This window comes from Paenibacillus cremeus (assembly GCF_007786445.1).
In the GTDB taxonomy this organism is placed as follows: Bacteria; Bacillota; Bacilli; order Paenibacillales; family NBRC-103111; genus Paenibacillus_G; species Paenibacillus_G cremeus.
The window spans coordinates 1-113,239 of the sequence record NZ_VNJI01000007.1 but is presented as its reverse complement, the minus strand read 5'-3'; the positions used below and the strand labels follow the sequence as shown (position 1 = coordinate 113,239).

Annotated in this window: 122 protein-coding genes (1 of these 122 cut by a window edge); 102 read left to right on the top strand and 20 right to left on the bottom strand. The window is 53.2% G+C overall.

Annotation, left to right across the window (positions count from 1 at the left end; translation table 11 throughout):
- The 33 genes from FPZ49_RS07635 to FPZ49_RS35420 all read left to right on the top strand — a co-directional run.
- Nucleotides 1–437: the 3' portion of a dipicolinate synthase subunit B gene (locus FPZ49_RS07635; RefSeq protein ID WP_144845184.1), read on the top strand. 157 nt of this gene lie to the left of the window's left edge; 437 of the gene's 594 nt are visible here — the last part of the coding sequence; its start codon lies beyond the left edge, outside the window; its stop codon occupies nt 435–437.
- A gap of 49 nt (nt 438–486) precedes the next feature.
- Nucleotides 487–1,527: an aspartate-semialdehyde dehydrogenase gene (locus tag FPZ49_RS07630; RefSeq protein ID WP_144845182.1), complete on the top strand. Its 1,041-nt coding sequence runs from the start codon at nt 487–489 to the stop codon at nt 1,525–1,527.
- Between the two features lie 89 nt (nt 1,528–1,616).
- Nucleotides 1,617–2,834, top strand: coding sequence for an aspartate kinase (gene dapG / locus FPZ49_RS07625; protein WP_144845180.1), 1,218 nt, complete (start codon nt 1,617–1,619; stop codon nt 2,832–2,834).
- Between the two features lie 40 nt (nt 2,835–2,874).
- Entirely contained in the window at nt 2,875–3,750 is an 876-nt protein-coding gene (gene dapA, locus FPZ49_RS07620) for a 4-hydroxy-tetrahydrodipicolinate synthase (protein WP_144845178.1), read from the top strand.
- A gap of 258 nt (nt 3,751–4,008) precedes the next feature.
- Complete coding sequence (locus FPZ49_RS07615; protein WP_144845176.1) at nt 4,009–5,685, top strand: ribonuclease J; 1,677 nt, start codon at nt 4,009–4,011, stop codon at nt 5,683–5,685.
- A 220-nt stretch (nt 5,686–5,905) separates the two neighbouring features.
- Nucleotides 5,906–6,658 (top strand): ClpP family protease, encoded by a 753-nt coding sequence (locus FPZ49_RS07610; protein ID WP_144845174.1) that lies wholly within the window; start codon nt 5,906–5,908, stop codon nt 6,656–6,658.
- On the top strand, nt 6,655–6,879 hold the full coding sequence (locus tag FPZ49_RS07605; RefSeq protein WP_144845172.1) for a YlzJ-like family protein: 225 nt from the start codon (nt 6,655–6,657) through the stop codon (nt 6,877–6,879). The genes FPZ49_RS07610 and FPZ49_RS07605 overlap by 4 nt, the downstream gene beginning before the upstream one ends.
- 64 nt (nt 6,880–6,943) lie before the next feature.
- A complete protein-coding gene (locus tag FPZ49_RS07600; protein WP_144845170.1) occupies nt 6,944–9,529 on the top strand; it encodes a DNA translocase FtsK in 2,586 nt (861 codons plus the stop codon).
- Nucleotides 9,530–9,696: 167 nt separating this feature from the next.
- The gene (gene sleB / locus FPZ49_RS07595; RefSeq protein WP_144845168.1) at nt 9,697–10,539 is read left to right on the top strand and encodes a spore cortex-lytic enzyme; all 843 of its coding nucleotides are present in this window, start codon (nt 9,697–9,699) and stop codon (nt 10,537–10,539) included.
- A gap of 167 nt (nt 10,540–10,706) precedes the next feature.
- Nucleotides 10,707–12,011 carry an EF-P 5-aminopentanol modification-associated protein YfmF gene (yfmF, locus tag FPZ49_RS07590; protein WP_144845166.1) on the top strand — a complete coding sequence of 435 codons (1,305 nt, stop codon included), beginning with the start codon at nt 10,707–10,709 and terminating at the stop codon, nt 12,009–12,011.
- A 1-nt stretch (nt 12,012) separates the two neighbouring features.
- Entirely contained in the window at nt 12,013–13,296 is a 1,284-nt protein-coding gene (yfmH, locus tag FPZ49_RS07585) for an EF-P 5-aminopentanol modification-associated protein YfmH (protein ID WP_144845164.1), read from the top strand.
- Nucleotides 13,297–13,305: 9 nt separating this feature from the next.
- Complete coding sequence (ymfI, locus tag FPZ49_RS07580; protein ID WP_144845162.1) at nt 13,306–14,052, top strand: elongation factor P 5-aminopentanone reductase; 747 nt, start codon at nt 13,306–13,308, stop codon at nt 14,050–14,052.
- 75 nt (nt 14,053–14,127) lie between these two features.
- Entirely contained in the window at nt 14,128–14,382 is a 255-nt protein-coding gene (locus FPZ49_RS07575) for a DUF3243 domain-containing protein (protein WP_144845160.1), read from the top strand.
- 147 nt (nt 14,383–14,529) lie between these two features.
- Complete coding sequence (locus FPZ49_RS07570; RefSeq protein ID WP_144845158.1) at nt 14,530–15,366, top strand: hypothetical protein; 837 nt, start codon at nt 14,530–14,532, stop codon at nt 15,364–15,366.
- Nucleotides 15,367–15,451: 85 nt separating this feature from the next.
- Nucleotides 15,452–16,237, top strand: coding sequence for a DUF3388 domain-containing protein (locus tag FPZ49_RS07565; protein ID WP_144845156.1), 786 nt, complete (start codon nt 15,452–15,454; stop codon nt 16,235–16,237).
- Between the two features lie 66 nt (nt 16,238–16,303).
- Nucleotides 16,304–17,155 (top strand): helix-turn-helix domain-containing protein, encoded by an 852-nt coding sequence (locus tag FPZ49_RS07560; protein WP_144845154.1) that lies wholly within the window; start codon nt 16,304–16,306, stop codon nt 17,153–17,155.
- A gap of 95 nt (nt 17,156–17,250) precedes the next feature.
- The gene (locus FPZ49_RS07555; RefSeq protein ID WP_144845152.1) at nt 17,251–17,742 is read left to right on the top strand and encodes a YajQ family cyclic di-GMP-binding protein; all 492 of its coding nucleotides are present in this window, start codon (nt 17,251–17,253) and stop codon (nt 17,740–17,742) included.
- 138 nt (nt 17,743–17,880) lie between these two features.
- A complete protein-coding gene (rimO, locus tag FPZ49_RS07550; RefSeq protein WP_144845150.1) occupies nt 17,881–19,209 on the top strand; it encodes a 30S ribosomal protein S12 methylthiotransferase RimO in 1,329 nt (442 codons plus the stop codon).
- Entirely contained in the window at nt 19,206–19,793 is a 588-nt protein-coding gene (pgsA, locus tag FPZ49_RS07545) for a CDP-diacylglycerol--glycerol-3-phosphate 3-phosphatidyltransferase (protein ID WP_144845148.1), read from the top strand. The genes rimO and pgsA overlap by 4 nt, the downstream gene beginning before the upstream one ends.
- Before the next feature lie 54 nt (nt 19,794–19,847).
- On the top strand, nt 19,848–21,095 hold the full coding sequence (locus tag FPZ49_RS07540; protein WP_144845146.1) for a competence/damage-inducible protein A: 1,248 nt from the start codon (nt 19,848–19,850) through the stop codon (nt 21,093–21,095).
- Nucleotides 21,096–21,280: 185 nt separating this feature from the next.
- Nucleotides 21,281–22,330: a recombinase RecA gene (gene recA, locus FPZ49_RS07535; protein WP_144845144.1), complete on the top strand. Its 1,050-nt coding sequence runs from the start codon at nt 21,281–21,283 to the stop codon at nt 22,328–22,330.
- Nucleotides 22,331–22,432: 102 nt separating this feature from the next.
- On the top strand, nt 22,433–23,131 hold the full coding sequence (locus tag FPZ49_RS07530; RefSeq protein ID WP_261381307.1) for a RecX family transcriptional regulator: 699 nt from the start codon (nt 22,433–22,435) through the stop codon (nt 23,129–23,131).
- Nucleotides 23,132–23,348: 217 nt separating this feature from the next.
- The gene (gene rny, locus FPZ49_RS07525; RefSeq protein ID WP_144845140.1) at nt 23,349–24,893 is read left to right on the top strand and encodes a ribonuclease Y; all 1,545 of its coding nucleotides are present in this window, start codon (nt 23,349–23,351) and stop codon (nt 24,891–24,893) included.
- Between the two features lie 84 nt (nt 24,894–24,977).
- The gene (locus FPZ49_RS07520; protein WP_144845139.1) at nt 24,978–25,772 is read left to right on the top strand and encodes a TIGR00282 family metallophosphoesterase; all 795 of its coding nucleotides are present in this window, start codon (nt 24,978–24,980) and stop codon (nt 25,770–25,772) included.
- A gap of 136 nt (nt 25,773–25,908) precedes the next feature.
- Complete coding sequence (locus FPZ49_RS07515) at nt 25,909–26,169, top strand: stage V sporulation protein S (protein ID WP_006286829.1); 261 nt, start codon at nt 25,909–25,911, stop codon at nt 26,167–26,169.
- A 166-nt stretch (nt 26,170–26,335) separates the two neighbouring features.
- Nucleotides 26,336–27,274, top strand: a complete 939-nt coding sequence (locus FPZ49_RS07510; protein WP_144845137.1) for a dipeptidase — start codon at nt 26,336–26,338, stop codon at nt 27,272–27,274.
- Between the two features lie 233 nt (nt 27,275–27,507).
- Nucleotides 27,508–29,259, top strand: a complete 1,752-nt coding sequence (locus FPZ49_RS07505; RefSeq protein WP_144845135.1) for a 2-oxoacid:acceptor oxidoreductase subunit alpha — start codon at nt 27,508–27,510, stop codon at nt 29,257–29,259.
- Nucleotides 29,247–30,113 (top strand): 2-oxoacid:ferredoxin oxidoreductase subunit beta, encoded by an 867-nt coding sequence (locus tag FPZ49_RS07500; protein WP_144845133.1) that lies wholly within the window; start codon nt 29,247–29,249, stop codon nt 30,111–30,113. Before FPZ49_RS07505 ends, FPZ49_RS07500 begins: the two co-directional genes overlap by 13 nt.
- A gap of 105 nt (nt 30,114–30,218) precedes the next feature.
- Nucleotides 30,219–30,788 carry a phosphate propanoyltransferase gene (pduL, locus tag FPZ49_RS07495; RefSeq protein ID WP_144845131.1) on the top strand — a complete coding sequence of 190 codons (570 nt, stop codon included), beginning with the start codon at nt 30,219–30,221 and terminating at the stop codon, nt 30,786–30,788.
- A gap of 143 nt (nt 30,789–30,931) precedes the next feature.
- A complete protein-coding gene (gene miaB, locus FPZ49_RS07490; RefSeq protein WP_144845129.1) occupies nt 30,932–32,404 on the top strand; it encodes a tRNA (N6-isopentenyl adenosine(37)-C2)-methylthiotransferase MiaB in 1,473 nt (490 codons plus the stop codon).
- 35 nt (nt 32,405–32,439) lie between these two features.
- Entirely contained in the window at nt 32,440–32,892 is a 453-nt protein-coding gene (locus FPZ49_RS07485; RefSeq protein WP_261381306.1) for a RicAFT regulatory complex protein RicA family protein, read from the top strand.
- Nucleotides 32,893–33,030: 138 nt separating this feature from the next.
- On the top strand, nt 33,031–33,228 hold the full coding sequence (locus FPZ49_RS07480; RefSeq protein ID WP_144845126.1) for a hypothetical protein: 198 nt from the start codon (nt 33,031–33,033) through the stop codon (nt 33,226–33,228).
- Between the two features lie 85 nt (nt 33,229–33,313).
- The gene (locus tag FPZ49_RS35420) at nt 33,314–33,469 is read left to right on the top strand and encodes a hypothetical protein (RefSeq protein WP_186445673.1); all 156 of its coding nucleotides are present in this window, start codon (nt 33,314–33,316) and stop codon (nt 33,467–33,469) included.
- Between the two features lie 42 nt (nt 33,470–33,511).
- Here the strand turns inward: FPZ49_RS35420 and FPZ49_RS07475 are convergent, their stop codons facing one another.
- From FPZ49_RS07475 to FPZ49_RS07460, 4 genes are read right to left on the bottom strand one after another with little or no spacing between them, the layout of a single operon-like run.
- Entirely contained in the window at nt 33,512–34,366 is an 855-nt protein-coding gene (locus tag FPZ49_RS07475; RefSeq protein ID WP_144845124.1) for an energy-coupling factor ABC transporter ATP-binding protein, read from the bottom strand.
- A 27-nt stretch (nt 34,367–34,393) separates the two neighbouring features.
- A complete protein-coding gene (locus tag FPZ49_RS07470; protein ID WP_222429885.1) occupies nt 34,394–35,119 on the bottom strand; it encodes an energy-coupling factor transporter transmembrane component T family protein in 726 nt (241 codons plus the stop codon).
- Nucleotides 35,120–35,121: 2 nt separating this feature from the next.
- Nucleotides 35,122–35,400: a PDGLE domain-containing protein gene (locus tag FPZ49_RS07465; RefSeq protein ID WP_144845120.1), complete on the bottom strand. Its 279-nt coding sequence runs from the start codon at nt 35,398–35,400 to the stop codon at nt 35,122–35,124.
- Complete coding sequence (locus FPZ49_RS07460; protein ID WP_144845118.1) at nt 35,393–36,034, bottom strand: energy-coupling factor ABC transporter permease; 642 nt, start codon at nt 36,032–36,034, stop codon at nt 35,393–35,395. The genes FPZ49_RS07465 and FPZ49_RS07460 overlap by 8 nt, the downstream gene beginning before the upstream one ends.
- A gap of 172 nt (nt 36,035–36,206) precedes the next feature.
- Here FPZ49_RS07460 and nikR point away from each other — a divergent pair, with 172 nt between their 5' ends.
- The 15 genes from nikR (at nt 36,207) to coaW (ending at nt 49,630) form a co-directional block, all read left to right on the top strand.
- Nucleotides 36,207–36,689 carry a nickel-responsive transcriptional regulator NikR gene (gene nikR / locus FPZ49_RS07455; protein ID WP_144845116.1) on the top strand — a complete coding sequence of 161 codons (483 nt, stop codon included), beginning with the start codon at nt 36,207–36,209 and terminating at the stop codon, nt 36,687–36,689.
- Between the two features lie 102 nt (nt 36,690–36,791).
- The gene (locus FPZ49_RS07450; protein ID WP_144845114.1) at nt 36,792–38,234 is read left to right on the top strand and encodes a nicotinate phosphoribosyltransferase; all 1,443 of its coding nucleotides are present in this window, start codon (nt 36,792–36,794) and stop codon (nt 38,232–38,234) included.
- 139 nt (nt 38,235–38,373) lie between these two features.
- The gene (locus FPZ49_RS07445) at nt 38,374–38,565 is read left to right on the top strand and encodes a hypothetical protein (RefSeq protein WP_144845112.1); all 192 of its coding nucleotides are present in this window, start codon (nt 38,374–38,376) and stop codon (nt 38,563–38,565) included.
- A 12-nt stretch (nt 38,566–38,577) separates the two neighbouring features.
- On the top strand, nt 38,578–38,775 hold the full coding sequence (locus FPZ49_RS07440; RefSeq protein WP_144845110.1) for a YwbE family protein: 198 nt from the start codon (nt 38,578–38,580) through the stop codon (nt 38,773–38,775).
- A gap of 54 nt (nt 38,776–38,829) precedes the next feature.
- A complete protein-coding gene (locus FPZ49_RS07435) occupies nt 38,830–39,231 on the top strand; it encodes a YmaF family protein (RefSeq protein WP_144845108.1) in 402 nt (133 codons plus the stop codon).
- A 225-nt stretch (nt 39,232–39,456) separates the two neighbouring features.
- Nucleotides 39,457–40,113, top strand: coding sequence for a chromate transporter (locus tag FPZ49_RS07430; protein ID WP_144845106.1), 657 nt, complete (start codon nt 39,457–39,459; stop codon nt 40,111–40,113).
- A 14-nt stretch (nt 40,114–40,127) separates the two neighbouring features.
- Entirely contained in the window at nt 40,128–40,664 is a 537-nt protein-coding gene (locus FPZ49_RS07425; RefSeq protein WP_144845104.1) for a chromate transporter, read from the top strand.
- Nucleotides 40,665–40,810: 146 nt separating this feature from the next.
- Nucleotides 40,811–43,372 (top strand): ATP-dependent helicase HrpB, encoded by a 2,562-nt coding sequence (hrpB, locus tag FPZ49_RS07420; RefSeq protein WP_144845102.1) that lies wholly within the window; start codon nt 40,811–40,813, stop codon nt 43,370–43,372.
- Nucleotides 43,373–43,501: 129 nt separating this feature from the next.
- Complete coding sequence (locus tag FPZ49_RS07415; protein ID WP_222429884.1) at nt 43,502–44,719, top strand: MFS transporter; 1,218 nt, start codon at nt 43,502–43,504, stop codon at nt 44,717–44,719.
- Between the two features lie 23 nt (nt 44,720–44,742).
- Nucleotides 44,743–45,699: a D-2-hydroxyacid dehydrogenase gene (locus FPZ49_RS07410; RefSeq protein WP_144845100.1), complete on the top strand. Its 957-nt coding sequence runs from the start codon at nt 44,743–44,745 to the stop codon at nt 45,697–45,699.
- A gap of 64 nt (nt 45,700–45,763) precedes the next feature.
- Nucleotides 45,764–46,021: a hypothetical protein gene (locus FPZ49_RS07405; protein WP_144845098.1), complete on the top strand. Its 258-nt coding sequence runs from the start codon at nt 45,764–45,766 to the stop codon at nt 46,019–46,021.
- Nucleotides 46,022–46,209: 188 nt separating this feature from the next.
- Entirely contained in the window at nt 46,210–46,467 is a 258-nt protein-coding gene (locus FPZ49_RS07400) for an HPr family phosphocarrier protein (RefSeq protein ID WP_144845096.1), read from the top strand.
- A 164-nt stretch (nt 46,468–46,631) separates the two neighbouring features.
- Nucleotides 46,632–47,786, top strand: coding sequence for a metallophosphoesterase (locus FPZ49_RS07395; protein ID WP_144845094.1), 1,155 nt, complete (start codon nt 46,632–46,634; stop codon nt 47,784–47,786).
- Between the two features lie 87 nt (nt 47,787–47,873).
- Nucleotides 47,874–48,767: an EamA family transporter RarD gene (gene rarD / locus FPZ49_RS07390; protein ID WP_144845092.1), complete on the top strand. Its 894-nt coding sequence runs from the start codon at nt 47,874–47,876 to the stop codon at nt 48,765–48,767.
- Between the two features lie 14 nt (nt 48,768–48,781).
- Nucleotides 48,782–49,630, top strand: a complete 849-nt coding sequence (gene coaW, locus FPZ49_RS07385) for a type II pantothenate kinase (protein ID WP_144845090.1) — start codon at nt 48,782–48,784, stop codon at nt 49,628–49,630.
- Nucleotides 49,631–49,805: 175 nt separating this feature from the next.
- Here coaW and FPZ49_RS07380 read toward each other — a convergent pair whose 3' ends face one another.
- Both FPZ49_RS07380 and arfA read right to left on the bottom strand, forming a co-directional pair.
- Complete coding sequence (locus FPZ49_RS07380) at nt 49,806–51,038, bottom strand: Stk1 family PASTA domain-containing Ser/Thr kinase (protein WP_144845088.1); 1,233 nt, start codon at nt 51,036–51,038, stop codon at nt 49,806–49,808.
- 181 nt (nt 51,039–51,219) lie between these two features.
- Nucleotides 51,220–52,731: an arabinosylfuranosidase ArfA gene (gene arfA, locus FPZ49_RS07375; RefSeq protein ID WP_144845086.1), complete on the bottom strand. Its 1,512-nt coding sequence runs from the start codon at nt 52,729–52,731 to the stop codon at nt 51,220–51,222.
- Nucleotides 52,732–52,920: 189 nt separating this feature from the next.
- On the opposite strand from arfA, the gene FPZ49_RS07370 reads away from it, so the two are divergent.
- The 4 genes from FPZ49_RS07370 to FPZ49_RS36360 all read left to right on the top strand — a co-directional run bounded on the left by FPZ49_RS07370 (nt 52,921) and on the right by FPZ49_RS36360 (nt 57,270).
- Complete coding sequence (locus FPZ49_RS07370) at nt 52,921–53,826, top strand: ArsR/SmtB family transcription factor (RefSeq protein WP_144845084.1); 906 nt, start codon at nt 52,921–52,923, stop codon at nt 53,824–53,826.
- Between the two features lie 97 nt (nt 53,827–53,923).
- Nucleotides 53,924–56,158: a heavy metal translocating P-type ATPase gene (locus FPZ49_RS07365; protein ID WP_144845082.1), complete on the top strand. Its 2,235-nt coding sequence runs from the start codon at nt 53,924–53,926 to the stop codon at nt 56,156–56,158.
- A gap of 157 nt (nt 56,159–56,315) precedes the next feature.
- Complete coding sequence (locus tag FPZ49_RS07360) at nt 56,316–56,768, top strand: 8-oxo-dGTP diphosphatase (RefSeq protein ID WP_261381312.1); 453 nt, start codon at nt 56,316–56,318, stop codon at nt 56,766–56,768.
- A gap of 13 nt (nt 56,769–56,781) precedes the next feature.
- Nucleotides 56,782–57,270, top strand: a complete 489-nt coding sequence (locus FPZ49_RS36360; RefSeq protein ID WP_144845078.1) for a hypothetical protein — start codon at nt 56,782–56,784, stop codon at nt 57,268–57,270.
- 257 nt (nt 57,271–57,527) lie between these two features.
- On the opposite strand, the gene FPZ49_RS07350 is transcribed toward FPZ49_RS36360, so the two are convergent.
- Nucleotides 57,528–58,403, bottom strand: a complete 876-nt coding sequence (locus FPZ49_RS07350; RefSeq protein WP_186445670.1) for a helix-turn-helix domain-containing protein — start codon at nt 58,401–58,403, stop codon at nt 57,528–57,530.
- A gap of 284 nt (nt 58,404–58,687) precedes the next feature.
- Here FPZ49_RS07350 and FPZ49_RS07345 point away from each other — a divergent pair, with 284 nt between their 5' ends.
- Genes FPZ49_RS07345 through FPZ49_RS07335 form a run of 3 tightly spaced genes read left to right on the top strand, consistent with a single transcriptional unit; the run spans nt 58,688 to nt 62,427 of the window.
- Nucleotides 58,688–59,707 (top strand): Gfo/Idh/MocA family protein, encoded by a 1,020-nt coding sequence (locus FPZ49_RS07345; RefSeq protein ID WP_144845074.1) that lies wholly within the window; start codon nt 58,688–58,690, stop codon nt 59,705–59,707.
- 34 nt (nt 59,708–59,741) lie between these two features.
- Nucleotides 59,742–61,076 (top strand): ABC transporter substrate-binding protein, encoded by a 1,335-nt coding sequence (locus FPZ49_RS07340; RefSeq protein WP_144845072.1) that lies wholly within the window; start codon nt 59,742–59,744, stop codon nt 61,074–61,076.
- Nucleotides 61,077–61,104: 28 nt separating this feature from the next.
- Nucleotides 61,105–62,427, top strand: coding sequence for a glycoside hydrolase family 28 protein (locus FPZ49_RS07335; protein ID WP_144845070.1), 1,323 nt, complete (start codon nt 61,105–61,107; stop codon nt 62,425–62,427).
- A gap of 76 nt (nt 62,428–62,503) precedes the next feature.
- Here FPZ49_RS07335 and FPZ49_RS07330 read toward each other — a convergent pair whose 3' ends face one another.
- On the bottom strand, nt 62,504–63,361 hold the full coding sequence (locus FPZ49_RS07330) for an alpha/beta hydrolase (protein ID WP_144845068.1): 858 nt from the start codon (nt 63,359–63,361) through the stop codon (nt 62,504–62,506).
- A 158-nt stretch (nt 63,362–63,519) separates the two neighbouring features.
- Here FPZ49_RS07330 and FPZ49_RS07325 point away from each other — a divergent pair, with 158 nt between their 5' ends.
- Nucleotides 63,520–64,080: a GNAT family N-acetyltransferase gene (locus FPZ49_RS07325; RefSeq protein ID WP_144845066.1), complete on the top strand. Its 561-nt coding sequence runs from the start codon at nt 63,520–63,522 to the stop codon at nt 64,078–64,080.
- A 16-nt stretch (nt 64,081–64,096) separates the two neighbouring features.
- Nucleotides 64,097–64,603 (top strand): DUF6886 family protein, encoded by a 507-nt coding sequence (locus FPZ49_RS07320; protein WP_144845064.1) that lies wholly within the window; start codon nt 64,097–64,099, stop codon nt 64,601–64,603.
- 16 nt (nt 64,604–64,619) lie between these two features.
- On the opposite strand, the gene FPZ49_RS07315 is transcribed toward FPZ49_RS07320, so the two are convergent.
- Nucleotides 64,620–64,958 (bottom strand): L,D-transpeptidase, encoded by a 339-nt coding sequence (locus FPZ49_RS07315; protein WP_144845062.1) that lies wholly within the window; start codon nt 64,956–64,958, stop codon nt 64,620–64,622.
- Nucleotides 64,959–65,031: 73 nt separating this feature from the next.
- Between FPZ49_RS07315 and FPZ49_RS07310 the strand changes: the two genes are divergently transcribed.
- Nucleotides 65,032–65,685 (top strand): HAD family hydrolase, encoded by a 654-nt coding sequence (locus FPZ49_RS07310; protein WP_144845060.1) that lies wholly within the window; start codon nt 65,032–65,034, stop codon nt 65,683–65,685.
- A 106-nt stretch (nt 65,686–65,791) separates the two neighbouring features.
- Here FPZ49_RS07310 and FPZ49_RS07305 read toward each other — a convergent pair whose 3' ends face one another.
- A complete protein-coding gene (locus FPZ49_RS07305) occupies nt 65,792–66,310 on the bottom strand; it encodes a methylated-DNA--[protein]-cysteine S-methyltransferase (RefSeq protein WP_144845058.1) in 519 nt (172 codons plus the stop codon).
- Nucleotides 66,297–66,884: a bifunctional transcriptional activator/DNA repair enzyme AdaA gene (locus FPZ49_RS07300; RefSeq protein WP_144845056.1), complete on the bottom strand. Its 588-nt coding sequence runs from the start codon at nt 66,882–66,884 to the stop codon at nt 66,297–66,299. Before FPZ49_RS07300 ends, FPZ49_RS07305 begins: the two co-directional genes overlap by 14 nt.
- 163 nt (nt 66,885–67,047) lie before the next feature.
- Here FPZ49_RS07300 and FPZ49_RS07295 point away from each other — a divergent pair, with 163 nt between their 5' ends.
- From FPZ49_RS07295 to FPZ49_RS07265, 7 genes are all read left to right on the top strand, one after another.
- Complete coding sequence (locus FPZ49_RS07295; protein ID WP_144845054.1) at nt 67,048–67,977, top strand: DNA-3-methyladenine glycosylase family protein; 930 nt, start codon at nt 67,048–67,050, stop codon at nt 67,975–67,977.
- Nucleotides 67,923–68,111, top strand: a complete 189-nt coding sequence (locus tag FPZ49_RS07290; protein ID WP_144845052.1) for a hypothetical protein — start codon at nt 67,923–67,925, stop codon at nt 68,109–68,111. Before FPZ49_RS07295 ends, FPZ49_RS07290 begins: the two co-directional genes overlap by 55 nt.
- 6 nt (nt 68,112–68,117) lie before the next feature.
- A complete protein-coding gene (locus FPZ49_RS07285) occupies nt 68,118–68,300 on the top strand; it encodes an AraC family ligand binding domain-containing protein (RefSeq protein ID WP_144845051.1) in 183 nt (60 codons plus the stop codon).
- Complete coding sequence (locus FPZ49_RS07280; protein WP_222429883.1) at nt 68,260–68,604, top strand: family 4 glycosyl hydrolase; 345 nt, start codon at nt 68,260–68,262, stop codon at nt 68,602–68,604. The genes FPZ49_RS07285 and FPZ49_RS07280 overlap by 41 nt, the downstream gene beginning before the upstream one ends.
- 214 nt (nt 68,605–68,818) lie before the next feature.
- Nucleotides 68,819–69,193 carry a cupin domain-containing protein gene (locus FPZ49_RS07275; protein WP_144845049.1) on the top strand — a complete coding sequence of 125 codons (375 nt, stop codon included), beginning with the start codon at nt 68,819–68,821 and terminating at the stop codon, nt 69,191–69,193.
- Nucleotides 69,194–69,207: 14 nt separating this feature from the next.
- Nucleotides 69,208–70,539: an ABC transporter substrate-binding protein gene (locus tag FPZ49_RS07270; protein WP_186445668.1), complete on the top strand. Its 1,332-nt coding sequence runs from the start codon at nt 69,208–69,210 to the stop codon at nt 70,537–70,539.
- Between the two features lie 127 nt (nt 70,540–70,666).
- Nucleotides 70,667–71,755, top strand: coding sequence for a lactonase family protein (locus FPZ49_RS07265; RefSeq protein ID WP_144845045.1), 1,089 nt, complete (start codon nt 70,667–70,669; stop codon nt 71,753–71,755).
- Nucleotides 71,756–71,855: 100 nt separating this feature from the next.
- On the opposite strand, the gene FPZ49_RS07260 is transcribed toward FPZ49_RS07265, so the two are convergent.
- A complete protein-coding gene (locus FPZ49_RS07260; protein ID WP_144845043.1) occupies nt 71,856–73,055 on the bottom strand; it encodes an MFS transporter in 1,200 nt (399 codons plus the stop codon).
- Nucleotides 73,056–73,217: 162 nt separating this feature from the next.
- On the opposite strand from FPZ49_RS07260, the gene FPZ49_RS07255 reads away from it, so the two are divergent.
- The 9 genes from FPZ49_RS07255 to FPZ49_RS07220 all read left to right on the top strand — a co-directional run bounded on the left by FPZ49_RS07255 (nt 73,218) and on the right by FPZ49_RS07220 (nt 79,660).
- Entirely contained in the window at nt 73,218–74,312 is a 1,095-nt protein-coding gene (locus tag FPZ49_RS07255; RefSeq protein WP_144845041.1) for an ATP-binding protein, read from the top strand.
- A 187-nt stretch (nt 74,313–74,499) separates the two neighbouring features.
- On the top strand, nt 74,500–74,892 hold the full coding sequence (locus tag FPZ49_RS07250) for a Fur family transcriptional regulator (protein ID WP_144845039.1): 393 nt from the start codon (nt 74,500–74,502) through the stop codon (nt 74,890–74,892).
- On the top strand, nt 74,871–75,617 hold the full coding sequence (locus FPZ49_RS07245; protein WP_186445667.1) for a winged helix-turn-helix transcriptional regulator: 747 nt from the start codon (nt 74,871–74,873) through the stop codon (nt 75,615–75,617). Before FPZ49_RS07250 ends, FPZ49_RS07245 begins: the two co-directional genes overlap by 22 nt.
- Before the next feature lie 227 nt (nt 75,618–75,844).
- Entirely contained in the window at nt 75,845–76,768 is a 924-nt protein-coding gene (locus tag FPZ49_RS07240) for an NAD(P)/FAD-dependent oxidoreductase (protein ID WP_144845035.1), read from the top strand.
- Nucleotides 76,769–76,785: 17 nt separating this feature from the next.
- Nucleotides 76,786–77,040, top strand: coding sequence for a glutaredoxin family protein (locus FPZ49_RS07235; protein ID WP_144845033.1), 255 nt, complete (start codon nt 76,786–76,788; stop codon nt 77,038–77,040).
- Between the two features lie 32 nt (nt 77,041–77,072).
- Nucleotides 77,073–77,642 carry a peroxiredoxin gene (locus FPZ49_RS07230; RefSeq protein ID WP_144845031.1) on the top strand — a complete coding sequence of 190 codons (570 nt, stop codon included), beginning with the start codon at nt 77,073–77,075 and terminating at the stop codon, nt 77,640–77,642.
- A 148-nt stretch (nt 77,643–77,790) separates the two neighbouring features.
- Complete coding sequence (locus tag FPZ49_RS07225; RefSeq protein WP_144845323.1) at nt 77,791–79,023, top strand: aminopeptidase; 1,233 nt, start codon at nt 77,791–77,793, stop codon at nt 79,021–79,023.
- Between the two features lie 93 nt (nt 79,024–79,116).
- A complete protein-coding gene (locus tag FPZ49_RS35410; RefSeq protein ID WP_186445666.1) occupies nt 79,117–79,260 on the top strand; it encodes a hypothetical protein in 144 nt (47 codons plus the stop codon).
- Between the two features lie 118 nt (nt 79,261–79,378).
- Complete coding sequence (locus tag FPZ49_RS07220; protein WP_144845029.1) at nt 79,379–79,660, top strand: DUF1294 domain-containing protein; 282 nt, start codon at nt 79,379–79,381, stop codon at nt 79,658–79,660.
- A gap of 9 nt (nt 79,661–79,669) precedes the next feature.
- Here the strand turns inward: FPZ49_RS07220 and FPZ49_RS07215 are convergent, their stop codons facing one another.
- Both FPZ49_RS07215 and FPZ49_RS07210 read right to left on the bottom strand, forming a co-directional pair.
- Nucleotides 79,670–81,385: an ATP-binding cassette domain-containing protein gene (locus FPZ49_RS07215; RefSeq protein ID WP_144845027.1), complete on the bottom strand. Its 1,716-nt coding sequence runs from the start codon at nt 81,383–81,385 to the stop codon at nt 79,670–79,672.
- Nucleotides 81,372–82,208: an energy-coupling factor ABC transporter ATP-binding protein gene (locus FPZ49_RS07210; RefSeq protein WP_144845025.1), complete on the bottom strand. Its 837-nt coding sequence runs from the start codon at nt 82,206–82,208 to the stop codon at nt 81,372–81,374. Before FPZ49_RS07210 ends, FPZ49_RS07215 begins: the two co-directional genes overlap by 14 nt.
- Before the next feature lie 103 nt (nt 82,209–82,311).
- Here FPZ49_RS07210 and FPZ49_RS07205 point away from each other — a divergent pair, with 103 nt between their 5' ends.
- Nucleotides 82,312–82,875 (top strand): biotin transporter BioY, encoded by a 564-nt coding sequence (locus tag FPZ49_RS07205; protein WP_144845023.1) that lies wholly within the window; start codon nt 82,312–82,314, stop codon nt 82,873–82,875.
- 47 nt (nt 82,876–82,922) lie between these two features.
- Here the strand turns inward: FPZ49_RS07205 and FPZ49_RS07200 are convergent, their stop codons facing one another.
- Nucleotides 82,923–83,567: a DUF2238 domain-containing protein gene (locus tag FPZ49_RS07200; protein ID WP_261381305.1), complete on the bottom strand. Its 645-nt coding sequence runs from the start codon at nt 83,565–83,567 to the stop codon at nt 82,923–82,925.
- A gap of 147 nt (nt 83,568–83,714) precedes the next feature.
- On the opposite strand from FPZ49_RS07200, the gene FPZ49_RS07195 reads away from it, so the two are divergent.
- Nucleotides 83,715–83,921, top strand: a complete 207-nt coding sequence (locus FPZ49_RS07195; protein ID WP_144845021.1) for a hypothetical protein — start codon at nt 83,715–83,717, stop codon at nt 83,919–83,921.
- A gap of 113 nt (nt 83,922–84,034) precedes the next feature.
- The gene (locus FPZ49_RS07190; protein WP_144845019.1) at nt 84,035–84,586 is read left to right on the top strand and encodes a DUF1273 domain-containing protein; all 552 of its coding nucleotides are present in this window, start codon (nt 84,035–84,037) and stop codon (nt 84,584–84,586) included.
- Between the two features lie 59 nt (nt 84,587–84,645).
- Here FPZ49_RS07190 and FPZ49_RS07185 read toward each other — a convergent pair whose 3' ends face one another.
- A complete protein-coding gene (locus tag FPZ49_RS07185; RefSeq protein ID WP_144845017.1) occupies nt 84,646–85,464 on the bottom strand; it encodes a YihY/virulence factor BrkB family protein in 819 nt (272 codons plus the stop codon).
- Between the two features lie 212 nt (nt 85,465–85,676).
- On the opposite strand from FPZ49_RS07185, the gene FPZ49_RS07180 reads away from it, so the two are divergent.
- The 5 genes from FPZ49_RS07180 (at nt 85,677) to FPZ49_RS07160 (ending at nt 91,178) form a co-directional block, all read left to right on the top strand.
- Nucleotides 85,677–87,020: a Na+/H+ antiporter NhaC family protein gene (locus FPZ49_RS07180; protein ID WP_144845015.1), complete on the top strand. Its 1,344-nt coding sequence runs from the start codon at nt 85,677–85,679 to the stop codon at nt 87,018–87,020.
- Complete coding sequence (locus FPZ49_RS07175; RefSeq protein WP_144845013.1) at nt 87,010–88,236, top strand: MFS transporter; 1,227 nt, start codon at nt 87,010–87,012, stop codon at nt 88,234–88,236. The genes FPZ49_RS07180 and FPZ49_RS07175 overlap by 11 nt, the downstream gene beginning before the upstream one ends.
- A 27-nt stretch (nt 88,237–88,263) precedes the next feature.
- Complete coding sequence (locus FPZ49_RS07170) at nt 88,264–89,148, top strand: NAD(P)-dependent oxidoreductase (protein WP_144845011.1); 885 nt, start codon at nt 88,264–88,266, stop codon at nt 89,146–89,148.
- 294 nt (nt 89,149–89,442) lie between these two features.
- Nucleotides 89,443–89,634, top strand: a complete 192-nt coding sequence (locus tag FPZ49_RS07165) for a hypothetical protein (RefSeq protein ID WP_144845009.1) — start codon at nt 89,443–89,445, stop codon at nt 89,632–89,634.
- A 188-nt stretch (nt 89,635–89,822) separates the two neighbouring features.
- Nucleotides 89,823–91,178 carry an MATE family efflux transporter gene (locus FPZ49_RS07160; protein WP_144845007.1) on the top strand — a complete coding sequence of 452 codons (1,356 nt, stop codon included), beginning with the start codon at nt 89,823–89,825 and terminating at the stop codon, nt 91,176–91,178.
- On the opposite strand, the gene FPZ49_RS07155 is transcribed toward FPZ49_RS07160, so the two are convergent.
- Both FPZ49_RS07155 and FPZ49_RS07150 read right to left on the bottom strand, forming a co-directional pair.
- Nucleotides 91,175–91,429 (bottom strand): hypothetical protein, encoded by a 255-nt coding sequence (locus FPZ49_RS07155; RefSeq protein ID WP_144845005.1) that lies wholly within the window; start codon nt 91,427–91,429, stop codon nt 91,175–91,177. The two genes, FPZ49_RS07160 and FPZ49_RS07155, sit on opposite strands and share 4 nt — an antisense overlap.
- Before the next feature lie 142 nt (nt 91,430–91,571).
- The gene (locus FPZ49_RS07150; protein ID WP_144845003.1) at nt 91,572–91,976 is read right to left on the bottom strand and encodes a WGxxGxxG family protein; all 405 of its coding nucleotides are present in this window, start codon (nt 91,974–91,976) and stop codon (nt 91,572–91,574) included.
- 202 nt (nt 91,977–92,178) lie between these two features.
- Here FPZ49_RS07150 and FPZ49_RS07145 point away from each other — a divergent pair, with 202 nt between their 5' ends.
- From FPZ49_RS07145 to FPZ49_RS07100, 10 genes are all read left to right on the top strand, one after another.
- Nucleotides 92,179–93,195: an NAD-dependent epimerase/dehydratase family protein gene (locus FPZ49_RS07145; RefSeq protein ID WP_144845001.1), complete on the top strand. Its 1,017-nt coding sequence runs from the start codon at nt 92,179–92,181 to the stop codon at nt 93,193–93,195.
- Nucleotides 93,196–93,198: 3 nt separating this feature from the next.
- Nucleotides 93,199–94,269, top strand: a complete 1,071-nt coding sequence (locus FPZ49_RS07140) for a dihydrodipicolinate synthase family protein (RefSeq protein ID WP_144844999.1) — start codon at nt 93,199–93,201, stop codon at nt 94,267–94,269.
- Nucleotides 94,270–94,297: 28 nt separating this feature from the next.
- Nucleotides 94,298–94,978 (top strand): L-serine ammonia-lyase, iron-sulfur-dependent subunit beta, encoded by a 681-nt coding sequence (sdaAB, locus tag FPZ49_RS07135; RefSeq protein WP_144844997.1) that lies wholly within the window; start codon nt 94,298–94,300, stop codon nt 94,976–94,978.
- A complete protein-coding gene (gene sdaAA / locus FPZ49_RS07130; protein ID WP_144844995.1) occupies nt 94,975–95,850 on the top strand; it encodes an L-serine ammonia-lyase, iron-sulfur-dependent, subunit alpha in 876 nt (291 codons plus the stop codon). The genes sdaAB and sdaAA overlap by 4 nt, the downstream gene beginning before the upstream one ends.
- Before the next feature lie 34 nt (nt 95,851–95,884).
- Nucleotides 95,885–97,099 carry a M20 metallopeptidase family protein gene (locus FPZ49_RS07125; RefSeq protein WP_261381304.1) on the top strand — a complete coding sequence of 405 codons (1,215 nt, stop codon included), beginning with the start codon at nt 95,885–95,887 and terminating at the stop codon, nt 97,097–97,099.
- A gap of 36 nt (nt 97,100–97,135) precedes the next feature.
- The gene (locus tag FPZ49_RS07120; protein WP_144844993.1) at nt 97,136–98,494 is read left to right on the top strand and encodes a hypothetical protein; all 1,359 of its coding nucleotides are present in this window, start codon (nt 97,136–97,138) and stop codon (nt 98,492–98,494) included.
- 158 nt (nt 98,495–98,652) lie between these two features.
- Nucleotides 98,653–100,083: a hypothetical protein gene (locus FPZ49_RS07115; protein ID WP_144844991.1), complete on the top strand. Its 1,431-nt coding sequence runs from the start codon at nt 98,653–98,655 to the stop codon at nt 100,081–100,083.
- A 104-nt stretch (nt 100,084–100,187) separates the two neighbouring features.
- Complete coding sequence (locus FPZ49_RS07110) at nt 100,188–100,898, top strand: zinc dependent phospholipase C family protein (protein ID WP_144844989.1); 711 nt, start codon at nt 100,188–100,190, stop codon at nt 100,896–100,898.
- On the top strand, nt 100,864–101,364 hold the full coding sequence (locus tag FPZ49_RS07105; protein ID WP_261381311.1) for a metallophosphoesterase: 501 nt from the start codon (nt 100,864–100,866) through the stop codon (nt 101,362–101,364). The genes FPZ49_RS07110 and FPZ49_RS07105 overlap by 35 nt, the downstream gene beginning before the upstream one ends.
- A 243-nt stretch (nt 101,365–101,607) precedes the next feature.
- Nucleotides 101,608–102,975, top strand: coding sequence for an aspartate aminotransferase family protein (locus tag FPZ49_RS07100; RefSeq protein WP_144844987.1), 1,368 nt, complete (start codon nt 101,608–101,610; stop codon nt 102,973–102,975).
- A 33-nt stretch (nt 102,976–103,008) separates the two neighbouring features.
- Here FPZ49_RS07100 and FPZ49_RS07095 read toward each other — a convergent pair whose 3' ends face one another.
- Entirely contained in the window at nt 103,009–104,688 is a 1,680-nt protein-coding gene (locus tag FPZ49_RS07095) for a PucR family transcriptional regulator (protein WP_144844985.1), read from the bottom strand.
- A gap of 195 nt (nt 104,689–104,883) precedes the next feature.
- Here FPZ49_RS07095 and FPZ49_RS07090 point away from each other — a divergent pair, with 195 nt between their 5' ends.
- The 5 genes from FPZ49_RS07090 to FPZ49_RS07070 are packed head-to-tail and all read left to right on the top strand — an operon-like array spanning nt 104,884 to nt 110,607.
- Nucleotides 104,884–106,149 carry a M20 family metallo-hydrolase gene (locus FPZ49_RS07090; protein WP_144844983.1) on the top strand — a complete coding sequence of 422 codons (1,266 nt, stop codon included), beginning with the start codon at nt 104,884–104,886 and terminating at the stop codon, nt 106,147–106,149.
- 5 nt (nt 106,150–106,154) lie between these two features.
- Nucleotides 106,155–107,534 carry an NAD(P)-dependent oxidoreductase gene (locus FPZ49_RS07085; RefSeq protein WP_144844980.1) on the top strand — a complete coding sequence of 460 codons (1,380 nt, stop codon included), beginning with the start codon at nt 106,155–106,157 and terminating at the stop codon, nt 107,532–107,534.
- Nucleotides 107,535–107,568: 34 nt separating this feature from the next.
- Nucleotides 107,569–108,894, top strand: a complete 1,326-nt coding sequence (gene preA / locus FPZ49_RS07080) for an NAD-dependent dihydropyrimidine dehydrogenase subunit PreA (protein ID WP_144844978.1) — start codon at nt 107,569–107,571, stop codon at nt 108,892–108,894.
- A gap of 3 nt (nt 108,895–108,897) precedes the next feature.
- Nucleotides 108,898–110,322 (top strand): dihydropyrimidinase, encoded by a 1,425-nt coding sequence (gene hydA / locus FPZ49_RS07075; RefSeq protein ID WP_144844976.1) that lies wholly within the window; start codon nt 108,898–108,900, stop codon nt 110,320–110,322.
- 3 nt (nt 110,323–110,325) lie between these two features.
- Nucleotides 110,326–110,607, top strand: a complete 282-nt coding sequence (locus FPZ49_RS07070) for a hypothetical protein (RefSeq protein WP_144844974.1) — start codon at nt 110,326–110,328, stop codon at nt 110,605–110,607.
- On the opposite strand, the gene FPZ49_RS07065 is transcribed toward FPZ49_RS07070, so the two are convergent.
- Nucleotides 110,549–111,274, bottom strand: a complete 726-nt coding sequence (locus tag FPZ49_RS07065) for a YwaF family protein (RefSeq protein WP_144844972.1) — start codon at nt 111,272–111,274, stop codon at nt 110,549–110,551. The genes FPZ49_RS07070 and FPZ49_RS07065 overlap by 59 nt on opposite strands.
- Before the next feature lie 127 nt (nt 111,275–111,401).
- Between FPZ49_RS07065 and FPZ49_RS07060 the strand changes: the two genes are divergently transcribed.
- The 5 genes from FPZ49_RS07060 to FPZ49_RS07055 all read left to right on the top strand — a co-directional run bounded on the left by FPZ49_RS07060 (nt 111,402) and on the right by FPZ49_RS07055 (nt 113,016).
- A complete protein-coding gene (locus FPZ49_RS07060; RefSeq protein WP_261381303.1) occupies nt 111,402–111,986 on the top strand; it encodes a histidine phosphatase family protein in 585 nt (194 codons plus the stop codon).
- A 167-nt stretch (nt 111,987–112,153) separates the two neighbouring features.
- Nucleotides 112,154–112,243 (top strand): YjcZ family sporulation protein, encoded by a 90-nt coding sequence (locus FPZ49_RS36355; protein ID WP_222429881.1) that lies wholly within the window; start codon nt 112,154–112,156, stop codon nt 112,241–112,243.
- Nucleotides 112,244–112,384: 141 nt separating this feature from the next.
- On the top strand, nt 112,385–112,513 hold the full coding sequence (locus FPZ49_RS36680) for a hypothetical protein (RefSeq protein ID WP_261381302.1): 129 nt from the start codon (nt 112,385–112,387) through the stop codon (nt 112,511–112,513).
- A gap of 55 nt (nt 112,514–112,568) precedes the next feature.
- The gene (locus FPZ49_RS35405) at nt 112,569–112,733 is read left to right on the top strand and encodes a hypothetical protein (RefSeq protein WP_186445664.1); all 165 of its coding nucleotides are present in this window, start codon (nt 112,569–112,571) and stop codon (nt 112,731–112,733) included.
- 97 nt (nt 112,734–112,830) lie between these two features.
- Complete coding sequence (locus tag FPZ49_RS07055; protein ID WP_144844968.1) at nt 112,831–113,016, top strand: CDGSH iron-sulfur domain-containing protein; 186 nt, start codon at nt 112,831–112,833, stop codon at nt 113,014–113,016.
- Nucleotides 113,017–113,239 lie beyond the last annotated feature (223 nt).

Below are 113,239 nucleotides of genomic sequence, written 5' to 3'. Positions count from 1 at the left end.
CTTCAGAAAATTGGCAAAAACAGTTGAAAGACATCACAGGAAATGATATTATTTCTTCAATTGTAGATGCTGAGCCGCTTGGTCCTTCCAAGCTGCTTGACGTGATGGTCATTGCGCCATGCACAGGAAATACGACGAGCAAATTGGCCAATGCGATGACGGAAAGTCCGGTATTGATGGCCGCTAAAGCGCAAATGCGCAATCAACGTCCACTGGTGCTGGCGATATCTACGAATGATGGGCTCGGGCTCAATGCGATGAACGTCGGCAAGCTGTTGATTACAAAGAACATTTATTTTGTTCCGTTTGGTCAGGATGCTCCGAATGTGAAGCCGAATTCGCTCGTAGCGCGGATGGATCTGGTCATGGAGACATGTGAAGCGGCATTATCCGGTAAGCAGCTGCAGCCCATGATTATTGAACGGTTTAATTATTAATCGTAGTCATAACCTAATGTATATACCATCTAGGGGAGAGACATAACGAATGCCGAATCAGAAATTGTTCAACGTCGCAGTAGTGGGCGCAACCGGTGCCGTAGGCGAGCAAATTATTCGTTTGCTGGCAGCGCGGAACTTCCCTATTCAAGAATTGAAGCTCTTGTCCTCGGCTCGTTCCGCTGGCAAGAAGCTTTCGTTTAAAGGCCATGAAATCACAATTCAAGAAGCGACACCGGACAGCTTTGAAGGAGTCGATATCGCGCTGTTCAGCGCCGGTGGAGATGTTAGCCGTCTTTTGGTGCCAGAAGCCGTCAAGCGTGGTACGGTATGCATTGACAACACCAGCGCGTTCCGGATGGATCCGGAGACTCCGCTTGTCGTTCCAGAAGTCAACATCGACAAAATCAGCGAGCATAATGGGGTCATCGCGAACCCGAACTGCTCTACGATCCAGATGGTTCAAGCGCTCAAGCCGCTGTATGATCGGTACGGCATCTCGCGTATCATCGTATCGACTTATCAAGCGGTCTCCGGGGCTGGTGCTAGCGCTATCAACGAGATGCTTCGCCAATCCCAAGAAGCGCTTGCAGGCAATGTCGTAGAACCGCAGATTTTGCCGGTTGGCGCGCTGCCAAAGAAGCATCAGATCGCATTTAATGCGATTCCGCAGATTGATAAGTTTGTTGACAACGGCTTTACGTACGAAGAGATGAAGATGATCAACGAAACGAAAAAAATCATGGACGACGAGTCGCTTCAAGTCACCGCAACTTGTGTACGGATTCCTGTCGTGTATGGACATTCTGAGTCCGTTTATGTGGAGCTTAAGCAGGATTTCGATATCGAAGAAGTGAAAAGCTTGCTCGCAGATTCGCCAGGCATCATTCTTCAAGATAATCCGGCAGAGCAGCTGTATCCGCTCGCTACGGAGGCCGCTGGCAAGCTGGAAACTTTCGTTGGCCGTATTCGCCGTGATTTAAGTAATCCGCGCGCACTTAACCTGTGGATCGTTTCAGACAACCTGCTCAAAGGAGCGGCGTGGAACGCCGTGCAGATTGCTGAATATATTGCAATTGAACAAAACTAATGCATTCAAGCTGGCTTCCTGTGATCCATAGGAAGCCAAGCTTTTGCTTAAATCCGAAAGAGGCTTTTGAATGAAAAGGGGAGATCTTGATGAAGATCTTAGTGCAGAAATTTGGAGGCACGTCCCTTTCCACAGCCGAGGCCAGAGCACATGTTATCGAACACATCCAAGACGCATTGGAGCAAAACTACAAACTAGTCGTCGTCGTATCGGCTATGGGACGCAAGGGCGAGCCCTACGCAACAGACACCTTATTGGAATGGATAAGCCGTAATGGCGACAAGCTGCCGCTGAAGGAGCGGGATTTGCTGCTTAGCTGCGGAGAGATTATTTCTGCTGCGACACTTTGCAGCCTGCTAAACGCGGCGGGCATTCGCGCATCCGCCTTGACCGGCGCCCAAGCGGGCATTCGAACAAACACCGAGTTCGGCAACGCTCAGATCGTTGAGATTAACCCGAAGCGCATTCTAGAGCTGCTTGAGCTAGGGGAAGTAGTCATCGTTGCAGGCTTTCAAGGTGAGACGGAAGCACATGAATTTACGACACTCGGCCGCGGGGGCAGCGATACATCGGCAACCGCTTTAGGCGCTGCTCTGAAGGCGGAGCTTGTCGACATCTTCACGGATGTTGGCGGGATCCTGACCGCAGATCCTCGAATCGTGTCGGATGCCAAACCACTCTCTGTCGTTTCTTACACCGAGATTTGCAATATGGCCCATCTGGGTGCGAAGGTCATTCATCCTCGCGCTGTTGAAGTAGCGATGCATGCGAATATACCTGTGCGAGTACGATCTACCTTTACCAAGGATCCAGGTACGCTCGTTACTCATCCGGACGCGATTAGGAACGATTCCAGAGTGGTTCAAGACCGCTTCGTAACCGGTATCGCGAACGTCGAGAACATCACTCAGATCCAGGTGTCAGCACTTAAGGGGAGCTATGATTTTCAGCTCGGCGTCTTTAAGGCGATGGCACAGCAGCGGATCAGTGTAGATTTTATTAACGTGAATCCGTCAGGCGTCGTCTATACCGTGTTTGATAACGAGGCCAGCCGGGCGGTCGAAACCTTGATCAGCTTGGGCTATGAACCGCAGCTTACGCCAAATTGCGCTAAAGTGTCCGTCATTGGCGGAGGGATGAGCGGAGTGCCCGGCATTATGGCGCATATTGTCGAGGCGCTGACGGCGGAGGATGTACAGATTTTGCAATCCGCAGATTCCCATGCCACCATTTGGGTGCTGGTACAAGGCCGCGATATGGCCAAAGCCGTTCGTGCACTGCACAAGCAATTTGAACTTTATAAATGAGTAGTAGATCAATTTACGGAAGCCTTTAGGAGGAATTGTCGTGGATTTTGGCAGATTAATCACAGCTTTGGTAACACCTTTTGACGATCAGCTTCGAGTGGATTGGGCTGGATTTGAGAAGTTGATGGACTACGTAGTGAACGAACAACAAAGCGACAGTTTGGTCATTTGCGGTACGACCGGTGAATCGCCTACGGTAACGGAAGAAGAGAAGCTGAAGCTCTTCGAAGCTGCGGTGAAACACGCGGGCGGCCGTTACAAAATCATTGCGGGCACCGGAAGCAACGATACGGCGCATTCCATTCATTTGTCTCAAGCAGCTGAGAAGCTTGGCGTAGATGCACTTCTGTTGGTAGCGCCTTACTATAGCCGGCCGTCCCAAGAAGGGATGTATCAGCATTTTAAAGCGATTGCGGAGTCCGTTAGCATTCCGGTGATTTTATACAATGTACCCGGTCGTACCGGTGTTAATCTTGATGCGGATACGACGATTCGTCTGTCCCAAATCCCTAATATCGTAGCGACTAAAGATTGCGCCAGCACCGATCAATTGACCATGATAGCGAATGGGGCTGCAGAGGGCTTCAGAGTATACAGCGGCGATGACAGTGCAACGTTGCCAGCGCTTTCAGTCGGTGCGCATGGGATTGTGAGCGTAGCGAGCCACGTGATTGGAAAAGAAATGAAAAATATGATAAACTGCTATCTGCAGGGAGATGTTCAGGGGGCAGCTAAGCTTCATGGCAAGCTGTTGCCGGTATTCCGTGGACTATTCAACTGTCCGTATCCGGTACCGAACCCGGCCCCAGTGAAATTTGCTCTGAACCATAAAGGCATTTCTGTTGGTGGAGTTCGTCTGCCGCTCATGAATGTAACCGAAAAAGAAGGACAGTTCATTGCTTCTTTGTTTGAATGAGGTCTTCTGACACTATAAGTCAACGAACGGGATTCTTAATCCGTTCAGCTTATACAAATCGGTGCCATTCTGGCATCGGTTTTATTTTTTTGGGCAACAATAGATTCTACGTAGGGTTCTAGGACCCATGATTGTTGCCGACTTGTAAATGGATATTTTTTTCATGTATAATGATGGCAAGTGACTGGTGCGGTTTTGTTAGGCTTTTTGTTCATAATGAAAATCGTCGTCAATTAATTCAGAGGAGGTTTATTACCCTTGTCAAAGAAAAATATAGACAAACTATCGATTTTTGCCCTGGGCGGCGTGGGTGAAATCGGGAAGAACATGTATGTAATACAGTACGCGAATGATATCGTAGTCGTTGACTGCGGATTGAAATTTCCAGAAGAGGACATGCTCGGGATCGATATCGTGATTCCGGACATTGGCTATCTGGTAGAGAACCGGGATAAAGTCAGAGGGATTATTATTACCCATGGTCATGAGGATCATATCGGCGGATTGCCGTATGTACTCAAGAGCCTGAATGTTCCGGTTTACGGAACCCGTCTTACGATGGGGCTGATCGAAACGAAGCTGAAGGAAGCGAACCTGCTTGGCGACACGAAGCGGATCGTCATTACGGCCGACTCCGAGCTGAAGTTCGGTACGATTACGGCGACGTTCTTCAAGACGAATCACAGTATCCCGGATTCGGTGGGCGTATGCCTCGAAACACCGGAAGGCAATGTGGTGCATACCGGCGACTTTAAGTTCGACCAAACGCCGGTGAACGAGCAGTATGCAGATCTGCATCGGATGGCTGCGATCGGCGCCAAAGGCGTCCTTGCACTGCTGTCTGACAGCACCAATGCTGAGCGTCCGGGCTATACGGGATCGGAGAAGAGCGTTGGAACGGAGATCGAGGAAGTGTTCCGAAAGGCGAAGCAGCGGGTTATCATCGCCACGTTCGCATCCAACATTCATCGGATTCAACAAGTCATCGATGCAGCGGAAACGACACGCCGGAAGCTGACCGTCATTGGCCGCAGTATGGTCAATGTCGTTTCCATCGCAAGCGAGCTCGGCTATTTGCGAATTCCGGATGGCATGTTAATTGAGCCGGAGGAAGTAAACAAGCTGGCAGCGGACCGCGTGGTTATCTTGTCGACTGGAAGCCAGGGAGAGCCGATGTCGGCTCTGACGCGGATGGCGCGTTCTACGCACCGCAAAGTGGATATTTTGCCAGGTGATACGGTTATCATCGCAGCGACTCCAATTCCGGGCAATGAGCGTTACGTAGGTCGTACCGTGGATGAACTGATGCGCATTGGTGCACATGTCATCTATGGACCGGGTTCGATTACCGGCGTTCACGTTTCCGGTCACGGCAGCCAAGAAGAGCTCAAGCTCATGCTGAACATGATGAGACCGAAATATTTTATCCCGATTCACGGAGAATATCGCATGCTTCGACAGCACGGAATGCTGGCTGAAGCAGTGGGAATCCCGCGGGAGGATATTTTCATCGTCGACAATGGCGATACGATCGAGATTCAAGACGGCGTAGCCCGCAAAGGTTCGAAGGTAACAGCAGGCAACGTTCTAATCGATGGACTTGGCGTAGGAGATGTCGGGAACATCGTGCTTCGTGATCGTAAGCTGCTGTCGCAAGACGGGATCTTGGTCGTCGTGGTGACGCTGAGCAAGCAGGACGGCGCGATTTTGTCCGGCCCAGACATCATTTCCCGTGGATTTGTGTATGTGCGGGAATCCGAAGGGCTGCTGGATGAAGCGAATCGCATCGTGACGAGCACCTTGCAGCGCTTGATGAATGAGAACGTGAATGAATGGGCTTCGCTGAAGACCCATGTGAAAGATGCACTTGGACGATTTTTATATGAACAAACCAGAAGAAGACCTATGATCCTTCCAATCATCATGGAAGTATGATACAAACCACCAGTCATAGCCCGTTCATTGCTATATAATACCAACGTCACTTAGATGAAAGACCTTGCGAGTTGTTACTGACGACTCCGCAGGGTCTTTCTGCGTATTCGGGAATATTTTTAACGGATGGAACCATACTAGGGGAGATTTACAAACTTTTGTTGTCTGCTGACGATGGAGGAAATGTATGGTGTCAGGGGCAACCCAGGGGGAATCCGGGATGTATATTTTATCGAACAACAAGCAGGAAGAAGAACAGCCGCAATCACCACCCATGACGGAGGATGCACGCAAAAACGCAACCGTTGAAGCCATTCAGCAGCTGGGGCAAACGGTCACGCCAACGGGTGAATCGAATATTTTTTGCATGACCATCATTGGGCAGATCGAGGGGCATATCGTGCTGCCTCCGCAGAATAAAACGACTAAATATGAGCATTTGATTCCACAGCTGGTAGCAGCCGAGCAGAATCCGAAAATTGAAGGCGTTCTAATTATTTTGAACACCGTGGGTGGAGACGTGGAAGCGGGGCTGGCCATCGCCGAGATGATAGCTACCTTATCCAAGCCTACCGTTACGCTCGTTTTAGGCGGGGGACACAGCATAGGGGTGCCGATTGCGGTCGCCTCCAACTACTCTCTGATCGCGGAAACCGCTACGATGACGATTCATCCGATTCGCTTGAACGGGCTTGTCATTGGCGTTCCCCAGACGTTCGAGTATTTGGATAAAATGCAGGAGCGGGTCATCAAGTTTGTGACAAGGCACTCCAACATTTCGGACGAAAAATTTAAAGAGCTCATGTTCAAAACCGGTGAACTGACACGGGATATCGGAACGTCTGTAGTGGGACCGGATGCGGTGAAGTTCGGTTTAATCGACGCTCTCGGCGGAGTTGGTGAAGGAATCCGCGAATTGAATCGGCTAATCGAAGAGCGCCGAAAAGCGAATACTGGAGGGATGGTTCAATGATTCATTACTCGATTTTGCCATATGAAACGGTCATGCAAGGAGTGGAGGATGTGGAAACGCCCGTGGAGATCGTTATCAATGGCGTGACAATGCAAGTGCAGCAAATCAATCCGCATCAAGCAACGATTGTACGGCTGCTCAGCTGCAATCCCCAAGACTATCTCAACCCGCAGTATGCCCCTGGCCGGTTGATCGAGTTCCAGCCAGTATTCGCAAACTAGCCATTCGGATGCATGTAGTGCCACCCCAGTTTATGGTATAATAAGAACTTGGGGGTGAGCGGCCTTGTCCAGAAAGAGGAAAAAGGGCAAAGGAATCAAGACGAACTTAAAATTTGAGCTGTATGGCATTGTCATCTTGACGTTATCGATTATCGCTTTATCCCGTGAAGGGTCGGTTGCACGATCTCTGACGTATTTGTTCCGTTTTGTGATCGGCACCTTCGATTTTATCATCCCGCTAATTTTTATATACACGGGCTTGTACATCATGATGAAACGCGAGTGGCCCGTTTGGAGAACCGCGAGGAAGTCGGGGCTGCTGCTGATCCTGCTATCGCTGCTGCTTATGAGCCATATCAGCTTGTTCGCGCAGCTGTTTCCAAAAGGCAACTTTACAGCCGGCCAAATTTTTTCGCAGACGTGGGTCAGTATGGTAGCTGGACTCGAATCGACGGGGAAAGGTCAAGCCATCTTGACGGACAGCGTGGGCGGAGGAATGATCGGGGCGCTGCTGTACTCGGTGTTCTACTTCCTGTTCGATAACCTTGGCGCAAGACTGCTGCAATACACGCTGTTTATTACCGGCTTTATTCTTCTGACTGGCTTGTCGGTCGGGGATTTGATCGATCGGATCCGAGGGCGGAAGAAGTTCTCGGAAACGCTGCTTGGCCAATACATAAAACGAATACTGCTGGAGCGCAAACAAGCCCCTAAAGCCTCCACTGCCGCGGTGGAGAAAAAAAAGAAGCCAGCGGCGGCCTTTGTTCATGTGGATGATGAATTCGATGAAGAAACACTGCGCCCGGAGAAGAAGGAGCATCGAGCACGCAAGAAGCGCTCTCTATTCTTTGAGCTTATTAATCCTTCCAAGGAGCCGGAGAAGGCTGCTGGGAAAGCGCAGAAGGCGCAGGAGACGCAAGAGGCTGAGGTGACGGTCTATTCCGCAGAGCCGGATCCAGCCTACCCCGACACGCTCAAGTCGGCTGCCTTCAAGGACGAAGAGCAGGATGACGCTGGCGAATCGGCGATTCCTGTCATTCGTGATTTCCAGGAGCAGGTGAAGCAAGAGTCTGAGGTTGGTATTACCAATGGAAAGAGCTTTGCAGAGGATAAAAGTGCTTCTGCTAATGGTCCCACAAACGCCGCCAAAGCCTCCCAAGCGAAAGAGGAAGAGAGCGACGCGGGTGCTGAAGAGGATTTTGACATCGGCAACAAGCCGCTGGAAATCCCGTATGAGCTGCCATCGCTTCAGCTGCTAGCTAAGCCGGCTGCAGGCAAAGGCGCAGATGGCATGGATTACAAAGCGATTGCGCGAAAGCTGGAAGCCACGCTTGAGAGCTTTGGCGTACGTGCCAAGGTGCTCGAGGTCGTGCGCGGACCGGCGGTCACTAGGTTTGAGATTCAGCCGGATGTAGGCGTAAAAGTGAGCCGGATCGTGAGCTTAACCGACGATATCGCGCTTGCGCTTGCAGCGAAGGATATTCGGATGGAAGCACCGATTCCAGGGAAATCGGCGATCGGTATTGAGGTGCCGAATTCGGAAGTCTCGGTGGTTACCATGCGAGAGGTGATGGAGAGCCCGGCGTTCCAGGATTCCGCAGCCAAGCTGTCCATTACATTGGGCCGCGATATATCCGGTCAGCCGATCGTTGGCAACTTGGCCCGGATGCCGCACATGCTCGTCGCCGGCGCCACCGGCTCAGGGAAATCGGTTTGTATCAACGGGATCATAACCAGTGTGTTGTATAAAGCGAAGCCGGACGAAGTCAAATTTTTGATGATTGACCCGAAGATGGTGGAATTGAACGTTTATAACGGCATTCCTCATTTGCTCGCACCGGTCGTCACCGATCCACGACGCGCAGCGCTCGCGCTGAAGAAGGTCGTCGTGGAGATGGAGAAACGGTATGAGCTGTTCTCCAAGAGCGGGACGCGGAACATTGAAGGCTACAATACGATGCTGTTGGAAACGCAGTCCGGCGCTCCACTGCCGTTTATCGTCGTAATCGTGGACGAGCTTGCGGATTTGATGATGGTAGCTTCGAACGACGTGGAAGATTCCATCTGCCGCTTAGCCCAAATGGCGCGTGCCGCCGGGATTCATTTGATTATCGCTACCCAGAGGCCGTCGGTTGACGTCATTACGGGGGTTATCAAAGCGAACATTCCGTCCCGGATCGCCTTCGGGGTGTCGTCGCAAGTGGACTCACGTACGATTCTGGACATGGTTGGAGCAGAGAAGCTGCTTGGTCGGGGAGATATGCTGTATCTTCCGATGGGCGCTTCCAAGCCGGTCAGGGTGCAAGGAGCCTTCCTATCCGATAATGAGGTAGAGACGGTGGTTAACTTCGTGAGAACCCAAGGCGAAGCGAAGTACGTCGAGGATATGGTTCCGCAGGTCGAGGAACAACAAGAAACGCAGGAGCAATTCGAAGATGAGCTGTATGACCAAGCCGTGCAGATTATCCTTGAAGCCAAGCAGGCATCCGTGTCGTTGCTGCAGCGGCGCATGCGAGTCGGCTACACCCGGGCTGCCCGGTTGATTGATACGATGGAAGCTCGCGGTGTGGTCGGACCTTATGAAGGCAGTAAGCCTCGGGAGGTCCTCGTAACTTTAGAGCAGTACCATCTGAATCGTCTAAGTTCATAGCATAAGTGAGGGGAGGGGATGCCAAGCATTCCCTCTTTTTGCTGAATAGAAGCTGACTCACTTTCTCATAATAACCGTAAAAAGGTTGGCTGCTGAGCCGGGAATTTCCCGGTGCATTCATTTTGTGCAGCAGCCGATACGATGGCGAGAAAGGTGAGTAGTCGCGAATGAATAAACGACTGGTCGTGATCACGGTATGTATGGTCTTGGTTTTATTTGCCGGGCTGGAGCTCAAGCATCGCATGAATACGGAGCGTACCTTCAGCGATAAAGAGATTCGCTATGGTGCCAGCAGTACCGCCGATGTATATGAGCTTCAAGGGCGCTTAAAGTATCTGGGCTTTTATAATGGAAACGTCGACGGCGATTTTGGCTACCAAACATTAAAATCGCTCAAATGGTTTCAATCCGAATTCGGCCTGACGGTGGATGGTATTGTTGGCGATAAGACGAAGGTAAAGCTGTGGGAAGCAACGAAGGATTGGAAGGCGAAAGCATCGGATTTGCCTCCTTGGGTCACTGGATCCGCTAATGCGCCTCAAGCTGGCAGCGCTAGCGGTGGAGGCGGTGGAGGAGCTGCAACTGGCGGTGGAGGTGGCAGCAGCACAGTCACGACGGAAAGTGCGGGCATGACGCCCAACACGAAGCTTGGCTTGTCCCAACAGGATATAAACCTGATGGCAAACGCCGTAAACGGTGAAGCCCGGGGTGAGCCTTTCATCGGCCAAGTCGCAGTGGCGGCTGTCATCCTGAACCGCGTCAAATCGCCAAGCTTCCCGAATACCGTCTCCGGTGTCATTTTTCAGCCGGGTGCGTTTACTGCTGTAGCGGACGGGCAAATTTGGCTCACGCCCAATGAATCCTCGAAAAAAGCGGTTATGGAAGCTGTCAACGGCTCGGACCCGAGCGGTGGCTGCATCTACTATTTCAACCCGGAGACGGCGACCTCCGCATGGATTTGGAGCCGTCCGCAGGTGAAGCAAATCGGTAAACATATTTTTTGTAAATAAGGCATTGGATAGAAGTGACCGGTACTTAAGTATGCCTGTCTAGCGCTGGCTTGGCGGGCATGCTGCGTAGGTTGCTTCTTCTGTTTATGTAGGAATATAATGGAATTGGGCTGAAGGCTTTCAATTGAAGAGTCTGAAAACATTCAGCCGTAGGGATGTGCACGATTATGAAGGGAGTTGTTTCATCCTTGAAGCAAATTCAATTTGAACGAGGCACTTCGCGCGGCATCCGTGTGCATGTGCTTCCCACCGAGCAATTCAAAACATTTGCCATCTCGGCATACATCGGCTGCCCGCTGCAAGAAGACACCGTGACATCCACGGCGCTCATCCCCTTTGTGCTCAGGAGAGGCAGTAAGACATACCCGGAAACCAAGCAGTTCCGTGAACGGTTGGATGATTTGTACGGAGCGGGCTTTGGGTTCGATATTTACAAGCGCGGCGACTACCAGATGCTGCAGTTCCGTATGGATGTCATCCAGGATGCGTTTGTGTCCAGCAGCGAATCGCTATTGGAGCAGGCGATCCAGTTCCTAGGCGAAGCGGTTACGCAGCCGGCGCTGGAGGGTACAGCCTTTTATAAGAAGTATGTAGATTCGGAAAAAGCGACGCTGCAGAAGCGGCTTGAGGCCATTATTAATGATAAAATTCGGTACGCAGCCGAGCGTTGTGTCGAGGAAATGTGCAGCGATGAGCCTTACAGGCTCCATCCGTTAGGCAAAATATCCGATCTGCAAGCCATTACAGCGGACGGACTGATGAACCGGTACAAGCAATTCATGCAGAGTGCACCGATCGACATATACGTGGTGGGTCATACCAGCCTGGAGCAGGTATTGCCGCTGATTGAGCGTTACTTCCAGATCGACAATGGCTCCGCCGCCTCCTACACCAGAAAACCGGAGCACCGCCAAGTGGCCCAGATTAAAGAAGTGGTAGAACGGCTGGACGTTAATCAAGGAAAGCTCAATATGGGACTTCGGGTAGACACATCGTATGGTGATGAATCTTATCCTGCGGCACTGATGTACAACGGCATTTTAGGCGGGTATCCGCATTCCAAGCTGTTCACCAATGTGCGGGAGAAGGCCAGTCTCGCGTACTACGCTTCCTCGAGGCTCGATGGACATAAGGGAATTTTGACGATCCAGTCCGGGATAGAGATTGGCAACTATGTGAAGGCCGTCAACATTATCAAAGAGCAGCTTCAAGCGATGGAAGACGGACAAATCAGCGATACTGAGCTGCAGCAAACCCAAGCGATGATTACTGCGCATCTGCGCGAGCTTCAGGATTCGGCGTTTGAGCTTATTGCGTTTGATTTTAACAACATTCTTTCAGGGGCTGAGCGTACGGTTCCGGCCTTGATCGATGCAGTGGAGCGGATTGACAAGCCGCGCATACAAGAAATGGCGAAGTATGTGAAGCTGGATACTGTTTATTTTTTACGCGACAAAAAGGGGGAAGCATAGCATGCAAGTCGTCCCTTATCCACACGTTAGAGAGACACTCTATACGGAGCAGCTCCCAAACGGGTTAAGCGTCTTTATTCTTCCGAAGGAAGGATTTCAAAAAACCTACGCTACCTTTTCCACTAAATACGGCTCGATCGACAATCATTTTCAGGTGGAGGGGGGCGAAGAAAAGAAAGTGCCAGACGGCATTGCGCACTTCCTGGAGCACAAAATGTTCGAGGAGCCGACGGGAGACATTTTCTCCGTGTTTGCAGCCCAAGGAGCATCCGCTAACGCCTTCACTAGCTTTGATCGCACAGCCTACTTGTTCTCGGCTACAGGTCAAATTAAAGAAAATTTAACAACGTTAATCAACTTCGTTCAAAATCCTTATTTCACCGATGCAAACGTCGAGAAGGAAAAAGGCATTATCGGGCAAGAGATCAAGATGTATGAGGATAATCCCGACTGGCGGTCGTATTTTGGATTGATCGAGACGATGTATCACACGCATCCTGTCCATATTGATATTGCAGGAACTATAGCATCCATCACCGAGATTACGAAAGAGATGCTGTACGATTGCTACCATACCTTTTATCATCCAAGCAATATGAGCTTATTCGTGGTTGGGGGAGTGAATCCCGAGGAGATCATGGAGCTCGTTCGGCAAAATCAGGCAGGCAAAAACTATCCGCCGCAGGGCAAAATTGAACGTTACTTTGATGCGGAGCCGCCAACGGTAAAAGCCCCGCTAAAGCACACGGTTTTACCTGTATCTCTGCCAAAATGCTTGTTCGGATGCAAAGAGCCTGGACAGCCGCTGCGAGGCAACGAGATGCTGAAGCGGGAGCTCGCGATGAAGGTGCTGCTGGATATTTTGCTTAGCCCAAGCTCGGCTATTTATCAGAAGCTGTATGATGAGCAGCTCATCTCCGACTCGTTCGGCTCGGAATATAACATTGCTGAAGGCTATGCATTTTCCGTCATCGGCGGGGATACGAAAGATCCGGATCAGATGATGGCTAGAATACAGGAAGAGATCGATAAAGTAAAAGCGACAGGCGTTGCGGCGGCGGATTTTGAACGAAGCAAAAAGAAAAAAATCGGCGCCTTTTTGCGGCAATTGAACTCACCTGAGTCCATTGCGAACGAATTCACAAAGCTCCGCTTCAAGGGCATCGATTTGTTCGATATTTTGCCTATCTATGAGAGCATAACGATTGAAGATGTGAACGAGCGTCTGCGCCAGCATTTCGATTGGAAGCAAAAAGCGGTTTCGCTTGTAGCCAGTAAGGAGTAGTGAATTTCAGTGAAATCTTTTACCCAGCAAACGGTGCTCATCACAGGGGCGAGCCGCGGCATCGGCGCCGCGATCGCCCGCCGTTTCTCGGCGGTCGGCATGAATGTGGTCATCCACTATCTTCAATCCCATGAAGCAGCCAATGAAACGGCTCGAAGCTGCATGAGCCACGGCTCCCGCGTGTTAACGGTTACCGCTGATCTTCGCTCCCGCGAGCAAATCATCCGTATGCAAGAAAAGCTTGCGCATCATGACATGATTCCTGATATTTTAGTTAATAATGCAGGCGTTTCGCATTACGGCATGCTTTCGGATATTACCGAAGAGCAGTGGGATGACATAATGAGCATTAATTTGAAAGGCACGTTTCTTTCCACGCAGCAGTTTATGCAGCCGATGATCACGAATAAATACGGGCGTATCATTAACGTTTCCTCCATTTGGGGGATCTCAGGCGCATCCTGTGAAGTGGCTTATTCCACCGCTAAAGGCGGTATCAATGCGTTTACCAAGGCATTAGCGAAAGAGCTGGCGCCTTCCGGTGTAACCGTGAATGCGGTGGCACCGGGTGCAGTTGACACCTTAATGATGGCGGGCTTCGACGAGCAGGAAAAGCAGGCGATCGAAAATGATATTCCCGCGGGCCGTTTTGCGCAACCGGATGAAATCGCTTCACTCGTTTATTTTTTGGCGCTGCCTGAATCCGGATATATTACCGGACAAATCATCAGTCCGAACGGCGGCTGGCTCACTTAAAGCTGAATAATGTGACCTCCTTTTGCGAAGATTATTTTTGTACTAACCATATCTTCTTCGAGGAGGAATTACAGCATGGCTACTGTTTTGAAGGCTTTCGATCGTTGGAAGGAGTTTTTGGGTGAGCGTGTCGAACAAGCGGAGAAAGTCGGAATGAGTGAAGAGACGATCTCCAATCTAGCCTTCCAAATCGGCGAATTTTTGTCTGACAAAGTGGACCCGGAGAACAAAGAAGAACGCGCAATTAAGGAGCTCTGGGATGTGTGCGACGAAAGTGAGCGGAGAGTCTTGGCAGGCGCCATGGTGAAGCTGGCCAAAGCCAACAGCTAAATCTTATCGAACGAATAAAGCCTTCCTTGGACAGCGGTCATTGGCAATCAGGATGAAACCGCGCCTCAAGGGAGGCTTTTCCTGACTTTATCTGCTATAATAATGGGGACATTGCGGTGTAAAGCAGAAAGAGGTTGGGATCGATTCATGAAATGGGTTAAAGGTGTTCTTAGCTGTGCCCTAGTTATTATGACATTGACTGGCTGCGGGAAAAATATCCCGGTCATCGATGCGTCACTGCTTCAAAGCAAAACGTCCGTTTTGGTCGTAACAGGAGCCGATTTACCGGACGCTGCCAAAAAATCATTGGACTCCACGTTAGTAGCCTGGCGGGATAAGAACCATATCTCCTTCGAGTGGATGCAAAATACATCTGCGTTAACTGAAGCACAAATCGACAAGATCAAATCCGTACCTTATGATTATGTATTGGTCGTAGGCCATGCATTGATTCAGGCGGCCCTGCCGGCAGCTGAACAATCACCTGAGCGCAAATGGGTTTTGATTGACGATGCGGTAGCCAGACAGCAAGTTCAAGTTAAGAGCAACAATGTACTGTGGAAGCAAGTGCCGGAGGCGCGGTTTCAGGCGGAGTGGGATGAATGGGTGCGCCAACAGCTCGTATCGGGCCGGACTATCGAATGGGTGACCAAGACCGGCTATCCGATTCCATCGGAGTGGGCGCCGTCCGAGGAAGGGGAGTACGTTTCGATGGCTGATGCCGATGGCTGGTATCCTCAGTTCCAATTCCAAGTCCGACAGCACGGACCTAACTGGATTGCAGTGTATGCCCCCTTGGATGCGACCGTCTTAAATCGAATGAAATCACTGCAAGTTCCGATTATGAATATCGCGGCAACCGGCATCGAGCTGCAATGGGATGCGATTTTAGCCGGGCAGCTGGATACGATGGAGAAGCATAGCTGGAAGCCTGGTATTCAGCCGTTTCCGGACAATGAAATGAAAATATTGAAGAATTCATAACTTTTCCCCCATGAACGGGAGGATTTTATCGAATATTGTAGAATATTTCCTATTCACTTACATTACCAGAACGGAGATCAACCAAATGATAACGGAACAAAACAACAATGAAATAAAACAATGGTATATGGAATATAGAATTCATAAGAACCGTCCAGGACTTTTGGGCGATATGGCCTCTCTGATGGGGATGCTGGATATCAACATCGTCATGATTAACGGGGTGGAGGATCGTACCCGTGGACTGCTTTTGCAAACCAATGATGAAGAAAAAATTGAATTAATGGGTAAAATGTTGAAAAAAGTGGATAATATAACTATAACCGCTTTACGTCCTCCGAAGCTGGTGGACATTTTGGCTGTTCGCCATGGGCGATACATTGAACGTGATTCGGACGATCACAAGACGTTTCGCTTCACGCGCGACGAGCTTGGTCTGCTGGTCGATTTCCTTGGCGAGCTGTTTAAGAAGGAAGGCAACCGTGTCGTTGGATTGCGTGGTATGCCGCGCGTCGGTAAGACCGAGTCGATCATTGCTGGAAGCGTATGCTCCAATAAGCGCTGGACGTTTGTGTCTTCCACGCTGCTTAGACAAACCGTTCGCAGCCAGCTGTCCGAGGATGAGATGAATCCGAACAATGTGTTTATTATCGATGGGATCGTTTCTACCCTGCGCTCCAACGAGAAGCATCATATGCTTTTGCAGGAAATTATGGCTATGCCGTCGACCAAGGTCATTGAGCATCCGGATATTTTTATCCGTGAATCCCAATACACTTACGATGATTTCGATGCCATTGTGGAGCTGCGTACGACACCCGACGAAGAGATTACATATGAAACGTTTACCAGCGGGTTTGACGAATACTGATTGGCCGAGCCAACGGTTATCTGGTTAATAGAATACTCCGATTTGAACCGGAAGGGGTGACACTACTTGTCCGAGCTTGGTTTGCTGCTAAGAAAAGCAAGGATGGAGAGGAAAATTTCTCTAGACGACTTGCAGGAAACAACGAAAATACGAAAGCGGTACCTTGAAGCGATAGAGGATGGAAACTATAAGGTTTTGCCAGGCAATTTTTATGTCCGTGCGTTTATTAAAAGCTACTCTGAAGCGGTCGGCTTAGATCCTAATGAAGTGCTTCGTTTATACCAAAATGTGATTCCTGCACCGGAGCCGGAGCAAATCGAGCCAATCCGCAGCAAGCGCACCACCCGGAATACCGAACGGTTTGGGAAATGGGCTTCCAATGTGATGATGATTTCCTTCGTTGTGCTCATTCTGGGGATCATCTATTACTACTTAAACCTGAACTATGCAGGCGGAGCGAACAATTCGGTGAAGGATCAGCCTAAGAAGCTGACGGATAAGATTGAGCCTGCTGCCCAAGCCCCGGTGGCGAGCGGAGGAACAACACCAGCCGCGTTAGCGGATAAAAAGCCTGACCCGGTGCCTACGCCCACGCCAGCACCTATAACAGAGGTGAAGCTGGTCAAAAGCGAACGGGGCACGGATTATTACACCGTCTCGAATGCGAAGTCGCTGAAGATCGAGATGAAAATATCAGGCGATTCTTGCTGGATCGAGCTGGACTCCCTAGGAGACAAGCGAGAGATGGTTGAGCAAGGTACATACATGAATGGAAACGGCAAGACCTGGGAGCTGACGAACGCGGCTTACATGATTTTTGGTAAAGCGAACGCGGCCGAGCTTTCAATCAATGGCACACCGGTGGTCGTTGGAGATGCTCCGAACGTGAAGAAGCTGCAGATCGAATTTGCGAAGTAATAACTTTATCTGAAAGACACTGGATGCTTTGTGCAGAAGGTGTCTTTTTTGATACAATAAGCTGTATATTGTTGGATAGGAAAGGAAGTGCGGATATGAGCAGTGAAAGTTCATTTGATATTGTGTCCAAGCTGGACCTGCAAGAGCTGAACAACGCGATTAACCAAGCCGAGAAGGAAATCGCAACCCGATTTGATTTTAAAGGAAGCAAGAGCAGCGTCAAGCTGGAGAAAGAAGAGCTGGTGGTCGTTTCCGATGATGATTTCAAGCTCCAGAACGTGCTCGACATTTTGCAATCGAAGATGGCGAAGCGGGGCATCTCGCTGAAAAATCTCGAATACGGCAAAGTGGAATCCGCCGCTTTAAGCACCGTCCGCCAGCGGATCAAGGTGAAGCAAGGCATTGATCAGGATAACGGGAAGAAAATAAACGTGCTGATCCGTGACTCCAAGCTGAAGGTGAAAAGCCAAATTCAAGGCGATCAAATTCGCGTAACCGGCAAAAGCAAGGATGACCTGCAGCAGGTGATTGCTCTGCTTCGCAAAGCTGATTTATCGGTTGAATTGCAATTTATTAACTTCAGATAGAGAATATAGCAGTCGAACTCCTTTGCAGATTATTGGATTTGTAGGGGGGTTCTTTCTTTTGACACTGTTCACAGCGTTATATTATACTTGTTACAAACCGTATTGGGCATTAGGTATAAATCGTTTGGAGGATATTACATGACAGAGAAAGTGAAAGTGGTTACCCTAGGATGTGAGAAGAATCTTGTCGATTCGGAAATCATGTCTGGTCTCGTCCACGAGCGCGGGTATACTTTGGTATCGGAGAAGGAAGAAGCAACCATCATTATTGTGAATACATGCGGATTCATCGACGCGGCCAAGGAAGAGTCGGTGAACACGATTCTCGATATGGCAGATCTCAAGGAAACGGCGAATCTCAAGGCGCTCATCGTATCCGGGTGTTTGACGCAGCGGTATAAGAAAGAATTGATGGAAGAAATGCCGGAAATCGACGGGATTGTCGGGACGGGCGATTTTGACAAAATCAATGACATCATTGATGAGGCTCTTAAAGGCCGCAAACCGGTGATGGTAGGCAATCCAGTGTTTAACTACGAGAAGAAGCTGCCGAGAAGAATGGCGACGCCGCGGTATACCGCCTACGTCAAAATTGCTGAAGGCTGTGACAACGCCTGTACGTTCTGCAGCATTCCGATTATGCGCGGCAAGTTCCGCAGCCGGAGTGTTGAGTCGATCTTGGATGAAGTACAGCAGCTCGCATCCCAAGGGGTGAGAGAGATTAGCTTAATCGCCCAAGATTCCACGAATTACGGGACCGATCTATACGATAAGTTTATGCTGCCGACGCTGATGAACAAGGTGAGCGAAGTGCCGGGTATTGAGTGGGTGCGTCTGCATTATGCATACCCTGGCTTCTTTACGGACGAGCTGATCGATGTGATGGCGAACAACCCTAAAGTGTGCAAATACGTCGATATGCCGCTGCAGCACAGCGAAGACAGCATTTTGAAGCGGATGCGTCGTCCAGGACGTCAACGTGATGCGCGTGAGCTGATTGCTAAGATTCGTGCGCGGATTCCAGGCGTATCGCTGCGGACCTCCTTGATCGTAGGCTTTCCAGGCGAGACTGAACAAGATTTCGAGAACCTGAAGCAGTTTGTAAGTGAGATCGGGTTTGACCGCTTGGGCGTATTCACGTACTCGAAGGAAGAGGACACGCCTGCGTCCCGTTTGCCAGATCAAGTGCCAGATGACGTGAAAGAGTACCGTCAGAACGTGCTCATGGAAGTACAGCGCGAGATCGCTAATGAGCGTAACGGTCATCGGATCGGTCAAGTGATTGATGTTTTGATTGAGAAGTATGACGGTCGAAACGACATTTATGTAGGCCGTTCGCAATATGATGCCCCTGAGATTGACGGGGAAGTTTTTGTAGGGGGTAAACAGCTGAAAATTGGCGAGATCGCCAAAGTGCGCATTACGCATTCCTTCGAATTCGATCTATCGGGGGAGGTCGTCGCATGAATCTGGCCAACCGGATCACATTGGCAAGAATCTTTCTAGTACCGATCATTATGTTTTTCTTGCTCGTCAATGTGAAAACTCCTAATATCCGGATCGAGCAATTCTCGATTACCTACAACCAGATTATTGCAGCCCTGATCTTTATTATTGCCGCCAGTACCGATAGCTTGGACGGTTACATTGCACGGAAACGAAAGCTTGTCACGAATTTGGGCAAGCTTTTGGATCCCCTTGCGGACAAACTGCTGGTTTCAGCAGTTTTGGTCTCGCTGGTGGAGATGGACAAGCTGGATGCTTGGATCGCGATTGTAATCATCAGCCGGGAGTTTGCCGTAACCGGACTGCGCCAAATTGCTTTGCTCGAGGGCCGCGTCGTGGCTGCTAGCAAATGGGGCAAATGGAAGACCGCCGCGCAAATTACGGCGATTATCGCGCTGCTGCTCAATAACTTTCCGTTTGAGTTCGTCGGCTTCCGGTTTGATATTTTTGCAAGCTGGATTGCGGCGATCATTACGATGTACTCCGGTTTCGATTACTATATGAAAAATAAAGACGTCATTAACTGGAATGAGCAAAAACAGTAGGTTGCACCTATTGTTTTTTTGTTCTTAGATCATGCACTCGGAGGGGATATGGGGATGAGAGCGGAAATTATCGCGGTCGGCACGGAGCTGCTGATGGGCCAAATTGTCAACACGAATGCGCAATACATATCGAGCGGCTTGGCGGACATAGGTGTAGGGGTATACTTTCAAACCGTGGTAGGGGATAATCCGGAGCGGATTAAAGAGTCGCTTCGAATTGCCAAATCTAGGGCAGATGTCATTATTTGTACCGGCGGGCTTGGTCCGACGCAGGATGATTTGACAAAAGATGTGCTGGTCGAGCTTATCGGACAGCAACTCATCCTTCATGAGCCTTCGATGAACAAAATCGAAGAGCTGTTCCGTAAGCGCGGCGTGCCTATGGTGGAAAGCAACGCGCGGCAGGCGCTGATGCCAGAGCACAGCGACCCGCTGGCGAACGACACCGGGCTTGCCGTTGGAGTAGCGCTTACGCACGAGGGCACGCATTATTTGCTGCTGCCGGGTCCGCCTAAAGAGATGAAGCCGATGTTCGACCGCTACGCGAAGGCGTGGATCGCATCCAAGATGGATGCCGTTGAACCACTCTTTTCGGTGATGCTGAAGTTTGCAGGGATTGGCGAATCCCAGCTGGAGCATTCACTGATTGACCTGATCGGCGCCCAGACGGATCCAACCATTGCGCCTTATGCCAAAGAAGGGGAAGTGGCCATCCGGCTCACGACCAGGGCACGAAACGAGGTTGAAGCGCAAGCTAAGCTTCAGCCGCTGGAGTCGGAAATTCGCAGCCGAGTTGGCGATCATATTTATGCGGCTCAGGACATCACGCTGGAGCAGGCGGTGCTGCAATTGCTATCGGAGCAAGGTAAGTCATTGTCGGTGGCTGAGAGCTGCACAGGCGGGCTTCTGAGCGATCTGCTGACGAATGTCCCTGGCAGTTCAGCGTCGTTTGCCGGCGGGATCATCTGCTATACGAATGCAGTCAAGCATAAGCTGCTCGGCTTGTCGATGGAGCTGCTGGAAGGGCCAGGGGCACCGGGGGCCGTCAGTGAGGAAGCGGCCAGGCTGCTCGCCGAAAATGTACTTCAGATCACAGGTGCCGATTATGGCGTTTCGATTACAGGCGTAGCCGGTCCCGGAGAATCGGAGGGCAAGCCGGTCGGAACCGTATTCGTCGGCGTAGCAGAGCGTAATGGCGAGACCGTTGTCCGCCAGACACAGCAGTCGGGCAACCGCGAGACGATCAAGCTGCGAGCCGCCAAGAGCGCGCTCTACCAGCTGTGGAGAAAGCTCAAATCATAGCTTGCGAATTGCTAGAGAATAGAATATAATAGGAAATACGGAAGCACCGTAACAAGTTCAAACACTTTGTTACGGTTTTTATTTGGCCACACATGCGAATATATGTTCGAAAAAAAGCTTGGCAAGCGAACAAAAAGCGGTTATGATGAGAGTATGAAATTATTGAGAAAAGGGAAGTGAGTCCTTTGGCAGATCGTAAAGCGGCATTAGAAGCAGCTCTTCGCCAAATTGAGAAGCAATTTGGGAAGGGATCGATTATGAAATTAGGTGAATCTACCCATATGCAGGTAGAGACTATTCCTAGCGGATCGCTAGCACTTGATATAGCACTTGGAATCGGCGGATTTCCGCGCGGTAGAATTATTGAAGTATACGGACCGGAATCGTCCGGTAAGACGACGGTAGCCCTTCATGCGATTGCTGAAGTACAGAAGGCTGGCGGCACGGCGGCTTTCATCGACGCGGAGCATGCGCTGGATCCACTGTACGCTAGCAAGCTTGGCATTAACATCGACGAACTGCTGCTTTCCCAGCCGGATACAGGCGAGCAGGCGCTCGAAATCGCAGAAGCGCTCGTACGCAGCGGTGCTGTCGACATTCTGGTCATCGACTCCGTTGCCGCACTGGTACCGAGGGCGGAGATCGAAGGGGAGATGGGCGACTCTCACGTAGGTCTGCAAGCACGACTGATGTCGCAAGCGCTGCGTAAGCTTTCCGGTGCGATCAATAAGTCGAAGGTCATCGCGATCTTTATCAACCAGCTTCGTGAGAAGGTGGGCGTGATGTTCGGGAATCCAGAGACGACACCGGGCGGCCGCGCGCTCAAGTTTTATTCCTCGATCCGCCTGGATGTCCGTCGTGTTGAGACAATCAAGCAAGGTAACGATATGATCGGTAACCGTACCCGAATTAAAGTCGTGAAGAACAAGGTAGCGCCTCCGTTCAAGCAAGCGGATGTCGATATCATGTACGGTGAAGGGATCTCCAAAGAAGGCAGCCTTGTCGACATTGCCACTGAGATGGATATTATTCAAAAGAGCGGCGCATGGTACTCTTTCAATAATGACCGGCTTGGGCAAGGGCGCGAGAATGCCAAGCAATTTTTGAAAGAAAATCCTTCGCTTGCGGATATCATTGAGAAGCAAATCCGCGAAAACAGCAACCTGATCGTCGCTGTGGGACCGAATACGGACGATGAGGAAGAAGAGAACGACCTGTTAGCTTCGTTTGAGTAATTAGACAGCAGCCGCGGCATGATCGCTTAGCGGCAGGGTATGCGGGCACCTTTACTACATAAAGGTGCCCTTGTTGTTTTTTTTTGTGGAGGAGTGCTGCACGTGACCGAGCAATGGCAAGATCAGAAGGGCATGATCACGAAGGTGGAACGACAGCAGCGGCTGAAGCACCGCTACAACATTTTCATCGATGAGTGCTTTGCGTTTTCTGTACACGAGGACATCCTGATCAGGCACAGATTATTTAAAGGAGAGTACTTGGAGGAGACCCAGCTGCAACAAATTTTGTACGCTGAGGAGGTTCAGAAGGCCTATGTGGACGCGCTTCGCCTTCTATCCAGCAGACTTCGCTCAGAGCAGGAGATGCGGGCTAGACTGAAGCAAAAAGGATTTTCGCCTGAGATCATCAAGGTCACTTTAGAGCGTCTGGACCGGGAGCACTATTTGGACGATACCCTGTTCGCCGAGCAGCTCACCAAGCAGCGGCTGGAGTCGCAGAAGAAAGGGCGGCATTGGATCAAGCAGGAGCTTCAGCAGCGGGGGATTAACAAAGAAACCATACATAGTACGATGGAGCAGGTAAATGAGGAAACGGAGTTTCGGATGGCGTATGCGCTTGCGGAGAAACGATACGCAGGTGAGCTGCGCAAGGATGCATCCAAAGCGCGGCGAAAAATCGCAGCTTTCCTTGCAAGAAGAGGCTATCCCGGAGGCATTGTAAGCCGAGTACTCAGCCAATTGCCGGCTGAATCCGACACGGAAGAGGACTGGGACGAGCTGGAGATGCTAGTAGAGGACTAAATTAGGAAACAGAACACCTTGACAAGCTTCTTCGTCAAAAGCTAAAATGATCATGTATATTCATTATACACAGAATCATTCCAAACGATTTACCCGGAACGATTCACAAAGTAAAATCGCCAATTTTTACTTTTTCTAGCGCTTAAAATTAGGATGACAAATCAACCCATTCAAATCCCAAGCAACCCTTGGAGGATTCAACGAGGAGGTGAACTGGATGCTAAACACAGCTATCTGGGTCGTGATCGTTCTCGTTGTTGGTGTACTATGCTTAGGGATTGGTTATTTTATCCGCAAGTCCCTTGCAGAGGCGAAGATCTCTAGTGCTGAGCAAGCTGCCGAGCAGATTAAAGAAGGTGCGCGCAAGGAGGCAGAAGCACTGAAGAAAGAAGCGGTTCTCGAAGCGAAAGATGAAATTCATAAGCTCCGAACCGAAGCTGAAAAAGACATTCGTGATCGTCGAAACGAAACACAACGACAAGAGAGACGATTGTTGCAAAAAGAGGAGTCGCTGGATAAAAAATTAGAATCTCTGGAGAAAAAAGAAGAGCAGGTTGCCAACAAAGAGAAACGGATCGAAGAAACACAAGCGCAAATTGATCAGATCTACAAAGATCAAGTTGCCGAATTGGAACGGATTTCTGCGTTGACAATGGAGGATGCTAAACAAATCATTTTGTCCAATGTCGAGCAAGAGGTTCGCCACGAAACCGCTCAATTGATTAAAGAAATTGAACAGCAAGCCAAAGAAGAAGGCGACAAGAAGGCTAGAGAGGTTATTACGCTGGCCATCCAAAGATGTGCCGCCGATCATGTGGCTGAAACGACGGTGTCCGTCGTAGCGCTTCCAAATGAGGAAATGAAGGGTCGCATTATCGGTCGTGAGGGCCGCAATATCCGTGCACTGGAGACACTGACGGGTATTGATCTGATTATTGACGATACTCCTGAAGCGGTCATCTTGTCCGGGTTTGACCCGATCCGTAGGGAAATTGCCCGTACATCGCTGGAGAAATTGGTTGCTGATGGACGTATTCATCCGGCTCGCATTGAAGAGATGGTGGAGAAATCCCGCAAGGAAGTGGATGAACGGATTCGAGAATACGGGGAGCAAGCTACGTTTGAAACCGGTGTTCACGGTCTGCATCCGGATCTGATCAAGATTTTAGGTCGTTTGAAATTCCGTACAAGCTACGGTCAGAACGTACTGAAGCATTCCATGGAGGTTGCTTACCTCGCTGGACTGATGGCAGGAGAGCTCGGAGAAGACGTGACATTGGCGAAACGTGCCGGACTTCTTCATGACATCGGTAAAGCACTCGATCACGAAGTCGAAGGTTCCCACGTGGAGATCGGCGTAGAGATCGGGAAGAAGTACAAGGAGCATCCAGTGGTTATCAACAGTATCGCTTCGCATCATGGCGATTGTGAGGCTACCTCCGTTATCGCGATGCTGGTCGGCGCAGCGGATGCATTGTCTGCAGCTAGACCGGGCGCTCGACGCGAAACGCTGGAAACCTATATTAAGCGGTTGGAGAAGCTTGAGGATATCTCCGAATCATTTGAAGGCGTGGAGAAGTCGTACGCTATTCAAGCGGGCCGCGAGGTTCGCGTGATGGTTCAGCCAGAGAAGATCGACGATACGGAAGCCTTCCGTTTGGCTCGCGATATCACGAAGAAAATCGAAAATGAGCTCGACTATCCTGGGCACATTAAGGTTACCGTTATTCGTGAAACACGTGCCGTGGAATACGCCAAATAATTGCATAAACCTAGAAGAGAAGTGGCTGAATAAGCCACTTTTCTTTTGCCAAAATAATAACGGAAGAAAAAGGGGGAGAGTCGCATTCGCATCTTATTCATTGGAGATATCGTTGGATCTGTCGGGCGCAAAGCGCTGAAAACGTGTCTGCCTAAGCTAAAAACGAAGTACAATCCGCACTGGATTATCGCTAACGGAGAGAACGCGGCTGCAGGAAGAGGCATCACAGCAGCCATTACGAAGGAACTGTTCGAGCAAGGCGTGCACGGCATTACGATGGGGAACCACACTTGGGATCAGAAAGAAATTTTTGATTTTATTGATAAAGAGGAGCGCATGGTGCGCCCTGCGAATTTTCCAGCCGGAACACCTGGTCGTGGATATACGTACATAAAGGTCAAGGATGCGGAGCTGGCGATCATTAACCTGCAGGGCCGTACCTTTTTACCTCCGCTGGACTGCCCTTTTGAGAAGGCGAATGAGCTGGTGGAGCAGGCAAAGAAGAGAACCAAGTACGTGTTGGTCGATTTTCACGCGGAAGCAACCTCCGAGAAGCTGGCTATGGGCTGGCACTTGGACGGGAAGGTGTCGGCTGTCGTAGGTACGCATACTCACGTACAGACGAACGATGAGCGCGTACTCCCGCAGGGGACGGCTTATGTGACGGATGTCGGGATGGTGGGACCAAGAGACGGCATTCTGGGCATGGAGCGGGTCGCCGTTATGCAGAAATTTAAGACACAGTTGCCAGTCCGTTTTGTCGTCGATGAGGGCAAATGGCATTTTCATGCCGTGTGCATTGATCTGGACACGGCCACAGGTCTTGGGAAAAAAATTCAGCTCATTCGGATGGATGAGGACGGAGTGTTGTTTGAATAACGATAAATAAGGACTAAATTGACGAAAAATTCTAATATTTTAGAAAATACCATCTTCGGACAGAAGGAATTAACCGCAAATTCCTAGAATATGAATAGTACTGGAAGCTATCATCATTCCCGAGGAGGTACTTTTCATGGAAGTATTAAAAGTTTCAGCAAAATCCAACCCAAATTCCGTTGCAGGCGCACTCGCAGGGGTATTGCGGGAACGCGGAGCTGCGGAGCTCCAGGCGATCGGGGCCGGAGCACTGAATCAAGCTATTAAAGCGGTAGCAATCGCACGAGGATTTGTGGCTCCCAGCGGGGTTGATTTGATCTGCATACCAGCATTTACCGATATTGTAATTGACGGGGAAGACCGGACTGCCATAAAGCTGATCGTGGAGCCAAGATAAAGCTCACCTCTTAAGCGATAGCCTTAAACACCTGTTTGCTATATCAACTGATCTTGAGTTCGATTTTGAGCGGATCAGCTTGGATATGGAACAGGTTTTTTTGGTTTTTCGTCGTTTGTACGAATTACGAATGCGAAATCCAAATTCCTGTTTGGAGGTTGAGACGATGAGAATCATTGATGGGCATTGCGACGTGCTGTATAAAATGTTCGAAAATCCCTCCATCAACTATTTCGATCCTTCGGCCGCGCTGGATGCTTCCTATGCAAAAATGATGAAGTCCGGAGTGAAAATTCAATTTTTTGCGATTTATTTGCCTGAGCGTATAACGGCACCTAAATTTGACCATTACTTGGAATATATAAATATTTTTTATCAAAAAATCGTTCGTGATGGCGTTGTCCAGGTGATCAAAAATCGAGATGATTTAGCCTCTGTGATGAGCAGCAACAAGCTTGGGGCGATCCTGACTTTAGAAGGAACAGATGCGCTAGAGGCCAATCCGCTGTATACACGAACGCTGTACCATCTGGGCGTAAGATTCATCGGTGTGACATGGAATTACGGAAATTGGGCGGCGGATGGCATTCTGGAGCCGCGGCAGGGTGGTTTTTCAAGGCGCGGAAAAAGCTTTATTAAAGATTGCGGCGATTTGGGCATCCTACTGGATGCGTCTCATTTATCGGTAGCATCGTTCTGGGATTTGGCCGCGGCTTCCACAAAGTCGTTTGTTGCGACGCATTCGAACGTAAAGTCACTGTGCCCGCACCCAAGAAACCTGGATGACGATCAGATCCGCGAATTGCTTCGCCGGGACGGTCGAATCGGGATTACCTTTGTGCCTCACTTTGTGCATCCAAGCGCGCCGACGATCGATGCTCTGATCGGGCATGTAGATCACATTTGCAGTATGGGAGGAGAGCGTCATATCGTTTTCGGGTCGGATTTTGACGGCATTAGCAGCTGGATTCCCGGACTAGAGCATTCGGGCCAGTATGGGCATCTGGCGGACGCATTGTCCAAAAAGTATTCATCGGAACAGGTAGAACGATTTTTGTACGGAAACTGGCTGTCTTATTTACAGAAAAATCTGCCTATTCACTAAAACTTAACATCTTTTTTTCAGATGCAAGCTTAAGAAATCAATCTCATTTTGGTATGGATTTAATCTAAAATAACTATGCGTCAAATTTGTCGAAAACCATTGCTTTTTACCTGTAAAGAACATAAAATTTGTTTGACACTGAAAGAAATATTTTATGAAACACGGAGTATTTCAACTCAGGAATGTGGTTTAGCTGAACACAAGTCAGCGATTATCAGAAGGAGTGGACAACGGTGATTAGCCAATTATCATGGAAGGTCGGAGGACAACAGGGGGAAGGCGTGGAAAGTACGGATAAAATTTTTTCCACGGCATTGACCAGACTCGGCTACTATTTGTACGGATACCGTCATTTTTCCTCGCGGATTAAAGGCGGCCACACTAACAACAAGATTCGGATCAGTACGAAGCCGATTCGAGCAATTTCCGACGATTTGGATATCCTCGTTGCATTCGACCAGGAAACAATCGACCTCAATGCTCACGAATTGCGTGAGAATGGCGTAATTATTGCCGATGCAAAAGTAAATCCTGTTGTACCTGAAGGCGTTAAAGCCAGATTGTTCCCAGTGCCGATCACTGCGATCGCAGAAGAGCTGGGTACGTCCCTATTTAAGAACATGGCCGCTTCCGGCGCATCTTGGGCTTTGCTCGGTTTGCCTTTGGAAGTGTTTAATAAAGCAGTAGAAGAAGAGTTTGGCCGTAAGGGCGCAGCGGTTGTTGAGAAAAACATCGAAGCAGTTCGCAAAGCGGCTGAATTCGTGCTGCAATTAAATGGCGGTCCATTGCCTGAATTCCAATTGGAACCAGCTGATGGTAAGCAAAAGTTGTTCATGATCGGTAACGATGCGATCGGTCTCGGCGCAGTAGCTGGCGGATGCCGCTTCATGCCTGCTTATCCAATCACACCGGCTTCCGAGATCATGGAATACCTGATCAAAACACTGCCTAAATTCGGCGGTACTGTAATTCAAACGGAAGACGAGATTGCAGCATGTACAATGGCGATCGGCGCTAACTACGGCGGTGTGCGTACATTGACGGCATCCGCTGGACCTGGCCTTTCCTTGATGATGGAAGCGATCGGCTTGGCCGGTATGACTGAAACGCCTGTAGTTATCGTTGATACTCAGCGCGGCGGTCCTTCGACAGGTCTTCCTACGAAGCAAGAACAATCCGACGTACTCGCGATGATCCACGGTACACACGGTGAAATTCCAAAAATCGTGCTGTCCCCATCGACCATCGAAGAGTGCTTCTACGATACAATCGAAGCGTTCAACTTGGCTGAGCAGTACCAAGTGCCGGTTATCTTGCTGACGGACCTTCAACTGTCCCTGGGTAAGCAAACGGCTGAGCAGCTTGACTTTAATAAAGTTAAAATCAACCGCGGCGCGCTGCAAACCGGCGAGCTTCCAGCTCTTCAAGACAACCAATTGTTCAAGCGCTACGAGTTCACCGAGAACGGCGTTTCTCCACGCTCGATCCCTGGCCAAAAGAACGGTATCCATCACGTAACCGGCGTTGAGCACGCAGAAGACGGCCGTCCGTCTGAAAGCCCAATCAACCGTAAGAAAATGATGGATAAGCGTCTGAACAAGCTGAACAACCTGAAAGTAACAGACGCAATCAAAGTTGACGCTCCTCACGAAGAGCCGGATATGCTGATTATCGGTATGGGCTCCATCGGCGGAACGATCGACGAAGCTAGAACGCGTCTGGCAAGTAAAGGCATGAAGACCAACCACATCACGGTTCGCTTGCTGCATCCGTTCCCGGTTGAAGAAATCAAGCCTTACCTTGAAAAAGCGAAGTCGGTTGTCGTTGTTGAGAACAACGCTACGGCTCAGCTTGCATCCTTGATCAAACTAAACGTAGGCTACGCGGATAAAATCAAGAGCCTGCTGAAATATGACGGTAACCCGTTCTTGCCTGCTGAAATCACTAAATACTGTCAGGAGTTGAACCTTGTATGGCAACATTAAAAGACTTCCGTAACAATATTAAACCGAACTGGTGCCCAGGCTGCGGAGACTTCTCCGTGCAAGCGGCGATTCAAAGAGCGGCTGCCAATGTAGGCTTGGAGCCTGAGCAGCTGGCTGTCGTATCCGGTATCGGCTGCTCAGGCCGGATCTCCGGTTACATCAATGCTTACGGTCTCCACGGTGTTCACGGTAGATCGTTGCCAATCGCACAAGGCCTGAAGATGGCGAACCGCGAGCTGACTGTTGTCGCAGCGGGCGGCGACGGCGACGGCTTCGCAATTGGTATGGGTCATACGGTTCATGCGATCCGTCGTAACATCAACATCACTTACATCGTTATGGATAACCAAATCTATGGATTGACGAAGGGTCAAACTTCGCCGCGAAGCGCTGAGGGCTTCAAAACGAAATCGACTCCGTCCGGTTCGATCGAATCTGCTCTGTCCCCGCTTGAAGTAGCTTTGGCTGCTGGTGCAACATTCATCGCGCAATCGTTCTCGAGCAACCTGAAGCAGCTGACGGCATTGATCGAAGAAGGTATGAAGCATGAAGGCTTCTCCTTCATCAACGTATTCAGCCCTTGCGTAACGTTCAACAAAGTCAACACGTATGAATGGTTTAAGGACAACATCGTTGACCTGGAAGAAACTCCGGATTATGATGCTTCCAACCGTGTTGCTGCAATGACAAAGATCATGGAAACGAAAAGCCTCGTAACTGGTCTTATTTATCAGGATAAGAGCAAGAAGAGCTACGAAGACATGGTCACAGGCTTCAAACCGGAAGGTCTCGCGAAGCAAAACATCCAGATCACCGAGCAAGAGTTTGAAAAATTGGTGGCGGAATTTAAATAATTTTTCGAAAATTTGCAAAGCATGCGGCCTCGGCCGTATGCTTTTTTGTTATCTGGTGGGTATAATGGGAATAGCTGCACATGTGAGCAAAGGAGCGTAATCGCTATGAAACAAGTTCCGATTGGGGTATCGGCAAGACATATTCATTTGTCAAAAGAACACATTGAGCAACTGTTCGGTGCTGGCTATGATTTGAAGCCGCTGAAGCCGCTGTCGCAGCCAGGTCAGTTTGCGGCGGAAGAAACAGTGATGGTGACCGGTCCGAAGGGCCGATTTGAAAAGGTCCGCATCCTAGGGCCGGCGAGGGGCAAGTCGCAGCTCGAGGTATCGCGGACAGATGCGTTTGCACTTGGTATGCAGCCTCCGGTTCGGGAGTCGGGCAATATTGAGGGCACTCCGGGCATTAAAGTGACCGGACCGCAGGGCGAAGTAGAGCTAGCAGAGGGCGTTATTATCGCGGCGCGGCATATTCATTTTCATACCGAAGATGCGGCGAAGTGGGGCATTGTTGACAAGCAGAAGCTGACGGTCCGCGTCGAAGGTGAGCGGGGGCTGACGTTTGATAACGTGGTCGCACGCGTGTCGGACCAATATGCTATGGATATGCACATTGATACGGATGAGGCAAACGCGGCCGGTGTACAGAACGGAGATTTGGGCGTTATTATCGGATAAGGTTGTTCAGAGATTTACGGAAGCCATAGAATTCTTTTGAAATGGCGGTCGAATTAATGCTATAATAAAAGCTTCTGATCATAGAAAATTCGATAAGCTTAGAAGTGGAATGAAACCGCATGTTTTCAGGAGGAACGAAGCTCATGGCGACAACTAAATCCGAGAAAGATTATTCGATATATTTCCAGCCGCCTTCTCTTACGGACGCGAAAAAGAGAGGGAAAGAAGATATTCAAGTCCATTATGATTTTGGCATTCCGGAGGAGCTCCAAGAGCTTGGTAAGGACAAGCTGTACTTAATTCAGACCTACGGCTGCCAAATGAATGAGCATGATACGGAGACGATCAAGGGCTTGCTGGAGCAGATGGGCTACCGGGCAACCGAGGATCGCCATGCTGCCGATATTATTTTGCTGAACACATGCGCGGTCCGCGAGAATGCCGAAGATAAGGTATTCGGAGAACTGGGCCATCTCAGCCATCTGAAGCGCGAGAAGCCGTCGCTGATCCTCGGCGTATGCGGCTGTATGTCGCAGGAAGAATCGGTGGTTAACCGGATTTTGAAAAAGCATCCGTTTGTGGATCTGATTTTTGGAACACATAACATTCACCGTTTGCCATTCCTCGTGAAGGAAGCGATGTTCAGCAAGGAAATGGTGATTGAGGTATGGTCCAAAGAAGGCGATATCATCGAGAACCTGCCGAAGAAGCGTGAGGGTATCAAGGCTTGGGTCAACATCATGTACGGCTGCGACAAGTTCTGTACGTACTGTATCGTGCCTTATACCCGCGGAAAAGAGCGGAGCCGACGTCCGGAGGATGTCATTGCAGAAGTTCGCGAGTTGGCGCGTCAGGGCTTCAAGGAGATTATGCTGCTGGGTCAAAACGTGAATGCGTACGGAAAAGATTTTGAAGATATCGAGTACCGCTTTGGCGATCTGATGGACGATATTCGCAAGATCGATATTCCGCGCGTCCGGTTTACGACGTCGCATCCGCGTGATTTTGACGATCATTTGATCGAGGTGCTGGCGAAGAAGGGCAACCTGATGGAGCATATCCATTTGCCGGTGCAGTCGGGCAGCAATGAGATTTTGAAGCGGATGAGCCGAAAGTATACGCGGGAGCACTATCTGGAGCTCGTGCGCAAGATTAAAGCAGCGATGCCGGATGTCGTGCTGACCACCGATATTATCGTGGGCTTCCCAGGAGAGACGGAGGAGCAGTTCGAGGAAACGATCTCGCTGGTGAAGGAAGTCGGATATGACTTCGCATTTACGTTTATTTACTCGCCGCGCGAAGGAACACCGGCTGCCGATATGGAAGACAGTGTGCCGCAAGAAGTGAAGAGCGCTCGTCTGAAGCGTCTCAACGATGCTTTGAACGTGTACATGAAGCAAAGCAACGAACGCTTGAAGGGACAAACCTTGGAAGTGCTCGTAGAAGGCGAGAGCAAGAACAATGCTAATGTGCTGGCCGCGCGTTCGCGTACGAATAAGCTGGTGCATTTTGAAGGACCGAAGGAGCTGATTGGTCAGTTCGTGAAGGTTTATATTACGGATACCCCAACGTTCTATATTAAGGGCGATTGGGTACAGGAAGCCGTAGCTAATTAAGAATCATAAGTTGAAAAAAGTAGGGGTGCAGCGGAATGTCAGGACATCATCATAATCACAACCAATGTGGAATGGAAGAATATACGAATACGGAAATGATCGTTCGGGAGGACATCCTGGCTAAGGCGAAGGAGCTTGCTGAACTGATCTCGACTTCGAACGAGGTGCAATTTTTCCAAAAGGCTGAGAAGCAAATCGCAAATAACGATGCTATTCAAACGCTAATCAGCAGCATTAAGAAAAAGCAAAAGGAAATCGTAGCGTTCCAATCGTTTGAAAATCTGAAAATGGTTGAGAAAATCGAGAAGGAAGTCGACGATCTCCAAGACGAACTGGATGCGATTCCAATCGTCAGCGAATTCAAGCAATCGCAAGAGGATATCAACTATGTGCTTCAGCTTGTGATGTCCGTGATTCGGGATACGATTTCTGAGAAAATCACCGTAGAAGAAGGAACGGTTGCGTCGGGTTCCAGCTGTAGTGAGTAATCAGAAAGAGATAAGACCGCTAAGCCGGCCCTTGGAAGGGCAGCCTGGCGGTCTTTATTTTTATTGACATAGTAAGCATCACTTTTAAGCAGGATACTAATAAATCAAAACGAAAGAGAGGGCTGGAGTAAACATAAAATGCAGGATGCTGAATATTTGGAGCGACGAATTGAAATCGACGGGATATTCGAGATCCCGCTGCATGTAACGCATCAAAGCTTTAAGATGGAGCTTTATAAGCTTTTTCGTGATAAGGGCTGGGAATTCAAAGGGGCAACCCATGACATTACTTCCGGCCGCCCACGGGGCATGGCAGACGAAACCTCCATCCATTGATGGGGATGCTCTACTTAGGGATAAATAGGCCGAGAAGCGGCAATCCTTCCTAATAGCAAAGAAAAAGCATTAGGGGGATCAGATTGTGGACATCGTGAAATTCACGTATCATCCCGAACGTGAGGCGGACTTAAAGGCGATCATTGACGAGATTAACACGCACGCGGCATTATCGGAAAACGAGAAGCAATCGCTGATGGAAGAGCTGCGCGAGTGGGGTAATCCACCGTCGGAAGTGTAAGATAAGCAATAGGTAGAAAAAGAAAAGAGACCATTCGATGTTTTATGATCGAATGGTCTCTTGGTTTTTCCAAAGCAGCTGGCCGGCAAGCCAGGCTCGGGCTTCTTCGATGCGGATGGGCTGCTGGGAGGGATCTTCCCACTCCAAGCCGGATAAAAGCCGCATGACCGGAGGCAGATCCAGATGCGCTTCAGCCAGCAGATCCGGATGGCTGCAAAACAAGTCGCGCGGAGACATACTGCCGAGACACGCGCCGTGCTTCATCACGACGACGTGATCCGCCCATTCCGCAACCAACTGCATGTTATGGGTGGCAATGATGACAGTTTTGCCTGAGGCAGCGAGCAAATCCATAATTTCTTGAATGCGCTGCTGACCGAGAGGATCCAGAAAAGCCATCGGTTCGTCTAAGATGACGGTATCGGTATCCATGGCCACGACACCGGCTATGGCCACTTGCTTTTTTTGACCGAAGCTCAGCTCGCTCGGGTTCAGCTCGGCCAGCTCCGTGATGCTAAGCAGCTTCATGCTGTCAGCCGCCTTCTGATGCGCAGCCGCAGGGGACAGGCCTTGCTGCAGCGGTCCGAAGGCGACATCGTCCTTCACCGTCATGGAGATGATCTGATCGTCCGGATCCTGAAATACAACGCCAATTCGCCGGGTCCACTCCTGACGATTTCGAGAGGTGACCTTTTCGCCGTTAATGATCACTTCTCCAGAATGGCATAAATACAGGCCGTTCATGTGAAAAATCAAAGTGGATTTGCCGGCGCCGTTCGGACCGACGATGGCGGTCTTTTTGCCTCGAGGGATATCGAAGGTGACGCCATTCAGCGCGGCTTGCCGATCCTTAGTGTATTTGTAATGCACTTGGTGAAATTGGAACATCGATTCCATAGGGGTCTCCCATCTATGCGGTATCCGTTACATGTAAATCAAGTCGAGAAGCCATAAACCGAGCACAGGCAGTACCCAGAGCAGCAGACGCGCGATATCCGTCGATTGATAAGGCTCCAAGTCCTGAGCTGGCGGGATGCCTCGATAGCCTCGAGACATCATGCCCATATAAATTCGTTCGGAACGCTGAAACGATCGGAGCAGCAGGCTGCCGAGCAGGCGGGACAGGATCAGGTAGGCTGACAAAGAAAAGAACGTTTTCCGCTGCATCCCGCGGCTGCGCAAGGCTTGCAGCATTCGCAGCGCCTCATCCCGGATGACCTCCATAAACCGCAGAGTGAACAGCATCAGCTCGACGAAAATGCCCGGCAGCTTCAGCTGCACGAGCGATTGAAAAAACACAGGCAGAGGCATGCCATTAAACAATAAGGTCAGCACTTGCAGTGTAAATACGAGTCTTGCCGAGTAGACAAAAGCTTTTCCAAGCCCGTCTACCGAAATCTGTAAAAATGGAGCAATGGAGATCATCGCTCCATGCTCGTAGAAAGAAAAAAACACAAATGAGAACAAAATAAACGGAACGGCCAATCGCAATCTGCGCCAAAACTGAGAAAGGGGCACACGGTAAACCCCAATCCATCCTTGTCCCACGGCCAAAAGAAGCAAAAGCGTCTCCGTGTGGTGTACGGAAACGCCAATGACTATCATGAGCAGCGCGGCAACAATCCGCAGCGGAGGATATGTAATCGTCAAGCTCATTTGTTACGGTGTGCGAGCCACTTGCCCATCAGCCAAAAAACGCCGAAGGTGAGCAGCACTCCAATCAAACCGGCCATACTGGAGGAGAGCCAAGACTTCACACCTGGGACCGTGTAATCCGGCAGGGGAGAATGGAGATAGCTGGTTGCTTTATTGATATAGCCGGTTTCTTCGCCCGCCTTTTCCAGGCCATCCGGATGGGACGAGGCGAACAAGGAAATCACGCCACCAATGAACAGGGAGACCGCCAGCCAAGCTTTGACTGTTTTACTCATGGGTCATCGTCTCCTTATTGTGAAGTTGAAAGGAGGAACGCTGGGCGAACGGCAATACGACCGCCGTGATCAGCCCTTCTCCAATGCCGATAAAGGCGTGCCAGAACAGTAAAGCCTTCACAGCGGCGCCAAAGGGAACGACTCCAGAAAGTGCAAGCTCAGCCGCACCAAAGAACGAAACGATGGTTACGGAGAGCCAGGAGGTCAAGAACACGTTCACTTGGCGCGGAAGACCCGGGATCATCCGGAGCAGCCGGTAGGCCAGAGCAGCAATGCCAGGAGCCAGAATGGCCATGTTTAAAATGTTGGCGCCCAGCGCGGTAATTCCCCCGTCTTGAAATACGAGCGCTTGGATAGAAACGACCGTGGTCATAATGAGTGTAGCCGGCCAAAAGCCGAACAGCAGCGCGGACAATGCTCCACCGATCAAGTGACCGGACGTTGCTGCGCCGAGGATTGGAAAATTGATCATTTGCGAAGCAAAAATAAATGCGGACATGACGCCCATGACCGGGACGGCGCGATACTCCAGCTTGCTTTTGGAATAGCGAACGCTCTTAGCAAGGACAAGGGCGGAAACGGCGGCTGACGATACCCAGACTTTGGGATCGAGTATGCCGTCAGGAATATGCATGGATAAATCCTCCCCACGGAACTGAATGATGATTCAGATGCCTATCTTTTCCTTATCTTATCACTGTGACACAAATGTGTAAATACGTAACACAGGGACAGGTTTCACGTGTTCATACCGAATCGGCTCGAAATATGCTACAATGTTCCATAGAGTGTTAGCTTGAATTGAGGTGAGCCGGTTGGAAAAAGATGTGTTAACACGATTTGGCGTATCCATGCCTGAAGACCTGATCAAGCAGTTCGATCAATATATTACAGATCAAGGCTATACCAACCGCTCGGAAGCGATCCGGGACTTGGTGCGGAAGGTGCTGCTTGAGCCGAGCCGGTTTAATTCGGACCAGCTGGTGGCCGGGACGATTGTGATGGTATATGACCATCATATAACGAATTTGCCGCTGGACTTGATGGAGCTGCAGCATCAGTATCATCATCATATTATTTCGACGATGCATGTTCATTTGAACCACGACCAGTGCCTGGAGGTCATCGCGGTACGCGGCATTTTGTCGTTGCTGAGGGATCTGAAGCATAAAATTCAAGTGCAGAAGGGTGTGCTGTACGCCGAGCTGTCAGTGACATTTGTGGACGAGCATGGCACAGGAGGCCACCATCACCACCATGGACACAGTCATGAGCATGGCGAAGGTTAATAATTTCCCAAAATAGGGAAAGCTATATCATAGGGCGTCGTGCAGCTAAGGCCGCATAGCGTCCTTTTTCTAGATTCGGGAAGTGTTAGAGGAGCGATGGGCATGACTTACGACCACCTTACCTTACATACGGATAAATATCAGATCAACATGATGTTCGCTCATTGGATGAACGGAACGCAGAATCGGAAGGCAGTATTCGAGGCGTATTTCCGCAAGCTGCCCTTCGGGAACGGCTATGCTGTGTTCGCTGGCTTGGAGCGCATCATCTCTTACATACAGCAGCTAAAATTTGACGAGGAGTCGATCGCCTATTTAGCCGAGCAGGAAGAGCGCTACGATCCGAAATTTTTGGATGAGCTTCGCCGCTTTCAATTTCAGGGCAGCATATGGTCGGCACTGGAAGGCGCGATCGTCTTCCCAAGCGAGCCGCTAGTGCGAGTGGAAGGGCGTATTTTCGAGGCGCAGCTGATCGAAACCGCACTGCTGAACTTTATGAACTACCAGACGCTGATCGCGACTAAAGCGGCCAGAATTCGTCACGCGGCTCCCGAGGACATCCTAATGGAGTTCGGCACGCGAAGAGCACAGGAGGCGGATGCGGCCATTTGGGGGGCTAGAGCGGCATACATCAGCGGCTTCGACGCCACCTCCAATATGCGGGCGGGCATGCTGTTTGGCATCCCGACAAAGGGAACGCATGCGCACTCGTGGGTGCAGGATTACGATACGGAGGAAGAGGCATTCCTGCGTTTTGCCGAGGCACTGCCAGATCAGGTTACCTTGCTTGTGGATACGTATGAGACACTAAGAAGCGGTGTGCCGAACGCCATCAAAACAGCCAAGTGGCTCGAGACGCGAGGCAAGCGGATGCAAGCGATCCGGCTGGACAGCGGCGATCTGGCGTATTTGTCCAAGACGGCAAGAAAAATGCTGGATGAAGCGGGACTATCCTACGTCAAAATTGTGGCGTCGAACGACCTCGATGAAAACATCATTTTTAACTTGAAAGCACAAGGAGCTGCGATCGACAGCTGGGGCGTAGGCACGCAGCTGATTACGGCAGCGGATCAGCCGTCGCTGGGCGGTGTGTACAAGCTGGTGGCAAGAGAGCGGGGGGAGAAGCTGGAGCCGGTCATTAAAATTTCCGGGAATCCCGAGAAGGTGTCCAATCCCGGCTCGAAGGAGATTTACCGGATCATCAATCGTGAGACCGGCAAAGCGGAGGCAGACTATGTGGCTCTGCTAGGAGAGCGCGATATCGCACAGAGGGAGCCGCTGAAGCTGTTTGACCCGATTCATCCATACATCAGTAAAAATATTTCGGAGTACGAGGCGGCTCCACTGCTGCACCCTATTTTTGATCAGGGCAAGCAGGTTTACGAGCTTCCATCACTGGAGCAAATTCGGGGATACCATCGCGAGCAGCTGAGTCAATTTTGGCCGGAGACACTGCGCAAGCTGAACCCGGAGAAATATCCGGTGGTGTTAAGTCCAAAGGCATGGCAGCTGAAAATGGATTTAATCGAGCAGCACCGCGAATGAGGGTCCGAGTCGGGCGGGCATGTTGTCACGTGTAACAATATTGTTGGTATTTGTGTCGGTTTGATGTGTTTTTTATCGGCCAGGTGTGCTATTTTAGGGAAGGATATTTTGCGGAATGAAGAAAGGATGAATAGAAAACATGCCTCCAACAATCGTTATGCTGCTATGGCTGCTCGCGATGGGATCGTTTATTAGCCTCGCGGTCGTCTTGTTTTTTCAACAAAAAACGGCGAAGGGCGTCGTTTACTTAGTTTTGGGACTGGCCACTATCGTGGTGTTCTATTATGGAATCGCGCAAGGCTGGATTGCGATCCCGCCTAAGACGACTTAAAGGAGCTGCGCGATGAACGGGCAAATTCGCGGGCAAATTGCACCTGGTATGCAGGTGGATATCGTGCTGAAGCAGGATCAACGGACCGGAAAGCTGACGCGCGGGATTGTGAAGGATATTTTGACCAATTCGCCTTCGCATCCGCATGGCATTAAAGTTCGGTTAACCGACGGCCAGGTCGGCCGGGTGAAACAAATATTAAGCCAATAGGTTATCTCGTACCTCCGAACAAGCATAGGCTTAAGTAAGAGGAGGGATGGCCTCATGAAAGTGGATAAAGAATCGGCAACGCCGGTTCAAGAGGTTAGGAAGCCGGCGCATGCGCACGCGTATCACGCAGTGACCTCGGTGACGCTGGAGCATTCACATGTGATCGAGCTGTTCGTGTATCCCGCGAACGGAGACGCTTATGACGGTCATACGCATAATTATCAAGGCCATACCCAGATGGCGGCCGGCCATTTCCACCGCTTGATCGGCACGACGGGACCGGCGATTGCGCTGCCGGACGGCTCGCATGTGCATGAAATGTACGACATGGTGAAGGATGAGCCGTTTTCCTTTCAAGGCGGGTATTACTCCACGGAAATGCTGATCCAAAGGCATGTGCATGCTTTTACAGGACCTACGGGAAAAGGCATTGGCTACGCCCCGGCAGGCTGGTAAGCTTGAATAGCTATTAAATTAAATCTCTCCGTGTACTTGGCGGAGGGATTTTTTGTGTTAATGCCAATATGAATTATAGAAGGCGGAAATCAGGGCTTAAATCGCCTTAAAACCGATAGATTTCGTCGGGAATAGTAATAAAAACAAATATAGTCTAAATGTTTATTCCAAAATGAAATAAAGTGCGTTATACTTGTATCATATGGATCGCACGGAGGTGGAAGTATGCGGGATTGGAAAACTTATATCAGCGAATTGTGGAGCATCTTTTATACTTTTCTCAAAATTAGTCCAACGACCTTCGGCGGCGGCTACGCGATGATCCCGGTCATTGAGCGGGAAGTGGTAGAGAAGCAGAAGTGGGTCTCCAGCGAAGAGATGGCGGAAATGATCTCGGTTGCGGGCTCGGCGCCCGGCGGCATCGGCGTGAACGCGGCGGCTTCCGTAGGCTTTCAAAGAGCGGGGGTCGGCGGTGCGGCTGCAGCAGTCATCGGGATTACGATTCCTACGTTTCTGATCGTGTTTGTTCTCTGTGTGGCATTCAGCCATGTGCAGGAGTTTCCCAAAGCGCAGGCGGCGCTTCGAGGTCTCCACGCGGGCATTGCGGCGTTGATTACGGTGGCGGCTTACAACATGTGGAAATCTTCCGTTGTGGACAAACCGACTCTAGCCGCTGTAATTTGTACGGTGCTGCTGCTGCTCTTTATGCCGATTCATCCGATCTGGATGATCGTGGGCGGTTTGCTGGCAGGTCATGTGATTCGTTATGTGCAGGCGCTTCTTGGTCTTCGTCCACCGGCCATACCGGCAGACGTAAAGGATGAGAGTCCCTCACTTTCTGGATATAAGTATTCCGATTACTTTATCGCGGACGGCATTTAAAGGCGGGTGTTCATATGTATTGGGACTTATTCATAACCTTTTTAAAAATCGGCTTCATTTCCTTTGGTGGCGGTTACGCCATGATTCCCGTCCTCCGGCACGAAGTCATAAGCCACCGGTGGATGAGCGACGGAAGCTTTGATCAAGTCATCTCGCTCGCCGGGATTGCCCCGGGTCCCATTGCTACGAATGGCGCGACGTTGATCGGCTACCAGTCGGCCGGCTGGATCGGTGCTGTAGTGGCTACGCTAGGCATGGTACTGCCATCGCTGCTGCTCATGGTGCTGCTCTCGGGATTTCTGTATCGCGTTCGGAATCAAGCTTGGCTCAAGTCGACGTTCTATGGCTTGAAGCCGGTTGTGACCGGATTGGTAATCTATGCGGCAATCCATTTCGCCATACCGGGCGGCGAGGACACGGCGATGAGCTGGAAGTCGATCGGTTTGTCTCTCATTTTTATCGGGGCGGTGGTGTCGCTGCTGAAATTCCGGCTTCATCCGTTGACCGTCATCTTGCTGTCGGGTTTGCTGGGGATTGCCTTTTATCAATAGTGTGGTGAAAAAAGAAGAACGACTACTTCCACGCCTTAGCGGGTGTTGAAGCGGGTCGTTTTTTTTGTTCCGGTGAAAAGTGCGTAACGTCGGTCACGATATGTTAGAATAAGGGCTGATGTACCAAAGGCTGGAGTGATCTTAGGATGATAAAGCTGCCGATTGAATCGGTGTTGAATGCATTGAAAGACGTGCTGAGCGGTTCTACCAGCGCGGTGCTGGTTGCGCAGCCGGGCGCGGGGAAAACGACCCGCGTGCCGCTTGCATTAATGGACGAGCCGTGGCTGGCGGGTCGGAAGATTGTCATGCTGGAGCCGCGGCGATTGGCTGCCCGCTCGGCTGCGCAGTATATGGCCGCCGCGCTGGGCGAACGCGTGGGCGAGACGGTGGGCTACCGTGTGCGGCTGGACACGAAGGTAGGGCCTGGGACGCGCATTGAAGTGATCACGGAAGGCGTGTTGACCCGACTGCTGCAGGAGGATCCGTCGCTGGAGGGTGTCGGGCTTGTTATTTTTGATGAGTTTCACGAGCGGAGCCTGCATGCCGATCTGGGGCTGGCGCTCTGTATCCAAGCGCAGCAGGTGTTCCGCGAGGAGCTGCGGCTGCTTGTAATGTCCGCCACACTGGAGGCGGAGCCGGTGGCTGCGCTGCTCGGCGATGCGCCGGTCATCCGGAGCGAGGGCCGGAGCTACGCGGTTGAGACGCGATATTTGGAGCGGCCCGTGGCGGATCGGATGGAGCCTGCCGTCGTGCAGGCGGTGATGAAGGCGCTCGAGAGCGACGAGGGCGATCTGCTCGTGTTTTTGCCGGGCGCAGCGGAGATCAGGCGCGTAGCTGCGCGATTGGCGGAGCTGCTGGGTGCGGGCGCAGGCGCTGGTGCAGGGGTGCGAATTGCGCCGCTGTATGGTCAGCTGACGCAGGCGGAGCAGGACGCGGCGCTGAAGCCTTGCGGCCCCGGCGAGCGCAAGGTCGTGCTCGCCACGTCCATTGCCGAGACGAGCCTTACCGTCGAAGGGGTGCGGGTCGTCGTCGACAGCGGCTGGATGCGGGTGCCGCGGTTTTCGCCACGCACCGGAATGACGCGGCTCGAGACGGTGCGCGTGTCCCGCGCCTCGGCCGATCAGAGGCGGGGCCGCGCGGGCCGCTTGGCTGCCGGCGTCTGCTACCGGCTGTGGACGGTGCAGGAGGACCGGCAGCTGGCGGAGCGCTCTACGCCGGAGGTGCTCGAGGCGGACTTGACTGCGCTGGCGCTGGAGCTGGCCGCCTGGGGCGTGAGCGATCCGCTCGAGCTGCAGTGGCTCGACCCGCCGCCCGGCGCGGCGATGAGCCATGCGCGGGAGCTGCTCGGGCAGCTCGGAGCGCTCGCCGAAGGCGGCGGGATTACCGCGCACGGACGGGCGATGGCCGAGCTCGGCCTGCACCCGCGGCTCGCGCATATGCTGCTGCAAGCCGCGCCGCTGCGGCTTGGCGGGCTCGCTAGCGAGCTGGCTGCGATTCTCAGCTCGCGCGATTTTTTGCGCAGCGCGTCCGGCGCTGCGGACAGCGATTTGCGCCTCCGCGTGGAGGCGCTGCGCGGCTTCGCGGCCACCGGCCGCCAGCCGCTGCCGGGGTACACCGCGGATGCGGGCACGTGCCGGCAGCTGCTCGCGGAGGCGCGGCAGTTCCGGGCGGCGCTAGCCGCCAACAGCGCAGCGGCGCATGAAGCTCGCGACGCCGCGGGCACGGGCTCGGCGGAGGAGATTCATGCGGCCGGCCTGCTGCTGGCCTTCGCCTACCCGGACCGGATCGCGGCGAAGCGGCCGAACGGCCGGTATTTGCTCAGCAGCGGCCGTGGGGCGGCGCTGCCGGACGCAGGCTCACAGCCGATCTCATCCGCTGTGTACCTTGTCGCCGCGGAGCTGGATGATCAGGGGGCGGAAAGCCGCATTTATCTCGCCAGCCCGGTGGCGCTGGAGGAGCTGGAGCAGCATTGCTCGGAGCTGCTGGAGCGGGAGCGCTCGATCAGCTGGGATCGATCGGCTGGGGCCGTGCGAGCACGACAGCGACTCAGGCTGGGCGCGATCGTGCTGCAGGAGAAGCCGCTGGCCAGTCTGCAGCCGGATGAGCTGCAGGCTGCGCTGCTGCAAGGCATCGCCGAGGAAGGGCTCGGCATCCTGCCTTGGACCCGCGCGTCGCGGCAGCTGCAGCACCGGGCTTCGTTCATGCATCGGGCCGATCCTAGTTGGCCCGATTGGTCCGACGAAGCGCTGCTCGGTTCGCTGGCGGACTGGCTCGGCCCGCAGCTGTACGGCTTGCGAAGCCGGGACGACCTGCAGCGGCTAAACCTGACGGACATCCTCGAAAATCGGCTGACCTGGGACCAGCGCCGGGAGCTGGATGTGTCCGTTCCGACGCATATCGTAGTGCCAAGCGGCTCGCGCATCCCTGTCGACTACAGCGACCCGGCAGCACCGGTGCTAGCGGTGCGGCTGCAGGAGCTGTTCGGCTTGCAGGAAACGCCTAAAATCGCGAGACGTACCGTTCCGGTCACGCTGCATCTGCTGTCTCCGGCGCATCGGCCGGTCCAGGTGACTAAAGACCTCGCGAGCTTTTGGCAAAATGCATATTTTGAAGTGAAAAAGGATCTAAAAGGGCGATATCCTAAACATCATTGGCCGGACGATCCGTTAAGCGCGATCCCGACAAATCGGGCGAAGCCGAGGAGCTGATCGATGCTCCGGATCAACGGATTACCTGGAAGTAACTAACATACATCGAAGAAACTATCTTTTCATTTCAGGCTCAAAGCAGTACCATGGGTTAGAAATTGAAAACGTGTTCTTAGTGAGGTGATCGGGTTGGAACCATGGAAGCGTACGATGTGGATCTTGTGGTTTGGCGTGCTGCTGTGCAGCTCCAGTTATACGATGTCGGTGCCGTTCTTGCCGCTCTTCTTACTGGATCTAGGCGTCGATCAGAGTACGGTAAATCTGTGGGCCGGGATCGTGTATTCGTCTTCTTTTCTGATCGGAGCTATTATGGCACCCTTCTGGGGCGGGTTAGCGGACAAGTATGGCAAGAAAAAAATGGTCATTCGAGCGGGCATCAGTTTGGCAGTCATTTACTCTTTGTTCTCGATTGTGCACAATCCGTGGCAGCTGATCGGCGTTCGTCTGCTGCACGGGTTCGTCGGCGGGTTCGTCCCTGCGTCGATGTCGATCGTCGCTTCGAAGACGCCGGAGAAGCACATGGGCTGGAGCCTTGGCATGATGCAGGCCGGTACGATGACCGGGGGAATTCTGGGTCCTTTATTCGGGGGGCTGCTCGCGCAATGGTTCGGCCTGCGACTTAGCTTTGTCGTGGCGAGCTGTGTTATTTTTTTAGCGGCGGTGGCCGTGATCTTTTGGGTGGACGAGGGCAAGATCGAGAAGAAGACATCGAGCACGAGCATCCTGCAAACGTGGAAGGAAGCCGCAACGAACCGCGGGCTGCTGCTCATGCTTCTGCTGCTCTTCGTTTATCAGCTGTCCTTGAATATGATTCAGCCCTTGCTTACGCTGCACATTGCCAATTTGCAAGGGAAGCTGGAGGGAGCGGTGCTGTCGTCGGGCATCATTTTCTCGCTGATCGGCATTGCGGGCATCATTGCCTCCCCGCTGTGGGGCAGGCTGGGTGAAAAGTATAACTATATTACTATTCTATGCATTTGCTTATTTGGTGCAGGAGGTGTCGTATCAACGCAGTATTGGGTTTATAGTCTGACGGTGTTTACGATCGTCCAATTTATTTATGGGCTGTTCGTCGCAGGTATCTCTCCAGCGGTGAATACGATGGTCGTAAAGCAAACGGATGCAGCCTTCCGAGGGCGCTCCTTCGGGCTGACCACCAGCGCCAACCAATTCGGTGCTATGGCCGGACCGCTGATCGGGGGCGCGCTCGGCACCAAGATGGGGATCCACCCCGTGTTTATCGCGACCGGCTTAGTGCTGGTGATTGTCGGTTTCATCATGTTTGGCAGCGGTAGGCGCAAACCGGAGACCAAGCCGGGCGGGTCACTGCAAAACTCTCATTCCTAATAGAAGGCTAGGTGAGCATAAGCATGTCACGAAAAATCGTTGTGGTCCACGCCGTTCGTCCTGAGCATGAGGCGCAAATCCGCCGTATTGCCCCTGAGTTTGAGCTGTTTCATTCCAAGGATAAGGAAGCGCTCAAGTCGGAGCTGCGAGACGCGGAAATTGTCGCCGGCTGGAACAGCCTCGCTGAGGCGGAATGCTTCGAACCGGATGCAAAGCTGCGCTGGGTGCAAAACTGGGGGGCTGGAGTAGACCGGATGCCGCTGCACCGGTTTGCCGAGCGGCAGGTGGTGCTCTCGAATGCCAGCGGCGTTCACCCGAATCCGATCTCGGAATCGGTGCTGGCGATGATGCTCGCACTGACGCGAGGGGTACATAGGTCGATTCAGAATCAAGGTAAACGGTACTGGAAGCCGCTGAATCAGCTGGGCGAAATGCATGGTAAAACCGTCGGGATTATTGGGGTAGGCGCCATCGGCACGGAAATTGCCAAGCTGTGCAAAGCGTTCGACATGCGGGTCATCGGCGTGAAGCGTACGGCAGAGCCTGTGGCGAACGTTGATCGTATGGTTACACTCGAGCAATTGGACGAGGTGCTGGTGGAAAGCGACTACGTGGTGTCGACCCTTCCTTTGACGCAAGAGACGGAGCAGCTGTTCGGGGCGGAGCAATTTGCACGGATGAAGCCAACCGCTTATTATATCAATATCGGCCGCGGCAAAACGACCCATACGAAGGCCTTAATCGAAGCACTCCAGAAGGGTGAGCTGGCCGGCGCGGGACTGGATGTTTTCGAGACGGAGCCCCTACCCGAATCCGATCCCTTGTGGGAGCTCGACAATGTCATCATCACCGCGCATAATTCCGGTTCAACGCAGCAGTATGAGGATCGGGCGATGGAGATCTTTTTGCACAATTTGAAGGATTACGTGGCCGGCCGAACGCCTAGTCGAAACGTGGTTGATTTGGAGCGGCAGTATTAATTCCGTTTGGGGTCCGCAAGGCCACGAGTGAGAAGCATGAACTTAAGCACAAAGGGTGAACACAATGATTCAAGTTTTAGAAGCCGGTATGGAGCACAACAAAGAAGAGGGCTACGTGGGCCGGGTGGCGTTTCAAGTCGAGAACCATAAGCTGCCGTACGAAATTACGCTGTTCAGCAAGAGCGGCAGGGACTGGGGCTACGGTTTGTTTTTCTGGAAGGAATCCGGCAGCGAAGAGCAGATCGAAGAGGTGGAGGAGCTGCTGGAGGACAACGATGAGTTGTTCGAGCTGCTAGTGAACGCGGCGAAAGCCAAGCTGTAATGATCCGGTAAAAAGAGTCGCGGGCTGTATTGGTTCGCGGCTTTTTGCCTCTCATCTAGGGATTTGTTCTTATATTTCATAAACCTATTGCAAGCGCTTACCCATTACTTTAAAATTATAGATACGAAGAAGGAGGCCGCCCGATGCGGTTTCCAGGACGAATCTAAAGCCGGGACAGGTGAGAAGCCATGAGAGTGCATGAAATTACGATTACTAGTGATATGCAGCCGCAATACTTGCAATTGATTGCACAACGCGCCAGCGAGTTCCGCTCCGATATCAAGATCAAGTTCGAGAAAGAAAATATACAGCTTGACGCGAAGAGCATACTGGGCATGATGATGCTCCCGATGCATCGGGGCACGAAGGTGATTATTCAAACGAAAGGTGGAGACGAAGAAGAAGCGATTGAGACGATGAGCAGCTTGCTGGAGCTCAAAGCATAGACAAAGCGGGTGCCGATTGGGCACTGTCGGCTTTGTTTTTTTTGTGCTTGCAGAAGAAAGTCTGTTACAATAAGTAAATTCATTCTCTTATGTGAATTACATACAAAGTTGACAACTCTTAACCTCAGAATCTCGTTAATAGTTGCAATAAGGAGTGTTCAAGCATGAGCTCGCGTTTGCGTGTGACCGCCATAATTACCGGTATTCTTCTCCTTCTCGTGGTCATTCAATATTACATCGGGTGGCATGGGTGGTTATTGCTGTCTACGGTTTTTCATCTGGGGACCAGCAGCGTCTATTGGATTTTGTTTTGGATTATCGCCTTCGGGTATGTGCTTGCCCGGCTCGGCTCTCGCGTGCTGCCGTCCTTTGTTTATCGTACGCTGAAGCTGCTTGGCTCGTATTGGCTTGCCGCGATGCTGTACCTTTTGCTAATGCTCCCATTGGTAGATTTGGTGGCTTGGGTTGTACGCCTAGGCGATTGGATGACTTCGGATCAGGCCGTAAAAGGGCTTGGAGTGATCGTTGTGCTGCTGCTGGCTGCAATTCTGTTTCGTGGCTCTTGGAATGCTTGGAACCCTGTCATCCGACGGTATGATCTTCACATTGCCAAGAAAGCAGGCGAATGGAAGACGCTACGTGTGGCTGTCGCCTCGGATTTGCACCTGGGGACGATCGTGCGCAAGTCGTATCTGCAAGTGCTGGTAGATCGGGTCAATGCGCTGCAGCCGGATCTAATTCTATTCCCGGGCGATGTGATCGACGATAGTGTCAAGCCCTTTATTGAGCAGAATATGGGGCAAGTCATGAAGCAGCTGCAGGCGAAGCTGGGGATCTATGCGGTGCTTGGCAATCACGAATATATCGGCGGACACGTTGCGGAGTATGTCAAACAAATGCAGGCCTGCGGTATTCGCGTGTTGATGGACGAGCAGGTGAAAATTGCGGATAGCTTCTATATCCTTGGACGCAAGGATCGGGCGGTGGAGCGGTTCGGCGGGGGCAGCCGTCTGGCGCTAGAGGAGCTTCTGGCTGGCGTGGATACTACACTTCCGCTCATCCTGATGGATCATCAGCCGTATCACTTGGACAAGGCTGCCGAGCAGGGGATTGACGTCATGCTGTCCGGCCATACTCACCGGGGGCAAATGACACCGAACCACTGGATCACGGGACGGCTGTTCGAGCTGGACTGGGGCTATATAAAAAAAAGGGGGCTGCACGCGATCGTTTCCTCCGGCTTCGGCACATGGGGGCCGCCGATTCGTCTGGGCAGCCGTTCGGAAATTATTGAGCTGAACCTTCATTTTGAAGGATAAGCATTCCGGGTCCGTAGGATGTGTGATAGAATAGGAGAAGTTTTTTAAAAAAGTTGCTTGGCGATGAATGAAAGGTTGCAGACAACTATGAATCGCGGAATTATTTATGCTGTACTTGCGTACGTCGCATGGGGCTTGCTGCCTTTGTATTGGAAGCTGTTCGCCTCGCTCTCCTCTTGGGAGATATTAGGTCACCGGGTGCTGTGGTCGTTCGTTTTCGTAGCGTTGCTGCTTCTAATCGGGAAGCGGTTCAGGGAGCTCATGGCGGTGCTTCGGCAAAAGAGCACTTTGTTCCCTGTGATCTGGTCGTCACTGCTCATCAGTGCGAATTGGCTAATCTTTATTTGGGCCGTCAATAATGGTCATATCGTTGAAACCAGCTTGGGCTATTATATGAATCCGATTATTAATGTGCTGCTGGGTGTCCTGTTTTTGAAAGAGAGGCTCCATCCGGCGCAATGGCTGTCCATCGGACTGGCGTTTGTCGGGGTGCTGGTGCTCGCCGTCAGCTACGGGGCTTTCCCATGGATTTCCATCTCGCTCGCGCTGTCCTTCGGGTTATACGGACTGGCGAAAAAGCGCATGAAGCTGGATCCGATGCTCAGTCTTGGCGGAGAGACGGTCGTAGTGCTGCCGCTGGCAGTCCTGTATTTGAGCTTTATCGGCGTTCAGGGGCAGACCCATGTCGGCGCATTGGATGCCGGACGGCTCATCTTGCTCCTGCTTTCAGGCGCTGCGACGGCGATGCCGCTCTTCTGGTTTGCACAAGCGGCGAAGCGGCTCACCTTGTCCACCGTTGGGTTCATTCAGTATATCGGACCTTCGATCAGCCTGGTGCTGGGTGTCTTATTGTTCAAGGAGCCGTTCACTCCAGTGCATATGGTTTGCTTCTCGCTGATATGGGGAGCGCTGGTGCTGTTTACTTGGAGTTCGTTTAGAGGCAGCCGAAGCGTGGTTCGGCCGATTGCCAGAGAGCAATAATTATCAAAAGTTCAATGTTTGGAAGAAGGAAAGGGGAAAGTCCGCTGGCACACTCAACCTGTTTAGGGATCGACGCAGGAGGTACCCTGGTCAAGTTCGCATACGAGAAGCAGGGTACCTTGGCGTTTCATAAAATTCCATCGGCCCGCATGGATACAGCTGCCGCATGGATTCAAGAGCACTTTCCCGATGCTCAGCTGTGCATCACCGGCGGTAAGAGCAGTCTGCTGCAGTCCTTGCTGCAGCGCAGCGCGCACACGATTGTGGAGTTCGAAGCGACCTGTCTTGGAGCGCAGCATTTGCTGGAGGGGCAGGAGAAGACGGCACAAGGGTACATCCTGACCAACGTGGGGACCGGCACGTCCATTCATTGCGTCCAGGGAACTGAACACCGCCGGATCGGCGGCACGGGGGTCGGCGGCGGCACGATCGTCGGGCTGTCGTGGCTGCTCACCGGCCGGAGCGATTTTAAAGAGATCGTGGAGCTTTCACGGCAAGGCGAGCGGGATCGGATCGATTTGAAGGTCAGTCATATTTATGAGGGCATGGAGCCGCCGATTCCGGGCGATTTGACGGCGAGTAATTTCGGTCACGTGCTGCAAGACACCGGACCGAAACGCGCGGAGGATATGCTCGCTTCCGTCATCGGGCTAGTCGGGGAAACCGTATCGTCGGTTAGCGTGCACGCGGCCGGGCAGTGCGGGGTCGAATCGGTCGTTTATATCGGCACCTCCTTCGTGGATAACGAGCTGCTTCGTGAGGTGGTTGCCCGCTATACCAGACTGAGAGGCTCGGAGCCGGTCTTTATGACGAACGGCGAGTTCAGCGGGGCGATCGGCGCACTGTTGAGCAATTTTACATAGCTAAGCGAGAGCTTCGAAATACCTGCTGGATTAGGTTCCGGCGGGTATTTTTTTGCGTGAAAATTCGGTGAAAATTCGGTGAAAATTCGGTGAAAATTCGGTGAAAATTCGGTGAAAATTCGGTGCAAATCAAAAAAACGAGGGCTTGAGCCCCCGCTTTATGGAAACCAATCGTTTATTGACCTCGGCTCACCCAGAAGGTGATCTGTGTGCCTTTGGGCACTTGCGTGTTGGGCTCAAGGTCCTGCTTGAAGACGATGCCCTGTGCTTGCTCGTTGGGCTCGATCACGTATTTATAACGCAATCCGGCGGCCAAAGCCTGCTTCTCTGCTTCTTCCCTGGGCACTCCCGTTAGTTTTGGAATGACACCGACCGCCACTTGGCTTGGATCGACGGTAGGAGCTTGCGCGGTCGTTACCGGCGTCTGTTGCTGCGGTGATGGAGTAGGCGCAGCTGCTTTGACGTCCACCTTCGATTCAAGAGACAGCTCGGGCGGCTTCATCAGCTTGATCGTTCCGAATTCCACCAACAAGAGAATAGCAAGAATGCTGCCGCCGATAACCCATTTCCGATTCCAAGCGGACGAGCGCTTCACCATTGGAGCGGGCTCTGCCGATTTCTCCGCTTTTGAGCTTGGAGTCGTCGGCCGCGGGATCGGATTGACGCTGCTAGGGCCTCTTGAAGAGGCTGCTTTCGGTGAAGCTATGTCCTGCCGGCCTTCAAGTCGGCTTAAAATTTTATCCAGTCCGGAAAGCAGCTGCGGCAGAGGCATCTCTTGCGACATCGCCTGTCGGATGCGATTCATCAGATCTGTCGTTTGCTCCTCAGTCAATGTACGGAACGAGGACTGAAGCTGCTCGCAGAGCTGTTCTGGATCGGCCGGGACGTTCAGTGTTTGGCCCAGCATTTGGGCCAGCAGTCTGCAAAGTCCTTGTGCGCCGCTCCACTGCGGATCGCAGGGCTCCCAGTAATTGATGACGGACAAGCCGAGCTCCTCGCTGCTCCACAAGTTATCGGCGCTGACCGAAAAGCCGGTAATGCCTTGCTTTTTGGCCTCACGCATCCCGTAGCCCAAATCCCGCACCCGTTTTAAAATCTCCAGCTCCGAGAACGCCCGTACCCCCAGCTCATCCAGGAAGAGTCTTCCGGTTCCAGGCTGTAAGACGGCCATAATGCGATCCGGCTTGACGTCAAAATCCAGCACATGGATAAACCGTTCATCCGAAAGTCTCGAAATGCTGCGGATGCTTTGGATATAAGCTTGCGTCACCGCTTCCTTGGCGGGATCCAGAACAAACAGCAGCACCTCGCGGTTGAAAAACAAATCTTTTCCCCGATGCAAATCGCCGATTCTCAATCTCTTTATACACTGCTCGGGGATATATCGTGTTTGGCATGTGTCGTCCATTGGAACCCCTCCTCTAATTTCAGGTTTCCGTCATGGGGCAAGGTTATGGTCAACGGGATCAATTTTTGGCACTCTTTAAACTATTCGCAGCAAAGCCGGGATTTGTGTCAGGTGGCATAAAAAAAGACAGCCGTGAAAGCGACTGTCCTCTGTATACACTATTATGCAATTGCTGCGCTGTTTATTCCACTTTTAAACGAATGACATTCCACGAGGCTTTCGCCAAGCTCGCATCGACTGAAGTGCCGGTTACGACGGCGTTTCCTTTGCTGTGAGGCTTTACGTTGTCGGGCTGCTCGGCGGTGTTAACCGCTTTTAGATTGTCATGCTCCAGCACAAGATGCTCAAGCAAGCGGCAGGAGCCGAAGCTGCGAAGATCCACATGCAGCGGCAGCGAATCTGTCAAATGTCGGTTGACCGCGAACACCGTCACCTCGGAATGCTCTTCGTTGAGTACGGCTACCGCTTCCAAGTACGGAACATCGGTGATATCCTTCGCATCGTATTTTGGCGATTGAATGAGCGGCACGAGCGCCTTCCCGCGGCCGAACAGCGAAGCGTGAAGGTAAGGGTAAAAAATCGTTTGCTTCCAAGCGGCTCCGCCGTTTTGTGTCATAATTGGGGCGATAACGTTGACCAGCTGCGCGATGCAGGCCATTTTGACCCGGTCCGCATGCTTCAGCAGGCTGATCAGCATGCATCCGACGAGCAGGGCGTCCTCGTGCGTGTACACATCCTCCAGCTGCGGCGGGGCGATCTGCCATGGATCCAGCTTTTTGTCGGCATCCTTGGAATGGAACCACACATTCCATTCGTCGAAGGAAAGGAACATTTTCTTTTTGCTGCGCTTCTTCGCTTTGACATAGTCGCAGGTGGCGATAACGGAGCGGATGAAATCATCCATCTCAATGGAGCGGGCAAGGAAGCTTGCCGTATCGTTCTGGGGATTGCCATAGTATTGGTGCAGCGACAAATAGTCCACATGCTCATAAGTATGATCGAGCACGGTGGATTCCCATTCAGGGAACGTAGGCATTGTTCGGGAGGAGCTGCCGCAGGCGACGAGCTCGATGGTCGGATCGACCCATTTCATGACCTTGGCGGCTTCGCAAGCCACTCTGCCGTATTCCACTGCGTTCTTATGGCCAATCTGCCAAGGACCGTCCATCTCGTTGCCCAGGCACCAGGTTTTGATCGCATGCGGCTGACGATAGCCATGCTCGGCGCGAAGCTCGCTCCAGTATGTACCTGACGGGTGGTTGCTGTATTCTACTACATTCCGTGCATCCTCAATCCCTTGCGTTCCCAAGTTGATGGCCCACATGACGTCGGAGCCTGCTTTTTTACACCAGTCGGAAAATTCGTTCAGCCCCACCAAATTCGGCTCAATCGTGCGCCATGCCAGCTCCAGCCGCTTCTTACGGGATTCCTTCGGCCCAATGCCGTCCTTCCAGTCATATCCAGACACAAAGTTACCGCCGGGGTAGCGGACAATCGGAACCTGCAGCGCTTTCACCAGCTCCAATACGTCGGTTCTGAAGCCTTGCTCGTCGGCTGACGGATGATCTGGCTCGTAGATGCCGCCATATACTGCGCGACCCAAGTGCTCGATAAAAGAGCCGTATAGGCGCTGATCCACTTCACCGATGATAAAATCCTTGTCCAAAATCATCTTTGCGGAAAATGAAGTCATGATAGTCGTCCTCTCGTTTTTTCTTTTGAATTAATAAAAATATTAACTAAATTAATGAAACTATTTATCCTTAGCCTATTAAACCACTAATATCTGCCTCTTGCAATCAGTTTTTGGCGCAATTACTTGATTTTTTAGAATTAATATATATATTAATTAGTAAAGGTTATCGAAGGGATGCATGTGGTGATGTTGAAGGCGGGGACGGATCGTTCATTTTTACCGTTGTATGAGGCATTGGCAAGCAGCGTTCGGCTGGACATTCTGGAACGAATCGCCGTGCAGCCGATGAGTGTCAAAGAGCTGGCGCAGGCGCTTGGACTCAGTAGTGCGATTATGACGATGCATATTCGTAAGCTGGAGCAGGGCGGGCTTGTTCGCTCGGAAATGATGCGCAAGGACGGCGGGACGCATAAGATGTGCTCTTTGGCCATCACTGGAATTGAGATCACGCTGCCGACCGCGAGTATTGAGAACAGGGCTTATCATGACGTATCTGTACCCGTGGGACATTACACCGCTTATGAGGTTTACCCTACCTGCGGGCTGGCGACACGTGAAAAAGTGATCGGTCAATTCGATGATCCGAGGTACTTCCTCGAGCCGGAGCGGATGCATGCGGGCATTCTTTGGTTTGGAAAAGGGTACGTCGAGTACAAGATCCCGAATTATTTGCTGGCAGGGCAGCGGCTGACGGAAATCGAGATTACGCTTGAAATCGGTTCTGAGGCGCCAGGGGTGAATGAACACTATCCTTCGGATATTTATTTTTATTTGAATGGGACCCGCCTTGGTATGTGGACGAGCCCTGGGGATTATGGGGACCGGAGGGGAAGGTATACCCCGGATTGGTGGAATGCGAAGGTGAACCAATACGGCTTGCTGAAGCGGATCCGAATTCGGGACGACGGTACGACGATGGATGGGCAGCGGTTATCCGATGTGGGCCTCTCGGAGCTTGTCCTTGACCGGAATCACTGGAATCTGCGGCTCGAGGTGCCTGAACATACAGCGAATGTCGGCGGGCTGACCTTGTATGGTGCGGGCTTCGGCAATTACCCACAGGATATCGGCTTTCGAGTGTATTATGAATAAAATCAGCTAAGCCACGGCTGTCTCCAGACATGATCGCTTGTACGCGTCCATATATTTAGGATGGTGAGGGTATTTCATGGGTACTGGGGTGTAATCAATGAGCGGTAGATCGGCTTACGAGCCTGTTGTGTTGCAAATTACCGGCATGACCTGCGCCGCTTGTGCGGCTCGGATCGAGAAGGTCGTCGGCAGAATCGACGGCGTAGAGGAGATCAGCGTCAATCTTGCGCTGGAGCGGGCGACGGTGGCGCTGGATGAATCAAAGGTACCGTTAGGGCGCGTGATTGAAAAAATTATCCAGCTTGGCTTTGGCGCCACCAAGCAGCAGATGGCCGCAGAGGACAACCATGAGGCGGAGCAGAGGGAGTTTCGGAGGCTGCAGCGCACCGTGCTGCTCTCGCTGCTGCTCACGCTCCCGTTCGTCTGGGCGATGGCAGGCCATCATGGCTTATCGCATGCGATTTGGGTACCGGAGCTGCTGCTCAACCCGTATTTTCAGCTGCTCCTGGCGACCCCGATTCAGTTTGTAATCGGGTTTCCATTCTATGTCCGTGCGTTTCAAGCACTCCGTAATTTCAGCGCCAATATGGATGTGCTGGTTGTGTTGGGCACGTCGACGGCTTATTTTTACAGCCATTACTTGACCATGCGCGTCTCATCGATGGCAGCGGGCGAGCACAGCATGCATGAGATGTCGATGCCGCTGTATTTTGACAGCAGTGCGATGATTCTGACCATCGTGCTGATCGGCAAATGGCTGGAAGCCCGCGCCAAGCAAAGCACGCGCTCGCAGCTTCAGCAGTTGCACCTGCTGCAAGCGAAAACTGCGCGAGTCCTTCGGGGGAGCGAGGAGCTGGTTGTCCCTGCAGCCGAGGTGCGCAGCGGCGATATGCTCGTCGTTCGGCCCGGGGAAAAGGTGCCTGCGGATGGGGAAATTGTGGAGGGCAGAGCACTGGTGGATGAGTCCATGATCAGTGGAGAAAGTGTCCCGGTCGAGAAGAAGCCTGGCGATGCGGTCACCGGCGGAACGGTTAATCAGAACGGAGTGCTCACGATCCGCTCAACGAAGGTCGGCAAGGAGACGCTGGTGGCCGGCATGATCCGCTTACTGGAGCAAGCGCAAAGCTCGAAAGCGCCGATTCAGCGGTTGGCTGACAAAATTTCCGGCGTTTTCGTGCCCGTTGTTGTCGGGGCGGCGATTGCTACTTTTTTCTTGTGGTATTTGTGGCTTAGCCCCGGGGTGGAGGGCGACGCTCTGGAGAAAGCGATCGCGGTCATGCTGATCTCATGCCCTTGTGCGCTCGGACTTGCAACCCCAACCTCCATTCTGGTCGGTACCGGGCGAGCGGCAACGTTGGGGATTTTGTTCAAGGAAGGAAAAACACTGGAGCGGCTGAGCTCGGCCGATACGATTGTGCTCGATAAAACCGGCACGCTGACCACAGGGAGGCCGGAGGTCACCGATGTGATGGCAGTCGATCGGTCGAAGGAAGCGTTTTTGCGGCTTGTCGCTTCCGCTGAACGCTATTCGGAGCATCCGTTTGGCAAAGCGATCGTTGGCAGGGCGGCTATTGATGGCATAACGCTATCGGAATGCTCCCGGTTTCAAATCGTTGCGGGGCGTGGCGTACAGGCGGAAGTGGAAGGCTCGGACGTCTGGATCGGCTCGTCGGCTTGGATGCAGGAGCTCGGCATCTCACTCGGTCTGCATCAGGATCGCATGCAGCGGCTGGCGAAGCAGGGCAAATCGGTGCTGCACGTCGCCACGGGCGGGAAATGGATCGGCGCAGTCGCGCTTAGCGATTCAATCCGGACGACCTCGTCCCAAGCGGTCCGGCGGCTGCAGCAGCAGCACGGTTTGGAGGTCGTGATGGCGACCGGGGACCGGCAGGCGGCTGCAGACGCGATTGCTAAGCGGGCGGGCATCTCCAGCGTCTATGCGGAGCGGCTGCCCGAGGAGAAGCTGCTGCTGGTCCAGAGTCTGCAGGCGCGCGGCCGGAAGGTCGTGATGGTGGGCGACGGGATCAACGACGCCCCGGCGCTGGCCGCCGCCGACATCGGCATCGCGGTTCGCTCGGGCACGGAGCTGACCCAAGCCGCCGCAGATATCGTGCTGCTGCGAGGCGACTTGAACAGCATCGCCGACGCGATGCGGGTGAGCCGAAAGACAATTTACAATATAAGGCAAAACTTTGCCTTTTCGTTCTGTTACAATCTCGTCGCCATTCCGTTTGCGGCCGCCGGGTTTATGGCGCCTTGGATGGCGTGCACGGCGATGGCGTTGAGCTCGGTCACGGTGGTGTGTAATGCGCTGCGTTTGCGGAGGGCGTGAGCTCGCGCAAGGGTGCGAGCGGGATTGAGCCTTCGATGGAACGAAACCATGGTATGATCTGCTGCCGAAATATGCTATGGTGTGGTGGATACGGATCAAACCAAACGGATCGGAGCGAAGGCTAGTGTCGGCAAATGTGAGTTATAAGCTGTATACCATGTGCATGGTGCAGGATGGAGACAAAGTACTGCTCATCAATCGGCCGGAGAGCAAAGGCATCCCTGGCTATATCGCTCCCGGAGGCAAGGTGGATTTTCCCGAAAGTATTGTGGACGCCGCCATTCGTGAGGTGAAGGAAGAAACCGGGCTGCAGGTAAAGGATATCGTTTTTAAAGGATTAGATGAATTCTGTGATCCCACGCAGTCGCTGAGGTATATGGTATTCAACTATCTGGCGACTTCGTTCGAAGGAGAGCTCCTGGCCCAGCCTCCCGAAGGTGAGCTGCTGTGGGTACATAAAGATGAGGCATTGAATTTGCCGATGCAAAGCTGGTTCAAGCGGCGATTTCCGCTGTTCTTCAGACCTGGTACCTTCGAGTACCATTTCTTATGGGATAAAGAGAACGAGGTTACGCTGGCGGAGACGATGAAGGAATACGAAGTAGTATAAACAGGCTTTGCTTTTGAACGGCATCCGTGGGGATGCCGTTTTTGTGTTTGACGGAGGCCAGGCGGCGAGCAGAGCGGAAAAGCCGCGCTGGAGCGGTGGGCGTGGCGCCGAGGCGGCGCGCAGAGCGGAAAAGCCGCGCTGGAGTGGTGGGCGTGGCGCCGAGGGTGCGAGCAAAGCGGAAAAGCCGCGCTGGAGCGGTGGGCGTGGAGCCGAGGCGGCGAACAGAGCGGAAAAGCCGCGCTGGAGCGGTGGGCATGGCGCCGAAGGTGCGAGCAAAGCGGAAAAGCCGCGCTGGAGCGGTGGGCGTGGCGCCGAGGCGGCGCGCAGAGCGGAAAAGCCGCGCTGGAGCGGTGGACGTGGAGGCGAGGCGACGAGCAAAGCGGAAAAGCCGCGCTGGAGCGGTGAGCGTGGCGCCGAGGCGGCGGAGCAGAGCGGAAAAGCCGCGCTGGAGCGGCGGGCGTGGCGCCGAGGAGGCGAGCAGAGCGGAAAAGCCGCGCTGTAGCGGCGAGCATGGAAGGCGAGGCGTCGAGCAGAGCGGAAAAGCCGCGCTGGAGCGGCGAGCGTGGCGCCGAGGGAGCGCGCAGAGCGGAAAAGCCGCTCTGGAGCGGGGAGCGTGGCGCCGAGGCGTCGAGCAGAGCGGAAAAGCCGCTTTGGAGCGGTGAGCGTGGTGCCGAGGGAGCGAGCAGAGCGGAAAAGCCGCGCTGGAGCGGTGGGCGTGGAGGCGAGGCGGCGGAGCAGAGCGGAAAAGCCGCTTTGCCATCACCCCTTCTGCAGACGCAGCTTGCGAAATTCGGCGGGAGTGCAGCCGTTATAGCGTTTGAAGATGCGGATGAACTGGGTCACGTTAGGGAAGCCGGATTGGACGCCGATGTCCGAGATGCTGAGCGGTTCGGTGAGCAGCAGGTGCTCGGCTTTTTTGATGCGGCGGAAATGCAGGTAGTCTACGAAGGACATGCCGATGCACTGCTGGAAATATTTGATGAAATAGTGGTACTCCAGATGGATGATCGGGAGCACATCGTGTATGCGGATCGGCTGCACGTAGTTGGCTTCTACATAGTCGAGCACCGGCTTCAGACGCTGCCAGTCTGCCGGCGACATCGGGTCTGTGGACGGCGCATATCGGATGAATAACGCAAGCAGCTGCTTGATCGCACCGCTGATCACGGCTTCGAAGCCGGGTTCCATTGAGCTCGCTTCCCGATAAATGCCTTTCAGCAGCTGATACATCGTCTGCTTTACTTCAGGGTACTTGGCCAGCACTTCATTCAGCCGGTCGAGCGGGTCGGATAATTCCATGAGGATCGGGGTGTAGTTTTTAGTGTACTGGTCGAGATGGGCGAGCATATCGAATTGCAGCACGATTTGTTTGACGGGCTGATGCCGTTTGGTGCGATGCAGCCGGGAGGAGCCGAGAATGAGCAAATCTTGCCCCTGCAATTCGAACATACTGTCTACGGTTTCCACCTGCATAGAGCCTTCCAGCAGCAGCAGGAGTTCCACTTCTTTATGATAATGCCACGAGTTCCACGAGGTGGAGGGCAAGGGATCCAGCTTGAAGTCCCAGATCTTGTAGCGCAAAAGCGGATGATGATAATCCACATGCTCGTTTCTAGCGTTAGCGTTCTGATTCATAGCGGCAGCCCCCCACGGAAGTTTGCGAGATGACAAGAATGGAATCGGTTTCACGAATGGTTTCATTATAGCACAAATTTTCCGGATGGAATGCTCAAATGACAGTTTTGTACGATTATGCGCCAGTTCTGTGTCTAGAGCGCCCTCCGATTTGGATTTACAATAATACCATGCAGTCAGCGGCAATAGCGTACCGGAAGCACTGCCATGCACAAAGAAGTACATACCAATAGGAACATTAACTCGCACAGAAGTCGACGGGTTGATCATGGGGGGAACGGATTGTGATTAAAGTAGGCTTGATGGGCTGCGGAGTCGTGGCAACTTATGGACATATTCCTACGATTATGAAAAATGCGGAGCTAGAGCTGGTCGCATTGTTTGAACCAGACGTGACTCGCAAGGAGCAGCTGGAGGCAGCGCATGAGATTCCGGTCTTTACGGATGAGGATGCTTTTTTTGAAGCGGGCTTTGAAGCTGTGATCGTTACCTCGCCGGCTCCGGCTCACTATTCAAATATTAGGGCGGCGGCCCGCTACGGGAAGCACGTCTTATGCGAAAAGCCGCTGGCGATGGATGAGCAGGAGGCGGAGGCCATCATCAAGCTGATGAAGGACTCCGGTTTAATGCTGTTCACGGCGTTTGATTACCGGTTCAGCCCGGTGGCCCAAACGATTAAGAGCATCGTAGACCAGGGGGCAATCGGCGAGGTGCGCTCTTTAAGGCTGCATTATGTTTGGAATTGCCATGGGAAGTACACGGATTCCAAAGTGATTCCTCTGCAAGTGAATGCCCGGCGGGAGGGGCGCATGCTTGAGGGGGGCCCGATGGTGGATTGCGGAGTGCATCAGATCGACCTGGCTAGATGGTGGCTGGGCTCGGAAGTCACTTCACAGCATTCTGAAGGCGTTTGGGTGGATGAATACGAAGCTCCCGACCATATGTATCTCCATATGAACCATGAGAACGGTGCGCACACGTTGGTGGAGATCAGCTACTCGTACAGCTTTACCGCCTTGGAGCCGGTGTCCCATTTTGAATACCATCTGATCGGAACGGAAGGCATTATCCAGTACAATCGCGAAGCGAAGCTGTTCGAAATGCGCAATGCGGCGGGAACAACGGTGTTTCCTTTTTACAAAGAGAAAAATTTTGCAGGAATGTATGAGGAATTCGCCCAAGCGATGGCTAGCGGATCGACAGGGAATATGCCTACGGGCACCGATGGATTGCTCGCCACTCGCATTGCACGCACCGCTACGGATGATTTATTAAGAAGGCGCGATACGATTTTTACCTTATGATGGGTGAAGGACTCAATTCTTAGGGGGAGTAGGAATGAAAAAGAAAACGATGCTGCTGTCTGTATTAAGTATGCTGCTGGTTGCATCGGGCTGTTCGAGCAATTCGGGCAGCTCGGAGGCTAAAGGAAGCACCGGTGCGACTGCCAAAGAGGAGGCCGCAGCGCCAAAAGAATCGAAGACTGCAATCAGCACGGAGCCCGTGACCCTCAAAATGTATCACAAGGGCGGCACGATCTCGGACGAGGAATTTAAAAACTATTTTGTCGAGCCGGTAGCCAAAAAATATCCGAACATCAAGCTGGAGCTGGTGCGAGACTCGGTCAAAGGAAATCAGCCGGAGGAGCTGCTGAGCGCAGGTTCCTTCCCGGACATTATTTATACAAGCAACCCTAGCATCCCGATTTATCAGGATTTGGACCTGATTGAGGATTTGAACCCGCTTGTGAAAAAGCACGGTCTGGATCTCGGCCGATTCCAAGACGTCGGGCTGGAGATGATGAAAGGGTATGACGCGAACAAGCTGGTGGGTTTGCCGCTCACGATGAATATGGCGGCTTTGATTTATAACAAGGATATTTTTGATAAATTAGGCGTTGCCTACCCGAAGGATGGCATGTCTTGGGATGAAGCGATTACGCTGGGCAAGCGATTAACCTTGGTCGACAACGGGGTTAAATATATCGGCCTGGACCCGTGGCGCGTGGAGTCTGTCGGCAGCCAAATGATCCTCCCGGTGGTCGATCCGAAAACGAATAAAGCGACGCTGGACAATGACGGCTGGGCCAAGGTGCTGCAGCTGTTTAAAGATGCAGTCGATGTGCCGGGCTACGTCGATAACGGCAAGTTTGAGTACGATTTCTTTAAGGACAACCTGGCCATGGCTCCGATGTGGGCCACGGATCTGGTCGGCAAGCTGTCCGACCCGAACATCGCGAAGCAGAAAAATTGGGATTTGGTCTCCGTTCCTTACGTCAAAGGCTTTGAAGGCAAAGGCCGCAATGTGGACGCACACATGCTGATGATCTCCAAAGTGAGCAAGCATAAGGATGAAGCATTTGCTGTCATTAGAGAGGTGTTCTCGGACGAGGTGCAGCTGGCCATGGCCAAAGCCGGACGGATCAGCCCGCTGAAGGATGAGCAGTTTAAGAAAAATTATTTGGCGGGCAATGCGAATTTCAACGGCAAAAACGTTGCTGCGTTATTCCAATTGACCTCGACGCCGCTCCCGGCGCATTCCAAGTACGAGAATCAAGTCCGAATCACCATTCGCAATGCCAAGCAAAAGCTGGCGATCGAGAAGAAGGACATCAATACGATTTTAAGAGAACTGCAGGAAGAATCGAACAAGTGGATTGAATCGCATCCATAATTATCGAGGTAAAGGGAGAAGCCTAGTCATGATATTGGACATCACTCAGTATGGCGCATGCAGCAATGGAGTGGATCTGGCGCACGAGCCGATTCAGCGCGCGATTGATGCCTGCGCGGAAGCGGGCGGCGGCACGGTTTATTTTCCAGCGGGTACCTATTTATGCGGCACGATTCATTTACGGTCCCATGTTTGCTTGCACTTGGACCAAGGGGCGGTCATTCTAGGAGCGGATGATGCCTCGTTGTACCCGGAAATCTGCAAAACGCCGTACGGCAATTTGCCGGGGCAAATTCAGGCGCTGCTATGGGCAGACCATGTCACGAATGTAACAATTATGGGCCAAGGTGTGATCGATGGCGGAGGTAACAGTGCGCTTAGCGGAGCGGATTCGGTGCACGTGAAATTTCGGCCGGCGCTTATTTTTTACCGCAATTGCGAGAAGGTTAAGTTCCTCGATGTGACGCTGCAGTATTCCTGCTTCTGGACGCTGCATTTGCTTCGCTGTAACGAGGTTTTGATCCGAGGATTAACGATTGTCGCGCATCAGGATCGGATCAACACCGACGGTATTGACCCGGATGGCTGCCGCAACGTAATCATCAGCGACTGCAATATTAAGACCGGCGACGATTGCATCGTGATCAAGAGCACCGAGGGGGACCCGTGCGAAAATACGACGATCACCAACTGCGTTCTCAGCTCGCGGCATGCGGCGCTTAAGATCGGCACAGAGGCTATCGGCGATATCCGGAACATCACCTTCAACAATTGTGTCATCTACAACACGAATGTGGCGCTGGCGCTGTATATGAAGGATGGCAGCACGTATGAAAATATTATTTTCAGTAACATGGTCGCGGAGGCTTACAATGAATTCCCGATTGTGATCGATATTACCCCAAGGTATTACAAGGAACCGAAGATCGGGAATATCCGCAGCGTCATTTTCGATAATGTGATCCTAACGGGCAAAGGCAGAGTCTACATCGAGGGTGTGGAGAACGGACCGGTCACGGACATTGCGATGCGCAACGTTACCTGGAACATTACCGGACCCTGCAAGCTGGAGAACATTCGCAAGCCGGACGGCGCTCGTCGGATCGATATCGACCCGAACCGGATCAACTATGCGGAGCAGCCGTATCAGCTGATTGCGGCTCATGTGGATGGACTGCTGATCAGCAACTGGAAGGTCTTTTTGCATGCGGAGCAGCAGAAGATGGATCGTGGGCGGTTTTATTTAAAATCGGTGGACGATTTGACGATCGAAAAGGTTCGGTTCCCGCAGCAGCAGTCATCCGAGCTTCCCCCGGTCCAAATGATCGACTGTCAGCTCCAAGTCAAGTAAGATTCCGTGTGAAAAAATAAACCTGCCTGGATCAACGAATCCAAGCAGGTTTTTGCCGTCTTTGGCGGTGTGTCACTTATGAATTGTGCACGGGAGGGATGCAGCGGTCGTTCAGCCATTCCAGCAGGTAAGCGATGACATGCTCCCGTTCCAGCTCATTGTGCAGCTCATGCCGGTATCCAGGCCATTCTCGAAAAGAACAGAGCGCGCCTGCTTCATACGCAAATTGTCTGGTCGCATCGATGGATGTGACCTTGTCGTTGCCGCCATGAAGCAGCAGCAGCGGAATGGACAGCTGCCCGGCATTGGCCATCGCCCATTGGGCCGCCCGCTGCATGCTGAAGAAAAATCGGAACGTAATTTGCCCGTGACCGAGCGGGTCCTCCGCATAGCGCCGGATCATCTCCGGGTCGGAGGTCAGCTGCTCAGCGGCCATCGGACGGTGATTCGTAAAGCTGGGGTAGATCTGCTCGGCGATCCGGCCGATCCATACCTGCAGCTGAGGCGGCTGGAAGGCCAGCTTCAGCCACGGAGCCGTGACGATGGCTCCGGAGATCTCCGGCTTACGCCGCAGTATGTAATTGAGCGTCACATTGCCGCCCATGCTGTGTCCAAGAATAAAGCGCTGAAGAGCCGGATATCGCCGCTTGGCTTCCTCGAAGAGCACATCTAAGCTTTCAAGCAGCGCATCGTATGAGGGGATATGCCCGCGTTTGCCTTCCGTTCTTCCGTGCCCCCGCTGGTCGTAGCTCAGCACGGCGTAGCCTTCGCTGGTCAGCGCGTCAGCTACGTGAGAATAACGCCCCGAATGCTCACCCATGCCATGTACGATGATGACTACTGCTTTGAGACCTTGCTCTTCCTCCGGGCGCCACTCGCAGCCGAACATTCGAGCTCCATCGGTGCTTTGCCAGCTGAATTCGGCGTATTTCATCGTTTGCCACCTCCGCCGTTTTGTACTCATGATAACAAGTCGTGCGGGAAATTGCTACCGGATTTTGGGAGTGGAATGCGCAATTTTAATTTAATATTTACAAAAAATGGTTTATCCCATACTATGAAAAATACTATATTTGAAGGGGCGTGTTTGCGATGAATCCCATACTGATGGATTTTCCAACCGAGTTTACTACGGAACGACTTATCATTCGGATGCCGAAACTAGGAGATGGGCTTGCGGTGAATCAAGCGATTCGAGCATCCATCGAGGAGCTGAAGCCTTGGCTGCCATTCGCGCAGAGTGTGCCTAGCGTGGAGGAATCGGAAGCATGGATTCGAGATTCGGCTGCCAAATGGATCACGCGCGAAAATTTGATGCTGCTTGTCTTCCTTAAGGAAACAGGTCAATTGGTGGCATCATCGGGATTGCATCGGATGAACTGGCGCGTCCCGAAATTTGAGATCGGCTATTGGATCGACACCCGCTTCAGCGGACAAGGATATATGACAGAGGCGGTGCAAGGGATTACGGCGTTTGCATTTGACGAGCTGCATGCCCGCCGGGTGGAAATTCGCTGTGATCCGAACAATGTGAAAAGCCGTGCAATCCCGGAAAGATTAGGCTTTATTCTCGAAGGGATCTTGAGAAACGATGCGGTTTCCGCGGATGGCAGCCAGCTTAGAGATACATGTGTATTTGCCAAAATCAAGTAAATGGGAGGACCCGCTCTTGCTGTATCATTTTAGTGAAGATCCGGCCATTACGCGATTCGAACCGCTCAAGCTGCAATCGCGACCGGAGCTGCCCGCCATGGTATGGACGATTGATGAGGAGCATGCGCCGCACTATTATTTTCCGAGAGAATGCCCGAGGGTGTGCATCTGGGCGGATGCGAAGACGACGGATGAGGACGTGGAGCGTTTTTTTGGACATTCGGCGACCAGGCATGTGCTGGCGATCGAAGCGGATTGGCTGGAGCGGATGCGGGAAACCAAGCTTTATCGCTATGCGTTCCATGAGCAGGATTTTGCGCTCCATGATGCCAACGCCGGGTACCACACAAGCATGGTCACGGTCATCCCGGCTGTCGTCGACCCTGTGGGCGACCTTATCACGCGAATTGTCAGCTGCGGGCATGAGCTTAGAATCACGCCATCGCTTATGCCTCTGCAGGAGGCCGTGCTTCGCTCTACCGTCAATTTTTCGATGATTCGGATGCGGAATGCTAAGAAGTAGTTAGACGGAGGCCCAACTAAGGACGAATTGTGACACGCGTGCCAATGGACACTAATCGCGAGAGCTTCAGCACGTCAGCGTTGTACATCCGAATGCAGCCATGCGACACCATGTGGCCGATGGAGGAAGGGTCATTTGTGCCATGGATGCCGTAATGCGGCTTAGACAGCCCCATCCACAGCACGCCGAACGGCCCGCCAGGATTGGGGGCTTTATTGACAATCGTGAACTCCCCGCTGGGGGTCTGCAGTGCGATCCTGCCGATCCCGACAGGGAAAGCGTCTACGACGATATTGTCATTTAATAAGTAAAGCTGACGATCCGATAGATCGATAATAATTCGATAGGCCAAAATCCCCCGCCTCCTTGGGCTGTTGTCTCTTTTATAGTATTGCTGCGGGCGGGGAGAGGTTCCAATGGAGGTAAGGATGAGCGATCAAACGAAGCGTAAGGGCATTATTTTTGACATGGATAATACGCTGCTGCAGTCCAGGATCGATTTTAAGGCGATGAAAATGGACTTGTTCCGCTACTTCGTTCGTGAGCAAGTGCTGCCCGAGGAGTTCACGGTGGAAGAGCATACCACGTCGACGATGATCGAATATGCTAGGGCGAAAGGACTCTCAGCCGAACACTACGAAGCGGCGATGAAGCTGGCGGAGAAGCACGAGCTTGCCGGAATGGAAGGTGCCGGTCTGGAGCCGGGAGCGCGGGAGCTGCTTGAAGCCCTGGCCGAGCGTTATATGCTGGTGGTAATTACGAACAACTCCTTCGCGGCTGCAGTTAAGGCGCTGGAGTTGACGGGGATCGCGGGCTATTTTGACCTGACGATTGGCAGGGAGCAGATGTCGGCCTTGAAGCCGTCGCCGTCCGGATTTCTGTTTGCCTTGGAGCAATTCAGCCACATTCCGGCAGGGGAGTGGATCTCCATCGGCGACGCCTGGATTGACGGGCGAGCTTCGCAGGATGCCGGCATTGCCTTCATCAGTTACCGGACGAGCGATGATGTGATGAGAGCTAAAAGAGTAGCTCCGGTAGGACGGCTGATGGAGTTGAAGGATTTGCATGCTTTGATTGAGTAAGCTGCGAAAAAAAGCAAAAAAAGCAAAAAAAAGCAAAAAAAGCAAAAAAAGCAACCTGAATTTGCTCTGATTGCTTTTTTGCTTTTTTGGGCTAAGTGGGTTTATTTTAAGACTCCTTCTCCAGCTCGAGCAGGGCCGCCTTCATCTCCAGCCCGCCGCGATAGCCTGTGAGCGCTCCGTTCTTGCCAATGACTCGGTGACAGGGCACGGCGATGAGGATCGGATTCGCGCCAATAGCGGTGCTGACCGCGCGGACGGCGTCCGGTCTTTGAAGCTGAACGGCAAGCTCGGTGTAAGAGCAGGTTTGTCCGTAGGGAATCGCGTGCAGAGCGGTCCAAACCGAGCGCTGAAAGGCCGTGCCGTAATAGTCGAGAGGAAGCGTGAACATCGTCAGGTCCCCCCGTTCATAGGCAGCGAATTCCTCGGTGTACGGCCGAAGCTGCTTATCATCTCGGACTAGGGTATGGCTTGGGAGATGCTTTTTTGCCCACTGAATGAATTCATTCGATGCTTCAGTCCCAGCTCCAGCGTAACAAAGTCCTCTTGAAGTGGCTACAAGTACCAGCGGGAACTGCTCCAGTATGCTCTCGGTCCAGTACATGGTTTCATTGTTATTCGGCTTCATGGGGGGCGCCTCCTTGTTGCGTAAGCATTTGGCGATATTCTGTTGGGGTAAATCCCGTGTGCTTCAGGAATACGGTAGAAAAATGAGCCGCATTGGGCATTCCCACCGATTCCGCAATTTCCATAATGGAGCGGTCTGTGCTGGACAACAGCGTCTGAGCATGGGAGATTCGGAGCTGTGTCGTATAATCAGACGGGGAGAGTCCCGTCAAGCGTTTGAATGTGCGCTGCAAATGATAGGGGCTGCCATGAAAATGCTCCGCGAGCCGCTTGAGCGTGATCGATTCGGCGTAATGAGCTTCCAGCCAGCGGGTGATTAAGGACACCCATTCGGCTTCAGGCAGCTGCCGGTCGTCGGGCTTACAGCGCTTGCACGGCCGGAAATCCTCCTCCAGTGCACGCTGGGCGCTTAAGAATACGCGTACATGCTCCCGGTTCGGAATCCGCGATTTGCAGGAGGGACGGCAGAAGATGCCGGTCGTCGTTACCGCATAGTAAAACGTGCCATCAAACGAGGCATTGTTGGTTGCAATCGCCTGCCACCGCTCCTCCGTTAAATTCAATTCGGTAATCATTGCCCAATCCACCTCCAATGCAAAGTATACCCGAAATTGTGTGCAAGGAAAGTCGTTCCGAATGAAACCGCAAGATTGCAAAAGTGTGGACGCTCGAAATTAGACCTTAACTAGGCTACACTAGGCTGACATAGAAACTCATCTTGGGAGGGTTTGGAGCCGTATGAATTGGGAGGATCGCGGGAGCGAAATCGTGCTTTTCACGCCGGAGACATTTCGGTATAACGTAAATTTGGATTACTTGGCTAGATCGGCCAAAGAAGTGATGTACCAGATCGACCAGGGATGCATCTTTACGCTGATCCCACTTGCCGGGCAGGCCTCCGAGGTCCCGCCATTGGTTGAAATCTCAGGTGAAGAAGAGGGGGTTCTTCGGGTCCGATTTTTAGGCGATGATGCATCTGAGCAAAAAGCGGAGATGCGAGCGGCGGTGGCCAGATATGTTCGTGAGTGGTTTGACTTGGATGCGGATTTGTCGGCATTTTACGAATTGGCCAGGCAGGATGCGCTGTTGTCGAAGGTGATTGACCGGTTCAGCGGGCTTCGGATTATGGGCATCCCGAATTTATTTGAGGCGCTGTGCTGGGGCATCATCGGGCAGCAAATTAATCTGACCTTTGCCTATACACTGAAAAGAAGGCTCGTGGAGATGTTCGGACGGTCTGTGGAGTGGAACGGCAGGACGTTCTGGACATTCCCTAAGCCGGAGGACATTGCCGAATTAGCGCTTGGTGATTTAACCGCATTGCAGCTGACAGGGAAAAAATCCGAGTATTTGCTCGGTGTGGCGCGGCTCATGGCGGAAGGCGGGTTAACGAAAGCGCAGCTGGTAGAGGCGGGCGATTTGAAAGCAGCCGAAAAACGGCTCGTTAGTATTCGCGGCATCGGACCGTGGACGGCCAATTATGTCTTGATGCGGTGTTTGCGCATGCCGGCGGCGTTTCCGATCGAGGATGTCGGACTGCACAATGCGATCAAGCATTTGCTGGGATTGGAGAAGAAGCCTACACTCGAGGACATTCGGAGGCTATCTTTAGGGTGGACAAATTTGGAAGCATATGCCACATTTTACTTGTGGAGAAGCCTGTATTAAACACAGGAGGCGAAGGGACGGCAAAGGAAAATCCCATTACGTACGACAATCCGCTCATCTGGCTGAAAGTAACCCATCCGCCCCGCAAGGTCAACACGACGGAGTGGCGGTACCAGAAGGAAATCAAGCTGTAATTCATCATGAAAGGCCAGCTGGAGATTTGGATCGAAGACGAGCAGTACGATCTTCGTGAAGGCGATCTATTCTTGATCGGACCGTCCGAGCTACACCGGGACCGCTGCCCTGATCCGTCCTGCGACGGGCTCACGGATTCCGGATTAGGTGGCGGCCGGCACGGTTCCGGACATTATTCTGACTTATAACGGCGGGTTGGCTGAGTATCGGGATATGAAGCTGCAGGTGGATTTGGAGCCGCTCACCTTTGATCCGATCCATGTCGGTCCGCTGCCGGATCAGCTGGCGCTTTTAAACAATATCAATGCTCGATGCGTGGAGCTGGCCGTCGAGGGCGCATTGACCGGAGATCCGCAAAAAATATACCACTCCCTCTACTTCGACCCGCTGACTGCAGCGGTGCTCAGTCTGGATGAAATCCATAGCATGACGAAGGAATTGTTCGAAGCGTGCCGTCATGATTTGACTTATTTCAAGCATCTCAATATGTAAAGGTGGACCGGATTGAGGCGATTCCATAATGTTCCGGGCTCTTACGAAGCGGGGGAAGATTCCGCAGCGTGAGCGTCTTTTCCTTTTATATGGAAGAAAATCACAAATTAAGACAACCCTTCGTAAATAATGCAATGTTCAATCCGCGAGACTTCAGCTATGATGAAATGTAAACGCATACAGCTCTTGAACAGCAGAGGAGAGGATACATACCATGCGAAAATATCGTTTACAGGATTTGCAGCTGCAACCGTCTGCAGAGGGGCACATGTTTCAAAGTGTGCTGCCGGGGGCGTATTTGTACAGCGGTGGATTGGCCTTTTGCAAGCCGGGGGAGCGCAGTCATACGAATGATGGTCCGGAGGGAAGGGATTACCACGTCCATACGGACTGTGAAGCCTTTTTCATTTTGCAGGGGCATGGCTTTATGGAGCTGAATGGCGAGATGCATCCCGTTCAAGCCGGTGATGTGGTGGTGGTGGAGCCGGGCGAGGATCATCATTTGCATTCCAGCCAAGAGGATCCGGTAGTCACGTTATGGTGCCATGCCGGACCGCAGCGTCACAAGCAGCAAGTCAACATGAATTGAGGGGGAGCACCACGATGTGGAAAAAAACGGCATGGATCTCTTTTACGTTATGCAGCACGGTAGCTCTGTTTGGTTGCAGCGCTCAGACACAGCCTCCAGCACCTGCCACAGCACCGGTTAGTCCCGGACAGCCGGCTGAGCTAAGCAAGGACCCGGTGACGGTTCGATTTTTCGCCAGCGGGGGGATGTTCTCGGATGAGGAGTTCACTCGGTATATCGTGGACCCCGTCAAAAAGAAATACCCGCAAATCACAGTGGAGCGCGTCAATCCATCCGCCAAGCTGCCGGATCTAATCGCCGCTGGAGAAACGCTGGATATTGTTGGGAACTATCCGGGTCCGATGGGCAGCAACCTAGCCGATAACAAAATGATTTTTAACATGGAACCGCTGATGAAAAAGTACAACTTCGATACGAGCCGATTCTCGAACGAAGCCTTGGAAACGCTAAAAATCGCCGGAGGACAATCGTACTTGGCGGGACTGCCTGCGTATACGAACACGTTTGCGCTGTTCTACAACAAGGATATATTCGATAAATTTGGAGTTCCGTATCCGAAGGACGGCATTTACTGGGATGAAGTCGTCGAGATCGCCAAAAAGTTCAATCGCTCGGATAACGGCGTTTTGTATCGCGGGATTTTCCCCGATGGAATCGGCCGCATTCAGCAGCAGCTCTCGATTCCATTTGCCGATTTTGGCGCGAACAAATCGCTTCTAAGCAATGAGCAGTGGCGCGAGGCGTTCCAAACGTGGGGCACCTTGTTCAAAATGCCGCAATTGACCGAAGGCGACTTCAAAGTGCCGAATGCCGGCAAAAATCAAACGGCGTTCGTCGACGGAACACTGGCGATGATCGCAAGCCACAGCAACCTGCTCAATTCGCTCAAAAAGGCTCCGCAGCTGAATTGGGATATGGTGACGTACCCGCAGCACCGCAAATCGCCGGGCATTGGCCAACGGATGGACTCGCCGATTCTTTCGATTACCGAGCAAAGCAAGGTGAAGGACGCAGCGTTCCTCGTGCTCGATACGCTGCTTAGCAATGAGGTGCAGGCGGATATGACGCGCAACGGCCGTTTGACCGTGCTGAAGGACGATAAGGTGAAATCGGAGTTTGGCAAAGGTCTGGCGGATTTTAACGGGAAAAATTTATCGGTGATGACGAAGCTTAAGTTTGCGGTCATGACGCCGTTCAAATATCTCCCGGATGGCGATGTCGATAAAGTGCTGACCAAATCGTTCAACGCCTACATTGTCGACGAGAAGGATTTGAACACGGCTCTCCGGGAGGCCGATGAAGACATGAACAGGCTGATCCAGGAGAAGCTGAATTTGAAAAAGTAGCACCGCTTCGTGCAGGAGGCACTGGAGATCCATAAGGCAATGAGGCAGGACAACCAGAGTGTTGACTGCTTCATTGTTTTTTTAGTATGGTGAAGCTATATACCCATAATATGGAGGTCATTGGATCATGCCGCAGAAAAAGGACTTCATTATGTTTGTCGGCTCGTATTCGGAAGCGACGGAGACGGGGGTGCATGTGTTTTCGCTTGATGCGGACACAGGGGCGTTGAATGAAATTGGCGATGCCCAGGGCTTCCGCAATATGTGCTTTTTGGATGTAGACCATGTGAATCGCAGGGTGTATGCGGTGGCGGAAACGGAAGCAGGCGAGGATCAGCGCGCACTCGCTGTCGCATTCTCTTTTGATCCGGCCAGCGGCCAACTGAGCCCGCTAAACTCACAGGAGAGCGTCGGACAGGCGACTTGTCACATTCATGTGAATCCGGTGGACAGGTACGTGCTCGCTTCCAGCTATTCCGGCGGCATGATCGGGATGCTTCCGGTGGACGAGGATGGCAAACTGGCACCCCGAAGCGATATGCACGCTCATCTGGGCGCGGGGGAGCATCCGACCCGACAGGATCGTTCCCATGTGCACTCCGCTTATGTGGATGAGTCACGCCGATTCATCTATGTTGCGGATCTGGGCATTGACCGGATTAAAGTGTATACGGCAGACACGGAGAATTGGAAGCTTGTTCCTGTTGGGGAAGCAGTGGCGCATCCGGGCAGCGGGCCTCGGCATATGGCGTTCCATCCTACGAAGCCTTATGTGTACGTCATCAATGAGCTGAATGCCACGCTGACGGCTTATCTCAAGGATGAAGAGAGCGGCATGCTGTGCGAGATTCATACGATCTCGACGCTGCCCGAGGACATCTCGGCGGAAGTGCGAGAGGGCAACAGCTGCGCTGAAATTCAGATTTCGCCGGACGGCCGGTTTGTGTACGGCTCGAACCGGGGGCACGACAGCATCGCCGTGTACGCGGTCAATGAGGCTAGCGGCCGTCTGACGCTGGTGGAGATCGCCCAATCGCTTGGACAGCGTCCGCGCAGCTTCGCGATTTCACCGGACGGCCGCTTCTTGATCGCCGCGCATCAGGACACCGCGAACGTGGTGGTTTTCCGCATCGATGCGGATACCGGCCGACTGCAGGACACCGGCCATCGGGCCGAGGTGGAGAAGGGCGTTTGTGTCCGGTTTTGGAACTCATAAATTTGTAGGCGTTTGCCGGGGATCGCCCCGGTGAGCGCCTTTTTTATTATGTGGTGGGGTCGTATGCATAAGCATAAAACATACTAATCCCTTCAAGCGCTCAAACGGATAGGTTTATGCTAGACTCAACAACCTCCCGCCCCCGCCGAAACGTCAATCCACTTACCGCGAACAAAAGGAACAGCCCGCCCAGAAAAACAAACATCGAGCCCAGCGGCAAAACCTGCATCCCAAAGCCGCCCAGATTCGGCCCGGCCATCGAGCCCATGCTGTAGTGGATGGACGCGATCACGTTGGCTGCAGGCAGCAGAGTACGAGGCAGAATATCGGCCATGTACGCCAGCCCCAGCGAAAAGAACGAGCCGACCAGCCCGCCCGCGACCCCGAGCAGCAGCAGCATGAGCCACACATTCCCGCCCGACCAAGGGACGGCAAGAAAAGCCAGCGCACCGAAGGTCGCTGCGCCGATCAGGACGGGCTTGCGGCCGATGCGGTCGCTCAGCTCGCCGAGCGGCAGCTGCAGAATCAGGCTGCCGAACCCAATCGCCGGCAGCAGGATCGAGACCCACGCCTCCGTGATACCCGAGCGCAGCCCATACACGGGAAAATTCGCGTTCATCGTCGATTCCATGTACCCGTACAAAAAGGACGGGGTTAGCGCAAACCAGGCGATCGCGTAGACGCGAATGAACCGGTTGCCTGGCGGAGCTGTTTTTTCTCGATCCACCGTCTGCTTCTCCGGCATCGCATTCGGCAGACGAAGCAGCAGCACGATGCATGCAGCAAAAGAAACTGCAATTAACGCAAAAGGAAGCCAATCGCCGAACCGCAGCAGATTAATCCCGAGCGGCCCGAGACTGAATCCTGTTGCGTAGGACATGCCGTAGAAGGAGATGTTGCGGCCGCGTCGATCCGCAGGGCTCGTTGCAATAATCCACAGCTGGGTAGAATAATGCAGCGAACTTTCCCCGATGCCAACCAGTAAGCGAAGGGCTGCCCAGAACCAGAGTCCCGCATGCAAGGGGAATAAAACTGAAGCGCTCATGACCAGCAGCAGTCCGCCCAAAATCATCGTGCGGTAGCCGAAGCGCGCCAATGGTTTTTCAATAAAAAACATCGTAAGAAACACGCCCAAATACAAGACAGCCGTGTTCAAGCCGTTCATGCCGGAGGAAATACCGCTATGCTCCAGCAGCACCGTCAGCAGCGGGAGGAGAAGCCCCTGGCTGAAGCCGGTTAAAATAACAATAAAAATCAAAATGAGGAAACGCGAAGCGGGAAAAGCCGGTTGCGGGTTCATAGGTTGTACCTCTGGATGTTGGTTGTGATGTGTGCAAATGCAAAACTTTATTCTAACACAGCTCGTGAAGTCTGTAAAAATGCATTTACAATTTCATCTAAATGTTTTATAATAATTACGTAATACGATAATACGTAAAAATATTTGGAGGTGCATATCCTCATGAGCAGAGACTATGGCGCGGAAATTGATCGCATTAATCTTCAGATGCAGGAGCTGCTGAAAGCATTGGAAATCTCGGCGGTGGAACGGGGACGTACGGATTTACCCAAGGTGAAGCCGCTGGAAACGCGTACCCCCATAGCGGGAAAGCAGGGAGCCGTCTATTACTCCGGGCAGATCGACAGCGGAGAGCAGATGTTTCGCTGGGCTCCACAGGAGCGGGAGCTAGCTGCGCTGATCGCACAAAATCACGAGAAGGCGGCTAAGGTGCTTTCGGCGCTCGGGCACAAGCAGCGGCTGGAGATTATGACCGCTGTCCTGCACGAGCCTCTGACAGGGACGGAGCTGGTCGAACGTCTGCAGATGGGCACGACCGGTCAGCTGTACCATCATATGAAGGCGCTGCTCGGAGCTGATCTGCTGCAGCAAGAGGACCGCGGAGGCCGCTACAGCCTGCCGAAGGATCGTATTTTGCCGATTATGTTACTGCTCGCGGCGGTCTCGGATTTACAGGATACCTGTGATTACATGGACATGACGGAAGTAAGAGCGCAGGCAGGGCGTTATTTGGGTACGGACACGGGCGAGGGGTACGATACGTACCAATTGCTGTGGGCGGTGGTGGAGAATTCGATCTTGGAGCATAAAGCAGGCTTTTGCAGTGAAATCTGGATTTATCTGCATGATGATGGGAGCATGACAGTGGCTGATAACGGGCGGGGGATTCCGGTGCAAACGATCCCGCAGACGGAGAAGAGCATGGTGCAGGCCGTGTTGACCGACTTGAACCGTACTATTGCTCCATTCACCGCACCAGGGGCGGAGAAGGGGATCAACATTGCTGTAATCAATGCATTGTCTCGCAAGCTGTCGGTTGAGATTCGGCGTGATGGGGCGATCTATCGGCAGGAGTACAAGAACGGCGTCCCGCAAACCGGCTTAAATAAGGTAGGAGCGACCAGCGAAACGGGAACGAGCGTAACCCTGCTGCCGGATCCCGAGCTCTTCGGAACGCGTATGAACCGAGAAGTGCTGGAGGCCAAGGTCGCAGAATTTATGTCTCATTATGAGGGATTACGAGTAACGCTCAGCTAATCGCAGCAAATGCGCCCGACACCCGCGAAACCGACGATATAACTGCTTAAGCAGCAGCTATAACCACACGGAATGATCAGGACAGCCATCAGGAGAAAATAATCTCCATGATGGTTTTTTTGTATTGCTTTAGAAATGTTATAATATTATACTTAATCTAAATTCAAGTATAATGTGGGGGCTTACGATGAAAAAAGTTCAGCTGACGGTGCAGCGCAAAGCCATATACGATGTCGTCATCGAAAGCTCGGACCATCCGAGCGCCGCTGACATTATTGACCGGCTTAAAGAACGCGGCTTTAGCTTTGCCTATGGCACGATCTATAATTCGCTTCGCTATTTGACAGAGGCAGGGCTCATCCGGGAGCTCAAGCTTGATGGAGACGCCAGCCGCTACGATGCTAGGGTGGAGGATCACCAGCATATCGTGTGCCGTATGTGCGGTAAAGTCGATGAGGTATTCACCGGCATCCCGGCCGAATGGCTCCGCGCGATCGCGGAGGAAACCGGCTATGCCTTGGAGGAAGAGCACATAGTGTTCAAAGGAGTGTGCCCGGAATGCAAAACGAACAAGGAGTGAACGCGATGCAGGAGCCGGTAATCCCATTCGGTGCCACGTGCACGACGACTCGCCGCATCGTCATCGTCAGCCCGATTCCTTCCTTATTGCATGAGCTCGTACGGGAATTGACGACCGAATGCTATGATGTAATGGTATTTCATCATCTGGATGAGAACGCGGTGGCCCGGCTGTCCATGGATTTGCTGATCGTCGATATGACGATGGAGCAGCAGATGCCGCTAGCTGAGCTCGACGCGCTCGCTTTGGCTGTGGACGCACCGGCGTACCATCTGGTGCGTCCAGGCTCCCGCCGAGCTGCCGATGCCCGCACCATCCTATGGCGGCCGGCCTACCCGGGAGATGTGAAGCAGCGCATTCAATCGGTGCTGCAGAACCAGCAGCCTTCTTCTATTTCTGTAGTAGACACGGGGGCGGGAGAGCATCAGCTGGTGTACAAGGATTTGACGGTGGACACGAAACGTATGACGGTCAGTCGCGGCAGGACAAGAATTGATTTAACGAAAACTGAGTTCGATTTGCTTCACGCCCTGATTGCCGCGGACGGTGCAGTGCTGTCCAGACAGCAGCTCATGGATCAAATCTGGGGCGAGCATTATTTTGGCGGCAGCAACACGCTGGACGTCCATATGAAAAGCTTGCGTCAAAAGCTTAAAGATAACCCAAAAGCTCCAAGCTATATCGCGACCGTACGTGGTGTCGGGTATCGGCTGGCGGATGGATAAACAACTGTTTCATAACAACGCAACGCTTCCTAAGGAGATTTCGATTCCGATAGGAAGCGTTTTTCTTTTTTTGTGCCCGCCGTGTCATCATCTTCATGGAATCTTCATCTGACCATCATTTACACTTCATGATGAGGGATGAAGCGCGTGGTATATTTTACTCATCAAATTGATTTGAACTAAGTCTAAAACTAAATATGGTTAAATGATCGGAGCTGATGTTGAATATGTACGATGTGATCATTATCGGCGGTGGGCCGGCCGGAGCATCCGCAGCCGTCTATACGGCCAGAGGCCATTTATCCACGCTGGTGCTGGATAAGGCGCCTAATGCCGGGGCGCTCGCCCTGACGCACAAAATTGCGAATTATCCCGGAATCGCCGAGGAGCTGAGCGGCAAAGAGCTGCTGGAGCGCATTCGCGAGCAAGCGATCGGCTTCGGTGCGGAATTCAAGCACACGACGATTACTGCGGTCGACCTCGAGGGCGACACGAAATATGTATTCACGGCGGACGGGATGCTCGAGTCCAAGGCCGTCATTATCGCCACCGGCTCGAAGGGGCGAAACCGCATGCTGCCGGGCGAGGAGAAACTGCTCGGCCGCGGGGTAAGCACCTGCAGCACATGCGACGGTGCGTTCTATGCTGGCAAGGAGATCGCCGTCATCGGCGACTCCGAGGAAGCGCTCGATGAGGTGCTGGCGCTGAGCCGGATCGTCTCGAAGATTCATTTTATAATTCCGAGACCGGAGCTCCAAGGGGTTGCAGCACTCCCTGCACTCGATAACACCGAGGTATACTTCCGAACCAGACCGCTCGAAATTACAGGCGATCAGCAGGTGGAAGGCTTGCGCATCAAGCCAAACGCAGGTGACGAGCAGCTTTTGAACGTGGACGGTGTGTTCGTGTTCCTGTCGGGCAGCAAGCCGGGGACGGATTTTCTGGATGGGCAAGTCCCTCTCGACGGCGAAGGCTTTATGGTGCTCGACGAGTTCATGCAGTCCACCGTATCCGGTGTGTTCGGAGCAGGAGAGGTTCGGCGTTCTCCGGTGAAGCAAGCGGTTGTAGCCGCTGCAGACGGCGCCATCGCCGCCATGGCGGTAGATAAATTTATACATCGACGGGAGCACTTGATCCCGCAATACAAATAACAGGAGCGTGAATCCTTATGTCCACTACTACATCAACATCTCAAGCAAGAGCGATTGTTTATTCCAGCACTTCCTGCACCTATTGCGCGCAGCTGAAGCAGTATTTGACCGATCAGAACGTAGCGTTCGAAGAGCGTAACATTGATACGAATGAAGCCTACGCTAACGAGCTTCGCGACATGGGCATGAGCTCGGTTCCTGTCACGGTGATCGGAGAAACGAAAATTTTAGGCTTAAACCCCATCCGTTTGAAAAAAGCATTAGCCCTTTAATAAAAAACCAAATCCCAGGAGGAATGAAACCTATGACAACTACAACTACCACCCAAACCCCAGAAATCGTAAAAATCGGACTTCAAGCGCCTGACTTCACCCTGCCATCGACCAAAAACCTGCAAACGCTCGAGGAGCCGGTCTCCTTATCCGATTACCGCGGCCGCTGGCTGCTGCTCTTCTTCTGGCCGTACGATTTCACCTATGTTTGCCCGACGGAAATCATTGCTTTCAGCTACCACTTAGATCAATTCCAAGAGCTCGACTGCGACATCGTGGGCGTTTCCGTAGACAGCGTGTACACACACCGCGCGTGGATTAATACCCCGAGAGATCAGCAGGGCATCGGGGCGATCCGCTATCCGCTGGCATCGGATTTCAAGAAGGAAGCGGCCGCGCGCTACGGCGTGCTTGATGAAGCGTCAGGCGCCGCGCACCGCGGGCTGTTCTTGATCGACCCGGAGGGCATCGTGCGCTACCAAGTGGTGACGGATATGAACGTCGGCCGCAGTGTCGATGAAACGCTCCGTATTCTTGAGGCGCTGCAATCGGGTGGTCTGTGCCCAGCGAACTGGAAAGCCGGCGACAAAACGCTGAGCTAAGCATTAGCATCGATCGAAAAAGAGTTCCGGTGACAGGAATCTTTTTCTTTTTTGCCATAAAGGGAAAGCTAGGGTATGATCGTAGGGGAAGGTCATCTTACCCATTACATAAGGTTATAAGTCAATCCGAAGGAGAACAGTAACGATGATGCAGGATTTGGACAAAAACTTAGAAAAATACGCGGAGCTCCTCGTGCGAGTAGGCGTGAATATTCAGCCGGGGCAGACACTCATCATTCAATCCCCGCTCGAAACCGTACAATTAACCCGAAAAATCGTACAAAAAGCATATGAAGCCGGCGCCAAATACGTGCAAGTGGAGTGGGAGGACGAGGGCGTAACCCGTACCCGCTACGAATATGCCCCGGACGAATCGTTCTCATTTTATCCGGAATGGACGGCGAAGATGATGGAGCAGCTGGCCGAGGGCGGCGGAGCCTTGCTCAATATTAAAGTGCCGGATCCGGAGCTGTTCAAAGGCATTGATACGTGGAAAGTCACGAGTGCGACTAAGGCGATGGCTGTGGCAAGACAAACCTTTCAGAGCTACGTCCGCACGAATAAGCTGGCCTGGTGTCTCGTAAAAGCGCCAACGAAAGCCTGGGCGGCCAAGGTGTTCCCGGAGCTGCCGGAGGAAGAGCGCGTGAGTGCCATGTGGGATACGATTTTTCAAATGAACCGGGTGTATGCTGACGATCCTGTGGCTGCATGGCGGGAGCATATCGCGAAGCTGAAAGAAGTACAGGAGGTGCTGAACCGCAAAAACTATAAGCGGCTGCATTACAAGGCGCCAGGCACGGATCTGAGCGTGGAGCTGCCAGAGGGCCATTTGTGGCTGGGCGGAGGCGATACGAATGAGCGCGGCGTCTATTTTGTCGCCAACATGCCGACGGAGGAAGTGTACTCGATGCCAAACCGGACCGGCGTGAACGGCAAGGTGACCAGCACGATGCCGCTCAACCTAAACGGCCGACTTGTTGACAAGTTCTCGCTGACGTTCAAGGACGGCAAAGTGGTGGACTATACCGCCGAGGTGGGGTATGAGAATCTCAAGGCGCTGCTCGAGACGGATGAAGGAGCATCATTCTTGGGCGAAATCGCGCTTGTGCCGCATGACTCGCCGATCTCGAACTTGAACCGGATCTTCTTCAACACGGGTGTGGATGAGAATGCTTCGTGCCATTTTGCGGTGGGCAGTGCGTATCCGGTCAACATTCAAGGCGGGACCAAAATGACCAAGGACGAGCTGATCGCCCGCGGAGCGAACGTGAGCCTGACGCATGCCGACTTTATGGTCGGCTCTGCGGAGCTGGACATTGACGGCGAGCTGCCGGACGGCACGGTCGAGCCGGTATTCCGCCATGGCAATTGGGCGTTCTAAGGGACCGATTGAACCGGGATTGCATGATCCTAAGGGCGGGCAGGCATACTATAGCTGTCATCCAAGACTTCACTCTTAAGGAGGCACCATCCAATGAGTAGGAAGAACAAGAGCAGAAGTATGCAGCAAAAAATGCAATCGATGGCCGATAATTCCAATCAAGCGATCGAAAGCAAAGCCAACTTGATGCCTACCTTTCATAAGGATCGGCACGAGCCGAATCGTCCGTCCATTTGAGTGAGACTTAAGGTTGACTACGGAGGCTGTCCTGCTAGGGCAGTCTCTTTTTGCATGAACTGTGGTATGATGGAATTTGCATTTTAACTTCGTAAGCCGAAAAAGAGAGGGAGCACATATGAAGCTGTTTATTCTTTATTTGATCGTGATCAATATTTTTAGCTTTTGGACGATGGGCGACGACAAGTCGCGGGCCAAGCAGGGCAAGCGGCGCGTGCCGGAAAAAAAGCTGTTCGGGCTGTCGGCCATCGGCGGCGCGCTGGGAACTTGGCTTGGCATGCGCGTGTGGCGTCATAAGACGAAGCACACCTCTTTTATTCTCGGAGTACCGGCCTTATTGCTGATGAACATCGCAGCGATTTATTTTCTTGTGCAGTATTTTGGTCCGGGGCAGCACTGAGCTTCTGGATTACAGCCCAAACCTATGAATGATATAGAGCACAATCAGCAGCAGCACGCCCGAAGCGGTAATTAGCTTATCCAGACGATCGAAGGGCATCCGCTCGAAAGTGGTGCTTGTGCCCCGGAATTTAACCCGATAGCCCCGCGCCTCCAAGGCATAGGTCATATCCTCGGCTTGCTTCATCATGGACAGCAGCAGCGGAATGAGAAAGACGGGCAGGTCCCGCAGCCGGATCGTGCCCGGTTTGACCCGGATTTTGCCTCGGGCTTGCGTAATCAGAGAAAGGCGTTCAACCTCCCGGCTCAGCAGGTGTACAAAGCGCAGCATGAGCGCGGCGGTAAAGGTAATCAGCGACACCGGTACATGAAACCGCTCCAGCCGGGAGAACGCCTGCTCCAGACCGCGCTGCATTCGCCGCTCGCTTGTCGTAGCAATGAATACGACACTCAAAGCCATGAGCAGCAGGAAGCGGGACAGCTGCTTGGCTGTTACGAGCGCCGAGTCGAGAGAGAACGACAGCATCAGAGGCACCGCAGGATCCCGCGCCTCAACGCCGAGCCCAGCAATAACGCTGGAAATCACGATAAACACCAGAAAAAATCGAATCCCCCGACCAACCCTGCGTATAGGCACTCCAGAAAGCAAGATCGTCAGCACGGTGACGACTGAGGCAAGACTCAAGCCGAATGGAGCATCCTGCATTAGAATTCCAGCCGACACCAGCATGTAAAACAGCCACTTCGCCAGCGGATTCATGCGCTCTGCGCGAGATTCCTGCTTTCGCGGCTGAGCCTGCAGTGACGATTCCCATTGCTCGTGAGATTGGAGCGATGTCTTGATGGCAGAAGCCGCACTGGCTTTCCTGCCTGCCGCTGCCGCTTGCACCAACTGCTCGGCGATCGCCCCAGCCGTCTCCTCCGGGGTGAACGTGCTGCCGCTAAGCTCCATTCCCGCCTCTTGCAGTGCGGCGTGAATTTGGATGCTGCTGGGCCAGCCCACCCCCGCGCGCAGCAGCAGCTCAGGCAGCTCGTGATCGCGCGGCCCAGGGGTCCAATCCGCCAGCACCGTGCCGTGCTTCAGCATGAGCACCCGATCGGCCAGCGGCAGCAGCGCATCCAGATCGTGGCTGGCCACGACGATGCCCCCGCCTCTAGCCCGATGGGCCAGCAGCAGCTCCTTGAGCAGCTCGATGCTGCCCGGATCCATGCCTGCGGTCGGCTCGTCCAGCAGCAGCCATTCAGGCTTCGCCGCCAGCGTCCCGGCGATCGCAACCTTCCGCTTCGTCCCCTCCGACAGCGTCAGGACCGGCTCATCCAGCAGCTCCGGCGGAAGCCTCAGCTGGTGGATCGCCTCCAGAGCGGCCCGCTCGCTGGCCTCCGCGGACAACCGCAGCGGGCGCAGCGAATACGCCAGCTCCTTGCGCACCGATTCGGCGAACAGCTGGCGCTCCGGGTACTGGAACGTGATGCCAAGCCGGTGGAGCACCGCTTCCGCGATGTGTCCGTCCGGTGACCAGAGCGGGAGGTCGTCGTAGCGGATGCTTCCCGCGCCAAGCGGCAGCAGACCGGCCAACGTCTGAAGCAGCGTGCTCTTGCCGGCACCGGTTCGGCCAACGAGAAGCGTAATCGTGCCAGGCTCGAACACCGTCTCGATGTCGCAGAGCAGGGGCGGCAGGGAGCTGTCGTTGCCTGGATATATCGTCAGTTGATTAATTCGAATCATAAAGTGCACTCACAGCCTTACTGAATTCAATTGGCGATACGGGCAGGGGATTCAGCTGAAATCCGCGCTTCCGGAGCGCCTGAACGGTTTTTACGGTATATGGAGCTACAAAGCCCAAGCTTTCGCAAACACTTTGTTCATCCCCCGAGGCGGGATAAAAAAAGTCCGTCTTCGGACCATCATACGCAATTGACCCGTCTTCTATCGCCACAACCCGGTCACACCAAGCGAGCTCATCGAGCAGCTGGGTGATCCAGAGGATCGTGTGCCCCTGATCGTGCAGCTTCCTCACCGCTTCCAGCACGTGCTGTCGAGATAGGGGATCGAGCATCGAGGTTGCTTCATCGAACACATAGATCGGCGGGTTCAGCGCCAAGCACCCGGCAATATTGAGCAGCTGCTTCTGACCTCCCGAGAGGGAGGCCGTCTGCGCCTCCGCAAGCGGAAGCAACCCCACCTGCTGGAGCGCCTCCAGCGCCCGCCGTTTCATAGCCTCAGCGTCCACTCCGTAATTCATCAGCCCGAAGCAAACATCCTCGTACACCGTTTCCCCTATGATCGGAGTCTCCGGGTTTTGGAATACCATCTGAACCGCCGGGTGGGCCTTCGAATCAATCTGAACGCTTCCGCTTGTTGGCGGAATTAAGCCGGTCAATACTTTGGCGAGCGTGCTTTTGCCGCAGCCGTTCGAGCCGACGATCGCCGTCCATTGTCCTTCATATAGGGAGAGCTCCAACTGCTGCAGTGCCTTTTTTTCCTGCTCACCCGAAGGAAAAGTAACGGATAATTGATGAATGGTTATGAATTCCTTTAATTTGCTCATTTGACAAAAATCTCTTTTCCTCGGAGATGATGTGTGCTACAATCGCAATTAATTGTTAACTGTTAACTTATTTTTAGGTTAACAAATAAGAGGAGGCTTGGCAATGAAAACATTGATAACTGTCAAAGGTATGGTGTTCAGCGCTCTTTTCGCCGCATTATTTGTGGTGTCCAGCTACTTGAATATTCATCTGGGCTTCACCCCGATCCCGATCTCGCTAGAAAATTTGGTCGTTATGCTGGCAGGTGCACTGCTGGGTCCGCTATATGGCTTTTTCAGCATTGCACTCGTCGTCGTGCTGACGGCGCTCGGTCTGCCGCTCCTGCAAGGCAGCGGGGGGCTTCCAGTCGTCCTAGGGGCCACAGGCGGCTTCTTATGGGCGTTTCCATTCGGAGCGCTCCTGATCGGTCTTGTGATGAAGCGGATCAAAGGGCAAGGCGCAGTTCCACTGCTGCTGGCGTTCCTCGCATGTGAGGTGTTCGGCTCGCTTCTGCTGTATTTTGTCGGAGTGCCATGGTTGGCACATGTAGCCAAGATGCCGATTGCGAAAGCGATGGTAGTAGGCTGCTACCCTTACCTGCCGGGCGACGCGGTCAAAGCGGTGATCGCCGCTCTCATCGTTATGCCGGTACGCCGTGTATTCCCGCATACCCGCGTGACCGCCTAACACAATAATAACCCTCCACAAGTCGTGGGGGGTTATTTTCATTATGATCATTCCGGCACGCTGTGCCGATGCTTTTGACGCCATGCAAGCCAGCCCATCGTGCAGGCGCCGCCGAGCAGTCCGAGACCCATATCCTTTTGCGAATCGTAGATATCGCCCTGCAGCCCCATATAATCTTCGCCGGCCGATCCGCCGAATAGAGCGACGAACATCTCGAGGATCTCGAAGAAAGCGCTAAGCGCAAACACGCAGGCGACCGGCAGCGCGTAGATCCAGAGGCCTTTCAAGCGGTTCGTGCGCACCAGCACCTCCTTGAGGACCGGGGCCAGGAGCAGGCCGAACAAGAAATGAACGACGCGGTCAAAGTAGCTTCGCTGCGCATGAAAGTTTTCTTTGAGCCAGCGGTCGAACGGCGTACCATCATAGGTGTAATGGGCAGCGTAGGTATGAAAGCATAGAAAGATAAAGATTAGGAAGTACGACTGGTTCGAAAGCGGAAACTTGCGGCTTAGGATTGTCAGGAAAATCACCGCGGCAAGAACCAGAATATTTTCCATGATCCACTGTACCCGGTTGGTCGGGTGAAACGCTAGAACGATCCAGAAGACCGTGAACAAGATGGCCAAAAAGAGTACTACGCCGTAACGTTGAGTAAAAGGGACTTTTAATGGGTCAGAAGTTGCAGAAGTCAAATTTCGGGCGACCTCCTCGGGCCTTAAAGCCGTAGTTGATCATAGTATAAGCGGATTTGGCTTTCACATACTCTTTTGGTTATTGTGGAAGAAAATCGGGTACGCTTTGGATATCGTCAAAATCATGGTGATGGGAGAGTAAGGCACATGGATCATCGAGAAGTGGAAGAAACACTCGCGCAGCTGTTAACCGAAGGGGAAGTGGAGATGCCGCCGACCGCGCAGGCCGTAAAGCAGAAGCTCCCGTTTAATCCCGAGATTCGCATCCCTTCGCAATGGGACCCGGTAGCCGAGGAGACGAAGCTGTATCGCGCCTTAGCCAAAGAAGTCGACTCCAGGTACGACGGGCGATAAATAGGTTCCATCTGGCGGCGGACTGTGCTAACCTGTATCTGTTGAGAGCTTGTGTTGACAACCGACACCACTAGGCACGATGTAACGGTTGCAGCAGACGGGAGTGCGGTACAGTGAACAGGGTGCTGGTTACGGGGTATAAGGCGCAGGAGCTGGGCATTTTTTCGCTCAAGCATGCGGGGATCGAGATCATTAAGAAGGCGGTTAAGAACCGGCTGATGTCGCTCATGGACGAAGGGCTCGAATGGGTCATCGTCAGCGGGCAGTGGGGCGTGGAGCTGTGGGCGGCGGATGCGGCGCTGGAGCTGAAGGAGCAGTACGTCCACCTCCGGGTGGCCGTCATTACGCCGTTTTTGGAGCAGGACGAGAACTGGAGCGAGGAGAAGCAGACCTATTACCGATCGATTCTGGTCAGGGCGGACTACGTCAACAGCGTCACCAAAAGCAAGTACGACGGGCCGTGGCAGTTTCGGGAGAAAAATAAGTTTCTGCTGCGCAACACGGACGGGATGCTCCTGCTCTATGACGAAGAGAAGGAAGGCTCGCCGAAGTATATGAAAGAAGCGGCGGAGCAGCTGGCGAAATCGAGAGCCTATCCGATCCACAGCATCACGGCGTTCGATTTGCAAAGCATTGCGGAGGAGGAGCGGTACGACTCCTACTAGAAGAATGGGGCGGTCTCTCGAAGTAGTTCAACTACCGAGGGCCGCCCCTTTTTGCAATTCTACTCTTTTCGATTTTTCAGCAAATAAGACATGGCATTAATCTCTCCGCAGACAATGATGATGAAGGCGCATAAATAAAACCAGGTGAGCAGGACGATGACGCCCCCCAAGCTGCCATAGGTCGCGTTGTAGTTGCCCCAATGGTTGACATAATACGAGAAGCCGAGTGATGTAACCTGCCAGCCAATCGAGGCCAGAATGGCGCCGGGAAGCACCTCTTTGCAGCGTAAGCAGGTGTTGGGTGCGATGAAATACAGTCCCAGGAACACGCAGAACAAAATGGCAAAGTTGATGATCCAGCTGAGTACGTTCCAGAGCTTAATCTTGTCGATCGGCACGAACGTATGCGCGGCCAGCCAGTCGCCGATAGAATGACTGAATACGCTCAGCAGCAATGCCGACGCCACGACGATTAGCATCCCGAGGGTCAGCAATATCGCCAGCAGCCGGGAGTGGATGTAGCTTTTTCGATCCGGGAGCCCGTAGGCGCGGTTCACGGCATTGACAATCGCATTCATCGCCGCACTGGCGGTGAAAAGGGAGAAGAGCAAACCGAAGGAGAGGCTGGCGCTTCGCTTGATGTCCACGATTTCACGCAGCTGCGATTCCAAGCCCACCGCAACGCCGCGAGGGATGTACTGCTTTGAAAACTCTATCAGCTCGTCGGAACTGAAGGGCATAAATCCGAGCAAGCTCACGATAAAGATGAGGAAGGGGAACAACGACAATAAAAAGTAATAAGCGCATTGGGCCGCCAGACCGAAAGCGTCATCTTTCGCGATTTGATCCGATAATGCTTTAATAAATTTTCGTACCATCTTCCGACCTGCAGCTCCTTTCCGTTCCATTAATGTAACCAGAATGAACCTGGTGTAACCGCTTGGCACGTTTGTTCGCGGCTTCTTATTCTATATTCTAGCAAAAAAACGATAGGAACCGCTCCAGAAATTCGATATAATTACAAATTAGTGTTCAAAGTGTTTCAACGGTTCCAACATCCAGAATGAAACAAAAGGAGTCAGCTCAGATTATGCTTCGAATATGGCAGCTCAGTCTCATCGTGGCCACCACCATCTTTGGATTGGCCGCAGCTTATGCTTACAACATCCCGATGGCCTTCGGATTTTCATTCGGATTGCTTGTACTTATTGCGATGTCTCTCATGAAAGGACTATCCCCGGGCATCATTATCCGCAGTATGCTGGAGGGCATCGGGCACACCAAAGAGGTGATATGGCTCTTGCTGCTCGTCGCCATCGTTCTTCCTTGCTGGGCTGCCAGCGGTACGCTGGACGAAATGATCGCCTGGGCGCTCGCGTTTGTCCATCCTTCCTACTTGCTGGCGTTGTCCTTTCTGATCAGCCTGTGCGTATCCATGATTTTAGGCACCTCGACGGGGACGTTAAGCTCGGTCGGCGTTCCGCTGATCGGGATGGCCGTTCATCTGCAGGTTCCGCTTCCATTCATTGCAGGGGCGGTCATTTCCGGCGCCTTTGTCGGTGATCGGACCTCACCTTTCTCGAGCGCGCATCAGCTGATCGCCAGCTCTACGGACACAGCGGTACCCGTGCAATGGCGGGCGATGCTCCCCACCACCTTGGCTGCAGTGATTAGCTCGCTCGGCTTTTATTTGTGGCTCGATCTGAGGGCGAATCGCACGGCTGCAAGCTTCGCACAGGGGATCGTTTCACCCTCAGAGAGCGTTTGGCAGACCATTTTGCTGCTTGCGCCAATTGTGATCTTACTGGGCTCGATCCTGCTGCGTCTCAAAACGAAGTACGGCTTCATGCTTTCGAGCGCCGCAGCAATTTGGGTCGGCTCTTTTTTGAAACAAGTCGCTTTGGGCGATTGGCTGAGCGATATTTGGTATGGCGGCGTACACCCCTTGACCCAAGGCAAAGGCTTGCTGCACATGATCTCACTCGTCGCATTGATTGTGCTCGCGGGGGCGTTCAATGGTATAATGGAGAAATCAGGGATGATCAGCGCGTACATCGAAAAAGGACTCGGACACCTGCGCAGCTTAACGGCTGCGACGATCAAGACCGGCGTGTTCGGCTTTCTCCTTTGCTTGATCTCCTGCACGCAGACGCTGCCGATCATGATGTGCGGGCGCAATATTTTGCCATTCTGGAAGCAGCAATTCCGGACGGCGCAGCTGGCTCGGGTCATTGCCGATACAAGCGCTGTGTTTGCCGCAATGGTGCCTTGGAATTTGCTCGCCGTCTTGTGCAGCACATTCGTGGGGCTTCCGGTGGAACAGTATTTGCCTTACAGCATTTTTCTGTGGAGTCTGCCGCTCTTTACCGCACTGGTATCCGTCTATGCCGATTCATCATGGAAAACAACAGGGGTAGCTTCCGATGAACAGTGAGAAAATGGTTTCCTTTCTAGGCTTGCAGATGAATGGCGAGACTTGGCGTAATTTCCGATGGGATTTTACGGCTGCGGCGCTGTTCAGTATATTTAACGTCGTCTTCAATCAGTTTTATGTTCCATTGGCGCTGCGTCACGGAGCTTCGGACTTCCAAGTCGGCTTGCTGACGGCTGCGCCGGCCATCGGCCTGCTCTCTTCTCCGTTATGGGCAAGCCTGGCGGAAAATCGCGATCCGAAGCCGTTTGTCGTAATCCCGAACTTTTTTGCCCGGATGCTGGTGGTGTTCCCCGCGATATTTCCGAATCCGTGGGTATTCGTGGGGGCGGCGCTGCTCTTTCATTTGCTGATGGGCATTCAGGCACCGACCTATGCTTCCGTCATGACCCGGATTTATCCTGCTGCGCTGCGCGGCCGGCTGATGGGGAATGTGCGCGTTATTATGGGACTGCTCATGATCCCGCTGGCGTATTTGGTCGGTCTATGGATTGATCATGCAGGCAGCTCAGGGCCCTTGCTGATCGCGTCCGTAACCGGCGTTTGCTCGATTCTGGCTTTGAACCGCGTGAAGACCTTAACCGATTTTGTTCCTTCGAAGGTCAAGCAGAGAACGACGTTCGTCCAGCAGCTTCGTTTAGTTAAGCAGAGTCCGCTGCTGATCATGTTTCTTGCCGCGACAACGGTATCCGGCTTTGGCAATATGCTGGCAAGTCCACTTTACTCGATTATTCAGGTATCCAAGCTGCAATTAACGGACCTGGAGATCGGCTATATTCGTGTGGCTTACTATGCCTGTTTGCTCGTGGCGTACCTGGTGATGGGCTGGGTTATCGACCGCTTCTCGCCTAGAGTCGCTCTGAGCTTCGGCATGGCTTTTTATATGCTGCCACCGTTGCTTTACAGCTTGATTGGGACGTATCCCGCAGTGCTGTTGGCCGGGGGAATTCAAGGGATGGGCGATGCCATCTGGGATATTGGCTGTATGGCTTATGTCTTCAAGATTGCCAAGGGGCGGGAAGGCGTGGTATTCGGTCTGCACTTGATGCTCTTTGGGGTGCGGGGAACGATTGGGCCGCTGCTTAGTACGAGCTTGATCCACAGCGTATCCATGGAGGCCATCCTGATATCAGCGGCATTGTGCTGCGTGGCCGGATTTCTAATATTTACATTGGCAAGAGGCTCCGAGGGGCAAGCGTTATCCCAATCGGAAGCTTAACAATAGATGGAGAGAGGACGTTTACACATGGTGCTGAATCCGCAAGCGACATCGATTGGTTTTATTGGAACTGGAGTTATGGGCAAGAGCATGGCCGGACATTTGCAAAAAGCGGGGTACAAGCTGCACGTCTACAGCCGGACCCGAGCGAAGGCGGAGGAGCTTCTCGCGCTCGGAGCGCAGTGGCATGACTCGCCTGCTTCGCTGGCGGAGCACTCGGATGTGGTCATTACGATGGTGGGCTACCCGAGCGACGTAGAAGAAGTGTACTTGGGTGAGCACGGCATCGTGAAGCATGCGAAGCAAGGCAGCTACTTGATCGACATGACGACCTCCAGCCCTACTCTGGCTAAACGGATCGAGTCGGAGGCGAAAGCCCGCGGACTGTCTGCGCTGGATGCTCCGGTATCCGGTGGAGATATCGGTGCGCGCGAGGCAAGGCTTTCAATTATGGTCGGCGGCGAGCAGGCGGCCTTCGATGCGGTGCTGCCGATTTTTCAGCTGATGGGCACGAACATCGTGCTTCAGGGCGCGGCTGGCGCAGGCCAGTTCACGAAGATGTGCAACCAGATCGCGATCGCCTCGAACATGATGGGCGTGGTTGAAGCGATCGTTTACGCGGAGAAAGCGGGATTGGATCCGTCCACCGTGCTTAAGAGCATCGAATCCGGCGCCGCCGGCAGCTGGTCGCTCAGCAATCTCGCACCGCGGATCATTAACGGCAATTTTGCCCCAGGCTTCTTCGTGAAGCACTTCATTAAGGACATGGGCATCGCGCTGCAGTCCGCTAAGGAGATGAACCTGGAGCTGCCGGGTCTGAAGTTGGCTCATTCGCTCTACGAGCAGCTGGCCGCGATGGGCGAGGGAGACAGTGGTACGCAGGCGTTGTACAAGGTGATTAGCAAGCTATAGCATGGAGCATGCGATAAGAAGCGCCGGGTCTGGGGACCCGGCGTTTTTTTCATATCGATCAAGAATGAACACGATTTCAAAAGCGGCTGGAATTCCATAGCCATCCCTCCCGACGCGCACAAGCATGGGTTTGTACAGTACCGTAATTTTGCGGCGATTTCAAGGAGATGGACTCAGATCGTGTCGAATTGGTTAAAAAATCGTTAATATATTCATATTTTCATTGCCAGCCGAGTGAATTGCGGATACGCTAAAGTAAGATGCACCCCACTACACCACAGGAGCTGATGAGACATGGATAGGGACAGACAACTCAGCAATGCCGTGAAGTATATGTCTGAACGCTACAAATTAGCAGATACTCCTGATTTAGAAGAACGCGCAGAATTGTACGCCGCACGCATCAAAAACCAATTGATTCTGGATGGCTTCTCGGAAAGAGAAGTGGAGAGCGCCCGCATTCAAGCCAAGTGGTCGGTCAGTTAATTAATCTATAGTTTATACCTATAACAGAGCGTCCTCGTTCGTCGCGTCGCTTGGAGCAGCAGCTTCAGGTGGATGTGTATCGATCGGGGGCGTTTGTTTTTGGGCGGAAAGTTGTGTTTGCCGCGAATTCTGCTATGATAGAGAACGTTACTTTTTTTCGATCTTATGCAAACGAGGACTTTGACATCATGAAACAGACTAACACTTTACCGCAGAAAACCCGGCAGTTTTTTGTGATTTTGATGCCCATGTTAATTACGCAGCTGACGATGTTCGGGATGACCTTCTTTGATACGTTCATGTCGGGGCATGCCAGCGCAGGCGATTTGGCCGGTGTCGCGATCGGCACCAGCATTTGGATCCCGGTTCAGACGGGCCTGAACGGAATTTTGTTCGCCGTCACGCCGATGGTGGCGCAGCTGGTGGGAGCGAACCGCAGAGCGTCCGTGCCGCACACCGTGATGCAGGGCATATATTTGGCAGTCGCCCTCTCGGTGGCGGTTATGCTCGTGGGCTTGCTCGTGGTGAATCCGCTGCTGAATACAATGACACTCGAGAATTCGGTACGTCAAACGGCACATGGATTTTTGTTCGCGATTGGAGCGGGGATTCTTCCGATGTTCGTTTATACGGTGCTGCGCAGCTTTATGGATGGGCTCGGACAGACGCGGATGACGATGCGCATTACGCTTATTTCGCTGCCGGTGAACGGGGTGCTGAATTATTTCTTTATTTTCGGCAAAATGGGGTTCCCGCACTTGGGCGGCGTAGGAGCGGGTGTGGCGTCGGCTTTGACCTATTGGGTCGTCTGCCTCATCGCGTTTGGGGTGATTACGAAATTTAAGCCGTTTTCGGAGTATCGCATCATACAGCAGCTGCATCGGATTTCGTTTGCGGCTTGGAAGGATCAGCTTAAAATCGGGCTTCCGATCGGGTTTGCGATCTTTTTTGAAACGAGTATTTTCGCTGCCGTTACATTGCTAATGAGTGAATTTAATACGGTGACGATCGCAGCTCATCAAGCGGCCATAAACTTTGCCTCGTTCTTGTACATGGTGCCGATGAGCATCTCCTTCGCGCTTACGATTCTCGTCGGCTTTGAAGCGGGGGCTAGACGGTACAAGGATGCTCGGCAGTACAGCTATCTCGGACTGTCCGTAGCCATTGGGATGGCCGTGGTTTGTGCGGTGTTTCTGTATTTGTTCAGCGATGCCGTTGCTGGGATTTACACCAAAGACCGGGATGTGCTGGAGCTGATGCAGCAGTTTCTGCTGTACGCGATCTTCTTCCAGCTGTCCGACGCGATTGCGGCGCCGATTCAGGGAGCGCTCCGCGGCTATAAAGACGTGAATGTGACTTTAATCGTCGCGCTCGTTTCTTATTGGGTGATCGGGCTCCCGCTGGGGTATATTTGTACGCATTATACATCGCTCGGCGCGTTTGGTTATTGGATCGGGCTGATTACAGGACTCGCCTTCGGGGCGGCTGGATTGTACGCTAGACTGCTGCATGTTCAGCGGCTTCGCGCACGCGTTCGCGCTTAAGGATTAGGCTGCTCTTGGACGGCCGAGTAGAAGGTATTCGCGCACTGAGGGCAAAAGGCGACATGGATGCACTGGTGGCTTGCCAGATCTTCGAAGCCGTTCGCCGCTTTGAGCTCGTCTGCGGGGCGATAAGGTGAATAGGGGCCGTAGTAATCGCTCAGCTTTCCTTGATCATTAGCCGGTGCATGGCAGCTCTGGCATTCCACCGTGAGGGCTGTCATTCCGTTACACACTTCGCAAACATAGGACATCGGTTGCCACCTCGATTTTTAAGCAAACGAATAGATATGGCGTGAGTATTCCCTGATGTGCTCGGGAACATACCAGAACCATTTATAGTGAAGCCCTCGAACAACCTCCTGAACAGGCGGTCGCTCGGGGGCTTTTTTCAGCTTACCGCGTATCGGTGCGTGACCGGCTTCCGAGTCCAAATAACCCCAGCAAGCCGAGTAGACCTAGCCAATTCCAATTCGTCTTTTTGGGAGTGGTATCGGTCGCATACGTCGTAAGCCGATTGTTATAGTCATTCACACCGTACGGATGCGGCCGCAGCGCCATGCCATCGGACAGTCCGCGAACCGTCCCTTTGTTATTCGTATTATAAGTGCCAAACAGGCTGTCGCTGCCATATCCGGTGGTGCTTGTGCCGATCCCTTGGCTTCCGCTGGAATACGTAGCCGTACTCGTTGTATTTGTGCTCGCTCCAGGCCTTGCCGTATCATCATAGGCTTGAACCGGCAGGGCAAACCCAAGAGAGCAAAGCACGATTGCGGAGCACAAAATCTGTCGTTTTTTCATCTTGTTGACCTCCATCGAAATAGGTGATTTGCAGTTTGGTTCTTTTATTGTTTTTAGCAAAATGGGGGTTGACCTATGCACCCGAGAGGCTGCCAAATACCTATATAAGGACGACAAAAAGACTTGTCTTTAAATGTGTGACTGAAATACAATGAAGGTATCCAGTGGGATGGATTGGAAAAACGAGAGGAGAAGGGTACATATGAAGACGATTCAGGAGCTCGAAAACAAGCTGGCGGAGCCTTCCGCGGCACTAATCCGGGAGATTGCAGAGCTAGATGGGGACATTATGCTGCTTGGCGTAGGCGGGAAAATGGGGCCAAGTCTCGCAAGACTTGCCATGAATGCGATTAAAGCCGCAGGCGTAGATAAAAAGGTCTACGGCGCCTCCCGATTTTCATCCGGTGGTCTGAAGGAAGAGCTGGAAGCCGACGGCGTGATCACGATTCCTGTGGATTTGCTCAACGATCAGCAGCTGCAAGCGCTCCCTGACGTAAAAAACATCATCTACATGGCGGGCAACAAGTTCGGAACGACCGGCAACGAGCATTTTACATGGGCAATGAATTCGTACCTGCCAGGCCGCGTAGCGGAAAAGTACCGGAATTCCCGCATCGTCGTCTTTTCCACCGGGAATGTGTATCCTCTGACTCCTGTGTTCCAAGGCGGTGCGACTGAAACGATGGCTCCGAATCCCAATGGGGAGTATGGCCAGTCTTGCTTAGGGCGTGAGCGGATTTTTGAGCATTTTTCACATAAATACGATATTCCAATGGTGATTTACCGATTAAATTATGCGATTGATTTGCGCTATGGCGTGCTGCTGGAAGTGGCTAAATCCGTGCTAGCCGGCAAGCCGGTCGATCTTACGATGGGTCACGCAAACGTCATCTGGCAAGGGGATGCCAACGAAATGGCGATTCGCAGCTTGACGGTGTGCAGCACGCCTCCAGCGGTGGTGAATGTGACCGGTCCGGAAACGCTGTCGATGCGCTGGGTGGCGGAGCAGTTCGCAGCCAGACTTGGCAAAGAACCGGTATTCGTAGGCAAAGAATCGGAGAATGCGCTGCTCAGCAATAGCTCCAAAGCGAGCCAGCTGTTCGGATATCCACGGGTGACGATTCTGGAGATGATCGATTGGATTTCCGGATGGGTTGCGCAGGATGGTCTGACTTGGAATAAGCCGACTCATTTTCAGGAGCGGGAGGGGAAATTCTAAGCTATGACGAAGCGAAAAGAGTTAAGCCCCGCAATGCTGGCCGCGCTGCATGATGGGCTTGCGATTCCGGCTCATCCGCTGGCGCTGAACGAAGACCGGCAGTTCGACGAGAAGCATCAACGCGCCTTGACGCGCTATTATATAGCTTCTGGAGCAGGTGGAATCGCAGTCGGCGTTCACTCTACCCAGTTCGAGATCCGCGATAAGGACATCAACCTGCTGGAGCCTGTGCTGCGGGTGGCAGCGGAGGAAGTGGAGCGCGCGCAGCTGGATCGGCCTTTTATCAAGATCGCCGGGATTTGCGGGCCTACGGAGCAAGCGATCGCGGAAGCGGAGCTGGCGGTGCGTCAGGGCTACGACATTGGGCTGCTGAGCATGGGCGGACTGCAGGGCTGGGAGGAGCCGCAAATTTTGGATCGCGTGCGGGCGGTGGCCGAGATCATTCCGGTGTTCGGCTTTTACTTACAGCCTTCGGTCGGCGGGCGAATTTTCAGCTTTGCATTCTGGGAGCAGCTAGTAAATATTCCCGGTGTCGTCGCGATCAAAATGGCGCCGTTCAACCGTTATCAAACCATCGATGTGGTCCGGGCGGTTTGCTACTCGAAGCGGTGTGATGAGATTGCGCTTTATACGGGGAATGATGATAATATCGTAACTGATTTGCTTACCGTGTACCGCTTTCAGGTTGAGGGACGCACGGTGGAAAAACGGATCGTCGGCGGGCTGCTGGGACACTGGGCGGTTTGGACGAAAAAGGCTGTAGAGCTGCTGGAGGAAGTCAAGCAGATTCGCGGTAGCCGCGAGCTATCCGCCGAATGGCTGACGAGAAACATCGAAGTCACGGAGACGAACGCAGCGTTTTTTGACCCGGCGAATCACTTCGAGGGCTGCATTCCCGGCATCCATGAGGTGCTGAGAAGACAGGGGCTGCTGCAGGGGCGCTGGTGCCTCAATCCGAAGGAGGAGCTGTCTCCAGGGCAGATGGAGGAAATCGACCGGATGTACCGTGATTATCCGCATTTGAATGACAATGAATTTGTGCGTGCACATTTGAGTGAATGGCTGGCTGATTAATCCTTAGATTCATGAGGGGGTCCGGGAGATGCGGTTTAAAGATGTGTTCTCGATCATTGGACCGTCGATGATTGGTCCGTCCAGCTCCCATACGGCCGGCGCGGTGCGGCTCGGGCGGGTGGCGCGGCAAATTTTCGGGGCGCTGCCTGCGCAGGCGGATATAGAGCTGTTCGGCTCCTTCGCGGACACGTACCGCGGGCATGGGACGGATTTGGCACTGATCGGCGGTCTACTCGATTATGCGACGGACGATCCTCGGATTCCCAAAGCGGAGAAGTATGCCGAGGCGGCGGGCATGAAAATTATTTTTCACCCGAAAAAAGCCAAGGGGGCTCATCCCAACACGGCTACCATCACCCTTCAGGGCGATCAACGATCCATCAGCATGACGGGCGCGTCGATCGGTGGGGGGAACATCGAAATTATGAATGTGAATCAGTTTGATGTCACTTTTTCCGGGGTGTATCCCACGCTGCTCATCACACATCTGGATCGTCCGGGGATGATTGCGGAGATTACAAGCATTTTCGGGCGGGCGCAGATGAATATAGGGTATATGGACTTGGATCGAAAAGGCCGCGAGGGCGACGCGATGACGGTGATTGAGGCCGACGCTCCGATCTCGGATGCCCTAGTGCAGGAAATGAACGGCCTTGAGATGATCCGGGAAGTCATTCGAGTGGATCTCTCGGAAAGAGGACATGTATGAGATTCCGGGCCCTCAAGGAGTTAGCGGCGTTGTGCGTTACCGAGCAGCTATCGATCTCAGAGCTGATGCTGCAGGAGCAAGCCCATGAGTCAGGCCGAAGTGCTGAGCAGGAGTTTGCGACGATGCTTAGCTACTATCAAATTATGAAGGAAGCCGTGATCAAGGGGCTGACCGAGGATACGACCTCCCGCAGCGGGCTGACGGGCAAAGATGCGCAGCGGGTCATGAGCTTTCTGGATGCCGGAGCAGCTTCCGTAGGGGAAGAGGCTTGCCGCGCGATGGCCTACGCCTTAGCGGTGTCGGAGGTGAATGCGTCCATGGGGCGCATTATTGCCACGCCGACAGCAGGCTCCTGTGGGATTATTCCCGGCGTGTTCGTCAGCAGCCAGCAGCGGTTCGGCTGGGAGGACGACCACATGGTTAGGGGGCTGTTTTGTGCTGGTGCCATTGGTTATGTGATCGCCAACAATTCCTTCGTCTCCGGTGCGGAAGGCGGCTGCCAAGCGGAGGTCGGCTCCGCCATCGGAATGGCGGCAGGCGCCATGGTGGAGCTGCGCGGCGGCACGCCGGAGCAAGCGATTCATGCGGTAGGCCTCGCGCTCAAGAACACCCTTGGCCTGATCTGCGATCCGGTCGGTGGCCTGGTGGAAATCCCCTGCATTGTCCGCAACGGCTTCGGGGCGGTAAATGCTTTGGCCGCCGCGGATATGGCGCTGGCCGGGGTGCGCTCGGTCATCCCGTCGGACGAGGTCGTCCAAGTCATGTACGAGGTCGGGACGGCGATGCCGGAGAAGCACCGCGAAACCGCCAAGGGAGGCTTGGCGCAGACGCCGACGGGCAAGCGGATTATGAAGGAGCTATATCGAAAGTAAGGGTTGGAACACTTCAACATTTGAGGAGGCGGACATGATGCGTACGGAGCAAGTATATGAGCATATGCAGCGCCTTCTTCTTGAGGGCAGCAGCATGGAGGAGGAGCTGATCGCGTTTCGCCGGGACCTGCATCGGCATCCGGAGCTCAGCTTCCAGGAATCCCGCACCGCTCAGCGGGTAGCCGAAGCGTTAATCGCCCTGGGGCTGCAGGTGCGTACCGGGGTTGGCGGGCATGGCATCGTGGCCGACTTAGTCGGCAGCCGCGCCGGCCGAACCATCGCGCTGCGCGCGGATATGGATGCGCTTCCAATCCGAGAAGAGACGGGGCTCGCCTTTGCATCCGAGCGTGAAGGCGTGATGCACGCCTGCGGCCATGATGCGCATACATCGATTTTGCTGGGCGCCGCACGCATTTTAGTAGGCCGCAAGGATGAGCTGGAAGGCAGCGTCCGTTTTATTTTCCAATCGGCGGAAGAGATCAATGCCGGGGCTAGGGCGATGATCGAAGCAGGGGTGCTGGAAGGGGTCGACGAAATCTACGGCCTGCACAATCTGCCGACGCTCTCGGCCGGAAAAATCGCGACGCGTCACGGAAACCTGATGGGTTCCGTCGATCGCATTGAAATCACGCTGGAAGGAAGAGGCGGTCATGGGGCGATCCCGGATCAGACCGTCGATCCCATTGTGGCGGCGTCAGCGATCATTCAAGGCTTGCAAACGGCGGCGAGTCGGGAGGTGTCCCCGTTTGATCCGATCGTTGTGACGATCGGCAGCATTCACGCGGGCGAGGCGAATAACGTCATCCCGCAGCGCTGTGAGCTGACCGGCACGGTGCGGACCTTTTCGCCGGAGGTTCAACGAGGGATGCGTGAGCGGCTGGAGCGGATCATTCTGCGCATCGCCGAAGGATACCGCTGCCAAGCAAGTGTGCGCTACATCGAACAAACTCCGGTGCTGGTGAATCACAGCGAGAACGTGACTCATGTGGAGCGGGTCGTGGACGAGCTGATCGGCAGCGCTAGGAGAGTAGAGGCGGCTCCCACCATGGCAGGAGAGGATTTTTCCTTTTATGTGACCGAGCGGCCGGGCTGCTTTTTCTGGCTGGGGTCCGGGCCTGCGGAGAATGCCCATGAGGCCTACGGCTTGCATCATCCGAAGTTCGATATCAACGAACAATGCTTATCGCTTGGCGCTTCCGTGATGGCGGCTATTGCTTTCCGAAGATTGATCGTGGACAATGGACAATAAAAGACCATGAGCACAAAGCTTTGGGGGTACAACGTCATGTCGGACACTAGCATAAGTACAAGCACAACGGCCGATTGGAAAAAAGGCATTGTCATCGGGGTCATCTGCCCTGAACGATTCGGTGAGCAGATGGAGGCCGCGCTCAAAGCATTTCCCTCATTCGAGCCGATCATCCGCTCCTATCAGAATGAAGATGACGCGCCTCAGCTTGCGAAGGAGCTGATGGAGGAGGCGGAGGTGTTATTTTTCTCCGGCCCTCTGCCTTACCAGAAGGCCAAAGAGAAGCTGAAATTCACCATTCCAGCGCATTATTTGCCTTTAACGGGCACGGGATTGTATCGAGCCTTGTTTCGACTGAATAAACAGGCCGATCTTGAGGCGCTCTCTGTCGATACCTTGAGCAAGTCGATGGTGGACAAAGCGTTCAAAGAGCTCGGAGAAACGCCGGGCGTCATTTTGACCTACAACGGACCGAATCCGTATTCACGTGAGGAGCTGGTTCGTTATCACCGCGAGCTTCACGCCAAGGGTGTCACTGCGGCAGCGCTGACCGGTTTTCGATCGGTGTCGGAGGCGCTGACGGAGCTGGGCATTCCGAACGAATGGGTAGTCCCCATCGAGCAGGATGTGATCGTTGGACTGGAGCGGGCGCTATTGTCCACCGACTCGCGCAAAAGCAAAGAGTCGCAGATCGTTCTCGGCATCATTACCGTGGATGATCGGGGGAAGCTGTTCAGTGAACGGAGCTCCGAGCATGAGGTGCAAAAGCTGAAGCTGGACATTCACCGGATGCTGCTTGGCTATGTGGAATCGCTGGACGGCCACTTGACGCACCTGGGCGGGGATGAATATTTGTTTATTACGACTCGCGGCATTTTTGAACGGGAAACTGGCGGGTACAAATATTTCCCCTTGGCTCGGGAGGCGGAGAAGGCTCTAGGCTTAACGCTAAGCGTGGGAGTCGGCTTTGGACGTTCCGCCAATGAAGCCGGTACGAATGCTAGGCAAGCGCTTCGGCAAGCCAGGGAAAGCGGCGGCAATATCAGCTTCATCGTGCGGGAGGACAAAAGCGTCATCGGACCGCTGGAGATGTCGGAGCCGCTGGAGCTGAATGCCTCGTTGATCGATGCCGAGCTGATCAAGCAAGCGGAAGGCAGCGGCATGACGCTGACCTATCTCAGCAAAATCTCGGCGCAGGTCTCACGCAAAGGGCAGACAGACTATACCGCCCAGGAGCTGGCTTGGATTCTTGGCGTCACGGTGCGCAGTGTTCACCGCCTGCTGCTGCAGTGGATGGACGCAGGGCTGGTGCGGATGACCGGCGAGCAAAAGAATCAAGCCAAGGGTCGGCCGAAGCAAGTGTATCGCTTTTCATTTTTGGAGGATCACGCTTAAAGCGCGATTATCATCATGTCAGTATGATAATCGCGCGTAGGCGTGATTCTTTTTTTGGGTAAGCTCCGCTTGCTAGATACTGATTGCAGCCAGTCCGAAGCCACTGGTATAATTTTGCTTATCACCCCTAATATGGTGTCATTAAAGGAGGACGCAGCATGCAGCCCCCCACCCCCAAGCCGGCCAGCCCCAAAAACAAATGGATTGCCGCAGCGCTAGTCGGGATCATGCTGTGCGCAATTCTGGTCGTTTATGCCGCCCGATATCAGCGCTCACTCCCTACGGACTTCAGCGGGCAGACGCCATTAACTACCTACACCTTCGATGCGCCTTCGACCGGCGAGCTGCTGCTGAACGTGAAGGCCCATGCTCCAGCTACACAGTGGGGGATGAAGGGCAGCGAATCCAGCACGATCTCCGTCCTGCTGGATGGCGTGTATAAGGAAGACATCGTTTTATTTATGGGAGAGCAAGCGTTTGTTTACAAAGTGGCTGCAGGTGAAGTCGAGCAAGGCAGTCACAAGGTTCAACTCTATCCGAATCCGGACAAGTCCGCTTCGAAAACCGCCATTCCGCAGATCGAGCAGCTGACATCGACGATGATCGGACCTGGCCACCCGGATTATGACGTGTACCGGTATGCTCCGATCTTGTACGGACGCAACCTGCTGAACGTGGACGGCCCCTTTGAAAATAACTACACCGATACACCGCTCTTCATGTACCACCAGAAAACGAAAACCGACTCGTCAACCATCATCGAATATTCGATGATCTGGTCGAACGAGGATGGAGGAACGAGCACGCCTGCGCTGATGGCGCGATGGGGGAGAACGACGGATATCGAATGGTTTTACCGGGTGACGCTGGATGCCAAGGGCAATCTCCTCTCAGAAGCATACCAAGGCGAAGACCACCAAACATCAACCTTTTCCGGGGTGAAGGAAGGGTCTCATCCGCTGCTCGTCACTTCAACGGCGAACAATAATGTTCAGCAAGTAACGAAGGTGAATGAGACAACCGGCTATCGATTCTTCTTGGATCCCAGCCCAACGTATGACGGGGTTCGGGCGCGGGAATTCATGATGGATGAGAACCCGTGGATCTACCGGATTTCGGCCTTGGAAATGCTTCGCGAGGGTAAGGTCAATGCAAGACAGGCCAAATCCGCATCCAAAATCGACGATCCGCGCAATTATTTATACTTGGAGCTGGTAAAAGGCACCTCTCCGGCCAATATGAACGACAAAGCATGGGTCGGCACCGCGGTCGCAGTCAAGCTAAAGGGCGATCCGACATGGTATCCGTCCAACTTAAACGAGGACACGTGGTCGATCCAGCGGGACGCGCCGGCCGCAACAACCATTCGACTTCCGGCAGGCACGAGCAAGGAGCAGCTGGAGGCGATCAAGGTATTCGCAATTCCGGTAGGTAAACCGTCTCCAGCCTACAAAATTACCGTCAAGCGCATAAACCGGATGTTTTTACTGGATACACAGTACTTGCCTCAGCCTTCCTTCCTGCAATGGACAGGCAGCATTACGTTATCGAACGAACATCGGGAAGAGATCGTCTGGAGCGCCAAATGATATGACTAAACTATTAGTCCCTTATCATGATATCTGCAAGCCAAATATGGTAAGGTTGGTGTCGAGGATAAATCTTCCATCTTACTTAATTGAGGTGCTTCGACATGCCGCTGCCTATGGTACATTTGAGCGTAGCCGTTCATTTATTTGGTCAGGATCGCATTCCTGCCGGGTTTCTTCTTGGCAGCATAGCGCCGGACGCAATTCATATGCGGAAAAATACGAACCGTGAGGACAAGAAAAGAACCCATCTGAATATTGAGTCGTCTGACATGACGCTGGACTCCCTTCAGCCGGAGTACTTCGAATACCTGCAGCGAAGCGACGAGTCGGATTGGAAATGGTTTGTGAGAGGCTACTTCGCACATCTGCTGACGGATTACTATTGGCTCCAAACCGTATTTCGGACCCAATTCCGTGAAAAAGTGGAGGCAGCACGGCTTTCACCCGAAGACAACCGCAGGGCATATTATAAAGATACCGATCAAATTGATTTCAACAAGTATAAGAACAGCGCTTGGACCAGCGAGGTTTGGCAAACACTCATCGCTGCCGAGGCTTATGACATCGAACCGCTGCTCAGCGCGGACGAAATTTCTTACTGGCGGTACCGGACGATTCATTGGTTCGACCTGCTCTGTAAGGAGCCCGGCATCACGCCGCAATACATAACGGAAGCGATGGTGGATGAGTTTATCGAGCTGGCTGCAGCGCAAGTGAGGCTGGTGCTGCAGCACTGGGAGCAATCCATAGACGAGGGGCGAAGCCATTTTGAAGCCAGTGTTCATGATTTCAGATCATCACTTCGGGCATAAGCAGATCATTGATTATGAAAGAAGGCCTTTTGGCAGCAGCGAAGAGATGACGGAGACGATGATCGAGCGATGGAATGCCGTAGTCGGCAAAGAGGATAAAGTGTTTCATCTCGGCGATTTCTCATTCCTGAATCAGGAGAAGACCAGCGAGATCCTGAGCAGGCTGCACGGTTATAAAGTTTTAATCATGGGCAACCATGACCGCGGAAGATCGCGAAAGTGGTGGCTGGAGGCTGGATTTCAAGAGGTAAGCGAGCACGGCTTGATTTACAGCGGCTTTTTCTTCCTTACCCACGAGCCGATGTACATGAACAAACAGATGCCTTACGTCAATATCCATGGTCACATTCACGGGCAAAAGTATGAGAGCAGCCAGTACATCAACGTCAGCGTTGAGCACTGGGACTATACGCCGGTCGCTTTCGAGCAGCTCAAGGCGATGGTCGTTCCGAATGAGGAGCAGTAATCTTGGGTAATGAAAAAGACAAGCCTTTCTGAGCCGTCGTCAGAAGGGCTTGTTTGCATGTTCGGGGGCGCGCAAGGGCGGATGTATTTACTTTAACCTTCATGTTAAATATGGACATTGTGACGGAATTTTAGGGAACCTCTTTTACCTTTTGTCTAATGCTTGGGTGGGCGCATCCGTGTACCATGAGGATACTAGCCAGAGGTTTCCCTAAACCCATGAAGGGAGGAGCTAGGCTTAGCTATGGAACATAATCGCACAGCAGATGAGCTGGAAGGAAAGGATCGCAAGCATCTTTGGCATCATATGGCTCCGTACAGTGACAAGGCTGCGCCGATGATTGTAACGGAGGGAAAAGGCTCCTGGATCACCGATCTGAACGGCAAACGCTATCTGGATGCCATGTCGGGACTATGGTGCGTGAATGTCGGATATGGACGCAAGGAGCTGGCGGAGGCGGCCTATGAGCAGCTGCTTACGATGCCGTACTATCCGTTGTCGCAAAGTCATCTGCCGGCGATTCGTCTGGCGGAGAAGCTCAGCGAGTGGCTGGAGGGAGAGTATGTCATCTTTTTCTCCAACAGCGGGTCGGACGCCAATGAGGCCGCGTTCAAAATGGTTCGGCAATACCAGCAGCAAATCGGCCGTCACAGCCGGTATAAGTTTATTTCCCGTTACCGCTCTTATCACGGAGGATCGATGGGGGCGCTGTCCGCTACAGGGCAGGCGCAGCGCAAGTATAAGTATGAGCCGCTGAGCAGCGGGTTCCTGCATGTGCGACCGCCCGACAGCTACCGCCGGCCAGCGGGCATGTCGGTTCACGATTTCAATCTGCAGTGCGCTCAGGCGATTGAGGACACCATCGTCTGGGAAGGGGAGGAGACGATCGCAGGCGTCATTCTCGAGCCCGTCATTACAGGTGGAGGCATTATCGTCCCCGAACCGGCCTATCTGGAGCGGGTGCAGGAGATTTGCCGAAGCCACGGAGTCTTGCTGATCGTTGACGAAGTGATCTGCGGATTCGGCCGGTCCGGACGCAAGTTCGGCCACCACAATTTCGGTCTGAAGCCGGATATCGTTACGATGGCCAAAGGGCTGACCAGCGGCTATCTTCCTCTCTCCGCCACGGCGGTGTGCAAAGACATTTACGAGGTGTTTAAGGAGCAAGAGGATTATAGTTATTTTCGCCACGTCAATACGTTTGGCGGCAATCCGGCGGCATGCGCACTGGCGCTGAAAAATCTGGAGATTTTGGAGACGGAGGGACTGGTGGAGCGCGCCCGATTGCTTGGTGAGCGTCTAAGCGAGCAGCTGGCTGAGCTAGATTCTCATCCACTGGTTGGGGATATTCGCAGCTTCGGCTTTCTGACGGGGATCGAGCTGGTGAAGTCGAAGGAAACGAAAGCCCCGGTCTCCCTTGCCACCGTGAAAAAGATCATGGCAACCTGTAAGGAGCGGGGCCTGATTATCGGGAAAAACGGCGATACGGTCGCCGGATTCAACAACGTCCTCACCCTCGCGCCACCGCTGTCCTCCACTGATGAGGATCTCGATTTTATCGTTACGACCGTTAAGCAAGTGATGAGCGAAAATGAGAAGGAAACCGACTAGGGCCGCGGCTGCTGACTCCCCTGCCAGTTCCGCTTAGCGCGGGGGTGAGGCTGTCACGAACTTGTCCGGATAAAGCAGCTGATAAGCGCGCAAGGCGACTTGTATGGAGATGCGCTGCTCCGGTGCCATGAAGTGCGGTCCCAGCAGCTCTGCAATTTTCTCCAGCCGGTAGTAGAGCGATTGCCGGACGATGTACAGTTTTTGCGCCGCAATTTGCTTGGAGCCGTCGTGATCGAGGTACACCTTGAGCGTAAGCACCAGCTCGCTGCCCTTAGCTTGATCGTAATCGAGGAGCGGTCCCAAGTAATTGCGGATGAACTGCTGCAGCGTGGTACCGTCGTTAATTGGTAGGAGCAGCTGAAACACCCCCAGCTCATCGTAAAACAGGATCGGCCGCCCAAGGACGGGATAGAGCGACAGCGCCTGAACGGCCTCCTGATGGCTGTTGTAAGTGCTGGACAGCTGCGTGTAGCCTCTGCCGACTCCGATCAGCAGCTTGAGATTTTTTAGCCGCTCATCCGCCTGCCCTTCGCGCAGCGATTCCAGCGCCTGCTGCAGCCTTTCTTTTGTTCGTACTTTGGACTTCATATCCACCGCAATAACGGCCAGCCGATTGTTCTTCAGCGTGATGAACGGGTGAAAGCAGTGCTTCTCGAAGGTGCTGCGAAGGAGCAGGCAGAAGTGATAGCGGATGGACTCACCATCAAACTCCTCAGTTGCACTTCCCTCATCCTGCCCATGACCCAGCTCAATCAAGCATACATGGTAATTACGCTCGCTAACGCGCTTGAACTCCGGCCCCATCATCGCTTGAATCTGCGGCTCGTCCTCTACCCGGTGGTTTAAGAGCTGATCGACCCACACATTTTCCGAAAATAGTTTGCGTTCCTCAATATATCTCGTTCGTAGCAGCTCTTGGGCGATCGAAAGTGCTGCCGAATCCAACAGCAAGAAATCGTATTCCTGCGGCTTTAGGTCCGTCTGCATGAGGAGATATGCCCAGGTTTGATGAAGCGCTCCTACCGGCTTGACAATGACGGTCTGCCCGTCCAGCTCATGCACACATGGTGCCGAATCGGGTGAAAGCTGCTCCCATTGCTCCCGGAATCCTTTTAGAGCTTGAAGCCGGTGTCCTTGCTCCTCGGCTGGGATGGCGGGCCAGCAGATGGGTTTTCCCGCTAAAGGCTGGAACATCAGCTGTGCATGCGTGCTCTTGTGCAGCAGCTTCAGAATTTGAAGCGTGCCCTGAGACGTCAGCGATAAGCGATGGAATGCTCTGGAGACGCTCTCGAGCTCCTGAAGCGCCTCGTGATGGCGGTTGATGATCAAGGAGTGCAAATCCTGTGTGATGTCCACAAAACGTACTTGATGGGGAAAGACGATGAACGGGAAATCGCATCGGTTGGCCAGCTCCAGCAGCTCGTCCGAAACCGATTGAAAGTAAGGTCCGAGCTCGATGCAAAGACAGGCAGCTTGCTGCTGAATCAGGTTGTCCATGAAGGAGACGGAAGCGGCCCGGTCCAACTGGAAGCCAATGCCGGTTGTTAGAATCATTTCTTCGCCATGAATGAGCTTCTCGAAGCTGGCAATTTCCAATATATGAACCCACCGAATCGGACGGTGAAGTCCACCGGCTCCTGCAACCACCTTGGCGTGCTGGAAGAGCGGACGCTGCAAAGCTTCGCCTACCGTCAGCAAACGTTTCGGTTCCACGCACATCCCCCGCTTTTTTTGGCAGAATCTAGCACTCTATTTTATTCAATATACCATAGCCAGTTGATAAATTATCTAAAAATTCAAACATTATAGGAGCGGAAATGAAATATTTTCCGAGTCTTCCCTATATGTATGTGGTATTGCAATGTCACATGCTGCAACCGTTGAATCGAGAACATTGGAGGGATGCGAATGCGAGAATCGACGATTAACGCGGATCGCGTTGAACAGCGGATAAACCGACTGGCCGAGATTGGCAAGATTAGCGACACGGGAGTATGCCGTCTGGCGCTCTCTCCGGAAGACCGTGAGGCGGTAGAGCTGGTCAAGGGCTGGATGGAGGAAGCTGGTCTCATGGCTCGCATCGACGCGTTTGGCAATTTGATCGCTCGAATGGAGGGGGGGAATCCCGGTGCGCCGGCGCTCATGTTGGGTTCACATATTGATACGCAGCCCTATGCGGGTCGATTCGATGGAATCGTTGGAGTGATCGGCGCGCTTGAAGTGGTGCAGACGCTTGTGGAACAAGAGATCGTGCCCCCGTTTCCGATCGAGGTGGCGTCGTTTTGCGATGAGGAGGGCTGCCGGTTTAACAAAGGGCTGTTCGGTGTGCGCGGGCTGCTCGGGAGGCTGGAGGAGGGCGAGCTGGAGCGAGCCGACAAGCACGGCGTGACCCGGAGAGATGCGCTGCTGGCCTTTGGAGGCGATCCCGAGCGCTTCGCTGAATGCGAGTATGAGCCGGGGAATGTGGGAGCCTTCCTGGAGCTGCACATTGAGCAGGGACCGGTGCTGGAGGCGCTGGACGCTCCAGTCGGTATTGTGACCGGTATCGCCGGACCGCTGTGGTGGACGGTGGATCTGTACGGGTTCGCAGGACATGCCGGATCCGTGCCCATGCCGCTGAGAAAGGATGCGCTTGTCGGCGCAGCACAGGTCATCTCAGGACTGCGGGCGCTTGCGGTGAGCGAGCCGGGGGCGCCTACGGTCGGGACCGTAGGGTCGCTGAAGGTATTCCCGGATTCCCGCAACATCATTCCGGAGCATGTGCAGTTCACCGTCGATTTGCGCGATATTGATCTGGCACGCAGGAACCGGCTGGAGCAGCAGCTGCGCGAGCTGTTGGATGCCACGGCGCAAGAGCACGGGCTTCGCTACGAGATTCGCGAGGATACGAACAGCGAGCCGCGCTATTGCGCCAAGCGGCTCAAGAGCGCCATCCGTGAGGCTGCACAGACGATGGAGCTGGCGCCGCCGCCCGAGCTCATGAGCGGTCCGTTCCATGACTCGCTCGCGATGTCCTATTATTGCGACTACAGTATGATTTTTGTTCGCTGCCGGGAGGGGATCAGCCATAATCCGAAGGAGTATGCAAGCAAAGCTGACATTGCGACAGGAACGGAGCTGCTGTATCAAACCGCGCTGAAGCTTATTCTCGACGCGCAGGGAAAGGATGGATAATCGCCATGGACCACGGACCCCGAACGTCTCCCGGAACGCTCCCTCCCGAGCAGCTTCGCTGCAATTTTGCCGAGGTTGTCCCGGGCTTAACCCGCAAAGCGGCGATGGAAGAATCCAATCGCTGTCTGTACTGCTATGACGCCCCCTGTATTCAGGCCTGTCCGACAGGCATTAATATTCCATCGTTTATTAAGCGCATCGCCACCGATAATCTTCGAGGCGCGGCCACGACGATCATGCAGTCGAATCCGGTGGGGGCTAGCTGCTCCCGCGTCTGCCCCACTGAGGTGCTCTGCGAGGGCGCCTGTGTGCTGAACGATGCCTCGAAGCCGATTCGGATTGGCCTGCTGCAGCGCTATGCGACCGATTGGGCAATCGCAAGCGGCCGCACGTTGTTCACGGCCGGAGCGCCCAACGGCAAGAAGGTCGCCGTCATCGGCGGTGGCCCGGCTGGGCTGTCGGCCGCGCGGGAGCTGGCGCTCAGCGGCTTCTCGGTCGTGATTTACGAAGCCAAGCCGCAGGCCGGCGGACTGAACACGCATGGCATTGTTTCCTTCCGGCTGCCGCAGGAGGTCTCGCTGTGGGAGGTCGAGCAGGTGGAGAAGCTGGGCGTGCAGATTCGAACAGGTGTGAAGGTGGGCGTCGATGTGCCTGTCGCGGAGCTGCTCGATGGCTATGACGCGATCGTGCTTGCCGCCGGCATGAGCTATGTACCTCGGCTGGGCATCGAGGGAGAGGAGCTGGCGGGCGTCTATGACGCCATCCGTTTCGTGGAGCACACGAAGACAGATTTGCCGCCGATTCCCCTGCAAGGCGCCAGGGTGGCTGTGATCGGAGCGGGCAATACGGCGATCGACGCGGCTACCTGTTCGGTGCGGCTTGGAGCAGCCAATGTCAAAATCGTATACAGGCGCACGAAAGAGGAAATGACAGCGTATGAGTTTGAATACGAATTTGCCAAGCAGGATAGCGTCGAATTCAGCTGGCTTGCGGCTCCTAAGCGGATCATAGGCGATAGCTCAGGCAAGGTGACCCACCTGCAATGCGTGCGGATGGAGCTGTCACAGGAAGCCGGCAAGGACGGTCGACCCATCCCCGTACCGGTCGAAGGCTCAGAATTCGAGCTGCCGGTAGATGCCGTCATTGTCGCGATCGGCCAAGAGCGGCACCAGCAGCTCATCGATCTGCTCGGCCTTGCGCATGATCGCGGCGTAGTGCAGATCGATCCACAATCGCATCAGACCTCCAATCCGCGCATTTACGCCGCTGGGGATATTGTCTTCGGACGCGGGCAAGGCGAGGCGATGGTCGTGTCGGCGGCGGAGCAAGGCAAGCGCGTAGCGCGAGCCATTGCAAGTAGCTTGGACTTGGTGCCGAAAGGGTAATCATCATATTTTCTTCTATAAGGAGGATGGCAGGATGGCCGATTTACGCATCCGATTTGCCGGCATCGAATCGCCCAATCCGTTCTGGCTGGCGTCCGCGCCCCCAACGAATACGGGCTATCAGGTGCAGCGTGCGTTTGAAGCGGGCTGGGGCGGCGCCGTCTGGAAAACGCTAGGGGAGCCGATCATCAACACGTCTTCGCGGTTTGCGGCGGTGCATTTTGGCGGTCAGCGCGTCGCCGGCTTTAACAATATCGAGCTCATCACCGATCGGCCGCTGGAGGTCAACCTGAAGGAGATTTATGAAACAAAGAAAAAATTTCCGAAGCATGCGCTGATCGTCTCCCTGATGGTCGAGCCCAAGCGGGAAAAATGGCATGAAATCGTCAAACGCGTAGAAGCGATCGGCGTCGACGGGCTGGAGCTGAACTTCGGCTGTCCGCACGGCATGGCGGAGCGGGGGATGGGCTCGGCCTCGGGCCAGCAGCCGGACCTGATTGAGCTGCAGACGATGTGGGTCAAGGAGGTTGCTCAGACGCCAGTCATCGTGAAGCTGACGCCCAACATTACGGACATTACCGTTACTGCACGACATGCCGTACTTGGCGGTGCGGATGCGATCAGCTTGATCAACACGATCAACAGCCTAGCAGGCGTCGATCTGGATACGTGGAACACGATTCCCCATGTCGCAGGCAAAGGGGCTCACGGGGGCTACTGCGGACCGGCCGTCAAGCCGATTGCGCTGAGCATGGTGGCGGAGTGCGCCAAAGATCCGCGGGTCGGTGTCCCGATCTCCGGGATCGGAGGGATCTCCAGCTGGCAGGATGCGGCTGAATTTATGCTTATGGGTGCGAGCGGGGTGCAAATTTGTACGGCGGCCATGCATCATGGGTTCCACATCGTCGAAGAAATGATCGATGGGCTGAACAACTACCTCGATGAAAAAGGCATTGTCTCGGTGATGCAGCTGGTCGGGCAATCCGTGAGCCGGTATTCCAGCTGGGGGGATCTTGATTTGAATTATAAGATCGTCGCGCGGATCAACACAGACACCTGTATTAACTGCAACAAATGCCATATTGCCTGCGAAGACACTGCCCATCAATGCATTGACCGGCTGACGAATGCCGAGGGCAAACCGATGCTGAAGGTACGCGAAGACGACTGCGTCGGCTGTAATCTCTGTTCCATCGTCTGCCCGGTAGACGGAGCGATTGAGATGGTCGAGGTGCCGGGAGACGAACCTTCGATGAGCTGGAACGACCGACAAAAAGCGGTGGAACGGCTGATGCGGGAATCGGCCCTAACGGAGCAGGAACCAGGTGCGACATCGGAATCGGAAAAGGAGGCTGGCTAAGCGATGAAAAAGGTCATTAAAAATGGCACCATCGTCACTGCGTCGGATACGTATTTCGGCGATATTTTGATCGAGGACGGGGTTATTGTCATGATCGGCGTCGATCTGGATGCGCAAAACGCGGAGATCGTCGATGCTTCAGGCTGCTATGTTTTCCCGGGCGGGATCGATCCGCATACGCACCTGGATATGCCTTTTGGCGGGACGGTGACGGCTGATGATTTTGAGTCAGGGACGATCGCGGCGGCGTTTGGGGGCACGACGACGATCATCGATTTTTGCCTCACGTCCAAGGATGCGCCCCTGAGCAAAGCGGTTGAGGCCTGGCACGCCAAATCCAAGGGAAAAGCGGTCATAGACTACGGGTTTCATCTGATGATCGGCGAAGTGAACGATGACGTGCTGTTCGAGCTGCCCCAAATGATCGAGGAGGAAGGCATTACTTCCCTCAAGGTGTTCATGGCGTATAAGAACGTCTTCCAAGCTGACGACGGCACGCTGTTCAAAACACTGCAGCTGGCCAAAGAGCATGGCGCGCTCGTCATGGTGCATGCGGAGAACGGCGACGTGATCGCCTACCTGATCGAGAAGGCGTTGTCCGAAGGGCAAACGGAGCCGATCTATCATGCGCTGACCCGCCCTCCGGTGCTGGAAGGGGAGGCGACAGGCCGGGCGGCGGCCCTTACCGAGCTGGCGGACTCGCAGCTGTATGTGGTGCACGTCACCTGTGCCGAAGCGGTATGGAAGATCGAGGAGGCGCGGAAAAAAGGGCTGCGCGTCTATGGAGAGACTTGTCCGCAATATTTGATGCTGGATCAATCGAGCTTGGCGAAGCCGGGCTTTGAGGGGGCAAAATACGTGTGGTCGCCGCCGCTTCGGGAAAAGTGGAACCAAGACGTGCTGTGGAACGCTCTGTGGAGCGGGTCGCTGCAAACGGTCGGCTCCGACCAGTGCTCATTTAATTTTAACGGGCAGAAGGATTTAGGCCTGGGGGACTTTTCTAAAATCCCGAACGGCGGGCCGACGATTGAAGATCGTTTCAGCATTTTGTACTCGGAGGGGGTTCACAAGGGGAGGCTGTCTCTCCATCAATTCGTCGATGTCATCGCCACCAGCAGCGCCAAGCTATTCGGTCTTTTCCCGCAAAAAGGCACGATCGCCATCGGCAGCGACGCGGATATCGTCATTTTCGACCCGCACTGTAAGCGAACGATTTCGGCTGAGACGCACCACATGAAGGTGGATTATAATGCGTTCGAGGGACTGGAAATTACGGGAGAGCCTGTGTCGGTTTTAGTGCGGGGCGAGTTTATTGTCCGCGACAAACAGTTTGTCGGTCAACCGGGGTCTGGGCAGTACCTGCAGCGCAAACGGTTCAATCAGCCGGAGAAGCTGCCGGTCAAAGAGCAGACGATGGGAGGCGCGTGAACGATGTCCATCTATGATGAATTTGTTCGCGAAAAAGAGGCGGTCGATCGCATTTTGTCCAGTGGTTTTGCCATTCGGGGGCTGCGGGAAAGCTTGGATGGAACCGAGGTTCGTTTTAGCAAGGATAAAAACGTGGAGCAAGAGGTGCTGCTGCTGCTCAACGCCGACGCGAGGAAATATGTCACTACCCTGATTTTCACTCAGCAGCTGAGGCAGGCCAAGGCTTTTATTCCCCTTTCGGACGACGGAGACGGCGAAGCTGAAACGGCAAGTACAGCAGAATAAACATCACCACGGCAACACCCTCCAAGGCGATGACATACCAAGGCCAAGGGCCTAAATAATTCAGCAGGGTATCGCCGGCAGGCTTCTCCGCAATGAAGAAATAATTGCCGCCAGTGATCCAGTTTACTGGTATAATGACGGCAAGCAGACCGTTCAAAAGCAGCAGAGCTCGCCAGATCGAGCGCCAAGTCGGTCTATAACCATGCACCCAAGTCATGTACAACGCGACCCACACGATGGCCCCATGGCCAAGGAAAAAATAAAAATACGTAAAATGCGGAAACCCCGACAAAATCGCTGCCGGCGTCAGCAGAGCCTGAAGCGCACCGGCTACGCCGGCAAAGTATAAGAACTCATACAGCAGCTGGAAGGGAAATAGGAGCAGCACGATGGTCAGGATGTAGCTGATGCTGCACAGCTGAAGAGGGAGCGTATCCGCAGCGGTAAACTGGTGGTAATAAAAGTACCAGCCGTACAAGATCAGCTCAAACAATAGCAGCAGCGAGCTTAGGCCGTATTTTACGGTTTGCTTCCAGGCCAGACGGTGGCGGAACACCGCTTGATACCGGTAGAGCAGCCCGATGGAGAGCATAATGACGGCAAGGGGTACAAAATGCTGAGTGCTGAACATAGTGAAAGGAAACGGGGTTTGGGACAACCAGTCCATGGGATGCGGCTCCTTTCTTTTTTGGGTGGGAAGGTTGGCCGGCGGCGGCTTCTTGTATTGTTTCCATCCAGCCTATGCTGCAAACCCGCGCCATATGAACTTAAGAATCAAGGAGGCTGCAGCGCTTGTGGTAAAGACGATCTACCTGGTTCGCCATTGCAAGGCGGAGGGACAAGAGCCGGACGCCCTGCTTACGGTCGAAGGCCGGAGGCAAGCGGAGGAGCTTGCGGAATTTTTGAAGCATACGGCCGCCGTCGAGGTGGTGGTAAGCAGCCCCTTTGTGCGTGCGGTGGAGACGATACGTCCTTTCTGCGAGCAGAGAGCTTGCAAACTTCAGGTTGATGCTCGGCTTGAGGAGCGGGTGCTGTCTACCGAATCGATGCCGGATTGGATGGATCGGCTGAAGCGGACATATGACGATCTGCATCTTGCATTTCCAGGCGGCGAATCCTCTTATGAGGCGATGCGAAGAGGTATCGAGGTGCTGCAGGAGCTCTTGGCACGTCCGGAGTCGGAATGCCTGGTAGTAACCCACGGAGCTCTGCTGACCTTACTGCTCAAGCATTACGATCCACGTGTCGGCTTTGCGGAGTGGAAGGGGCTGACGAATCCGAATGTGTTTCAGTTGATCTTTGAAACCGAAGCAGGAGCACCGACTATTCGGCGAGTATGGGATGCGGAGGCTTCGCTTTGGTTCGCCAAACACCAATAGACGAAAGCAATAGATGCCCTCGTCTCAATAGATGTCATCCTATGACAAGCTTTTCTCCGATGGAACGTCAAAGTCCCCCTGATGAAACGCCCATTTTCTAAAGCGTCCATTCCATCCGCCATTATCCTTCATACAATACAGAAGCTAAGGCGGAAGGAGGATGTCACATGAGCTACGCAAAAGGCTTTACTTCGACTGGCACGATCCTCGTGCTCTTTATTCTGTTAGTCATTGTTCTTGGTGCATGGGTAATCTAATGATTCGCTCATAAGCTTGATGAAGGGGTCCATGTCTCTGGCATGGGCCTTCTTCTTGTTTTTCTCTATTTATTCTATGCATTTCTCCGGCTTCTTGTGCATAGATTCATAGAAAGAAAGATCAACCGGAGGCGAAGCACGATGGCGGATTTCGTAATGTCCAGCTGGTGGCAGGGGATGGGTACGATGCTTTTTTTAGCGGTGATGGTCGCCATTGGCTGGTGCTTCTATGATGCGAGAAAAGAGGCGGAGCAGCAGTCCGCAGAATAGGATAAAATTCCAACTCAGGGATATGCTATCCTTTTAAAAGGAGGAGTGCATGTCCATGCCCCACGAAGAACATGTGCCAAGCAGCCAAAGAGCAGATTTCGAGTCGACGCTTAATCAGGCCGACACCCTGGCTATGGATCTGATGCGCGAATATGCCAGGCAGCTGAACGGCGAAACGGAAGCACCGATCGCAATGGATTTGGAGTCTAATCAAGCTTGAGCAATCAAGCTATTGCTTCTTTAAGTCATGGGTGATGGAGATGGGTTTATTCCGGGGCCCTAGTGGTAATGATTGGGGGTAGAGAGGAGGTGAGCCCATGGCTGATATTAAAGTTCTCGACGACGGTCCACTGTTGGTTAACGGTGTGACGCTGCTGGATGGCGAAGGCAATGCGGTTGAAACCAAAGAGCAGTATTATCTCTGTCGATGTGGTCTGTCCGCGAATAAGCCTTACTGTAACGGCGCGCACAAAGGAAAGTTTGAAAGCAAAGTAAGAGCTTAACGCGGCGGAAGATGGACAAGGCGATGGCACGAAGGTGCTGTCGTCTTTTTTATGTGCGCCACGCATGGCGATTAACTAGGCGGTGAAAGTCCGCTGTGGGGGCTTGTAGTTGCCAACCACTAGCCAAGAGCAAGGGTGTCCATTGCAAGGTGGAATCTGAAGGAAGCTGGAGGCAAACTTCCGACCCGAGGAACACGAATATCATCAGGCACAGGATATGGGA

Excerpts from the sequence above, each read along its gene's own strand:
- FPZ49_RS07195 (WP_144845021.1), top strand. The coding sequence starts at position 83,715 with ATGGATCATCGAGAAGTGGAAGAAACACTCGCGCAGCTGTTAACCGAA.
- FPZ49_RS07270 (WP_186445668.1), top strand. The coding sequence starts at position 69,208 with ATGTGGAAAAAAACGGCATGGATCTCTTTTACGTTATGCAGCACGGTA.
- hydA (WP_144844976.1), top strand. The coding sequence starts at position 108,898 with ATGAAAAAGGTCATTAAAAATGGCACCATCGTCACTGCGTCGGATACG.
- FPZ49_RS07295 (WP_144845054.1), top strand. The coding sequence starts at position 67,048 with ATGAATTGGGAGGATCGCGGGAGCGAAATCGTGCTTTTCACGCCGGAG.
- FPZ49_RS07265 (WP_144845045.1), top strand. The coding sequence starts at position 70,667 with ATGCCGCAGAAAAAGGACTTCATTATGTTTGTCGGCTCGTATTCGGAA.
- FPZ49_RS07305 (WP_144845058.1), bottom strand. The coding sequence starts at position 66,310 with ATGAAGCCGAATAACAATGAAACCATGTACTGGACCGAGAGCATACTG.
- FPZ49_RS07515 (WP_006286829.1), top strand. The coding sequence starts at position 25,909 with ATGGAAGTATTAAAAGTTTCAGCAAAATCCAACCCAAATTCCGTTGCA.
- FPZ49_RS07065 (WP_144844972.1), bottom strand. The coding sequence starts at position 111,274 with ATGGACTGGTTGTCCCAAACCCCGTTTCCTTTCACTATGTTCAGCACT.
- FPZ49_RS07365 (WP_144845082.1), top strand. The coding sequence starts at position 53,924 with ATGAGCGGTAGATCGGCTTACGAGCCTGTTGTGTTGCAAATTACCGGC.
- FPZ49_RS07055 (WP_144844968.1), top strand. The coding sequence starts at position 112,831 with ATGGCTGATATTAAAGTTCTCGACGACGGTCCACTGTTGGTTAACGGT.
- FPZ49_RS07185 (WP_144845017.1), bottom strand. The coding sequence starts at position 85,464 with ATGGTACGAAAATTTATTAAAGCATTATCGGATCAAATCGCGAAAGAT.
- FPZ49_RS07570 (WP_144845158.1), top strand. The coding sequence starts at position 14,530 with ATGAAATGGGTTAAAGGTGTTCTTAGCTGTGCCCTAGTTATTATGACA.
- FPZ49_RS07395 (WP_144845094.1), top strand. The coding sequence starts at position 46,632 with ATGAGCTCGCGTTTGCGTGTGACCGCCATAATTACCGGTATTCTTCTC.
- yfmH (WP_144845164.1), top strand. The coding sequence starts at position 12,013 with ATGCAAGTCGTCCCTTATCCACACGTTAGAGAGACACTCTATACGGAG.
- arfA (WP_144845086.1), bottom strand. The coding sequence starts at position 52,731 with ATGACTTCATTTTCCGCAAAGATGATTTTGGACAAGGATTTTATCATC.
- FPZ49_RS07460 (WP_144845118.1), bottom strand. The coding sequence starts at position 36,034 with ATGCATATTCCTGACGGCATACTCGATCCCAAAGTCTGGGTATCGTCA.
- coaW (WP_144845090.1), top strand. The coding sequence starts at position 48,782 with ATGTTTGGAAGAAGGAAAGGGGAAAGTCCGCTGGCACACTCAACCTGT.
- sdaAA (WP_144844995.1), top strand. The coding sequence starts at position 94,975 with ATGAGATTCCGGGCCCTCAAGGAGTTAGCGGCGTTGTGCGTTACCGAG.
- FPZ49_RS07445 (WP_144845112.1), top strand. The coding sequence starts at position 38,374 with ATGCCTCCAACAATCGTTATGCTGCTATGGCTGCTCGCGATGGGATCG.
- FPZ49_RS07070 (WP_144844974.1), top strand. The coding sequence starts at position 110,326 with ATGTCCATCTATGATGAATTTGTTCGCGAAAAAGAGGCGGTCGATCGC.
- FPZ49_RS07275 (WP_144845049.1), top strand. The coding sequence starts at position 68,819 with ATGCGAAAATATCGTTTACAGGATTTGCAGCTGCAACCGTCTGCAGAG.
- FPZ49_RS07400 (WP_144845096.1), top strand. The coding sequence starts at position 46,210 with ATGAGAGTGCATGAAATTACGATTACTAGTGATATGCAGCCGCAATAC.
- pgsA (WP_144845148.1), top strand. The coding sequence starts at position 19,206 with ATGAATCTGGCCAACCGGATCACATTGGCAAGAATCTTTCTAGTACCG.
- miaB (WP_144845129.1), top strand. The coding sequence starts at position 30,932 with ATGGCGACAACTAAATCCGAGAAAGATTATTCGATATATTTCCAGCCG.
- FPZ49_RS07500 (WP_144845133.1), top strand. The coding sequence starts at position 29,247 with ATGGCAACATTAAAAGACTTCCGTAACAATATTAAACCGAACTGGTGC.
- FPZ49_RS07430 (WP_144845106.1), top strand. The coding sequence starts at position 39,457 with ATGCGGGATTGGAAAACTTATATCAGCGAATTGTGGAGCATCTTTTAT.
- FPZ49_RS07435 (WP_144845108.1), top strand. The coding sequence starts at position 38,830 with ATGAAAGTGGATAAAGAATCGGCAACGCCGGTTCAAGAGGTTAGGAAG.
- FPZ49_RS07165 (WP_144845009.1), top strand. The coding sequence starts at position 89,443 with ATGGATAGGGACAGACAACTCAGCAATGCCGTGAAGTATATGTCTGAA.
- FPZ49_RS07170 (WP_144845011.1), top strand. The coding sequence starts at position 88,264 with ATGGTGCTGAATCCGCAAGCGACATCGATTGGTTTTATTGGAACTGGA.
- FPZ49_RS07475 (WP_144845124.1), bottom strand. The coding sequence starts at position 34,366 with ATGGAATCGATGTTCCAATTTCACCAAGTGCATTACAAATACACTAAG.
- rarD (WP_144845092.1), top strand. The coding sequence starts at position 47,874 with ATGAATCGCGGAATTATTTATGCTGTACTTGCGTACGTCGCATGGGGC.
- FPZ49_RS07540 (WP_144845146.1), top strand. The coding sequence starts at position 19,848 with ATGAGAGCGGAAATTATCGCGGTCGGCACGGAGCTGCTGATGGGCCAA.
- dapG (WP_144845180.1), top strand. The coding sequence starts at position 1,617 with ATGAAGATCTTAGTGCAGAAATTTGGAGGCACGTCCCTTTCCACAGCC.
- FPZ49_RS36680 (WP_261381302.1), top strand. The coding sequence starts at position 112,385 with ATGGCGGATTTCGTAATGTCCAGCTGGTGGCAGGGGATGGGTACGATG.
- FPZ49_RS07250 (WP_144845039.1), top strand. The coding sequence starts at position 74,500 with ATGAAAAAAGTTCAGCTGACGGTGCAGCGCAAAGCCATATACGATGTC.
- FPZ49_RS07285 (WP_144845051.1), top strand. The coding sequence starts at position 68,118 with ATGAAAGGCCAGCTGGAGATTTGGATCGAAGACGAGCAGTACGATCTT.
- FPZ49_RS07370 (WP_144845084.1), top strand. The coding sequence starts at position 52,921 with ATGTTGAAGGCGGGGACGGATCGTTCATTTTTACCGTTGTATGAGGCA.
- FPZ49_RS07605 (WP_144845172.1), top strand. The coding sequence starts at position 6,655 with ATGATTCATTACTCGATTTTGCCATATGAAACGGTCATGCAAGGAGTG.
- rny (WP_144845140.1), top strand. The coding sequence starts at position 23,349 with ATGCTAAACACAGCTATCTGGGTCGTGATCGTTCTCGTTGTTGGTGTA.
- FPZ49_RS07405 (WP_144845098.1), top strand. The coding sequence starts at position 45,764 with ATGATTCAAGTTTTAGAAGCCGGTATGGAGCACAACAAAGAAGAGGGC.
- FPZ49_RS07210 (WP_144845025.1), bottom strand. The coding sequence starts at position 82,208 with ATGAGCAAATTAAAGGAATTCATAACCATTCATCAATTATCCGTTACT.
- preA (WP_144844978.1), top strand. The coding sequence starts at position 107,569 with ATGGCCGATTTACGCATCCGATTTGCCGGCATCGAATCGCCCAATCCG.
- FPZ49_RS07260 (WP_144845043.1), bottom strand. The coding sequence starts at position 73,055 with ATGAACCCGCAACCGGCTTTTCCCGCTTCGCGTTTCCTCATTTTGATT.
- rimO (WP_144845150.1), top strand. The coding sequence starts at position 17,881 with ATGACAGAGAAAGTGAAAGTGGTTACCCTAGGATGTGAGAAGAATCTT.
- sdaAB (WP_144844997.1), top strand. The coding sequence starts at position 94,298 with ATGCGGTTTAAAGATGTGTTCTCGATCATTGGACCGTCGATGATTGGT.
- FPZ49_RS07340 (WP_144845072.1), top strand. The coding sequence starts at position 59,742 with ATGAAAAAGAAAACGATGCTGCTGTCTGTATTAAGTATGCTGCTGGTT.
- FPZ49_RS07230 (WP_144845031.1), top strand. The coding sequence starts at position 77,073 with ATGACAACTACAACTACCACCCAAACCCCAGAAATCGTAAAAATCGGA.
- FPZ49_RS36355 (WP_222429881.1), top strand. The coding sequence starts at position 112,154 with ATGAGCTACGCAAAAGGCTTTACTTCGACTGGCACGATCCTCGTGCTC.
- pduL (WP_144845131.1), top strand. The coding sequence starts at position 30,219 with ATGAAACAAGTTCCGATTGGGGTATCGGCAAGACATATTCATTTGTCA.
- FPZ49_RS07120 (WP_144844993.1), top strand. The coding sequence starts at position 97,136 with ATGTCGGACACTAGCATAAGTACAAGCACAACGGCCGATTGGAAAAAA.
- FPZ49_RS07150 (WP_144845003.1), bottom strand. The coding sequence starts at position 91,976 with ATGAAAAAACGACAGATTTTGTGCTCCGCAATCGTGCTTTGCTCTCTT.
- FPZ49_RS07140 (WP_144844999.1), top strand. The coding sequence starts at position 93,199 with ATGACGAAGCGAAAAGAGTTAAGCCCCGCAATGCTGGCCGCGCTGCAT.
- sleB (WP_144845168.1), top strand. The coding sequence starts at position 9,697 with ATGAATAAACGACTGGTCGTGATCACGGTATGTATGGTCTTGGTTTTA.
- FPZ49_RS07225 (WP_144845323.1), top strand. The coding sequence starts at position 77,791 with ATGCAGGATTTGGACAAAAACTTAGAAAAATACGCGGAGCTCCTCGTG.
- FPZ49_RS07175 (WP_144845013.1), top strand. The coding sequence starts at position 87,010 with ATGAACAGTGAGAAAATGGTTTCCTTTCTAGGCTTGCAGATGAATGGC.
- FPZ49_RS07565 (WP_144845156.1), top strand. The coding sequence starts at position 15,452 with ATGATAACGGAACAAAACAACAATGAAATAAAACAATGGTATATGGAA.
- FPZ49_RS07485 (WP_261381306.1), top strand. The coding sequence starts at position 32,440 with ATGTCAGGACATCATCATAATCACAACCAATGTGGAATGGAAGAATAT.
- FPZ49_RS07090 (WP_144844983.1), top strand. The coding sequence starts at position 104,884 with ATGCGAGAATCGACGATTAACGCGGATCGCGTTGAACAGCGGATAAAC.
- FPZ49_RS07100 (WP_144844987.1), top strand. The coding sequence starts at position 101,608 with ATGGAACATAATCGCACAGCAGATGAGCTGGAAGGAAAGGATCGCAAG.
- FPZ49_RS07335 (WP_144845070.1), top strand. The coding sequence starts at position 61,105 with ATGATATTGGACATCACTCAGTATGGCGCATGCAGCAATGGAGTGGAT.
- FPZ49_RS07300 (WP_144845056.1), bottom strand. The coding sequence starts at position 66,884 with ATGATTACCGAATTGAATTTAACGGAGGAGCGGTGGCAGGCGATTGCA.
- FPZ49_RS07325 (WP_144845066.1), top strand. The coding sequence starts at position 63,520 with ATGAATCCCATACTGATGGATTTTCCAACCGAGTTTACTACGGAACGA.
- FPZ49_RS07610 (WP_144845174.1), top strand. The coding sequence starts at position 5,906 with ATGTATATTTTATCGAACAACAAGCAGGAAGAAGAACAGCCGCAATCA.
- FPZ49_RS07115 (WP_144844991.1), top strand. The coding sequence starts at position 98,653 with ATGCAGCCCCCCACCCCCAAGCCGGCCAGCCCCAAAAACAAATGGATT.
- FPZ49_RS07235 (WP_144845033.1), top strand. The coding sequence starts at position 76,786 with ATGTCCACTACTACATCAACATCTCAAGCAAGAGCGATTGTTTATTCC.
- FPZ49_RS35405 (WP_186445664.1), top strand. The coding sequence starts at position 112,569 with ATGCCCCACGAAGAACATGTGCCAAGCAGCCAAAGAGCAGATTTCGAG.
- FPZ49_RS07240 (WP_144845035.1), top strand. The coding sequence starts at position 75,845 with ATGTACGATGTGATCATTATCGGCGGTGGGCCGGCCGGAGCATCCGCA.
- FPZ49_RS07310 (WP_144845060.1), top strand. The coding sequence starts at position 65,032 with ATGAGCGATCAAACGAAGCGTAAGGGCATTATTTTTGACATGGATAAT.
- FPZ49_RS07410 (WP_144845100.1), top strand. The coding sequence starts at position 44,743 with ATGTCACGAAAAATCGTTGTGGTCCACGCCGTTCGTCCTGAGCATGAG.
- FPZ49_RS07180 (WP_144845015.1), top strand. The coding sequence starts at position 85,677 with ATGCTTCGAATATGGCAGCTCAGTCTCATCGTGGCCACCACCATCTTT.
- FPZ49_RS07155 (WP_144845005.1), bottom strand. The coding sequence starts at position 91,429 with ATGTCCTATGTTTGCGAAGTGTGTAACGGAATGACAGCCCTCACGGTG.
- FPZ49_RS07555 (WP_144845152.1), top strand. The coding sequence starts at position 17,251 with ATGAGCAGTGAAAGTTCATTTGATATTGTGTCCAAGCTGGACCTGCAA.
- FPZ49_RS07085 (WP_144844980.1), top strand. The coding sequence starts at position 106,155 with ATGGACCACGGACCCCGAACGTCTCCCGGAACGCTCCCTCCCGAGCAG.
- FPZ49_RS07350 (WP_186445670.1), bottom strand. The coding sequence starts at position 58,403 with ATGAATCAGAACGCTAACGCTAGAAACGAGCATGTGGATTATCATCAT.
- FPZ49_RS07575 (WP_144845160.1), top strand. The coding sequence starts at position 14,128 with ATGGCTACTGTTTTGAAGGCTTTCGATCGTTGGAAGGAGTTTTTGGGT.
- FPZ49_RS35410 (WP_186445666.1), top strand. The coding sequence starts at position 79,117 with ATGAGTAGGAAGAACAAGAGCAGAAGTATGCAGCAAAAAATGCAATCG.
- FPZ49_RS07220 (WP_144845029.1), top strand. The coding sequence starts at position 79,379 with ATGAAGCTGTTTATTCTTTATTTGATCGTGATCAATATTTTTAGCTTT.
- FPZ49_RS07360 (WP_261381312.1), top strand. The coding sequence starts at position 56,316 with ATGTGCATGGTGCAGGATGGAGACAAAGTACTGCTCATCAATCGGCCG.
- FPZ49_RS07380 (WP_144845088.1), bottom strand. The coding sequence starts at position 51,038 with ATGGACGACACATGCCAAACACGATATATCCCCGAGCAGTGTATAAAG.
- FPZ49_RS07510 (WP_144845137.1), top strand. The coding sequence starts at position 26,336 with ATGAGAATCATTGATGGGCATTGCGACGTGCTGTATAAAATGTTCGAA.
- yfmF (WP_144845166.1), top strand. The coding sequence starts at position 10,707 with ATGAAGGGAGTTGTTTCATCCTTGAAGCAAATTCAATTTGAACGAGGC.
- FPZ49_RS07630 (WP_144845182.1), top strand. The coding sequence starts at position 487 with ATGCCGAATCAGAAATTGTTCAACGTCGCAGTAGTGGGCGCAACCGGT.
- FPZ49_RS07145 (WP_144845001.1), top strand. The coding sequence starts at position 92,179 with ATGAAGACGATTCAGGAGCTCGAAAACAAGCTGGCGGAGCCTTCCGCG.
- FPZ49_RS07330 (WP_144845068.1), bottom strand. The coding sequence starts at position 63,361 with ATGAAATACGCCGAATTCAGCTGGCAAAGCACCGATGGAGCTCGAATG.
- FPZ49_RS07425 (WP_144845104.1), top strand. The coding sequence starts at position 40,128 with ATGTATTGGGACTTATTCATAACCTTTTTAAAAATCGGCTTCATTTCC.
- FPZ49_RS07205 (WP_144845023.1), top strand. The coding sequence starts at position 82,312 with ATGAAAACATTGATAACTGTCAAAGGTATGGTGTTCAGCGCTCTTTTC.
- FPZ49_RS07450 (WP_144845114.1), top strand. The coding sequence starts at position 36,792 with ATGACTTACGACCACCTTACCTTACATACGGATAAATATCAGATCAAC.
- FPZ49_RS07110 (WP_144844989.1), top strand. The coding sequence starts at position 100,188 with ATGCCGCTGCCTATGGTACATTTGAGCGTAGCCGTTCATTTATTTGGT.
- FPZ49_RS07480 (WP_144845126.1), top strand. The coding sequence starts at position 33,031 with ATGCAGGATGCTGAATATTTGGAGCGACGAATTGAAATCGACGGGATA.
- FPZ49_RS07125 (WP_261381304.1), top strand. The coding sequence starts at position 95,885 with ATGATGCGTACGGAGCAAGTATATGAGCATATGCAGCGCCTTCTTCTT.
- FPZ49_RS07215 (WP_144845027.1), bottom strand. The coding sequence starts at position 81,385 with ATGATTCGAATTAATCAACTGACGATATATCCAGGCAACGACAGCTCC.
- hrpB (WP_144845102.1), top strand. The coding sequence starts at position 40,811 with ATGATAAAGCTGCCGATTGAATCGGTGTTGAATGCATTGAAAGACGTG.
- FPZ49_RS07245 (WP_186445667.1), top strand. The coding sequence starts at position 74,871 with ATGCAAAACGAACAAGGAGTGAACGCGATGCAGGAGCCGGTAATCCCA.
- FPZ49_RS07440 (WP_144845110.1), top strand. The coding sequence starts at position 38,578 with ATGAACGGGCAAATTCGCGGGCAAATTGCACCTGGTATGCAGGTGGAT.
- FPZ49_RS07255 (WP_144845041.1), top strand. The coding sequence starts at position 73,218 with ATGAGCAGAGACTATGGCGCGGAAATTGATCGCATTAATCTTCAGATG.
- FPZ49_RS07465 (WP_144845120.1), bottom strand. The coding sequence starts at position 35,400 with ATGAGTAAAACAGTCAAAGCTTGGCTGGCGGTCTCCCTGTTCATTGGT.
- FPZ49_RS07160 (WP_144845007.1), top strand. The coding sequence starts at position 89,823 with ATGAAACAGACTAACACTTTACCGCAGAAAACCCGGCAGTTTTTTGTG.